Source organism: Streptomyces sp. NPDC031418, from assembly GCF_055581605.1.
In genome coordinates this window covers 1-114771 of sequence record NZ_JBVIJC010000027.1, presented here as the reverse complement: position 1 = coordinate 114771, position 114771 = coordinate 1, and the positions used below count along the sequence as shown (strand labels likewise).

Below are 114771 nucleotides of genomic sequence, written 5' to 3'. Positions count from 1 at the left end.
GGAGCTTGGCCTAGACCTTTCGGGGTGTCAAGGGTCGTTCCGCAAGCAGGGGATGGCCGTTACGCGATAGACACCGGAGCGCGTCCATCCCCTTTCGCCGGGCTTCTCCCGTTGGACTAGACCAATGCGCGGGAGATCGCTATAACGGGAGACCACCCACACAGCCGGGAAGGCAGGGCATGACCACCGACGTCAGCGGCGCCCAGCAGCTCAGCGGGTCGTCCGGCCGCACCGCGCGCGTGCCGAAGTACTACCGGATCAAACAGCAGGTGCTGGCCATGGCCGACGTACTGGAGCCCGGCTCGGCCATGCCGGCGGAGCGGCTGCTGGCGGTGCGCTTCAACACCTCCCGGACCACCGTGCGGCAGGCGCTCCAGGAGCTGGTCGGCGAGGGCCGGCTGGACCGGATCCAGGGCAAGGGCACCTTCGTCGCCCAGCCCAAGCTGTACCGCACGCTCCAGCTGACCTCGCACACCGAGGACATGCGCGCCCAGGGCCTCACGCCCGCCTCGCAGACGCTGGACATCGGCGAGATCCCGGCGGACCAGCGGCTGGCGGGCCTGCTCGGCATCGCGATCGGCGAGCGGGTGCTGCGCATCGAGCGGCTGCGGCTGGCCAGTGGCGCCCCCATGGCGATCGAGACGACGCATCTGTCCGTACAGCGCTTCCCCGGCCTGCGCGAGTCGCTGGCCGGCCGCCCGTCGCTGTACACGGCGCTCGCCGAGGTGTACGGCGTCCGGCTGGCGGAGGCCGACGAGACGATCGAGACCTCGCTGTCCACCCCGCGCGAGGCGCAGTTGCTCGGCACCGACGTGGGGCTGCCGATGCTGCTGCTGTCCCGGCACTCGCGGGACGCGGCGGGCACCCCGGTGGAGTGGGTGCGCTCGGTGTACCGGGGTTCCCGGTACAAGTTCGTGGCCGCCCTGCGCCGGCCGGCGCAGGGCTGACCCCTCACGGCTCAGCCCCGGCGGTGCCAGGGCGAGTTCGGCCGGGAGTCCCGGACCAGGTCGTCCTGGTGGCCGGAGCCGTCGGCGATGGAGATGGTGCGGTACTTTCCGCCGTCGTGCTGGACCCAGCACAGGGTCCTGCCGCCGGACCGCTCACGGCCGGGGACGAACCGGAACGCGTCCACCGCGGTGACGCCGTTCAGCGACCTCCAGCGGCCCAGGTCGCGGTCGCTGCGGTCGAGGCTGTCCGGGTGGCCCGGCGCCTCGGCGACCGAGACCAGCCGGTACCGCTGGCCCTGCGCGGTGCTGTGGAACAGCCAGTACTGCGACTTGCCGCCGACGTGCTGCATGTCGGGGACGGGCAGCACGGCGTCGACCCGGGTGACGTCGCCGAGGGTGTTCCAGTTGCCTGCGAGGGGCCTGTCGCCGCCGCTGATGCGGCTGGTGTTGCGGCTGTTGTGGGCGATGTGGATGGACCGGTAGACCTGGCTGCCGTCCTTCCTGGTGTGGAAGAGCCAGTAGCGGCTCTCGCCGTTCAGGTCCTGCTCGTCCGGCACCGGCCAGATGGCGTCGACCCGCTCCACGTCCTGGAGCGCGGGCCAGGTGTCCAGGCCGACGGCGTCGCCGAGGCCGATGCCCAGGCCGTCGTCGGAGCCGGTGGTCAGCGGCTCCACCTCCGGGTCGCCGATGCTGACGACGCGGACCGTGCGGCCGGAGAAGACCCAGTACTGGCCGGGCACGCCGGGCCGCGGCAGGATCTCGTCGACGGGGCCGGGCTGCACCGCCGGCTGCCGCTGTCCGCCCGAGGTGGTCTGCTGGGCGGTGCTCTGGCCGGTGCCGCCGGACACCGCCGCGCCGTCCAGCCGGCCCTCGCCGAGCTTGCGCAGGGTGGACAGCGAGGGGGTGAAGGCGTAGACCGAGCCCTCGGTGTTCACGAAGGGCTGGAAGTTCAGCGTGGTGGTCTTGCGCCCCAGTGCGTTGTCCGTCTCGAAGGCGACGTCGCCGTCCCCGATCTTGCTCAGCTTGCCGGCGACCATCGGGTCCGGGCCGGGCATCGGGTCGCGGTTGGGCGGGAAGTCGGGGGTGTTGACCCAGTTGCGCTGCATGAACTCGAACTGCCGGACCAGGTCGGCCTGGTAGCAGACGAAGACCAGACCGCGGGACTCGTCGGGGCCGCCCTGCGGGGAGGTGGGGTCGAACGGGGCGCCGTAGGGGATGCCACGGCGGATGATGCGCCGCGGGTCGAGCTGCTCCTCCTTGATCGGCACCTCGTCGATGAGCCCGTCGCGCGGATTGGTCTTGCGCAGATGGGAGAAGAGCGGGGTGATCACCCCGTCGGGGTCGTTCTTGTAGCTGATGACGTTGTCCGGCTCGATGTTCGGGTCTTCCCTCAGCTCCGGGTGGTTGGCGACCGAGGCACCGCACCGCCACCGCCCGACCAGGCGGGAGGCGAGCCACTCGCTCTTGGTGTCGGCCGGCACCGCCTTGGCGTCCTTCAGCCGCCGCAGCTCGGCGCCGACCTGCGCCCACCAGCCGGGCACGTCCTGGCCGAGCCGCCGTACCACCTGGAAGGAGCCGTTGCGCATCCACTCGGGCACCCCCTCCGGCAGCGGCCCGCCGCTCGCGCCGAGGACGAACAGGTCGGCGGGGATGAGCCGGGCGCCCTCCTCCGGGTGCTCGTCGAAGTCGGCCACGGACGGTTCGCTGACGCCGTCCTTGAAGCCGAAGTGCTCCCGGCCGCGGCGCGGGCGGGGCAGCGTGTTCCCGGGCTGGGCGTGGGAGATGCTGATCCCGGCCTGGGAGGCGGCGTCCAGCTGGCGGTTCAGCTCCTGGCTCAGGTCGCTCTCCCGGTCGGCGGCGACGGTGAGCACGGCGTGCGTGACCTGGTTGTGGTCGGCGCCGAACAGCCAGCGGTCGGGGGCGTTGTCGTCGACGTCGCCGAGGACGTCCGCGCGGAAGGCGGCGCCCTGGACATAGGCGCCGATCGTGCCCCGGCCCCTGTTCTCGCCCAGCAGGTCCTGCTTGCCGGTGAGGACCGTCAGCCCCGGGTAGGTGAGGCTGAGGCCCAGCCAGGTGGCGGTGAGGTTCGCGGGGTCGTCGCCCATGGAGTTCTGGCGGGCCGCGCTGAACCTGGCGTTGAAGGCGGCGACCTCCTGGGTGGTGGCCAGGTTCGGGACCAGGTTCGCCAGCCAGCTCCGGGCGGCGGCGGGATCGCCGAACCGGAGGAACAGCAGGGTCATGTGGTCCTTCTTGAAGCCGGCGAGGATGTCGCCCTGGATCTCGGTGCTGTCGCGTAGCGACACGAGGGTCTCCCTTGGCATGTGCGGGGACGGGACGGGGATGACCGGACGGGTCCCGGGCGGCCCGTGGGCGGGGCCGCCCGGAGACCCGGCGGCAGGGGACGGCCTTGGGGGGTCAGGCTCCGGGGCGCAGCTGCACCCACTTGGCGATGCTGGGCACACCCCGGTCGTCGAGCAGGAAGAGCAGGTAGTACCCGGGCGGGGCGTCCTTGGCGGACTGCGGAGACCGCAGCCGCAGGGTGCTGCCGGCCCGCTTGGTGATCTCCAGCTCGATGCGGCGCTGGCTGGTGTCCACCGAGTGGGTGGAGGTGATGGGCGCCATCAGCACGGCCTTGTCGATCTGGTCCGGCGTGAAGGAGTCGACGTCGAAGGTGTCGTCGTAGCCCACCGCGCCGCGCGGCACATGGGCCAGGTCGGGCCGGGTGCCGCCCTGGTGCAGATAGGGCGGCTCGTAGATCTCGATGGTGCCGTTCTGCCCGGACTTGATGTCGGGGTTGTTGGCGATCTCCTGGAGCTCGTCGCCGGTGATCATGATGCGGCCGTCGGGCAGGATCACCGCGTTGGAGTGGTAGCCGCGCGGCAGCCGCTGCTGCGGGCCGAGCCGCCAGGAGCCGTCGGCGCCGCGGATCTCGGTGTCCCGCCACTTGTCGTCGGCGTTGGGGTTGTACTGGCCGTTGCCGTAGTCGCGGATGTCGAAGCCGCCGTTGACGGTGAAGAGCCGTCCGTCGGGGAAGATCAGGGTGTCGTCCTGGGTGCGGCCCATGTGGCGTGCGCTCTGCTCGGTCCACTGGCCGCCGGAGAACTTGTACGTCTTGGGGTTGTTGCGGTCGCCGCCGAGGATCAGCACCGAGTCGGGACCCTGGCCGGGGGCGGGGTTGGGCAGGGCCACCGCGGAGCCGTAGTTGCGCATGCCGCCGTCGGGGCGGCTGCGCAGCGGCTGGCTGGTCTCGTTCACCGGGTCGAAGGAGAACTGCTCGTCGTAGTTGCGCCCGAAGCCGTAGATCCTGCCGTCCCGCAGCGAGAACAGATGCGGGTAGTCCGTCGAGTAGTCGGCGCTGATCGGCCACTTGTCGAGCGAGCGGTTCTCCGGGGCGTCGTTCTTGTCGTAGGACACCGCGGAGTTCTTGGCGGGGAAGCGCTCGATGGACTTGGACAGCTTGCCCCAGCCGAGGTCGCCGTGGCCGGAGGTGATGAACTGCCGGCCGTCGGCGCCGGTCACCACGGACGGGTACCAGCGGCCCTCGGCCATGTCCTGCTGGCTGTGCCAGGTCTCGGTCCAGGGGTCGAAGACGAGCGCGAGGTGGGCGCCGGTGCCGTGGTTGCCGCCGAGGTTGCCGCCGAAGATGCCGACCATGCCGTTGGGCAGATAGGCGTGGCCCGCGCAGAAGATCGGCGCGGGCCGGGGCTCGTCCAGACCGTCGTCCATGGTGACCACGGGCGGCGGTACGGCCTTGAAGGTGCCGGTGCCCTTGTCGTCGGTGGGCGGGGTCCAGACATAGGCGCGGCCCGCGTTGTCCCGGCCGATGACCTCGGTGGGCGCGGTCTCCTTGTTCGGGCTGTCCTCGACGGACTCGAAGGAGAAGAGCAGCACCTTGCCGGTGGGCAGCAGGGCGACGTGGTCGCCGAAGTCGGGGCTGGAGATGTACTGGGCGAACTTGCCCGACTGGCTGGCCGCGAAGGCCGCGTTGTGCGCGGCCTGCGAGTCGGTGTGCTCCTTCAGGCTGCGGTTGCGCAGCGGCTGGGGGTAGCCGCGGTCGACGGCGGCCAGGCCGATGCGGTCCCGGGCCAGCTGCTCGGCGCGGGCCCGGCCGAAGGCCCTCACCTCGTCCGGGCGCACCTCCTTGGCGAGCTGGGCGCGGCTGATGGGCACCCCGCCGGGGTAGGGGTCGAAGCCGCGGTTCCCGTGCGGTGTGGAGCCGAGTGCGGCGGGCGCGGTGACGGACAGGACGAGCGCGGCGCAGCCGGCCGCGAACGTCCATCTTCTGCTGCGGGGGATCCCTCTGCGGGACATGGGACTCCTCGGGGGAACACGGGGGCGCCGGGCGGCACGGAGCAGCGAGGGGCGACCACGTAGAGTGACGGAATAGCCGCAGTTAATCACACACCGTAGCGAACGGCATTCATCATCTCGAAAGATTGACCGTTTTACCCCGATAGGCCGTAACGCTGCGTGTCCGGCGTGGCGGGCGTCGGAACGCGCGGATCCAATGGTCGGGCCCTGTCCCTTCCTTCGAGGAGTCCCCGCATGACCGCACCACGCGCCTCACTCGCCGCCGCGGCGGCGCTCGCCCTGCTCGGCTGTGCCGCCGCCCCGGCCCTGGCCGCGGACCCGCCGCAGCCGCCGCGGGAGATCACCGGCCCGGTCCTGCGCGGCGGCGCCGACGGCACCCGGCACGAGCTGTTCTGCCCCGCCATGCAGCACGTCTACGGCGGCGGCTACTCGCTCAGCGCGTCCAAGCCGGACACCACGCTGTCCGACGAGCCCGCCGACGTGCTGGAGAACCGGCCGAACGACACCGCCACCGGCTGGATCGTCGCCGTGCACAAGACGACCTGGTGGCACCCGCGGCGGGCCGGCGCGAAGCACGAGGCGGGCCCGGCCGACCTGACGCTCCACATCACCTGCTCGGACGATGTGATGACCCACGGCGCCTGACGGCCGCGCCCTGCGCGCAGCTCCCCCGTGTTCACGCCGAGCGGCCGCGCCCGGGCCGCTCGGCCGAGGTCCGTCCGGCGCCGGCGCGCCTCACGCCTGGGTGAGGGTGATGTCCTGGTCCTGGACCGCGTGGAAGGCCGGCAGCACCACGATGCCCGAGGGGCGCAGCTCCATCAGGGTGGCCTGGACATGGGCGGCGCCCGCCTTGAGCGCCTCGGAGGTGACCTTGCCGCTGTTCTCCCAGCGGTGCTCGGCGCCGTCGCACTGGGCGGTGCTGCCGCCGACGCCGTGCTTGACGCGCGCGTCGCTCTGGCTGACCGAGGAGCTGACGAACACCACGGAGGTGCCGGGCAGACAGCGGTAGCTGCCGGACAGGGTGACCGTGCCGTCGGCGGCGATCCGGCCGGTGGGGTCGACGGTGATCGTCTCGCCGGTGTCGGCGGCGGCCGGGCCGACGGCGGCGCACAGCAGGGCGGCCGCGCCGAGGGCCGAGGCGAGAGCGGGGCGAACGGACATGGGATGCCTCCCGGTTCCTGGGGATCGAGTGCTCCACTGGTACCGGGCGTCCGGTCCGCCGGGCGTGACCGTCACCCCTTCGGTGGCGCGTCACGCGGCCGCGGCCGGCTCACGGCAGCACGGCGAACCCGTCCAGCTCCACCAGCGCCTGCTCGTCCCACAGTCGTACGACCTGGACGACGGCCATCGCCGGGTAGTCGCGGCCGGCCAGCTCCCGCCAGCGGCGGCCCAGTTCCGGGGCGTGGGCGCGATAGTCGGCCACGTCGGTGGCGTAGACGGTGACCCGGGCCAGGTCGGCGGGGGTGCCGCCGGCCGCGCGCAGGGCGGCCAGCAGATTGCCGAGCGCCCGCTCGAACTGCTCGGGCAGCGTGCCGCCGGTGATCTTGCCGTCCGCGTCGAGCGCGGTCTGCCCGGCCAGGAACACCACCCGGCTGCCGGTGGCGACGACGGCGTGCGAGAACCCCGTGGGCGGGGACAGCTCGGGCGGGTTGACGCGCTCGGCGCTCATCGGGCCTCCTCCTCGGCGCGGGCGTACAGCTCCTTGGCGATGATGCCGCGCTGGACCTCGCTGGCACCCTCGTAGATGCGCGGTGCGCGGACCTCCCGGTAGAGGTGCTCCAGGAGGTGGCCCCGGCGCAGGGCGCGGGCGCCGTGCAGCTGGACGGCGGCGTCGACCACGTACTGCGCGGTCTCGGTGGCGAGCAGCTTGGCCATCGCCGCGCGCCGCGGCACATCGGCCGCGCCCGCGTCGTACGCCGTCGCCGCCGCGTACACCAGCAGCCGGGCCGCCTCGGTGCGCAGCGCCATCTCGGCGACCTGGTGGGAGACGGCCTGAAGGTCCATCAGCCGGCCCTGGAACGCCTCCCGCCGCCGGGTGTGGTCGACGGTGGCGTCGAGCGCCGCCTGGGCCATGCCCACCGCGAAGGCGCCGACGCTGGGGCGGAAGAGGTTGAGGGTGCCCATGGCGACGGCGAAGCCGCGGTCGGGCGTGCCGAGCAGGTCGTCGGCGGTCACCGGTACGGCGTCGAAGTCGAGAGCGCCGATGGGGTGTGGCGAGAGCATCTCCAGTGCGCTGCCGGTGAGTCCGGGCCGGTCGGCGGGGACCAGGAAGGCGGTGACCCCGCGGGCCCCGGCGCCGGGCGTGGTGCGCGCGAAGACGGTGTACACGTCGGCCTCGGGGGCGTTGGAGATCCAGCACTTGGCGCCGGTGAGCCGCCAGCCGGTGCCGTCCGGCTCGGCCGTGAGGGCGAGCGCCGCCGCGTCCGAACCGGCCCCCGGCTCGCTCAGCGCGAAGGCGGCGACCGCGCTGCCGTCGGCGACCCGGGGCAGCCAGCGCTCGCGCTGGGTCTCGGTGCCGTGGGCGTGCACCGGGTGGGCGCCCAGGCCCTGGAGGGCGAGGGCGGTCTCGGCCTCGGTACAGGCCCGGGCCAGCGACTCGCGCATCAGACAGAGGTCGAGCGCGCCGGAGGTGAACAGCCGGGCGAGCAGCCCGAGCCGCCCCAGCTCGGCGAGGAGCGGCCGGTTGACGCGGCCCGGTTCGCCCTTGTCGGCGAGCGGGCGCAGGCGTTCGGCGGCGAGCGAGCGCAGCTCGGCACACCAGGCGAGCTGTTCCGGGTCGAGCGAGAATGCGGGCACTGCCGGTCCTCCCTCCGGACGGGCCGTCCGTCACGACACCCCTCGACGTTATCGCGCACAGTTGACTGCCGTCACCAAGACGATACGCTCGAACGGCGAGCCCGCCAGAAAGCCCGTCCAGAGCCCGCGTACGGACGCTTGCCACGGCAAGGGGGCGAACCGCCATGCATCTCTCGGCCCATGTCGACACCTTCGCGCGCGACCATCTGCCCCCGCCGGACGAATGGCCCGAGCTGCGGTTCGACCTGCCCGAGCTGCACTACCCCGACCGGCTGAACTGCGCGGCGGAACTGCTCGACCACACCGATCCGGCCCGCCCGGTCTTCCGGACCCCGGCCGGGCCGGTCTGGACCTACGGCGAGCTGCGCACCCGGGTCGACCGGATCGCGCATCTGCTCACCGGCGAGCTGGGCGTCGTGCCGGGCAACCGGGTGCTGCTGCGCGGCCCCACCACGCCCTGGCTCGCCGCCTGCTGGCTGGCGGTGCTGAAGGCGGGCGCGGTCGCGGTCACCGTGCTGGCCCAGCAGCGCCCGCACGAGCTGACCACGATCTGCGAGATCGCCCGGGTGCGGCACGCGCTGTGCGACATCTGCTCGGTGGACGACCTGGCGAAGGCGGAGATCCCCGGGCTGCGCATCACGACGTACGGCGGTGACGCCCCCGACGACCTGCTCCGCCGCCCCGCGCCGGACACCCCCTACCCGGCGGTCGACACGGCGTCCGACGACGTCGCCCTGATCGCGTTCACCTCGGGCACCACGGGCCGCCCGAAAGGGTGCATGCACTTCCACCGGGACGTGCTGGCCATAGCGGACACCTTCGCCGCCCATGTGCTGCGCCCCCGGCCGGACGACGTCTTCACCGGCTCTCCCCCGCTGGGCTTCACCTTCGGCCTCGGCGGACTGGTGGTCTTCCCGATGCGGGCCGGCGCCAGCTCGCTGCTGCTGGAGCAGGCCGGACCCCGGCAGCTGCTGCCCGCGATCGCCGCACACCGGGTCACGGTCCTGTTCACCGCCCCGACCGCCTACCGCACGATGCTGGCCGGGCTGGACGGGTACGACGTCTCCTCGCTGCGGCGCTGTGTGTCGGCCGGGGAGAACCTGCCGGCGGGCACCTGGCGGGCCTGGCACGAGCGCACCGGTGTGCGGATCATCAACGGCATCGGCGCGACCGAGCTGCTGCACATCTTCGTCTCGGCCGCCGACGAACGGATCAGACCGGGCACCACCGGGGTGCCGGTGCCGGGCTGGCAGGCGCGGGTGCAGGACGCGCACGGCACCCCGGTGCCGGACGGCGAGCCCGGTCTGCTGGCCGTGCGCGGCCCGGTCGGCTGCCGCTATCTCGCCGACCCGCGCCAGCGGGAGTACGTGCGGGACGGCTGGAACATCACCGGCGACACCTATGTCCGCGAGCCGGACGGCTACTTCCGCTATGTGGCCCGCGCCGACGACATGATCATCTCGGCCGGGTACAACATCGCCGGGCCGGAGGTGGAGGACGCGCTGCTGCGCCATCCGGACGTGGTGGAGGCGGCGGTCGTGGGCCGGACCGACGAGGCGCGCGGGCAGGTGGCGGTGGCGTACACGGTGCTGCGGGACGGCGCCCCGCGCGACCCGGAGGCCCTGCGCGCCTTCCTCGTCGCCGAACTGGCCCCCTACAAGTGCCCGCGCGCGTTCGTCTTCCTGGCCGCGCTGCCCCGCACGGCCACCGGAAAGCTCCAGCGGTTCCGGTTGCGCAGCGAAGGCGACCGGCAGTGACACCGGCGACCTAAAATGATCAACGTGTCCGAGCAGCACGCCCCCCGGTCCCTCATCGTCACGCTCTACGGCGCCTACGGCCGCTTCATGCCCGGCCCGATGCCCGTGGCCGAGCTGATCCGGCTGCTGGCCGCGGTCGGGGTGGACGCACCCTCCGTGCGGTCCTCGGTGTCCCGGCTCAAACGGCGCGGCCTGCTGCTGCCGGCCCGCACCGCGGCCGGCGCCGCCGGGTACGAACTCTCCGCGGAGGCCCGGCAGTTGCTGGAGGACGGCGACCGCCGCATCTACACCGAGGCCGCGCCCCGGGAGGAGGGCTGGGTGCTCGCGGTGTTCTCGGTGCCCGAGTCGGAGCGGCAGAAGCGGCATGTGCTGCGCTCCCGGCTGGCCGGTCTGGGCTTCGGTACGGCCGCCCCCGGGGTGTGGATCGCCCCGGCGCGGCTGTACGAGGAGGCGCGGCACACCCTGTGCCGGCTCCGGCTGGACCCGTACGTCGACTTCTTCCGCGGGGAGCACCTGGGCTTCGCGGCCACGGCCGAGGCGGTGGCCCGCTGGTGGGACCTGGCCGCGATCGCCAAGGAGCACGAGCGCTTCCTGGACGCGCACGGGGCCGTCCTGAGCGCCTGGGAGCGGCGCGCGGACACCCCGCCCGAGGAGGCCTACCGCGACTACCTCCTCGCCCTGGACTCCTGGCGCCACCTGCCGTACACCGACCCGGGCCTGCCCACCCGGCTGCTGCCCGCCGGCTGGCCGGGCGTCCGCTCCGCGGAGGTGTTCCACGGCCTGCACACCAGGCTGCGGGACGCGGGCGCCCGCTTCGCGGGCGTCTGACACGGCCCCGGAGGAAGGCCCCCGTGCGCGATGGCCCGGGTCGCCGAAGAGGCGACCCGGACTTGGGGGCGCCCGTGCTCCCGGCCGCCCCCCCCCGGCTGCCCGCCCCGGCCCTCCAGCCAGGCCAGGGCCTCCTGATGTGCTCAAGGTCTCTACAACCCGAGCCGCACCAGAGGCCCTGTCTTCATGCCCGGCGAGCGACAAGATCGCCCGACCGGGTTCCTTCAGCCGAAGCCGTGTCCACCAAGATCGGTACGGCAACGGCTTCTCCATGCCCGTCGCAGGCAGGCGTCATGCCTCTTGCCGGTGGCGGCGGGGGCCGGCCGTGGGCTCCCGCTCGGGGCGGGAGGACCCGAGAGGGAGGAGGACATGGCGGTAGGCGCCCGGGGTTGGGGAGAGGTGGATCTGGTCGGTGGCGCCCTGGCAGCCGCCGAGCGGGGTGTGGGCGGTGAAGGTCTCGGGGCCGAGACAGGCGTGGGGAGTGGTGAGCAGGTGTGTCGGGTCCATCGGGGTCACCAGGCCAGGGGGGAGGCGCCGAGCGGCTCGGCGGTGCGGTCGAGGCGTGGGCGCAGGGTCGAGTACGCGATGCGCGTGGGCAGGTAACTGACCTCGCCGAACGGCCCGTGCACGGTGGCCAGTTCATGTGCGGCGTGCATCGGGTCGGGGGCGGGCAGCGCGGCGACGTCGGAGCGGGGGAACAGTCCGAGGTCCTGCACCCACATGCAGACCTTCGCCAGGTCGATGTGGACCCGCCAGCTGCCGCCCTCGCTCGCCCGGCGGCGCAGTGCCTCGATCACCCCGGCCGCGCCGAGGATCGCCGCCAGGTAGTCGTTGAGGAGGTAGGTCGGCGGCAGTCGGGGCCCATCGAAGGTTCCCTCCTCGACGGAGAATCCGCTGGCCGCGCAAGCGAGTTGGTCGAAGCCGCCGCGCCGTGACCAGGGGCCGGTCGTGCCCCAACCGTGGTAGTCGAGGATCACCAGTCCGGGCCGCTGCTCGAACAGGACCTCGGGACCGAAGCCCTTGGTGTCCAGGTTGAGGTAGTTGTTGACGTACACGTCCGCCTCGGTGAGCACCTGCCGGAAGGCCGTGGCCTGTGCGGGGTCGAGCAGGTCACAGAAGGCGGCGCGCTTGCCGATCCCGGTCTCGATGATCATCCCGTTGGGGTCGGGGTGCGTGGGCGAGGAGATGTGCAGGACGTCGGCGCCCAGTTCGGCGGAGATCCGCGCGGCCATCGGGCCCGCGATGACATGCGAGTTGTCCAGTACCCGCAGCCCGGTCAGCGGCAGGGCGGGCGGCAGCTTTCCGGTGGCGGGGAAGGGCTCGGGGGCGCTCTCTCCCACCTTCTCCAGATGGATCAGGGGCTGGCCGTCCAGCAGTTGCCCCTGTGGGTGGGTCCGCCACTCCTGCTGCGTGCGCACGGCGATGGCGGTGCCGCCGCGTGAGCAGATCGCCTCTTCGAGATCGAAAGCGTCCCAGTGTGCGATGGCGTCGGCCATCCGCTGTCGGTCGGGCGGGCAGTCCAGCACCTCGCAGGCGATGTCGCGCAACTGCGGGTAGGAGAGCAGGACGTAGACGTAGCGGCCGTCGCCGGCGCGGTAGAAGTCGCTGTTGCCCAGCAGGTTGGGATCCTCCCCCAGCTCACTCACGGGCACACCGCCCACCCGGGCGAGGAAGACCGCCATCAGCTGGTGGATCGCGGACTCGACGGAGACGGTCACGTCCTGCCCGTCCCCGCCCCTGTCCCGCCACAGCGCCGATGCCTCGGTGCCGAGCGCCGCGAGAGCGGCGGCGCAGGCGTCGCCGATGCGGTGCACGGAGGGGGTCAGCGGGTCGGCGCCGATGATGGTCACCTTGCCGCCGGCCTGTTCACCGGCGATCCCGAGCTGGTGGTAGAGGTCCCGCAGTGCGTCGTAGGAGGTCGTGCTCCCGGTCGCGCTCCCGGTCATGGCATTCGTCCTTCCGTGGTGGCCGTCCTCGCATTTCCATGACAGCAGCGAGAGGGGGAGGGAATCCAATACCAATGGCAGTGGGAAGCGATATGCGATGCCCTATACATCTGGTCTGACCTGCTGTCATATCCGTTCTGTTATCGACCTCTCGGGCAGTCGGTATTGGACACGGCCTGCGGTTCGGGAATTTCCTTGATGGTGTCGCAACGACCGAGATGAATACCACGAGAGGAATGCCATGAAAGGAATGCTCTCCGGGGTCCGAGTCGTCGAACTGGGCAGCGTGATCATGGTCCCGTACGCTGCCCAGCAACTCGGTGACCTGGGCGCGGACGTCATCAAGGTCGAGCCTCCGACCGGAGACATGACCCGCTACTACCCACCCGCGCGTCACCCCGGAATGGGCGGCGTCGGCCTCAATCTCAACCGCAACAAGCGCAGCGCGGTCATCGACCTCAAGGCGCCGAGCGGCCGCGACGCGCTGCTCGCCCTGATCCGTACGGCGGACGTGTTCCTGACCAACGTCCGCCCGCAGGCCCTGGCCCGGCTCCGGCTCGGGTACGAGGAGCTGCGGGCCGTCAACCCCGGTGTGGTGTACGTCAACGCGCAGGGCTTCCGCTCGGACTCCCCGCTCGGCACCCACGCCGCGTACGACGACATCATCCAGGCCGTCTCCGGTCTGGTGTGGCTCAACGAGCAGGCGGGCGGGGAGCCACGGTTCGTGCCCAGCCTGATCGCCGACAAGGTCTGCGGACTGCAGATCAGCCAGTCCGTGCTCGCCGCCTTGCTGCACCGCGCGCGCGGCGGCAGCGGTCAGCACATCGAGGTGCCGATGGCCGACACCATGCTCGCCTTCAATCTGGTGGAGCACCTGGCCGGGGCGGTCATGGACGGCGAGTTCGGTGCGCCGCGCTCGGTCAGCCGCACCCGTCGGGCGCAGCGTACGGCGGACGGGTGGATGTGCGTCCTGCCGCACAGCGACCGCAACTGGCGGGACTTGTGCACCTTCGCCGGCCGCCCCGGGCTCGTCGCCGATCCGCGGTTCGCCGACCGCGCGTCGCGGGCCCGCAACGCCGACGCGATGTACCCGGTGCTGGAGGAGATGACACTGACGCGTACCTGTGCCGAGTGGCAGGAGTTCTGCGACGGTGCCGGCATCCCCGCCTCTCCCGTGCACAGCCTGGAGTCGGCCGTCGCCACCGCCTACGCCCGCGAGGGCGGGCTACTGGCCGAGGCCGAGCACCCCACCGAGGGCACGTACCGCTCCATCGCCCGTCCGGTGCGCTACTCCGCCGATCCCGTACCGGCCCTGCGCCCCTGCCCCGCCCTCGGCGAGCACACCGATGAAGTGCTCCGCGAGGCCGGTTTCGACCCCGCCCTGCTGACCAAGCAGAGCAACCTGGACAAGGAGTAGTTCCGTGATCACGACCACCGACACCCTGCAACTGCGCAGGGAGGTACGGGACTTCCTCGCCGAGGAGCGCGCCCGCGGCACGGTGCTCGGCCGTCCCGACTCCTGGCTGACCGGCTGGGAACCGGAGTTCAGCCGCCGGCTCGCCGAGCGCGGCTGGGTCGGCATGGCGCTGCCGCCCGAGTACGGGGGCGGCGGGCGCGGGTTCGCCGCCCGCGTCGTCGTGATCGAGGAGCTGCTCGCCGCCGGGGCTCCCGTCTCTGCGCACTGGGTCGCCGACCGCCAGGCCGGGCCCTCGATCCTGGCTCATGGCACCGAGGAGCAGAAGCGGCGGTTCCTGCCCGCCATAGCCGCCGGGCGCTGCTTCTTCTCCATCGGCATGAGCGAGCAGGAGGCCGGCTCCGACCTCGCCCATGTGCAGACCCGCGCCGAACGAGTGCCCGGCGGCTGGCGGCTGACGGGCATGAAGAAGTGGACCGGCGGCGCACACGTCAACGATTACGCGATCGTGCTGGCCCGTACCAGCGAGCATGAGGACCGGCACCAGGGGCTCAGCCAGTTCATCGTGGACCTGCGCGCCCCCGGCGTACGCACGGAGCCGATCCGTCTGCTCACCGGCGAGCACACCTTCAACTGGTTCCACCTCGACGGCGTCGAGGTCCCCGACGGCATGCTGCTCGGCCATGAGGGCGACGGCTGGAAGCAGGTCACCGGCGAGCTGGCCTTCGAACGCAGCGGGCCCGAGCGCTACCTGTCCACCTTCCCGCTGCTGGTCTCGCTGGCCCGCGAACTGCGCCGGGGCGCAGCCACCCCCGACCAGCAGGCCCGGCTCGGCGCTCTGCTCGCCCGGATCTTCGCGGTACGGCAGCTCTCGCTCGGCGTCGCCGACGCGCTGGACGCGGGCCGCCCTGCCGACGTACAGGCCGCACTGGTCAAGGACCTGGGTACGCGCCTGGAAGGCGAACTCGTCCACGAGGCACGGCGCATCCTGCCCGTCACCGCCGACACCGGGGCCACCCCCGGCTCCTACCCCCACCACCTCGCCTACGCGCTGCTGCACAGCCCCGGCTACACCCTGCGCGGCGGCACCAACGAGATCCTTCGCGGCGTCATCACCCGCGGTCTGGAGCAGCAGTCATGACCACCGCCCTTGCCACCCGCGTCGCCGCCCTGCGTGAAGCGGGCCGCCTCGCCGAGCCCGGCCCGTTCGCCGAGACCGTGCTCGGGCACCTCGAACCCGCCTTCCCCGCCACCGCGTTGACGGTCGCGCTCGCCAACGGCCTCACCCTCGCCTACGCCCACCCCGCCGTCACCCAGGTCGGCCCGGTCGGAACCTCGGGCGAGGACGCGGCCCTGCGCGTCTCGGGCACCCTGCCCCGGGTGCCGTACGGCGCCACGTCCACCGCCGTCGTCTTGAGCGAAGGGCCGGGCGGGCCCGTGCTGTTCCCGGTCGCCCCGGCCCGGACCACCGTCACCGTGGTCGGCGGCACCAATCTCGCCGGTGAGCCCCGCGACACCCTCCACCTGCACGACTACGCCGTGGCCGCCGACGACGTCCACCCCCTCTCCCCGGCCGAGCTCGCCGAAGCCCGGCTCCGGGCCGCCCTTGCCCGCGCCGCGCTCATCTCGGGCGCCGCCGAGCGCTGCGTCGAGCTGACCGTCCGGCACACCACCACCCGCATGCAGTTCGGCCGCCCGCTCAGCCGCTTCCAGGCTGTCAAGCAAGAGGAGGCCCGCCTGATCGAGGAGTCCGCGCTGGTCCGCGCCGCGGTGGACGCTGCCGCCCGCGACCTGTCGCCGGTCGGTGTGGCCGCCGCCAAGGCGCAGGCCTCGGCATCGGTCGCCGAGATCGCCCGCATCGCCCACCAGCTGCACGGCGCCGTCGGCTTCACCGAACTGAGCGAACTGCGCCACGCCACCACCCGGTTGTGGTCCTGGCGGGACGAGGACGGCGACGAGTCGTACTGGGCCGCACGGCTGGGCCGCGAGGCGCTCGCCGCGGACGACGTCTGGGCGCTGCTCGCCGGGTGACCCGCGCGTACCCCGGGCCCCCGGCCGGCCGGGGGCCCGCGCATCCGCCCCCTACCGCCCACCACACGATCTACGCTCACCGCATGGATCTCACGCCCCGCCTGCTGGAGCAGTTCACCGTACTGGCCGAGGAGAAGCATTTCGGCCGCGCGGCAAGCCGTTTGATGATGAGCCAGCCCCCGCTCAGTCAGGCGGTCCAGCGCCTGGAGCGGATCATCGGCACCCGCCTGCTCGACCGGAGCAGCCAGGGCGTCAGCCTCACCGCCGCCGGTGAGGCGTTCGCGGCCGACGCCAGACGGATATTGGAGGCGCAGGAGTCCGCCCTCGCCCGCGCGCGCCGGATCGCCTCCGGCGAGGAGGGCGAGGTGCACGTCGGCTTCGTCACCAGCCTCAGCTACTGGCACCTGCCGCGCCTGCTCGCCGACGCCGCCGAACAACTGCCGGGCCTGCGCCTGCACCTGCGGCAGGGATCCAGCGGAGCACTGACCGAACTCGTCCGCAGCGGCACCGTGGACCTCGCGCTGGTACGCCAGCCCGAACTCGACGACAACGAGCTGACCGCCCGTCGGCTCACCGAGGAACGCCTCGTCGTCGCCCTACCCGCAACTGACCCGCTCGCCGGGGCCGCGCGCCTCGCGCTGGCCGACCTGAGCGGCCACCACTTCGCCCGCCTCGGCGACGGGCCACTACAGCAACTGGCACAGCGCGTGCTGCGGGCCTGCGAACGCGCGGGATTCGTCCCCACCTTCCGGGCCCGCGCCGACGACCTGCCGGGCCTGCTCAGCTACGTCGCCTCCGGCCTGTGCGTCGCCCTCGTACCCGAGCACACCGCCGCGCTCTCCTTCCCCGGCGTCCGCTTCCTCCCGCTCACCGATGACACTCCCGAGCTCACCACCACCATCGCGGTCCTGCACCGGCCCCGCACCGACCCGGCCGTACGCTCGCTGCTCGCCCTCGCGACCGCCTCGCTCGCGGGTCAGGCCGTGGGCGGATCACCGCAAAGTGATCAACGGGGTGCTGTTCCGGGCCAGGACCGGGGTGCCCAGGCCTGACCTGCCGAACGGTACGGCCCCTGGCAGACCGTCTGTGGGCGTCATCGCCGCCGGGCGGACCGGCAGGAACGGGCCGTGAACATCGATCCGACTTGCTGCCGGGCGCATCGGCACGCGGCCGGGGCGCCCCGCAAGCCTCCGGACTGCATCCTCAATGGCACCCTGACCGTCACCGCGGTCGTCATCCGGCTCCGCGACACCGTCCCAGAGCCATCAGAAACGGCCTAGGTGTGCGGGTCGTACAGATACGGCCGGCCGGCACCGGTGGGTTCGCGTCGTCCGGAGGCCGACCTCAGCCGCCGAGGGTCAGCCGGGGCTTGGGGGCGTCCGTGCGGCCGGTCTGCGGGCGGCGGCTGCCCGCCCGGTAGGGCGCGGGCCACACCGCACCGGGGCCCTCGTACCCCTGCTCGGCGGCCGCGTGCAGGGTCCAGTGCGGGTCGTACAGATGCGGCCGGGCGAGCGCGCACAGGTCGGTGCGGCCGGCCAGGATCAGCGAGTTCACGTCGTCCCAGGAGGAGATCGCGCCGACCGCGATGACCGGCACCCGCACCTCGTGCCGGATCCGGTCGGCGAACGGCGTCTGGTACGACCGCCCGAACTCCGGCGCCTCCTCGGCCACCACCTGCCCGGTGGAGACGTCGATCGCGTCGGCGCCGTGCGCGGCGAAGGCGCGGGCGATCTCCACGGCCTCCTCGGCGGTCGTGCCGCCCTCGGCCCAGTCGGTGGCGGAGATCCGGACCGTCATCGGCCGCTCGGCCGGCCACACCGCGCGGACGGCGTCGAAGACCTCCAGCGGGAACCTGAGCCGCTTCTCCAGTGAACCGCCGTAGGCGTCGGTACGCCGGTTGGTGAGCGGGGAGAGGAAGCCGGAGAGCAGATAGCCGTGCGCACAGTGCAGTTCCAGCAGGTCGAAGCCGGCCCGGGCGGCCCGCCGCGCCGCCGCGGTGAACTGCTCGCGGAGGTCGGTGAGCTGGGCCCGGTGCAGCTCCCGCGGGGTCTGGCTGCCCGGCTTGTACGGCAGCGGGGAGGCGGCCACCAGCGGCCAGTTGCCCTCGGGCAGCGGTTCGTCGATGCCCTCCCACATCAGCCGGGTCGAGCCCTTGCGGCCGGAGTGCCCGAGCTGCACCCCGATCGCGGTGCCCGGCGCCCGGGTGTGCACGAAGTCGGTGATGCGCCGCCAGGCCTTCGCCTGCCGGCCGGTGTAGAGGCCGGCGCAGCCCGGGGTGATCCGGCCCTCCGGGCTCACGCACACCATCTCGGTCATCACCAGCCCGGCCCCGCCGAGCGCCCGCGCGCCCAGATGGACGAGATGGAAGTCGCCGGGGACTCCGTCAGTGGCCGAGTACATGTCCATCGGGGACACCACGACCCGGTTGCGCAGCGCCAGCCCGCGCAGCCGGAACGGGGTGAACATCGGCGGCGTACCGGGCGGGCAGCCGAACTCGCGCTCCACGGCGTCGGTGAACCGGCGGTCGCGCAGCCGGAGGTTGTCATGGGTGACCCGGCGGCTGCGGGTGAGCAGGTTGAAGGCGAACTGGCGGGGCGGCTGGCCGAGATGGAACCGAAGGTTCTCGAACCACTCCAGGCTGGCGCGGGCGGCCCGCTGGGTGGAGGCGACGACGGGCTTGCGCTCGGCCTCGTAGGCGGCCAGCGCGCCGGGCACGTCCGGCTGCTCCTGAAGGCACGCGGCGAGGGCCAGGGCGTCCTCGACGGCGAGCTTGGTGCCGGAGCCGATGGAGAAGTGCGCGGTGTGGGCGGCGTCGCCGAGGAGCACCACATTGCCGTGCGACCAGTGCTCGTTGACCACCGTGCGGAAGGTCGTCCACGCCGACTTGTTGGAGTGCAGGGGGCGGCCGTCCAGGGCGTCGGCGAAGATCTTGGCGCAGCGCTCGATGGACTCCTGCGGGGTGACGGCGTCGAACCCGGCCGCCCGCCAGACCTCCTCGCGCATCTCCACGATCACGGTGGAGGCGCCGGGCGCGTACGGGTAGCCGTGCAGCTGCATCACGCCGTGCTCGGTCTCGGCGATCTCGAAGCGGAACGCGTCGAAGGCGAACTCGGCGGCGAGCCAGATGTACCGGCAGCGGTGTGACGCCACCCGGGGGCCGAAGGCGTGGGCGTAGGCCTCGCGGGTGGCACTGTGCACCCCGTCGGCGGCGATGACGAGGTCGTACTCCCGGGACAGGGTGTCCACGGGCGGGGCCTCGGTACGGAAGCGGAGCCGCACGCCGAGGGAGCGGCACCGCTCGTGCAGGATCTTCAGCAGGGTCCGTCTGCGGACGGCGGCGAACCCGTGCCCGCCGGAGCGCTGGAGGGTGCCGCGGTGGACGATGTCGATGTCGTCCCAGCGGACGAAGCGCTGCCGCAGCGCCTCGTAGACCACGGGGTCGGCGTGTTCGATGCCGCCGAGGGTCTCGTCGGAGAGGACCACGCCGAAGCCGAAGGTCTCATCGGGGGCGTTGCGCTCCCAGACGGTCACGTCCCGGGCGGGGTCGAGGCGTTTCAGGAGGGCTGCCGCATAGAGGCCGCCGGGACCGCCGCCGATGATCGCCACGCGGAGCACGCGCGCTCACCTCCCCCGCCACTTCGGCGGCCGCTTCTCCGTGAAGGCCGCGTGGAACTCGGCGTAGTCCTCGCCGTTCATCAGCAGGGCCTGGGTCGCCGCGTCCAGTTCCACCGCGGCCGCCAGCGGCATGTCCAGCTCCGCGGTGAGCAGCGCCTTCGTCTGGGCGTGGGCCAGTGCGGGTCCGTCGGCCAGCCGGCGGGCCAGGGCCTGGGCCGCCTCCTCCACGCCGCCCTCCTCCACCAGCTCGCTGATGAGGCCGATCCGCTCCGCCTCCGGGGCCCGGACCGGTTCGCCGAGCATCAGCAGCCGGGTGGCGTGGCCGAGGCCGACGACGCGGGGCAGCAGATAGGCCGCGCCCATGTCGCCGCCGGACAGGCCGACGCGGGTGAAGAGGAAGGCGAACCGGGCCGTGGGGTCCGCGACGCGGAAGTCGGCGGCCAGGGCGAGGACCGCTCCGGCGCCTGCCGCCACCCCGTGCACCGCGGCGATCACCGGGAACGGGCACTCGCGGATCGCCCGCACCACCTGGCCGGTCATCCGGTTGAAGTCGAGGAGCTGGGCGGTGTCCAGGGACAGGGTGGCGCCGATGATCTCGTCGACGTCGCCGCCGGAGCAGAAGCCGCGCCCCTCGCCGGCCAGGACCAGGGCGCGGACGGCCCGCTCCCGGGACAGCTCGGCGAGCAGATCGCGCAGGTCGGCGTAGGCGCCGAAGGTGAGGGCGTTGAGCTTTTCGGGGCGGGCGAGGGTGACGGTGGCGACCCCGTCGGCGATGTGGACCCGCAGATGCTCCCAGTCGGCGGTGCGGACGGCGGAGCCGGTGAAGGGACTCATGGTGGGCGGCCTCCTAGGGCGGTGGTGCCGTAGGTTGCACTGTCCCATGAAGTTATCACTCGTTTTTGACTGTCGTCACGAGTGCGCGACACACCTCAGTCGATTGGCCGAGTCCGGTCACGTCCGTCACCGATCATCGACAGCGCCGTAACAGTGGGCCCGCACGGGCGAGGCAGGCCACCGGCCTGGGTAGGCCGCCGGTACCGGGGCCGAGGGTCCCGGCGAAGCCCGACGACGGTCTGTAGTGGCCGGGCCCGTACCATTCCTACAGTCGAAAGCAGGACAGCCTGCTCCATGAACGGACTCGCCTTGCACGAACGCCCCACCGAATCGGCCTCCTGGCGCATCGCGCTGCCGCACACCGCCGCCGCGGTGCCCGTGGCCCGCGCCCTGGTGCGTACGGCGCTCGCCGAGGTGGAGCACACCGCGGACAGCGACACGGCGGAACTGCTCACGGCCGAGCTGGTGGCCAACGCGGTGGAGCACACCGCGGGGCGCGGGCCGATAGAGCTGGTGGTGGAGCTGCTGCCGGGCGGCTGCCAGGTCGAGGTGCACGACCCCGACCCCGCGCCACCAGGGCATCTGACCCGCCCGGTGATCGAGAAACCGGACGTCTGGCAGGAGGGCGGGCGCGGGCTGCTGCTGATCCGCGCCCTCAGCTCCTCCTGCGGTCACCGCCCCACCCCGTCGGGCAAGGCGGTGTGGTTCACACTGCCTGCTGTTCCCGCACAGCGTCGTCGGCCGTGACCTCCGCGGCCGGGGCCTGGGCCAGGGTGGAGTGCCGGCGGCCGTACACGGCGTAGAGCACCGCGCCCACCGCGAGGAACACCGCGAACTGGACCCAGGTCTGCCAGCCCGTCTCGTACATCAGGTAGAGGCAGAAGGCGACGCCGAGCAGCGGGACCACCGGGTACAGCGGCACCCGGAAGCTGCGGGTGAGGCCCGGTTCGCGGCGGCGCAGGGCGATCACCGCGATGTTGACGACGGCCATGATCGCGAGGGTGCCGATGGTGCACAGGTTCATCACGGCGTCCAGGGAGGCGAAGGCCGCGGGGAGCGCGAAGACGACGGCGACGATCAGCGTGCCGGCCACCGGGGTGGAGGTCTTCGGGTTCACCTTCTCGAAGACGCGCGGGATCAGGCCGTCCCGGGACATCGACATCAGGATGCGGGTCTGGCCGTACATCACCGCGAGGACCACGGAGGCGATCGCGACGACCGCGCCGAAGGCGATGACCCCGCCGCCGACGGTGGATCCGGTGACCTCGTTGACGACGTAGGACAGGGCCGCCGGGCGGCCGGCCACCTGCTTGCCGCCGATGGCGCCGATCGCGGCGAGCGCGACCGCGCAGTACAGCAGGGTCACGATGCCCATGCAGACCATGATCGCGACCGGGATGTCCCGGCGCGGGTTCTTGGCCTCCTCGCCGGCCGTGGTGATCGCGTCGAAGCCGATGTACGAGAAGAACGCGGCGGTGGTGCCCGCGCCGATGCCGCCGAGGCCGGCCGGGGAGAACGGGGTGAGGTTGCCGTGCTTGAAGGCGCTGTAGCCGATGACGCAGAAGGCGAGCAGGATCGCGAGCTTCACCGCGGCCATGGCGGCGGTGGCCCGGGCGCTCTCCCGCACCCCGCGCACCAGCAGCACCGAGGCCATGGCGATGACGATCACCGCGGGGAGGTTGACGACGCCGCCGTCACCGGGGCCCGCGGACAGCGCGGCCGGGAGCTGGAGGCCGGTGAGGCTGTGCAGCAGCTCGTTGACGTACTGGCTCCAGCCGACGGCGACCGCCGAGATGGAGATGCCGTACTCCAGCAGCAGGCACCAGCCGACCAGGAAGGCGGTGGACTCGCCGAGGCCGGCGTAGGCGAAGGAGTACGAGGAACCGGAGACCGGGATCGCACCGCCCAGCTCGGCGAAGGAGAAGGCGGTGAAGACGCAGGTGATCGCGGCGAGGACGAAGGAGACGACGACGGCCGGGCCGGCCTGCGCGACGGAGTCGGACAGGCCCACGAAGATGCCGGTGCCGACGATGGCGCCGACACCGAAGCAGATCAGCTGGAACAGGCCCATCGTGCGCTGGAGGCCGTGGCCCTCGCGGTCGGCGCCGGATTCGGCGACGAGCAGGTGCGGGGACTTGATGCGTGGAGCGGGCATACGGGTGGTGCTCGTTTCTGATGGTGCGGGCGACTGTCGTACAGCCGCGGCGGTGGCCCGGGGAAGGGGTGGCTCCCTGGGCCGCCGGTCAGGATAAGGCCCCTCAGGCGAGGGTGGCGACCAGCAGCGCCTTGATGGTGTGCAGGCGGTTCTCGGCCTCGTCGAAGACGACCGAGTGGGCGGACTCGAAGACCTCGTCGGTGACCTCCAGCGAGGTCAGGCCGTGGTTCTCGTACACCTCGCGGCCGACGCCGGTGCCGAGGTCGTGGAAGGCCGGCAGGCAGTGCAGGAACTTCACGTCCGGGTTGCCGGTGGCGCGCAGGACCTCCATGGTCACGGCGTAGGGGGCGAGGGCGGTGATCCGCTCGGCCCAGACCTCCTTGGGCTCGCCCATGGAGACCCAGACGTCGGTGACGACGAAGTCGGCGCCCGCGACCCCGTCCGCGATCTCCTCGGTGAGGGTGATCCGGGCGCCGCTGGTGGCGGCCAGCTGCTGGGCGCGGTCCACGACGTCCTGCGCGGGCCAGTAGGCCTTGGGCGCGACGATCCGCACGTCCATGCCGAGCAGCGCGCCGGTGACCAGGTAGGAGTTGCCCATGTTGAAGCGGGCGTCGCCGAGGTAGGCGTAGCCGATCCGGTGCAGCGGCTTGGCGCTGTGCTCGACCATGGTGAGCACGTCGGCGAGCATCTGGGTGGGGTGCCAGTCGTCGGTGAGGCCGTTGTAGACGGGCACGCCGGCATGCGCGGCCAGCTCCTCGACCTTGGCCTGGCTGTCGCCCCGGTACTGGATGGCGTCGAACATCCGGCCGAGGACCCGGGCGGTGTCCTTGACCGACTCCTTGTGGCCGATCTGCGAGCCGGAGGGGTCCAGGTAGGTGGTGTGGGCGCCCTGGTCGGCGGCGGCGACCTCGAACGCGCAGCGGGTGCGCGTCGAGGTCTTCTCGAAGATCATCGCGATGTTCCGCCCGCGCAGGTACTGGGTCTCGGTCCCGGCCTTCTTGGCGGCCTTCAGCTCGGCGGCCAGCTCGACCAGACCGCGGAACTCCTCCTCGGTGAAGTCCAGCTCCTTGAGGAAGTGGCGGCCGGCGAGGGCGGTCGGGACTGTCGCCATGGGGGCGCTCCAGGGATGCGGGTGGCACGGACTTTTGGAATTCTATACGACGGTCGACATTTCTATACAGTCGCGCCCTCGTTGCGCACCTCACGTCCGCCAGGTGGACGGCGCCCGCCGGTCAGACGGCGTCCCGCTGCACCGGGCAGCTCATACAGCGCGGCCCGCCCCGGCCCCGCCCCAGCTCGCTGCCCGGGATCTCGATCACCTCGATGCCCTGCTTGCGCAGATGGGTGTTGGTGGTGGAGTTGCGCTCGTAGGCGACGACCACGCCGGGCTCGACGGCGAGCACGTTGCAGCCGTCGTCCCACTGCTCGCGCTCGGCCGCGTGCACGTCCTGGGTGGCGGTGAGCACCCGGATCTCACCGAGGCCGAGGGCGGCCGCGATGGCCCGGTGCATGTGCTCCGGCGGATGGTCGGTGACCTTCAGCTCGCGTTCGCCGACGCCCGGCTCGATGGTGTACGAGCGGAGCATGCCGAGCCCGGCGTACTGCGTGAAGGTGTCGCCGTCGACCATGGTCATCACCGTGTCGAGGTGCATGAACGCCCGCCGCTTGGGCATGTCGAGCGCGACGATCGTATGCGCCGAGCCGGCCGCGAACAGCTTGTGCGCGAGCATCTCCACGGCCTGCGGGGTGGTGCGCTCGCTCATCCCGATGAGGACGGCGCCGTTGCCGATCACCAGGACGTCGCCGCCCTCGATGGTGGAGGGGAAGTCGGCCTGCCCCCGGGACCAGACACGGAAGGCCTCGTCCCTGAAGAGCGGGTGATGGCGGTAGATCGCCTCGAAGTGCACGGTCTCGCGCTGCCGGGCGGGCCAGCGCATGGCGTTGATGGAGACACCGTCGTAGATCCACGCCGAGGTGTCGCGGGTGAAGAGGTGGTTGGGCAGCGGGGGGAGCAGGAAGTCGTCCAGCTCCATGACGTGGAAGCGGACCGAGGCGGGCTCCTCGTACAGCTCCAGGAACTCCCGCTTGGTCATGCCGCCCACCAGGACCTGGGCCAGCGCGTCCGGGGGCGTGCGGTCGAAGGCGGCGCGCAGATGGTCGGTGGCCAGGGGGCCGTACTCCTTCTCGTCGAAGACCCGGTCCAGGACGAGGGTGCGGGCCTCGGGGACCTGGAGGGTCTCGGCGAGCAGGTCGCCGAAGAGGTGCACGGCGACCCCGCGGTCGCGCAGCACGTCGGCGAACCCGTCGTGCTCGGCGCGGGCCCGGCGCACCCAGAGCACGTCGTCGAAGAGGAGGGCGTCCTTGTTGCTGGGGGTGAGCCTTTTGAGCTCGAGATCGGGCCGGTGCAGGATGACGCGGCGCAGCCGCCCGGCCTCGGAGTCGACATGGAATGCCATGCCTCCATCCTGACCACCGGGGCCCGGATTCACCCGCAACCGAGCAGATTCCCCGAACACCAGTTTTCGTCGCCTTGACGACAAGCGGGTACTCCGCTTATCGTCTAAGTGACGAAAATCAGAGGAACCAGGGGGACCCCATGGCCGACATCACCCGCCGCTTCGGCTGGCGCCATCTGCGGGGCGCGCCGACCGCGCACATCCGGCACCACCGCTCCGGACGGCTGGTGCACGACGGGCCCGGGCTCAGCTTCTGGTTCCGCGCGCTGACCGCGGCCCTCTCCGAGATCCCGGTGGACGACCGCGAACTGGCGATGACCTTCCACGCCCGTACGGCCGACTTCCAGGACGTGACCGTGCAGGCGACGGTCACCTACCGCATCGCCGACCCGGCGCTCGCCGCCACCCGGCTCGACTTCTCCGTCGACCCGGACACCGGCGCCTGGCGCGGCGCCCCGCTGGAACAGCTCGGCACCCTGCTCACCGAGACGGCCCAGGAACACGCCCTGGACGTGCTGGCCGGCACCCCGCTGGCGGCCGCGCTGACCGGCGGGGTCGCCGCGGTGCGCGAGCGCCTCGCGGCCGGACTCGCCGCGGAGCCCCGGCTCCCGGCCACCGGTATCGAGGTGGTCGCCGTCCGCGTGGTCGCCGTCCGCCCGGAGGCCGAGGTGGAACGCGCGCTGCGCACACCGGCCCGGGAGCTGATCCAGCAGGAGGCCGACCGGGCGACCTACGAGCGCCGGGCGGTGGCCGTGGAGCGGGAGCGGGCGATCGCCGAGAACGAACTGGCCAGCAAGATCGAACTCGCCCGGCGCGAGGAGCAGTTGGTCGAGCAGCGCGGCACCAACGCGCGGCGCGAGGCCGAGGAGCTGGCGACGGCGGACGCGGTGCGCGCGGACGCGGAGGCCACCCGCACGGTACGGCTCGCGGAGGCGGAAGCGGCCCGCACCGAGCGGCTGGCGCAGGCGGAGGCCGCCCGCACCGAGCGGATGACGACGGCCGAGGCCGCCCGGATGGAGCGGATGGCCGCGGCGGAGGCGGACAAGGCGGTACGGCTCGCCCGCGCGGAGGCCGAGCAGGCGCGCGAGGTGGGCGAGGCCCGGGCGCAGGCGCGGGCGGCCTGGCTGCGGGTGCACGCCGACGCCGAGGTGGCCACGCTGCACGCGCTCGCCGCGATGCGGGTGGCCGAGAACCTGCCGAACATCGACAGCGTGACCATCTCGCCGGACGTGCTGACCGGGCTCCTCGCGCGGCTCGGCGGCGCACCGGAGGCCGGGGCATGAGCCTCGCGCCGCGCGCCGTACTGGTCCACCGGACCACCGAGTACGAGGAGGTGGTGGCCCGGCACGGCACGCACGGCCAGGCCGCCTTCTTCCTCGCCTCCCGGGGCCGGGACATCGAGGAGGTCGCCGAGCGGCACCGGCGGGCCCACCGGGCGCTGGCCGAGGTGGTCGCGGCGGTGCCGCTGACCTGGCGGCAGGCGCGGGTGGAGCGGGCCGACCTGGACCGGTTCCTGTTCGCCCCGGAGGACGTGGTCGTGGTGGTCGGGCAGGACGGGCTGGTCGCGAACGTGGCCAAGTACCTGGCCGGTCAGCCGGTGATCGGCATCGACGCCGATCCCGGCCGCAACCCCGGTGTCCTGGTGCGCCACCGCCCGGCGGACGCCGCGCAGCTTCTGCCGGGGGTGTATCAGACCGGCGCCGACGAACTCACCATGGTGGAGGCCGTCGCCGATGACACCCAGCGGCTGGTGGCCCTCAACGAGATCTACCTGGGCGCCGCCGGTCATCAGACCGCCCGGTACCGCCTGGGCCTCGACGGCGACGGGGGTGTCGCCGAGGCCCAGGCCTCCTCCGGGGTGCTGGTCGGCACCGGCACCGGGGCGACGGGCTGGCTCCGCTCGGTGTGGCAGGAGCGCGGCAGCCGGCTCCCGCTGCCCTCCCCCACCGAGGACCGCCTGGTGTGGTTCGTCCGCGAGGCCTGGCCGTCCCCGGCCACCGGTACGACCCTGGTGGCGGGCGACCTCACGGCCGCGGCGGCGCTGACGCTCACCGTGGAGTCCGACCGCCTGATCGCCTTCGGCGACGGCATCGAATCCGACGCCCTCCACCTCACCTGGGGCCAGACGGTCCGCCTGGGCGTGTCCGCACACCGCCTGCGGCTGGCCGGGTAGTGCCGCGCAGTGGGTTCCTACAGGCGGGGGTCGACCGGTTCCGATTCCAGGGCCAGTACGCCGAACACCGCCTCGTGCACCCGCCACAGCGGCTCCCCGGCGGCGAGCCGGTCCAGGGCTTCCAGGCCGAGGGCGTACTCGCGCAGGGCGAGGGACCGCTTGTGGTTCAGGAACCGCTGCCGCAGCCGGCCGAGCTGCTCGGGCCGGGTGTACTCGGGGCCGTAGATGATCCGCAGGTACTCGCGGCCCCGGCACTTGATGCCGGGCTGCACCAGCCGGCCCTCCGGGCTGCGCACCAGCGCGCCGACCGGCTTGACGACCATGCCCTCGCCGCCGCGCCCGGTCATCTCCAGCCACCAGTCGACACCGGCACGGACCGACTCGGGATCGCCGGTGTCGACGTACAGCCGCCGGGTGGTCCGCAGCAGCCCGGTGCCGTCGTGCTCCACCATCCGGTCGATCAGGGCGAGTTGCTCGTCGTGCGGCAGCGCGGCGAGGCTGCGGCCCTGGGCGGCCAGGATCTGGAACGGGGCCAGCCGGACGCCGTCCAGGCCGTCGGTGGTCCAGCAATAGCGGCGGTAGGCGGCGGTGAACGCGGCCGCGTCGGCGGCGCGTTCCCGCTGGCGGTCCAGCAGGCCGGTGACGTCGACACCCCGGGCGGCGGCGGTCTCCAGCGCGGTCAGCGCGTCCGGGAACACCGCGCCGGAGGCGGCGCCCACGGCCGCGTACTGGCTGCGCAGCAGCCCCCCGGCCTTCAGCGACCAGGGCATCAGCTCGGCGTCCAGCAGCAGCCAGTCGGTGGCCAGTTCGTCCCACAGACCCGCGGCACCGATCGCCGAGCGAAGCCGGCCGAGGATCTCCTCGGTGACCTTCTCGTCGTCGAAGAACGGCCGCCCGGTACGGGTGTAGAGGGACCCGGTCGGGCCTCCCCCGCTCTCGGCTTCGCTCGAGCGGGAGGTGCCCCCAGCGCCGAACCGCTCGCGCGCCGTCGCCGCGTCCCGGCACACCAGGGCCACGGCCCGCGAGCCCATGTGCTTCTCCTCGCACACGACCCGCTCGACCCCGTCCCGCGCGTAACTCGCGAACGCCTCGACCGGATGCTCCAGTAAGTGTCCATCAGCGGCTCCGCCGCGGGCATCCGCCGTGGAGGTCGCCGTCGGCGCCATGGTCGGCGGCAGGTACGGCAGCAGGCGCGGGTCGACCGCGAAGCGGCTCATGACCTCCAGCGCAGCCGCCGCGTTCTCCTCGCGGACCGCCACCAGCCCCGCGTGCCGGGTCTCCACCGCCCGGCGGCCGTGCACGTCCGCCAGGTCCAGCGGACGGCCGTCCAGACCGCCGGGCGCCTCGGTGCGCAGCGGCCTCGCCGGCTCGTACCAGACCCGCTCGGCCGGTACGTCGACCAGCTCCCGCTCCGGCCAGCGCAGCGCGGTCAGTCTGCCGCCGAAGACGGCACCGGTGTCCAGACAGATGGTGTTGTTCAGCCAGCTCGCCTGCGGGACGGGGGTGTGGCCGTAGACCACCGCCGCCCGGCCCCGGTACTCCTCCGCCCACGGGTAGCGCACCGGCAGCCCGAACTCGTCGGTCTCGCCGGTGGTGTCGCCGTACAGGGCGTGCGAGCGGACCCGGCCGGAGGTGCGGCCGTGGTACTTCTCGGGCAGCCCGGCGTGGCAGACGACCAGCTTGCCGCCGTCGAGGACGTAGTGGCTGACGAGTCCGTCGAGGAACTCCCGCACCTCCTGCCGGAACTCCTCGCTCTCCTGCTCCATCTGCGCGATGGTCTCGGCCAGTCCGTGGGTGTGCCGGACGTTGCGGCCCTTGAGGTAACGGCCGTACTTGTTCTCGTGGTTGCCGGGCACGCACAGGGCGTTGCCCGACTTCACCATCGACATCACCCGGCGCAGCACCCCGGGGCTGTCGGGGCCGCGGTCGACGAGGTCGCCGACGAAGACGGCGGTACGGCCCTCGGGGTGGACTCCGTCGACGTAGCCCAGCTTGCCCAGCAGGGACTCCAGTTCGGCGGAGCAGCCGTGGATGTCGCCGACGATGTCGAAGGGGCCGGTGAGGTGGGTCAGGTCGTTGAACCGCTTCTCGGTGACGACGGTGGCCTGCTCGGCCTCCGCCGGGCCGCGCAGCACATGCACCTTGCGGAAGCCCTCGCGCTCCAGGTGGCGGAGCGAGCGGCGCAGTTCGCGGATGTGCCGCTGGATGACCCGGCGCGGCATGTCCGCGCGGTCGGCGCGGGCCGCGTTGCGCTCGGCGCACACCTCCTCCGGCATGTCCAGCACGATGGCGATGGGCAGGACGTCGTACTTCCGGGCGAGTTCGATCAGCTGGCGCCGGCTGTCCTGCTGCACGCTGGTGGCGTCCACCACGGTCCGGCGGCCGGCCGCCAGCCGCTTGCCGGCGATGTAGTGCAGGACGTCGAAGGCGTCCCGGGTGGCGCTCTGGTCGTTCTCGTCGTCACAGACCAGTCCGCGGCAGAAGTCCGAGGAGATGACCTCGGTGGGCTTGAAGTGCCGGCGGGCGAAGGTCGACTTGCCGGAGCCGGAGGCGCCGACGAGGACGACGAGGGAGAGGTCGGTGACGGGAAGGACCCGCCGCTTGCTGTCGGTCGCCTCGGTCATGCTGCCTTCGCCTCCTTCACGGCGTCGAGGGTGAACACTGCCATCTGGGTGGGCGGTCCCACCTCGGGGTCGTCGGGGCCGACGGGACGGAACTCCACGGTGTAGCCGTGCCGTTCGGCGACGGCGGCCGCCCAGGCGCGGAACTCCTCGCGGGTCCACTCGAAGCGGTGGTCGCTGTGGCGCACATGTCCGGCCGGGAGGGTCTCCCAGCGGACGTTGTACTCGACGTTCGGCGTGGTCACGAGGACCGTGCGCGGGCGGGCGTGCCCGAACACCGCGTACTCCAGCGCGGGCAGCCGGGGCAGGTCGAGGTGTTCGACGACCTCGCTGAGCACGGCGGCGTCGTAGCCCTTGAGCCGGTTGTCCGTGTAGGCGAGCGAGCCCTGGACGAGCCGGACCCGCGCGGCCTGCCGCTCGCCCATGCGGTCCAGCCCGAGCCGCCGCCCCGCGATGGCCAGCGCACGCATCGACACGTCGACGCCGACGATCTCGGTGAACCGCGCGTCCTTCAGCAGCGCCTGCACCAACTGGCCCTGGCCGCAGCCGAGATCGAGCACCCGGGCGGCACCGCAGGCGCCCAGCGCGTCGATGATCGCCTCCCGGCGCTGCACGGCGAGCGGGGTCGGCCGCTCCTCCGTCTCGGTCTCCTCCCCGACCGCGTTGTCGATGTCCTCGACCTCGCTGTCGTCGGCCTCCGCGAGCCGCACCAGCTCCAGCCGCTCCATGGCCTGCCGGGCCAGCGACCAGCGGCGGGACAGATAGCGGCCGACGATCAGCTTCTGCTCCGGGTGCCCGGGCAGCCAGCCCTCGCCGGCCCGCAGCAGCTTGTCCACCTCGTCGGCCGAGACCCAGTAGTGCTTGGCGTCGTCGAGCACCGGCAGCAGGACGTACAGATGGCGCAGCGCCTCGGCGAGGGTCAGCGTCCCGGCCTGAAGGACCAGGCGGACGTAGCGCGAGTCGCCCCACTGCGGGAACTCGCTGTCCAGGGCGACCGGTTCGGCGGTCACCGCCCAGCCGAGCGGCTCGAAGAGCCGGCGGACCAGTTCCGGTCCGCCGCGGGCGGGCAGCGCGGGAATCTCGATGCGCAGCGGCAGCGGGGTGGCGGCCCGCTCCGGGCGGGCGGTGCAGACCCCGCGCATGGCGCTGGAGAAGACACCGCTCAGCGCGACCGCGAGCAGCGAGGACGCGGCGTAGGGCCGGTCGTTGACGTACTGCGCGAGCGCCGCGTCGGGGGCGCCGCCGCGGCCCTTGCCCTTGCCCCGCCGGACCAGCGCGACCGGATCGATCTCCAGGAGCAGCGCGGCCGTGCAGCGCGTGTCGTCCGCCTCGGGGTAGAAGACGTGCGCGGTGCCGTGGGAGGTGGAGAACCGCTGCGCCTTGTCAGGGTGCTTGTGCAGCAGGAATCCGAGGTCGGTGGCCGGGCGGGCGGAGTCGCCGTGTGTGGAGATCGTCAGGAACACGCCACCGAGTCTGTCGCTCCCCCACCGCTGCGACCACTGGTTTTCCGCACCCCGCTAGCCGGCGTCCTCCTTCTTCCAGGGGCCGACGCCGAGCCGGCCGGTGGTACCGAGGTCCAGTTCGGGGGTCACCGTCACGGGCGCGGCGCCGGGCCTGGCCCATACCCGTACGTAGGGCGCGTTGACGGGGGCGCCGGCCTCGGTGGTGTTGCGCCAGACGAGGGCGGCATAGGCGCGCTCGCCGGGGGCGAGGGTGAGGGGCCGCGGGGTGCCGTCGGCGCCGGTGCTGGTGGCGACGCTTTCGCCGGGGACGATCCGGACGCCGGTGACGGGTGCGTGGTCGGCGCCGAGGACGCGGAGTGCGGGGCGGCCGTCGAGGGCGTACGGGCGTGTGCCGCAGTTCTCCAGGTGCAGGCCGACGACGCGCAGCCCCATGGCGGCGTCGCCCTGGTCGGGGTAGAGGCGTGTCCCGGAGGCCGGGCAGGGGCCGCCCTGGGAGGGCGCTTCGGCGGTGGGGACGCTGCGCACCTGCTCGACCGACACGCCGGCCACGGCGGAGGCGCCCGCGGGCAGTTCGCCGAGTACGACGCTGCCGCGGACGGTACGGCCCGGTCCGACGCCCGGCACGGTCTGCCGGGCGATGCCGGTGCCGTCGCCGGGCGCGGGCCGGAAGCGAAAGGTGACGGTGTAGGTCATCGCCGTCCGCTCGGGGTTGGTGACCGTGAAGTCGGCGAAGAGGCGGCCGCTCCGGCAGCCGTGGCCGCCGCCGGACACGCCGGTGATCGTCACCCCGTCCCGGGTCGGGGTGGCGGCGGGCAGCGGCTGCGGGGTGCCGGTGGCGGAAGGGCAGCGGGGTTCGGCGCCGGTCCCGCCCGGTCCGGCCGTCTTCGAGCCGCAGCCCGTCAGCGCGAGCAGGGTCACCGCGGCGGCGGCGCGAAGGAGCGGGGTTCGGCGCATCCGGTGATCGTCGACGGGGGCGGACCGGCCGGTGTAGGGCGGAGGCCACAGTTCCTGTCACAGGCGTGTCACAGGGCGGCCGGGGTGGCGTCCGGGGCGCTCAGGACTCCTGGTCGATGACCGCCTGGGCCTTGTCGAGGGCGCGGGCGTCCGCGGCGAGCACCCGGTCGAGGTCGGCCTTGTGCCCGCCGATGGCGGCCTTCTGGGCGCGGATGTCGATGGTGTGCACGGTGCGGATGTAGTCGGTGTCGAGCTTGCACCGGGCGTCGGCGGTCGCGGTCTTCGTCTCCTTCTCCGAAGGCCCGTCGGTCCGGTGCCAGGCGAAGTCGTCGGTGGCCTGGTCGGGATCGGAGTAGTGGAAGCCCTTCTTCTTCATACAGGCCGACCAGGCGCGGTCGGCCTTCTTCCAGGCCGGGTCCTTCCGCGCCTGCTTGTGGGACTCGTACCAGAGTTCCATGGCCAGCGCGAAGGAGCCGGTGAGCTTCAGCCCGCCGACCTTCGTCGCCTTGGGCGGCGCGCCGTACAGCGTGCGGGTCGCCCGGCCCAGGCAGCCGCCCTCGGGGATGGCGTGACCGTGGGCGAGGTGGCTGTCGCCGGAGCCGAAGGCGCCGGTGAGCGCGAGGTACTGGTCGTCGGGCCACTCCTGCGGCTGGCTGTCCTTCTCCGGGTCGCGGAGGTGGTAGCCGCGCTGGGCCGCCAGATCGGGGTCGTCGACGCCGTACGGGCTGTCGTCACCGACCGAGCTGCTGAGCGGGGCGTTTCCCTTGCGGACCGGGTAGGTCGACTCGACGGTGCTGGTGTCGAGCGCCGAGAAGCCCGCGTACCCGAGGCCGATCATGCACCGCTTGGCCAGCAGCCACTGCGCCTTGACGATGGTCTTCCCGTCGTCCGAGGCGGGGTCCGGCAGATAGCTGTGCAGCGGGAACGCCGCCATGGTGTTGAGTCGCCGGGCCTGCTCGGCATGGTCGTCGTCATGACCGGTGAACTGGCATGCCGACAGGGCCAGCAGGCCGGTGAGGGTGAGGGGAAGCACTTTGCGCACCCGGTCATCCGATCAGCTCGCGATCACGGGCGCTGTGATGGAGCCCACAGTTCCGTCACAGGTTCCACGGATACGGCACACCGTGCGGCGCTCGCACCGGCCGCTGTGATCTCCGCCATGGCCGCGGGAACCCGGACCTGATGGAGTGAGCGCCTGTCAACTGACCACTGACGCAAGGGGAACGAACCATGACGACCAGTCGAGGGATGCGCGCGGGCGGCAGAGCCGTCGCCACGGCGGCGGCCGGTGCCGTCCTCGCCACGGGGATCCTCGCGGCCGCACCGGCCCAGGCGGCGCCCGCGGCACAGCCGCACACGTCGGCGGGCGCGCCGTCGCGCGTGTCCGCCGCGGCGCCGCAGGTGTCGGCGCAGGGCGCGTACGCGATGAACGCGGCCACCGGCAAGGCGCTGTTCACCAAGGCCGCCACCGCACCGCTGCGCACCGGCTCCACGACGAAGATCATGACGGCGCTCGTGGTGCTGTCGCAGCCGAAGCTGAACCTCGACCGGAAGGTGAAGATCAAGAAGGAGTACACGGACTACGTGATCGACCCGGTCACCCATGTCCAGCGCTACTCCAGCGCACGGCTGGTCCTCGGTGACTCGATGAAGGTGCGCGACCTGCTGTACGGGCTGATGCTGCCGTCGGGCTGCGACGCGGCCTACGCACTGGCGGACACCTACGGCACCGGCTCGACGACGGCCGCCCGCACCAAGTCCTTCATCGCCAAGATGAACGCCAAGGCCCGTGAACTGGGGCTGACCAACACCTACTTCGACTCCTTCGACGGGGTGTCGAACGGCAACAACCACGCCTCGCCGCGCGACCTGGCGAAGCTGGCCGCGACCGCGCTGAAGAACGCGACGTTCAAGAAGGTCGTCGGCACCAAGAAGTACGCCGACATGACGTCGTACCGGCCCGGTGGCGGCACCACCGCCATGGCCCCCTGGAAGAACACGAACACCCTGCTCGACACCTACAAGGGCGCCATCGGCGTGAAGACCGGCTCCGGGACGGAGGCCGGGTTCTGCCTGGTGTTCGCGGCCACCCGGGGCGGCAAGACCGTCGTGGGCACGATCCTCGCGGACACCTCGGTGGACCAGCGGTTCAAGGACGCGACGAAGATCCTCGACTACGGCTTCGCCCAGCGCGGCTGAGTCCCCCGTCCCCCTGGCCCGGGCGAAGCCGGCCGGGCCAGGGGGCTGCCGCGGGGGCGTTACGACAGCTGCGACTGGACCTGGGCGGAGATCAGCTCCAGGTGGTCCAGGTCGTCGAGGTCCAGGATCTGGAGGTAGATCCGCCGGGAGCCGATCTCGGCGTACCGGCCGATCTTGTCGACCACCTCGGCCGGGGAACCGGCGAGTCCGTTGACCTTCAGCTCCTCCACCTCACGGCCGATCGCGGCCGCACGCCGGGCCACCTCCTGGTCGTCCCGGCCGACGCAGACCACGAGGGCGTTGGAGTACGTCAGCTCGTCCGCGGCCCGGCCGGCCTCCTCGGCGGCGGCGCGCACCCGGCCGAACTGCCGCTCGCTGTCCTCGACCGAGGCGAACGGCATGTTGAACTCGTCCGCGTACCGGCCGGCCAGCCGCGGCGTGCGGGTCGCGCCGTGGCCGCCGATGAGCACCGGGATCCGCCGCTGGGCCGGCTTGGGCAGCGCGGGCGATTCGGTGAGGTCGTAGTACCTGCCGTGGAAGTCGAAGGTCTTGCCCACCTCGGTGGCCCACAGCCCGGTGACGATCGCCAGCTGCTCCTCCAGCCGCCCGAACTTCTCCTTCGGGAACGGGATGCCGTACGCCTTGTGCTCCTCCTCGAACCAGCCCGCGCCGAGGCCCAGCTCGACCCGGCCGCCGGACATCTGGTCCACCTGGGCGACCTGGATGGCGAGCACACCGGGCAGCCGGAAGGTGCCGGCGGTCATCAGGGTGCCGAGGCGGATGCGCCGGGTCTCGCGGGCGAGTCCGGCGAGCGTGATCCAGGCGTCCGTGGGACCGGGCAGTCCGTCGGAGCTGCCCATGCGGAGGTAGTGGTCGCTGCGGAAGAAGGCGTCGAAGCCGAGGTCCTCGGTGGCCTTGGCCACGGTGAGCAAGGTGTCGTAGGTGGCCCCCTGCTGGGGCTCGGTGAAGATTCGAAGGTCCATACATCCATCCTGCACGCCCCGGGCGCCGTCAACCTCGCCGGTACCCCGTGGCGCGGCGGTCCCCGGTCGGGTGAAATTCGCCGTCCCGCGCGCGGGCCGGGCGCCGGGCCAGTGACCGGCCCCGGCGGTGATCGTTGGGCCGTCGGAGCCGGACCGTCCGGCACCCGCGCCGGACGGTGGCCGCCGTCGCGCGTCAACGCGCCGGCCCTGCCGGGGCCGGGGGCCGAGGAGGCCGTCATGTCCGAAGAGTCGGTTCCGCCGCAGGGTGGCCCGGCCGGTCAGCCGAGTGGCTCCGCCGGCCGGCCCAAGGGGCTGCTGGAGCAGATGGAGGAGCTGATGGCCGCGCTGAACGCGGATCTGTCGGCCCTGGCGGATCTTCAGGCGGGGGGACCGCGGCGGACCCCGGCCGGCGAGGCGGAGCTGGGCACCGCCTGACCCCTCGGCTGCCGCCGGCGGCACCGCACCGGACATGCCGTCGACGCCCTCGCCGCACCCCGTCCCCTCGCTTGCTTCACTCAGCCGTACTCCCGCTCGGGTAACGCCTCCTCGCGCGCGGCCAGCTTGCGCAGCATCTCCAGGACGCGGTCACGGGACTCGTCGGCCGCGTCGATGGCCTCCATGCACTGCCAGTACGTGGTCTCGTCGGCCGCGGTGCTGGCCAGGCCGACCAGGGTGATGCCGACCTCGGCGAGCAGCCCGCCCAGGCAGAGCAGGGTCTCGCGGGCGTCGGTCAACCCGGTGAGCTGGGCGGCGCGCAGATCGCCGGGGTCGAGTTCGGGCGGGTCCAGGACGCCGCAGCCCCGGCCCGCCAGCTCGGTCAGGCCGAGCGCCTCGCCGCGCAGCTCCGGCGGACCGGAGACGGCGAGCCGGCTGCCGATCGCCTGGGCCAGGGCCTGTGCCTGCCACACCTCCGCCATCAGCTCCGGCGCGTCGGTGCCGCCCGTCAGGGCGCGCCGGCTCGTGAGGATCAGACCTATCGCTTCCACGCCGTACCCCCGTCCGTCCACCGCGCTGCCTCGCACGGCCGAGTGAACTCTTCTGTTCACTACCCAGAGTGAGGGTCTGTGGGGCGAAAAGCCAGAGGAAGACGGAAATCTGTGGACAACAATTCGGAATCGCCCCAGGAGTCAACTCCGGAGAGTGATAACGGAGTTGGAGGGTCCGGTCTCATCCGCTTCCGGTCCGCTTCATGGTTCGCCGCGGGGGAAGCGCTGTTCGTTGCGGTCGATCTTGGCGTCGAGGGCGGTGAGCGGGTCGATGCCGAGGACCTCGCAGAACTGGAGGAGGTAGGCGAGGACATCGGCGACCTCGTCCCGGACGCGGTGCGCGGTGTCGGGGTCCTCCATCACCCGGGCCGACTCCTCCGGGGTCAGCCACTGGAAGATCTCGACCAGTTCGGAGGCCTCCACGCTGAGCGCGGCGGCGAGGTTCTTGGGGGTGTGGTAGGGCTGCCAGTTCCGGGCGGCGGCGAACTCGGCCAGCCGGCGCTGGAGTCGGGCCAGGTCAGGGTGTTCCGTCACGGTTCAGGTGTACCACCGTGACGCCGGGGGTCCCGGTGGCCCACGAGGCGTCGCTCACCGCGGCGAGACAGCGGATGTGGCCGCGCTCGCCCATCCGGGCCGCCGTCGTCAGCAGTTCCCGGCGCTGGACGGGGTCGAGGGCGCGGTCGAAGCCGTCGGTGACGACCGTGAGGGTGCGCAGTGCGTCGGGCACCTCGCCGGGCGCGTCCAGGTCGAGGACGCCAGGGCCGGTGAGCAGGATCAGGGTGAGCGCCAGATAGCGCAGTTCGCCGTCGCCGAGGCGGGCCAGCTCGGTGTGGAAGCCGTCGCCCCGGTCGAGCACCGCCCGGACCGTGCCGTCGGCGAGCGGCTCGGCCACCAGGTCGGTCACCGGGCCGGCGCAGCCCGCGCGCAGCGCCTCGACCAGCTGGCCGTGGCGTCGTCCGCACTCCGCGCGGGTGCGCCACAGCACGTCGGCGAGGTTGTCGCAGCCGGGCAGGAGCCGGCCGGAGCCGGTGGGGACGGGGGTGCGCATGCAGTCGGGGCGGGGGTCGCAGGAGAAGACCGAGCGCAGGGCGACGACCATCTGCTCGGCCGCGGCCAGCACATGCCGCTGCCCCTCCGTCTTGCCGGCCACGCGCAGCGGCAGCAGGGCGGTGCCGAGACGGTCGTCGGGGAGCGGCGCGCGGGTCACCGGGGCGGAGCCGGCGGTGTGCCAGGCGGCCTGGACGGTACGGCGTCCCGGGTCGCGCAGGGCGGTCTCCAGCAGCACGGTGCCGCCCGCGCTCAGCCGCTCCCCCACGATGCGCAGTTCCGGTTCGGCCTGTACGGCGAGGTCCAGCCGGACCGGGCCCTGGCCGCCGTCGGCGGTACAGCCGATGCGGAAGCCGCGCCGGCCCTCGGCGTCGGGGCGGGCCCGCTCGGGCACACAGGCGACCGGGTCCGCGAAGACCTCCCGGAGCGGGGCGCCGGAGCCGAGCCGCGCGAGCGCCTCGCAGGCCGCGAGCGCGGTGGACTTGCCCGCCCCGCTGGGTCCCGCGAACACGGTGACCGGCCCCAGCGGAAACCCGGCCCGGCGATGCCCGGCGAAGGCCGACAGCCGCAACTCGGTGATTCTGGCGCGGACATCGACGGTGCGACGGGACTGCGCGGGAACGGTCCCGGCGGACACGGAAGGCACAGAGGGCACGGCCATGTCCGGACCGTAAGTCTCCCCCCACCCGCCGAACCGTTTTCGCACCGTCACGTTCCACCGATCGAGGGAAGCAACGGCCCCCACGACGACCTGGCGCTCCGCTCCGAGGGGCCCGTGGAACCGGGAGGCCGGGAGGCCGGGAGGCCGGGAGGCCGGAGGCCGGAAGGCCGGGGCCAGGGCCAGGGGCCAGGGACCGGGGCCAGGAGCCGAGGCCAAGGGCCAGGGGCCGGGCAGCCGGCACGCGGTGGCTGACACCCGTCGGCGACGCACCACGGCGAGGCGGACTGCGCCTGCCCCACCCGGGCAACCGAAAGCCCGCCTCAGCCCTACCGGGCACCGACGGGCAGCCTTACCCCTTCAGGGCAGCCGAAGGGCTCGCCCGCCCCTCCCCCTCCCTGTCGGCCGACGCGGACACGCTCGGCGCGCCGTCGTCGGCCCTGCATCGCCGAGGCCTTCCGCGGCGCGGGCCGAGGCGCAGTGGGGCGTGGAGCGCCGTCCGCGCCCGGTGGCTGCGGAGCGTGCCGTTAGGACGGAGCGGGCCCGGACGGCAGTCGGGCTGATGCCCCGGGGCGAACCGGTGCCGGACGTGCCGGGGGCCGGTCAGCCGCCGGAGGCTTCCATCAGGCCGCTGACTTCCGTGCCGGGCGGGGTGAGGAGGAAGACGTTGCGGTCGACGCGGTGCATCCCGCTGCCCAGGCCGAAGACGACGCCGGTGCTGAAGTCGAGGACGCGCTTGGCGACCTCGCTCTCCGCGCCGGACAGGTCGAGCAGCACCGGCGCGCCGGCCATCACGGTCTCGGCGACCTCCCGGGCGTCCGCGAAGACGTTGACCCGCAGCACCACGAAGCGGCGCCGCGTCTCCGTCTCGGCGTCGGGCAGCGAGCGGTGGTTCACCGCGGACGGCCAGGCGTCCCGGCCCCGCAGCGGCACGACCTGGGCGAGCCCTTCCCACTGTTCATCGGTGACGTCGTAACGGTTCACCGGCTCCCCCCGACCTGACTCGCACTCAATGCCTGCACCAGCCAATTCTTACGCCAAGTCACCCGTTCGGCCCAACAACGACACGGTGCGCGACCGCTCCGGCGCGGCTGCACCGCCCCGACCTGCACCACTTATCCGAATTCGCCCGCTCCGTGCCGCCCTCATACCGTTCTCTTCACCTGTGGACACGCGTCGTTCAGACGCCGCCGATAGCGTCCGCGCGTGCACTTGGCAGAAACACCACAGGTGATACCCGGCCGGGGGACACAGTCGGCGGTGTCCGCCGCCCCGGGGGTCCGCACCCAGAGCCCCGGCGCCCCCGCGCAGTGGCACCGCGTACTGACCCTGCTCGCCGACGTCAGCCTCTTCATCGGCACCCGCACGGTGTGGACCCAGGCCGCCTCGCACCAGGTGGTCCTCGCGGGCGTCATCTCCCTGTGCTACGCCGCCATCCTGGTGACCGGCGTACTCACACTGACGGTCCGCCGGACGCGCTCCCTGGCCCGCCTGGACCTCGTGGTGCTGGCGACCGCGATCGTGCTCACCCTGTGCACCTGGGCGCTCAACCACGCGGGCGGCGACGAGGCCGTCCTCACCACCCAGGCCGCCAGGGAACTGGCCGCCGGACACCAGGTGTACGACCAGCCGTGGCCCTGGCTCTTCCACGGCAAGGGCGTCGCCCTGACCCCGACGACGACCGGCGGTTACGACTTCACCTACGGCTATCCCCCGCTGGCCCCGCTGCTCACCGCGCCCTTCCTGTGGCTGGGCCACGGCGGCGCGCCGGCGACCCTCGCGGTGACGGTCGTGCTGTTCGCGGGCGCGGTCCTGCTGTGGCGGCTGCTGCCGGTGCCGTGGCGCTCGGCGGCGACGATGCTCTGCCTGGGGTTCGGCTTCCTGCCGATGTACGCCCGCCAGGGCTATCCGGCGATCGTCGGCATGGTGCTGCTGATGCCGGTGGTGGTGTGCTGGCCCCGGCTCGGCGCGCGCGGCCGGCTCGGCGCGTACGGCGTCGTACGGGCCGTATGCCTGGGGGCCGCCTGCGCGGCCCAGCAACTGCCCTGGTTCGTCACGCCGTTCCTGCTGGCCGGGATCTACGCGGTGCGCCGGGGCGAGCTGGGCGGGCGGGCCGCCGCGCGGGTGGTGCTGCGGTTCGTGGGGATCGCGGTCCTCGCCTGGCTGGTGATCAACGCGTACTTCGTGGTCAGTGAGCCGGGTCCGTGGATCCGGGGCATCGCGCTGCCGCTGACGCAGGGTGCGCTGGTGCACGGTCAGGGCCTGGTGGGCATCTCGCTGTACTTCACGCACGGCAGCGACCGGCTCGACTGGTACGGCCACGCGAGCATGCTGCTCGCCGCGGCCCTGCTGGCGCTGTTCGTGCTGTTCGTCCAGCGGCTCGGCCCGGCCGCGACCGTGCTGCCCTGGTGCGCCTTCTTTCTGGCGACCCGCTCCCAGGACGGCTACTACCTGCTGATGACACCGCTGTGGCTGGCGGCGGCGGTCACCGTGCCGTTGTCGGAGTTCACGCGCGCGTGGCAGCCGCGCCCCCGCTGGGCGGCCGGGCCGCGGCGCCGGTCGGCCCTGGCCGCGGCGGTCGTCCTGCTGGTCGCGCCCGCGCTGGTGAGCGCGACCCTCGGGGCCACGGGCAGGCCGCCGCTGCGGATGGACATCACCGGGGTCCGGCACGCCTCCGCGCGCACGCTGTCGGCGCTGACCGTGCGGGTCACCAACACGGGCGACGACGCGCTCACGCCGTACTACATGCTCACCGTCGGCCAGGGCATGAACCGGTTCTGGTCCCTGGCGCACGGACCGGCCACGATCCCCGCGCACACCACGGCGACCGTCGAGCTGCGGGCGCCGTCCGGGAGTTTCCCGGTCCCCGCGAAGCGGAGCGCGCACCTGCGTCTGCGCGCGTTCACGGCGACCCCGCAGACGCTGTCCAGCCGGGATGTACGCCGGGCCGAGCTGGGCGACGCGGGCTGACCTGGGGCCGCACGCCCCGGCGTCAGTCGGCGGTGCGGGTGAAGCGCAGGGCGGCCGTGACGGTGGTCGGCCCGGACATCATGCCCAGCGGGTTCTTGCCGACGCCGAACCGCTCGCGGTCCACGGTGAACTCGGTCTCCAGGGTGAGCGCGCCGGCGCTCGCGTCGGACAGGCGCGCGGTGAACGACACGGGCTTGGCGACGCCCCGCACGGTGAGCCGGCCGGAGAAGCGGACCCGGTCGCCGTCCTGGCGTTCGGCGCTGTCGACGGCGAGGGTGATCTCCGGGTGGCGGCCGGCGTCGAAGAAGTCGGCCGAGCGCAGGTGCTCGTCCCGCTTGGCGCTCTTGGTGTCCAGCGAGGCCACGTCCAGGGTCAGGGTGCCGGTGGCGGAGCCGTCGGGCTGCACCACGCCGCTGCCGGCGACCGTGGCGAAGGTGCCCTGCACCGTGGCCAGACCCCAGTAGGTCTTGTGCCGCAGGCCCACGGTGGACGCGGTCGGGTCGAGTTGCCAGGTGCCTGTTTCCACGGCGACCGTCACGGTCGTCCTCCTCGATCGGTTGGCCACTTGGGGACGGCCCCACGCTAGCCGCTCATCCAAATTTGAACAACCCAGTCATCCAGATTTGGACAACCAACTTGTCCAATAATAAACATTCACTCATCCAAAATTGGACAAGGCGGTAGACTCGGCGTATGCCCGCCTCCGACACCGACGCCCCCGACCAGCAGCCCGCCTGCCCCGCCGCGGGAACCGGCCAGGGACTGCTCCCGGACGAGCTGCGGGCCTGGATGGTCGTCCTGGCCGCGACGGGCGCGGTGGAGCAGCGGCTGCGCTCGGCCGTACGGGAGGCCCTGGACGTCTCCCACGACGAGTTCCTGATCCTGTGCCTGCTGGCCGAACACCCCCGCGAGGGGCTGCGCATGACCCAGGTCGCCGACCTCCTCGGCCGCCCCAAGACCCGGCTCACCTACCAGGTCGCCTGCCTCCAGCACGCCGGGCTGGTCAGCCGCGGCTCGGTCCGCGGCGACAAGCGGGGCGTGGTGATCGCCCTCACCGACAAGGCGCGCGAGCTGCTGCGCGAGACCTCCGTCCTGCTCGCCCGCTCCGTCCGGGAGGCCCTCGCCGACTCGATGGGCCCCGAACAGCGCGCGGCCATGTGCGCCTTGGTGCCGGGCTTCGAGGAGGCGTAGGGCCCCTCCTCCCCCGCGGCCCGCGATTGTCAGTGGGGGTCGGCATGATGGAGGCCGGAGCGGGAGGGGGACGCGGTGGAGGACATGACGGCGGCCGAACTCCAGGGCACCTTCGAGCTGTCGAGCGGGGCCTGGGAGCGGATCAGCACAGCACCGGGGATGATCGAGCCGATCGACACGGAGTACACGGACGGGGTCACCAAGTGGCCGGCACAGGGCTTCGCCCGCTGGCTGGCCCGCCGGCACCCGGAGCTGTCCGGGGCCGTTCCCGCCCTGCTGCGTCCCGCTCCGGACACCAAGCCCGACTACCTCTGCGGCCGGTACGCGGCGTCCGACGAGGTGGGACACGACCGGGAGCACTTCGCGGGGCTGTGGCGGACCGGCGCGGGGGTGGTGGCGGTCGTCTATCCGCGCGGCCATGTCCGCACCCCGCGCGACCTCCTCGAGTTCCACGCCGACGCCGTGACCGTCGTGGTCGTACAGACGCAGTACGACCTTTACGGCCCCGCCCTGGAGGCGGTCGACCGCGACCGCCCCGAGCTGCCGTACGAACCCCGGTGGTCGGAGATCGCGGCCCACATCGGGACGCAAGTGCCGTGGTGGCCGGTCGAGTTGCGCAGGCCGGAGCATCTCCTCGCCTGGCGGCCGGGCGACCGGCCCGCACCCGTCGACGTGGTCACCTCGCCCTCCTGGGAGTCGCTCTACGAGCTGGCGCGGGCGGAGCCGGAGGGCTCGGCGGTGCGCGGAGCCTGCTTCACCATCGGCCACGAGATCAGGACCCGGTCCGCCGAGTCGGCCGAGCACGAGGTGACGGGCGTCCTCGAGAAGCGGGCGAGACACCCCAGGACGGCCGCCGAGCGCGCCGCGATGGTCCTCCCTGCCGTCCCCGCGACGGAGGACCCCGGGCGGTCCGAGACGGTCCCGGCCGACGTGGTCGCGCGGGGCCTCGCCGAGCTGTGCGCCCGCACCGACGACGAGGCGGTGGAGTGCCTGGAGCAGATCAGCATGTGGAGCGGCGAGCACTTCCCCTTCGGCGGGGTCTTCAGCATCGTCCGCTCGCGCGTCACCCGCGAGGCCGCCGAGTGGATCAACCGGCTGCGCCGGGTCAGCCCCACCGCGATCCACCGCCTCTGGACACGCGACGGCGCCACCCCGGTGGGCGCGTTCGTGGACCCCGTCACGGGCAGTCCGGTGGTGGCCTTCAAGGGGCGCTTCGGCTCCCGGGACAGACGGGAGATCAGCTACCTCGGCAGCGCACCCAAACGGCTGCCCGCGGGATCCGTCCTGAAGGAGGTCGTGCTGGACGACCCGATCTGGGTCCGCACCACGGACGGCGTCCTGTATCCCGCGCCGAGCATGGACGCGCCCGGACTCTCCTGGGGCTACCGCGGATCGGGCCCCCGCACCCTCGCCACCTGCGTGGGCCGGCTGCTGGACGACGGGTCGGCCCACGCGGTCACCTACGGCACGGACCGCGACGACGAGCCGGGGCTGACGGCGTACTTCACGCTCGGGCACAGGCCGGGCACCCGCATCCCGCGCAGACGGCTCGAAGCCGCACGCGCCTCGGCCACGCCGGACCCCACCCTCTGAAAGGTCATCCCCAACCATGCCGGGACGCCACCCGACCCTGCCGTGGGACAGCGCCTTCCCCTTCGCCTACGGCCGGGAGGCCGCGGCCTACGAGGCCGTGGTCGACCTCTGTCTGCGCGAACCCGCCATAGCGCGGCGCCTGGGCAAGAGGCCGCAGGCCACCGCGGAGAACGTGCGCGCCAACATGCTGACGGAGGCGAACGTGCGCCGGGCCGTCCGGCCCTGCCTGGAGCACCAGCAGCGGTTCCGCGTCGCGCTGCGGCGCTACGAGGACGCCCGGGACCGGCGGGACTATCTGCACGATCCGCCGGCCCCCGAGACCTTCGTCCTCCTCGGCCTGACGGCCTGCCTCCTGCTGGCGCTCGTCCTGGCCCCCTGGACCATGGTCGCGGGCGCCGCGGCGGTGCTGGCCGCGGCCGGATACGCCGTGCGGCGCGATCCGCGGCGGCGCATGCGGGTGCGGCACAACGCCGGAGAAGCCCTGCTGAGCGCCGTCGTCCCGGTGTACGAGAGGCTGGCCGACTCCCGGGGCCAGACATGGCGGCGCGAGTTGCAGGCGAAGGGCGTCGGTCCGTTGATGGCCCGGGTGGTCGAGGCGCTCCTCGGCGAGGACAGCGACTCCCTGCTGCTGCCCGACGGCTACGAGGGGCTGCGCTCCCCGCGCAACCGGCAGTACGTCATCGAGAACGAGGCCGCCCGGCGGCTCACCCGGAAGGTGGCCCAGCGCGAGGGCGGCACCATCGCCGTGAGCGGGCCGCGCGGCGCGGGCAAGTCGACGCTGCTGGAGAACTGCGCGGAGGAGGCCGACTTCGCGGTCGTGGTCCAGGCTCCGGCGACCTACTCCCCGTACGAGTTCCTGGTCTCGCTGTACATCGAGGTCTGCGAGCAGTACCTGCGGGACGGCGACTACGACGTGCCCGAGTTCGCCCGGCTGTCGACCGTCGGCCGGGTCGCCCGCCGACTCGCCCCGCCGCTGCGGCGCCTGACGCGGTATCTCGGCTTCGCGCTGCCGGCGGCCGCGCTGGTGGCCCTCGGCCTGGCGGCCGCCGTCCGGTCCCTACGGGTGCGCTACACGGACACCGTCCGGCATCACGCACAGGCTCTGTGGGCCCAGCTCTGCCATGCCGTGCGGGAGGTCTGGCAGGGGCACCAGGTCCTGGCGGCCCTGGCGGTCGTCGGCGCCGGCGTGCTGATCTGGCGCTCGCGCCGCTGGCGGGGGTGGGGCGGACTGCTGACGGGACTGCGTGCCGGCGGCGCCGACCTGGGCGGCCGGTGCCTGGTCTGCGCGGCGCCCGTCTCCCTCTTCTTCGACGACGACATCCGGCGGCACGTCGGAGAGACAGGGGCGCTCCCCTCGTGGACCGTGACCGTCCTCATCGGTATCGCCATGCTCCTCGCCCTCGGATACGTCCTCGACCCCTTGTGGACCGTCGGCCCGGTCACCGTCGAAGCCCGCCCGTTCCTCCTCGCCCTCTTCTTCCTCGATCTGGTCCCGTTCTACTGGACCCCGGCGGGGCACGCCCTGGTGGCCGACCCCGGCAACCCGCTGCGGCTGGGCTGTCTGCTGCTCGGTCTGCTGCTGCTCAGGGCCGGCAGACTGACCCTGCGCCGGCCGGAACCGCCGCTCGTCACCCGGTGCCGCAACGAGCTGTACCGGCTCCAGACGGTGCAGTCCTCCTCGCTCGCCCTGACCAGCGGTCCGCCCGCGCTGGTGTCCTCCCACACCTCCTCGCTGTCCACGGTGCCGCCCGCGCTGCCCGCGCTGGTGTCCGACTTCCGGGAGCTGCTCACCGACATCGCGCGGGAGCGGTACGCCCGCAAGGGCCGGGTGGTCATCGCCGTGGACGAGATCGACCGGCTCGGCTCGGACACCCAGGCCCTGGCGTTCCTCGGCGAGATCAAGGCGATCCTGGGCGTCCCCCATGTGCACTACCTGATCTCGGTGGCCGAGGACGTCGGCGCCTCCTTCGTCCGCCGTGGGCTGCCGCACCGCGGGGTGACGGACAGTTCCCTGGACGACATCGTCCATGTGCCGCCCTGCACGCTCGCCGAGTCGAAGAACATCCTCGAACGCCGCGCGGCAGGGCTGTCGGAGCCGTACAGCCTGCTGGCGCACGCGCTGTCGGGCGGGATCCCCCGCGACCTCATCCGCTACGGCCTGCGGATCATGGAGATCGAGGAGAAGACCCGGTTCTTCGAGCTGACCGACATCTCGCGGCAGATGATCCTGGAGGAGCTGGCGGAGACGCTGGCCGGGTTCCGCACGCTGCTCGGCAAGCAGCAGTGGACGCGTGAGACCAGCGAGGTGCTGCTGACCTTCCGTTCCCTGATGGACCATTTCCGGCAGCTGTGTCCCTGTCCGTCCACCGAACTCCACCAGGCGCTGCGGCACGTGGCGTTCTACGACCTTCAGGAGCGGCTGGGCAGCGCCGCCCAGAACGTTCCGGAGGAGGTCCGCCGGCTGGTCGACGAGGCGTCGGCCTACGTGCTCTTCTCGCTGACACTGCTGGACGTGTTCGGCACCCCCGACTTCGCGCGCCGCAGGGCCCGGGCGGCACGCCACGCCGACGGCGACCCGGATCTGCTGGCGCAGGCCAGACACGAGCTGGAGATCTCGCCGTACAGCGCGCGTTCCCTGATCACGGCGATCAGGGCGGCCTGGGGAGTGCCGCACCACTCGGGGCGGACCGTCTCCGCGCTGCCCCGGCCCAGACGGTCGCCGTGTGCGCTGCACCCGGTCGGCGGCGCCGCTCCCGGCGGGCCCGACACGGAGGAGAGGGGCGGGTCACAGAGGCAGAGGGAGCAACGTCACAACCCGGAGCCCCCTGCGAGCTGAGCACTTGCCCTAGCATCCGACCCATGACGGTCCTGCCTGACGACGGGCTCTCCCTGGCCGCCGAGTTCCCTGACGCGACGCACGAGCAGTGGCAACGCCTGGTCGAGGGTGTGCTGCGCAAGTCGGGCAAGGAAGTCTCGGGTACGGCCGCTGAGGACGCCCTGTCCACGACGCTGGAGGACGGGCTGCGCACCCGGCCCCTCTACACCGCGCGCGATGCCGCGCCCGACCCCGGTCTGCCGGGCTTCGCCCCCTTCGTGCGGGGCGGTCGCCCCGAGGGCAGCACCGCCGACGGCTGGGACGTACGGCAGCGGCACAACGCACTCGCGGACGGCGCCGTCCTGGCCGACCTGGAGAACGGCGGCACCTCGCTGTGGCTGGTGCTCGGCGAGGGCGGCATCCCGCTCGACGCCCTGGAGCGGGCGCTGGAAGGGGTCTATCTCGACCTGGCACCGGTCGTGCTGGACGCGGGCCGGGACACCGGGGCCGCCGCAGCGGCGCTGCTGGCGCTGTACGAGAAGCGGGGCGTCGGCGCCAAGGACGCGCGCGGCAACCTGGGCGGCGACCCGCTCGGGTACGAGGCCCGTACCGGCACCGCGCTGGACTTCGCGCCGTACGCCGCCCTGGCCGCGCGCTGCGCCGAGACCTATCCGGGCGTGCGCGCGCTGACGGTGGACGCGCTGCCGTACCACGAGGCGGGCGGCTCGGCCGCGCAGGAGCTGGGCGCCTCGCTCGCCACCGGTGTGGCCTATCTGCGCGAGCTGACCGAGGCGGGGCTGAGCGTCGAACAGGCCGCCGGGCAGCTGGAGTTCCGGTACGCGGCTACCGCCGACCAGTTCCTGACCGTCGCCAAGCTGCGCGCGGCGCGCCGGCTGTGGGCCCGCGTCGCCGAGGTGTGCGGGGCGCCGGAGGCCGGCGCGCAGGTCCAGCACGCGGTGACCTCGCCGGTGATGATGACCCGCCGCGACCCGTGGGTGAACATGCTCCGTACGACGGTCGCGACGCTGGCCGCCGGGGTCGGCGGCGCCGACGCGGTCACCGTGCTGCCGTTCGACCACGCGCTCGGCCTGCCGGACGCGTTCGCCCGTCGGATCGCCCGCAACACCTCCACGATCCTCATCGAGGAGTCCCACCTGGCCCGGGTCATCGACCCGGCGGGCGGCTCCTGGTACGTGGAGCGGCTGACCGACGACCTCGCCGAGGCCGCCTGGCGGTTCTTCCGGTCGATCGAGCGCGACGGCGGCCAGGCGGCCGTACTGCGCTCCGGCCGGCTGCGCACCGACCTCGCGACGACCTGGGCGGAGCGCTCCAAGCGGCTCGCCAAGCGACGCGAACCCATCACCGGCGTCAGCGAGTTCCCGCTGCTGGCCGAGAAGCCGGTGGAGCGCGAGCCCGCGCCCGAGCCGCCGTCCGGCGGACTGCCGCGGGTGCGCCGCGACGAGGCGTACGAGGAACTGCGCGCCCGTTCCGACGCCCATCTCGCGGCCACCGGAGCACGCCCGCGCGTCTTCCTCGCCACCCTGGGATCGGCCGCCGAGTACACCGCGCGCGCCACCTTCGCCGCCAACCTCTTCCAGGCGGGCGGCATCGAACCGGTCACCGAGGGCCGCTTCGAGGACAGCGGCGCCACCGAGGCCGTGCTGTGCTCCAGCGACGCCGTCTACGCCGAACAGGCCGCGCAGGCCGCCGAGTCGCTGCGGGCGGCCGGGGCCCGGCATGTGTTCCTGGCCGGCCGGCCGGGCGATCACGCCGGCATCGACTCGTACGTCTTCGCGGGCTGCGACGCCGTCGACGTGCTGTCCGCGACCCTCGACCGCATGGGAGTGTCCTGATGGGAATCCCCGACTTCTCCGGCATCGAGCTGGGGACCCCGGTCGCCGACGGCAGTGCCGAGCAGTGGCGTGCGGCGGCCGGCGGCGCAGAGCAGCTGTGGGAGACCCCGGAGGGCATCGGGGTCAAGCCGCTGTACACCGGCAGTGACCTGGAGGGCCTGGACTTCCTGGGCACCTACCCGGGCATCGCGCCGTATCTGCGCGGCCCGTACCCGACGATGTACGTCAACCAGCCCTGGACCATCCGCCAGTACGCGGGCTTCTCCACCGCCGAGGAGTCCAACGCGTTCTACCGGCGCAACCTGGCGGCCGGCCAGAAGGGCCTGTCGGTCGCGTTCGACCTGCCCACGCACCGCGGTTACGACAGCGACCACCCGCGGGTGACCGGTGACGTCGGCATGGCGGGCGTGGCCATCGACTCCATCTACGACATGCGGCAGCTGTTCGACGGCATCCCGCTCGACAAGATGACCGTGTCGATGACGATGAACGGCGCCGTGCTGCCGGTGCTGGCGCTGTACATCGTGGCGGCGGAGGAGCAGGGCGTACCGCCCGAGAAGCTGGCCGGGACCATCCAGAACGACATCCTCAAGGAGTTCATGGTCCGCAACACCTACATCTATCCGCCGAAGCCGTCGATGCGGATCATCTCCGACATCTTCGCGTACACCTCGCAGCGGATGCCCCGGTACAACTCCATCTCCATCTCCGGCTACCACATCCAGGAGGCGGGTGCGACGGCCGACCTGGAGCTGGCGTACACGCTCGCGGACGGGGTGGAGTACATCCGGGCGGGCCGGGAAGCGGGCCTGGACGTCGACGCGTTCGCGCCGCGCCTGTCCTTCTTCTGGGCGATCGGCATGAACTTCTTCATGGAGATCGCCAAGCTGCGGGCGGCGCGCCTGCTGTGGGCCAAGCTGGTCTCCCAGTTCGAGCCGAAGAACACCAAGTCGCTGTCGCTGCGCACCCATTCGCAGACCTCGGGCTGGTCGCTGACCGCGCAGGACGTGTTCAACAACGTCACGCGTACGGCCGTGGAGGCGATGGCGGCGACCCAGGGCCACACCCAGTCGCTGCACACCAACGCGCTGGACGAGGCCCTCGCCCTGCCGACGGACTTCTCCGCGCGCATCGCCCGCAACACCCAGCTGCTCATCCAGCAGGAGTCGGGCACCACCCGGGTCATCGACCCGTGGGGCGGCAGCGCCTATGTGGAGCGGCTGACGTACGACCTCGCCCGCAAGGCCTGGGCGCACATCCAGGAGGTCGAGCAGGCGGGCGGCATGGCGCAGGCCATCGACGCCGGCATCCCGAAGCTGCGCGTGGAGGAGGCGGCGGCCCGCACCCAGGCCCGCATCGACTCCGGCCGCCAGCCGGTGATCGGTGTGAACAAGTACCGGGTCGACAGCGACGAGCAGATCGAGGTGCTCAAGGTCGACAACTCCTCCGTGCGCGCCCAGCAGATCGAGAAGCTGCGGCGGCTGCGCGCGGAGCGGGACGAGCAGGCCTGCCGGGACGCGCTGGACGCGCTGACCCGGGCCGCCGACGGCACCGAGAACCTGCTGGAGCTGGCGGTGCGCGCGGCCCGCGCGAAGGCGACCGTCGGCGAGATCTCGGACGCCCTGGAGAAGGTGTACGGGCGGCACGCGAGCCAGATCCGTACGATCTCCGGCGTGTACCGCAACGAAGCAGGCCAGTCCCCGTCCGTGGACCGCACCCGGGCCCTGGTGGAGAGGTTCGAGGAGGCGGAGGGCCGCCGGCCGCGCATCCTGGTCGCCAAGATGGGCCAGGACGGCCATGACCGCGGCCAGAAGGTGATCGCGACCGCCTTCGCCGACCTCGGCTTCGACGTCGACGTCGGCCCGCTGTTCCAGACGCCGGAGGAGGTCGCCCGGCAGGCGGTGGAGGCCGACGTGCACGTGGTCGGGGTGTCCTCGCTGGCCGCCGGTCACCTCACCCTCGTCCCGGCGCTGCGCGAGCGGCTGAAGGAGGAGGGCCGGGAGGACATCATGATCGTGGTCGGCGGTGTCATCCCGCCGCAGGACGTGCCGACGCTGCGGGAGATGGGCGCGGCGGAGGTGTTCCTGCCCGGCACGGTGATCCCGGACGCGGCCCACGACCTGGTGCAGCGGCTGGCGGCCGACCTCGGCCACGAGCTGTAACCCCGGCATGGCAGCGATCGATCTCGACACCTATGTGAAGGGTGTGCTCGACGGGAAGCGGGCCCTGGTGGCCCGCGCCATCACGCTCGTCGAGTCCACCCGGCCGCAACACCGGGCGCTGGCACAGGAGTTGCTCACCGAGCTGCTCCCGCACAGCGGCCGGGCGCGGCGGATCGGGGTGAGCGGGGTGCCGGGCGTCGGCAAGTCGACGTTCATCGACGCGTTCGGCACCATGCTGACCTCGCTGGGCCACCGGGTCGCCGTCCTCGCGGTGGACCCGTCCTCCACCCGCACCGGCGGCTCGATCCTGGGCGACAAGACCCGGATGGAGCGGCTGGCGGTCGACCCGGACGCCTTCGTCCGGCCCTCCCCCAGCGCGGGCACGCTGGGCGGGGTCGCGAAGGCCACCCGGGAGTCGATGGTGGTGATGGAGGCGGCGGGCTACGACGTGATCCTCGTGGAGACCGTCGGCGTCGGCCAGTCGGAGACCACGGTCGCCGAGATGGTGGACTCCTTCCTGCTGCTCACCCTGGCCCGCACCGGCGACCAGCTCCAGGGCATCAAGAAGGGCGTCCTGGAACTGGCCGACGTGATCGCCGTCAACAAGGCGGACGGCCCGCACGAGCGGGACGCGCGGGCGGCCGCCCGAGAACTGGCGGGCGCGCTGCGGCTGATGCACGGCCGGGACGCCTTCTGGACCCCGCCGGTGCTGCACTGCAGCGCCCGGGAGTCCACCGGCCTGGACACGGTCTGGGAGCGCCTCGAACAGCACCGCACCCTGCTGGACTCCACCGGCCGGCTGGCCGCCAAGCGGCGGGACCAGCAGGTCGGCTGGGCCTGGGCGATGGTGCACGACGAACTCCTCGGCCGGCTGCACACCGACCCGGCGGTCCGCGCGGCCGTACCGGACCTGGAACAACAGGTCCGGGAGGGCCGGCTGACACCGACCCGGGCCGCGGAGCACATCCTGGCGGCGTTCGAGGGCCGTACGACGGCATCCTGAGCCGCCGCCCGCCGGGCCACCGCTGAGCGGCGGCCCGGCGACCACGTGCCCGCACGCCGAGGAGGTCTCACCCGCCCAGCGCCACACAGTGGCGGAGCAGCGGTTCGAGGCGCAGCTGGGTGCCCTCCCGGTCCAGCACCTGGAGAGCGTCCAGGCAACCGACGATCCAGCGAGCCTCCTCCTCGTCCTCGTTCTGGACCGCTACGGCGGTCACCGCGCTCTCCCAGTCGAACGAGCCGTCCGCGAACTCGTCGGCGAGGGTGCGGTACCCGGTGGCGAGCAGCGGGTCGGCGTAGACACCGGTCGCCTCCGCGAAGGCACGGGCCTCCGACCGGTCCGTGCGCAGCCCGGTCAGACGGCGCAGCACCTCCTCGGGGTCGCCCAGTTCGGTGTGCAGCCGGTGGGCTCGGCCGACCAGCAACGGCCAGCCGCCGGTCAGCTCGTGCAGACGGTCCAGGCGGTCCTCCGTGTGGAACATCTCGACGCGCTGGGCCCAGCCGCGCAAGCTGCGGCGGTCGTGCCGGCGCAGCACCACGGGGGCGGCGGAGAGGGCTCCCGTGCCGGTGAGCAAGGGGCGCCACAGGGCCAGCTGGCCGGGGTCGGTGACGAGGACGACCGCACGGGTCACCCCCGGGGTGACCGGCAGCAGCGTCTCCGCCAGGGAGACCGCCTCCCGGCAGGTCTCGGGGCGCGCCGGATAACGGGCGAAGTCGACGATGACGACGCGTCGCTCCCTGGGCAGTCCGCCGGTGAGTTCCTGCTTGTAGACGCTGGGCTTGCCGACGGCCGGCAGCTTCCAGTCGGCGATGCGGCCGGCGACCGTGCGCAGGGTGTCGCCGACATCGAGGACGCCGGTGGCACGGGTACCGAGGACGACCCTCGTCTGGTTGGAACGCTCGCCCAGGAGATCGTCCAGCTGGGTGATGGTGAGCGGGGCGGGCCGGCCGTCGGGCAGCTCGGGACGGCCCTCCTGCACAATGCTCTCCTGGAGTTCGCAGTCCTGTTCGGCCCTGAGGAGACGGGCATCCACCTCGTGGGACGTGCCGATCATGCGCAGGGCGTTCGGGCCGCGCAGATGCCAGCCCTGGCCGTCGTGGTTCGGGGCGAGGATGCCGAGGCCCACCATCTCGGAGAGATAGGCGCGAAAGCCCTCCGTGTCGAGCTGGGCGAAGCCCTGGCGCCAGAACGTCTCGCACTCCTCGCGCAGTTCGGCGTCGCTCAGCCGTACCTCCAGGCCGTGATGGCGGGCGTGGTACGCCAGCACATTGGCGATCACGTCATAGCGGTGGTCGAGACTCAGCGTGTCCTTGAAAGCCGCCGAGATGCTGTCCCGCAGCCCGGCGTCCGCCTCCACGATCTCGATGTCCGCGCCACTCACCGGGTAAGGGGGCCCCTCGGCGCCTCGGCGGACCCGCTTGCGGTGCATCAGCTCGACCAGCCGGTGACCGAACATCTGGAGCAGGAACGGCTGGTAGGAGCAGTAGCCGAGCACCCGGTTGACCAGGTCCATGTCCTCGAACTCGAAGCCGAGCGCCCGCATCGGCTCGACCAGCAGCTCCGCGGCGAACTGGGGCGCGAGCGGCCCGATCACCTTGGGCGTCTGGGCGAGATGGCCGAACGGACCGTTGCTCGCGAGCTTGGAGAACCGCTGCACGGAGTGCAGTCCGGCGAAGACGACCTTGGCACGGTCCTTGGTGTCGGAGCCGAGACCCTTGAGCTTCTTGGTCTGGTCGAAGCGGGGAGCGTCCGCCTCGAAGAACTGGTCGCACTCGTCCAGCAGGATCAGCAGCCGACGGCGGGAATCCTCCTCCAGCCAGGCGCGGACGGCGGCACGCACCCGGTCGGAGATGTCCTGCGCGCCGCGCCCGGCGGGCGACCTGCGTCCCTGCGGCCGTCCCGCGGTCACCTGTGCCGCGGCCAGCTCCCGGTCCAGAACGCTCCACAAGGCTTCCGGACCCAGCGAGCTGCCCTTGCCGATGTTCTCCTGGTCGAGGTTGATGTACACCGCCTGGTGGTAGCCGGGGCGCTGTTCCGCGAACCGTTCACCGGCGTCGGCGAGGAGTGCCGACTTGCCGAGGCCCCGGCCGCCGAAGATGACCTGGGTGCCGTAGGGGTTGATGATGCTCTTGCGTTCGGCGTCACGGCCGTAGAACATCTCGCCGCCGATCCGGCCACGCTTCTCCCTGATGTACGGGTTGACCCCGGAGAACGGCAGAAGTGTCTGCGTCGCCGTGCTGACCTGGCGGTTTCCACGGGCCGCGAGATAGGCGAGGACGGCGTCGTCCACGACGAGCAGCGGCTGAAGCCGGCTGGATCCGAGGGCGAGGTCGACGCGGTGTTCCCGGCTCAGTGTGCCGAAGTAGGCGACCAGGAGGCTCACCCCGCTGGTGTCGCGCTCCGCGAGGCTCATGACGACCTTGGCGGGCGGGCGGCCCCAGACCATCAGCACCCGGAGGGTGCCGCCCTGCTCCCGGATCTGGGAGCCGAAGGCGGGGGCCTTCGCCCTGCCGTGGATCTCCACCTCGGTCACCTCGAAGAAGCGGTACTCACGCCGATGGGGCGACCGCTCGTCCAGTGGCCGGGCGCTCTTGGCGTCGTAGCCGAGGAGTTTGAGTGCGGGGAGCAGCTGCCGCCGGGCCGACACGTCGAGGCGGTCCTTCGGTTCGGTCGCGCCCAGCTCCCGCCACTCGTCGAGGGCGTCGGCCGCCAGCGCCGCCTCGTCGGTGGACAGCGCGCCGTAGTCCAGCACGGGCAGCGTCGGGTGCTTGCCCCCGGTGCGGACCAGGTCGACGAGGGCGCGGTCGATGCCCTTGGGCAGGCCCTCGGGTACGGCCGGGAAGAACTCGGTGAGGTGGGACTCGCCGGTCTCGATCTCCGGGACCGGTTCGCCGATCTCCAGGAAGTAGACGAGGTCGGCGGCGGTGGCCAGGCCGCCGGTGTCCAGGTGCCGCAGCACCTGGGCACGCTCGTCCCCGGTGAGGTCCAGGGCGTCGAGCCGGGCCCGGATCCGGTCGGCCGCCTGCTCCCGGAAGGCGGGCAGATCACCGCGTACGGTGTCGAGCGCCCGCCGTACGGCCATCAGGTCGTGGGTGTCGGTGCCGTCGAGCCACTCGCGGGCGTCGGCCAGCAGCTCCTGGAGTCGCAGGTCCTGGTCGTCGGTCACGGCACCGTCGGCCTGCGCCCGGTGCAGCTCGGCGACCAGTTCGTCGTGGTCCTGGCGCAGCTGCCCGCGCCGGGCCGCCTCCCGTTCCGCGATCTCGGTGACGGCGGGCGGGCGGAACTCCTCGGGCTGCGCCGCGGGCAGCAGCCCGTGTCCGGCCAGCTCCACGATGGTGCGGGCCGCGGTGAAGGCGTCGCGGCCGAGCCGCTCGGCGAGGGCGTCCGGCCAGCTGCGGTCGACCGCGACGAGCAGCCGGTCCAGCGCAGGCCGCTCCTCGAGGGTGTCGCACACCTTCAGCAGCTCCACGTCCAGCACGACGTCCGGGGCGGCCGAACCGGCGGGGCGCGTCGTCGCGGTGTCGCCGGCCAGCAGCGCGAACAGCTCCTCCATCGAAGCGCGTGCCGCCCATGCCGTCGCGGCGGCCAGGGCGCCCGAGCGCCGCGCCAGCTGCTCCAGTTCGGCCAGGACCGCTTCCTTGCCGTCCAGCAGGAAGTGGCGCAGAGCGGAGATCTCCTTGACCACTCGGTCGCCCTCGGTCCGGTCGGCGCGACGGGTGCCGTCGACCGCGAGACACCACTCCTTGACCAGTCCGACGGCTCGCTCCACGACATGCACCAGGTCCTGCCGTCCGGAGCCCTGGAGCGGCTTGCCGCTGGAGGAGCGGTGCCTGCGGTCCATGCGGTCGATCTCGTTGTTGATCTCGGTCAGCTTCGACAGGCGCTCGGCCTGCTCCCGCACCTGCGGCACCGCGTCGCGGTGGTCGCGGACCACGGTCGTCAGGAGCGATCCGAGCATCCCGTCGGGGGCGAGCCATCGCTTGGCGATCTCCGTCGCGCGGGCGAAGCGCAGCCGCTGCGGCGCCAGCAGGGCACCGCACTGCTCGCGCAACTCGGCCAACCGGGCTTCCGTACCGGAGGCATCGGCGATGACGCCCAGCGGAGAGGCGATCATCAGGGCCCCGCTGAGAGCACGGTCTGCAACGGCGGTCGCCGTCTGTGCGAGCCGGTCCGGCAGCCGGGGTACGAGCATCTTGAGCTGAGCACCCGCCAGATGGTCACCGGTGATCAGTGCCGTACGCAGGAGGGCGGGCAGCAGGAGGAGTTCGCCGCCCTCCGTGTCCAGGCCCTCGTGGCCACCGTACTGCTGGAGCAGGTCCGCGGTCAGCCGGGCGCTCTGACTGTCACCGGAGGTGAGCAGGGCGGCCGCACCCGCCAGGCGGAGCGCCGTCACCTGCGGCTCGGGGTGTCCGGCAGCGCGCGCCACATGGTGGGCGAGCCCGAACCGCCGTTCCACGACCAGCTGGGTCAGGGCGCGCTCGGCCGTGGCCTCGGCGGAGTGCGTTTCCTCGTCCGCGGGTGTGGCCGGGGTGGAGGCGGCCGGGCCGGCCGGAACCGTTTCCGGAATCGGCGCTTCCGCAGTGGGCGGCGCGGTGGGGATGCGGACGGGCACGGGCTGCACGGTGTCGGTGTGGAGCGTTGCGGTACCGGTCGCCAGGGCAGCCGCGGCGGGCTCCGGTTCCGGTGCCGGGCGGGGGACGGTCGTCTCGGCGGGGTGGTCGGAGGCCGCCGCCACCGGGCTGTCGCCGGTCTGCTCGGTCGGCTCTGCGTGCTCGGTCGGCTCTGCGTGCTCGGTCGGCTCTGCGTGCCCGGTCGGCTCTGCGTGCCCGGTCGGCTCTGCGTGCCCGGTCGGCTCTGCGTGCCCGGTTGCCGGTGCGGTCTCGTAGTCCGTGGAGGCCGTACCGTCCGCGGTCGCGGCGAGGTCCGTGGCCGCCGTGACGGCCGCGGTCGCCGTCTTGTCCGCGGTCGCCGTGAGGTCCGTGGGTGCGGTGGGGGCCGCCGTGGTGCCGTCGATGCCGTTCGCGTCCGCCGCTGCCGGCCCGCGGCCGGTCTCCTCGGGCTGCGGCAAGGCCAGTTCGGGTGCCATGACCGCCGCCACGGCACACGCGGGCAGCACCCGCGCGACCTCCTCCTGGAGGGCCAGGATCTCCGTGGCGGCGTCCGCCTGCCGCCCCAGCCGGATGAGTTTCGCCAGTGCGCCGAGCGCGGCACTCTCCTGCCACTGGCCCTGCTCCCACACCGGTGCGTCCAGCAGACGGCGTGCCGTGGCCCGCACCGCCTCCGCGGCAGGGGCGGCGGGACTGTCCGGGCGGCAGGCGACGTCCAGGATTTCCCGCACGGTCCCGCGGGCCCGAAGGTCGCGTTCACGTGCTTCCCGGTGTTCGCGCGCGGCACGTGTCATGTCGGCCAGCCGACGGGGCACCCCCTCGATCCCCCTCGCTCGGAACGCGGCCTCGACACCGTCGAAGGCGGCGTCCAGCGCGGCGAGCGCGGCGAGATCCTCGGGCTGCGGAGGACAACCGTCCGCGACGGCACCCGTCACCCTCCCCGCGGCGAGCCGTGCCGCAGCGAGAGCCGAATCCAGCTGTCGGCAGACCGACTCGGGATCCGTCGTCTGCTCCGTCTCAGGGTCTTCGTACGGTGTCGCGGGCACCGTGTGCGCACGCTTGTCGTCCGCCGCGGGCGGCGGCTCCTCGGCTTCCGGCGCGCCGGGTACGAAGCCCGGGTGCGCGGCGACGACGGAGCGGGCCTCCTCGCCCACCGCGGCGAGCCGCACCGTCTCCTGCTCGTCCGCCGTCGCCGAGAACCAGTCCTGGTCCGCCGCCCAGGCCAGCACGAACGCGTCGGCGACGGAGGCGTTGCACCACGCGAACACCGCGGCGCGGACCAGCGTCGCGCCCCACCGCGTCACGGGGTCGGACACGTTCTCGTCGTCTCCCGAGAAGACGAATCTGCCCACCTGGGTCATCACGGTGGCCGTGAGTTCTCTGACCGCGTAGCCGGGTGTGTGCTGCCGTGACTCGCGCCGCAGCCGGGCGAGGATGTCCTGGCACAGGGCGCTGCCCGCCCGCCGCGGGGCCGCCATGCGGATTCCCAGCCTGCCGAGCAGTTCCTGACGGTTCCTCGGCGCCAGGGAGTTGAAGGCGAGCTCCACCATGCCGACCGTGAGGTCGCTCAGCGTGGCGGCAGCCGGGTGTTCCAGGGCGTTGAGCGCGCTGGCCAGGCCGTGCAGGCTCTCGGCCGAAACGCTCGGCGGGGACATCGGCGGCCCCGTGACGACGCGGTAGCGCTCCTGCATGTACGCGTGCTCCGATTCTGTTGCCGGGTGTGTGGATCAGTGACTGCGCAGGTGCTCGGTGACGAAGGTGTATCCGTCGGGCAGTTCCCATCCGTCCGCCTTGCCGAGCCGCCGGCAGTACTCCCGGAACGCCGCCCGCTGGTTCTCGCTGGGGCAACGGCCCGGCAGCAGGCGACGCAGATGGCCGGGGACGATATGGGCGCCGCGGGCCGCCTTGTCGCTCGGTTCCGTGCCACCCCAGGGGCGGATCACGCGCCGTCTGGCGGGTCGGTAGCCGATCAAGGGGACGATCGGCTCCCCGGAGCGGGCCGGGAAATGCGGCTGGCCCCAGGCGTCGCGGCTGCCGAACGCGGGTGTCAGAAGCCGTTCCGCGAGCAGTTCCGCGACCGCGGCTTCCAGGGCGGCGGCCTGCGACCGTGCCGGATCGCGCCCGTAGGCCGCGCGGGGCAGCACCGAACGGTCCAGGAGGGCATGTCCGTCCAGGGTGAGCAGCCCGCAGCGGCGCACCGTGCGCATCACCAGCTGCCGGGGTCCGAGCCCGGCAGCCGTGTCACCGTGGCGGTCACTGCCGGGGGCGTCCTCCCGGGTGAGGACTCGGGGGTCGAAACAGTGCCGGATGACACGCCCGCCGACCTCTTCCGGTGCCTCGAGCCGTGTCGTGGCCAAGCGGACCACCGTGCCGCCGCGGCGCCACCGCAGCTCGAGCAGCAGACCGGGGAAGAAGTCGTGGGGCCAGGCGACTTCGGTCAACCTGCCGTGGTCGTCGTCGAGTTCGGCGGTGACGTGCTGCACGGCCTCCGCCCGGCCGGGTGCCCCGCCCGGGTGCTCCAGTTCCAGGCGTATCGCGGCCCGCCGGCCGTGGGACCGGCGCAGTTCCCGTGCCACGTCCGGGTGGAGCGGGAGCCAGGCGTGGATGAGGTGGGCCAGCCGCAGCGGCGACCGCCAGACGATCTCCTGGGCGTCGCTCCGCAGGAGATCGCTGTGGCCGAGTTCGGCGTCGTCGGCCAGAGGCACGTCGACCGGAACCAGCTCTGCTTCCGGCTCCGCCTCGCCCGGTGACGGCGCACCTGTCGTGGAGGCCCAGCCGCGTCCGGCCGGGACCAGAGGATCTCCGGGGGCTTCCGCGTCGCCGGGATGATGCGACCGCCATATGCCTCCGCCCTCGAAGGCGTCGTCGAGGGTGACCCGGGAGCCGTTCCCGAACAGGCCCTGCTCGCTGTCCCGTTGAACGACATCGGCGAGCGTCGCATTGGCCCGGCACACCGCTGCCGCGTATCCCACCCCCTCGAGCAGTGCCGGCGCATCCGGGAACGTGCGAAGCCGCGGTCCGATCGCGGTGTACACGGTGCTCGGAGTGGTGAGGCCGTAGCGCCGTGGCGCCGGTGTCGCCGCGTGTTCCACCGCCGCCGCGAGGGATCTGAGGTCGTCGCCGCCGAGCGGTCCGGTGTCGCGCCAGCAGGCGGCCAGGGACGCCCGGGTCATGGCGTAGTGGCCCCATGAACGGAGCGCGTCGCTGGAGTCGAGGACACCCCGCACGGTGTGCAGCAGACCGAGCAGGCCCGCCCGCAGGTCGTCGTCGTGTGTGCCGCCGACCAGTGCGGCGAGGGAGACGGGCACGAACGGGCTGAGCAACTGCTCCCGTGCCGTCGTCAGGAGATGCTCCGCGTACGCCGTCAGGTCGTCGCGGCGGGCCGCCTCCGGGGACGGATAGCACACGTCGACGAGGACATGGCCGTCCCCGTTGATCCAGCGCCGGCGCATCCGCAGCCGGTGGAGCTGGGCCGGTGACAGACTCAGGGCCGGGCCGAAGGCATGGAGGTCCGGGACCAGGAGCTCCCTGCGCCGTGGCGTGCTGTCGCTTCCCGGCCTGCCCGGCCCTTCGGCGCCTGCGGGTGCCCCGGACACCCAGGCGGGTACGTCACCGAGGGCACCCGTCTCCGGGTGAGCGCCCTCTTTGTAGACGATCTCGGCATAGAGCGGGTCCGACCCCGTGGCCACACACACCATGGCACCGACCGGGAGCGCGGGAGCGCACTCACCGAAGGTCAGCACGGGAAAGTCGTCGGGGCGCAGCGGACTGCCGCCGTAGCCGTCGCCGTGGACGTCGTAGCCGAAGTACACGGCGTTGAAGGCGACGGCGGTGTGCACCGGCGCCGGGCGGGTCGCGACCACCGCTTCCAGGTAGCGCCGCAGCCGATGCCGTTCCCGGTCGGGTACGGCGTCGTAGCCCCGGGTCATGGCGGGGGTCAGCAGCGCGTGATCGCCGTAGGGATCAGGCACCTCCACCGCGCCGGGAGGCAACGCCGCCGCCCCTCCGCCTTCGCCGACCGTCGCTGACACATACGGGTCCCCACCCATGACACCTCCACCGCACATCCGGACCGCCACAGCCCGGTGTGAGGCAATGCCCGCAGACTATGCCCCCGCATGGGCTGTCGGTGGCACTTTGGGTCATCAGCTCACACTGATACGGAACGGGTGGGTTACCCCGCTTCACGGCGTCAGCAGAGCGCACATGTGCGATCCACCGCCGGACTCCCTGGCCGGAACTCGCCGCGCCCCCGACGGCCGGTCCTAGAGTCGGATGTCCTGGTGATCTCTGTGAGGGGGCCTGAGTACTGTGGCGGACAAGCGGGTTGTCGTCGTGACCGGCGGGGGCACGGGTATCGGGGAGGCCACGGCCCGGCTGCTGTGCGAGCAGGGGCACCATGTGGTCGTGTCCGGCCGGCGGGCCGAGCCGCTGCGCCGGCTTGCCGCGGAGACCGGGGCGTTGGCGTATCCGTCGGACGTCGGGGAGGCCGAGGCGGCCGAGGGGCTCGTCCGGGCGGCGCTGGACGCGCACGGGCGGCTCGACGGGGTGGTGCTGAACGCGGGCATCGGCCGGGGTGGCGCGGTGGGGGACCTGACGCTCGCCGACTGGGACGAGGTGATGCGCACCAATGTCACCGGTCCGCTGTTGCTGCTGCGCGCCGCGATCCCGTACCTGCTGGAGTCCCGGGGTGCGGTGGCCGCCGTCGCCTCGGTGTCCGCGCTGCGCAACGGCACGGGCAACGCGCCGTACGCCACGTCCAAGGCGGCCCTGCTCCAGCTCTGCCGTTCCGTGGCCGTCGACTACGGGCGGCGGGGGGTGCGGGCCAACGTCGTGTGCCCGGGCTGGGTGCGGACCGAGATGGCCGACCGCCGGATGGCGCGCTTCGCCGTGGAGGCGGACCTGCCGGGCGGTGACCTGGCGGCCGCCTACGCGGAGGCGACCCGGGTGCTGCCGGCGGGGCGCCCGGGCGAGCCGCGCGAGGTGGCGGAGGCGATCTGCTGGCTGCTGTCCCCGGCGGCCTCGTACGTCAACGGAGCGGTCCTCACCGTCGACGGCGGCGCGACAGCCGTGGACCCGGGCACCCTGGCGTTCGACTTCGGCATCACCCCGCGCGGCGGCGAGGACACCTCCGCCCTCTGACGGACCGCGCGCGGGGTCAGCGGAGCGCGACGACGACGCAGCTGTCGCCGTACTGCCAGACCGTGCCGGCCCGGGCGAATCCCGCCTGCCGCAGCAGGCGGAGGTGGTCGGCGAGGGACAGCCGGACGGTGCCGCCGGCACTGGTGGCCGGCTGCCGCTCGCGGCGTTCGGCGAGGAGGTCGGCCAGTTCGGGCTCCGCCGCGGCGGCGGTCCACCAGGCGGTCCAGTCCTCCTGGTCGAAGGCCCGCCGCCGCTCGGCCCGGCGGCGGCCCACGCACTCCGCCACCTCGGCGAGCACGGCGTCGTCCGGCGGCAGGTGGTCGCCGTTGACGAGGACACCGCCCGGGCGCAGCAGCGCGGCGAGTTCCCGGTAGACGCGGGCCAGCGTGCCGGGGCTCAGATAGTGCAGGGCGGTGGAGGAGACGACCGCGTCCAGGGGGCGGTCCAGGGCCAGCGCGTCGATCCAGCCGGGCGCGCCGATCACGGTGTCGACATAGCGGGCCGCGTCGGCGTGGTGGGTGCGGGCCAGCTCCAGCAGCAGGGGGTCCCGGTCCACGGCCACGATGTCCGCGTCGGGCAGTCTGCGGGCCAGCCGCGCGGCCAGCGAGCCGGGACCGCAGCCGAGGTCGGCCACCAGGGGCCGGTCCGGGCGGCCGGCGGTGCTGTGCTCGACCACGTCGGCGATCACCGTGAAGCGGTCCTCGCGGTCGACGGCGTACCGCTGCTGCTGGAGTTCCCAGCGTTCCACCCAGGTCTCGGCCGTCGCCAGACTCAGTCCCATCCCGTCGTGCCACCTCGCCGTCTCGCGCCGCGGGTCCGTGCCTCGCACCCTACAGCTGGAAACGGTTTCCATTACATTTTAGTGGTGCTTCGGGGGTCCCATGTCACCCGAGAGTGGCAAGCACCGTCAGCAGCCGGTCGATCTCCTCGACGGTGTTGTACACATGCAGGCTCACCCGGACCGACTCGGTCTTCTCCCCCTCGCCGCCCTGGCAGTGGTGGTCGCTGCGGACCATGAAGCCGTGGCTGAACAGGATGAACCCCAGGTCGCCGGAGCCGATCTCGCGGTGCCGGAAGGTGACGATGCCCCGGCGCTGCTGCACGGTCGATCCGACGGCGAGGCTGGTCCGGCAGCCGAGGATCTCGTAGCCGGGCAGGTGGCGCAGCCCGTCGGTGAGCCGGGCGGCCAGGGCGACCGTCCACCGTTCGATGCGTTCGGTACCCGCGCCGCGCAGCCAGTCCAGCGCGGCGGCCAGCGAGAGGATCCCGATGGTGTTGGGGCTGCCGGACCAGCCGCCCGGCACGAACGCGGGACCACGGACCTGCCTGGCCCAGACCGCCCCCGAGCCGGGCAGCGCCAGGGCCTTGTGCCCGGAGAAGGCGACGAAGTCGACGTCCAGTCGCGCCAGGGACACCGGCAGGTGACCGACGCTCTGGGAGGCGTCCAGGCAGATGACCGCGTCCGGGCCGACCGCCTCCCGGATGCGGTGGACGTTCATGTCTCCGCCGTAGACATGGTGGACATGGGTGGCGGCGACGAACCGGGTGCGCGGGCCGGCGAGCCGGGCGAGGGCCCGGTGGTCGTAGTCCCCGGACGCCTGCTGGTACGGCATCGGCAGCACACTGATGTGTGTGCCCTCGCGGGCCAGCTGCCGCTGGGTCTCCAGCCAGGGCTCGATGTTGGCCCGGTGGTCGGCGAGGGGTACGACGATCTCGTCGCCGTCGGTGAGGAGTCCGGGCAGCCAGTCGCGGGCGATGGTGCGCAGCCCCTCGGTGGTGCCGCTGGTGAAGTGCACCGCCGACCGCTCCGGTTCCGGGTCGCCCAGGAACTGCCGGACGGTGTCCCGGGTCTGTTCTACCAGGGAGGTGGTGCGGTTGGCCCAGGGGTAGGTGCCCCGGCCGGCGTTGGCGTTGGCCGTGGTGAGGTAGGTCTGGACGGCGTCGAGCACCGCCCGGGGCTTCTGGGAGGTGGCCGCGCTGTCGAGGTACACCAGGTCCGGGTGCCCGGTGATGATGGGGAACTGGTCCCGCAGCTCGCGCTGCCACTCCCGCAGCTCGTCGGGGACAGCACCGCTGCTCAGCGTGGTCATCTCGGTCACTCCCGCACCAGCGGGGCGCCGGCGTCCCGCCAGGCGATGATGCCGCCGACCAGGCTGCGCACATCGGGGTGGCCCAGCCTGGTCAGCAGTGCGGCGTACCGGGCCGACTTCTCACCGACCGGACAGGCCAGCAGCACCGGCCGGGTACGGCTGAACGGCAGCCCTCCGCGCAGGAGTTCCTCGAAGAGCTCGTCCACGATGTTGACCGAGCCGTCGATGTGCAGGGCGGCGAAGGCGTAGGGGCTGCGCAGGTCGACCACGAGCGGGTCGCCGGTGGCGATCCACTGCCGGGCCTCGGCGACCCCGACGGCGGGTGCCGCCCGCACCTCGGCGTCGGTGAGGTCGGCCGGGGAGTCGGCGCGGCGCGGGCGCCCGAACAGGTCGGGGCGGCGCTGCCGTACGTAGCTCAGATAGCTCTCGACGCGGTCGCAGACGATGAAGACGGCGGTCTGCCGGTCCGTCGCCTCGCCGTCGACGGCCTTCAGCCTGCGGACGGCGCCGAAGTAGGCGGCGCCCCCGGTGGGCCCGGCGAGGATGCCGCAGCGGCGGTTCAGGGTCAGCATTCCCTCGATCGCGTCGTCGGAGTTCACCGACTCGATCGCGTCATAGGTGCCGGGGTCGAAGAGGCCCACCTGGTGTGCCTCGTCGATGGTGCGGATGCCGGGGATGAAGTCGGACTTGGCGGCGACCAGCCCGAGGACCCGTACGGCCGGGTCCTGTTCGCGCAGCGCCCGGGCGACACCGGTGGAGGAGCCCGCCGTACCGACGCAGGCGATGAACCAGTCCGGGGCGCGGCCGTCCAGGTCCTTGACGATCTCCGGTCCGGTGCCGGTGAGATGGGCCTCGGTGTTGCGCGGGTTGAAGTACTGGTCCGTGTGCAGAGAGGCGCTGCCGGGCTCGGACAGGGCCCGGTGGAAGAGGGTCAGCGGGTCGTCGGTGGCCGTCGGGTCCAGGCACTCGCTCTGGCCCGGCAGCTCCTCGATCTGCGCTCCGAGCAGCAGGAGCAGCTCCTTGATCTCCGGGATGCGCATCCGGTTGGTGACGCTCTTGAAGGTCAGCCCGTGCATTCCGGCGAGTACGGCCAGGGCCTTGGCGGTGTTGCCGCTGGACAGCTCGACCAGCTGGCTGCCCTGCGCGGCCGCGTCGGCCAGGAGCGGGCCGGCCATGTTCCACGCGGCGCGGTCCTTGACCGAGCCGAACGGGTTGAGCAGCTCCAGCTTGGCGTACAGATCGATGTGGCGCAGACCGTGCACGGCCGGGTCGATCCGCACCAGCGGCGTGTTGCCGATGGCCTCGGTGATGCTGTCGTACCTCACTGCGCTCCCCCCAGGTCGTGCCCCGCCCCGCCCATGGACGCGGTCGGCCAGTACTCGTCGTCCAGGCACCAGCGCCATGCCCCGCCCTCCCGCCAGACGGCGGCCTTGCGCGCGACCGGCTGCCGCTGGGCGTGCGTGGCGTGGAAGTCCATGCAGTAGCCGGCGGTGTTGGCGAAGGCCAGCAGATCGCCCGGTGCGGGGCGGCGCGGCAGAAAGACCGTCCGGCGCGTGATCAGGTCGGTCTCCAGGCACAGGGCGCCGAAGAGATGGACGGCCACCGGGCCGTCCGCGCCCGCCCGCGCCGGGTCCCGGGGGACGAGGACGGGGTCCATGAGCACACCGTGTTCCTCCAGCCCCACGTCCGTTGCGGTCGCCGCGAGCCGTACGAGGAGTTCGCCGCCGTCGTCCTGGGTCCGCACCTCCAGCACTCTGGCCAGGGTCAGCCCGCACTGGTCCAGCAGGGCGCGGCCGGGCTCGACATACAGGTCGTACAGGTGCTCCAGCAGCAGCCCGGCGAGCGGCCGGCCGCCGAAGGAGGCGGCGGGATGCGCGAGGAGTTCGTCGAGGTAGCGCGGGCCGGCGACCGGGCGGTGGGCGGGGTAGAGGCCGAGCGAGCCGCGCAGTGTGCCACCTTCGTTGCGCAACCCGTAGCCGTGCCCGCCCCAGGTCAGCGGCGGCCGGGTGCCGAGGACGGCGGCCGTCAGCTCGGTCGTGTACCGCTCCCACTGCTCGCCGTCGGCGAGATAGCCGACGCCGAAGCCGCCTCCGACGTCCACGGCCGACGGGCGCAGTCCGCGGCCGCGGCACTCCTCCAGGATCCGCAGACAGCCCTCCAGCGCCGTCGCCTTCTCGGCGACCCCGGTCGTGTCCAGGTGATAGGCCACGCCCGTCAACTCCACGGCGTCGGTGTGCCGTTCCACCGCCGCCAGCAGCCCCTCCCACTCCTTCACGGGCGTGCCGAAGCGGCTGCGCCGGCTCAGCACCCGCACCCCGGAGGCCTCGAACCCCGACAATCGGAGCAGCACCCGGGTACGCGGCAGTCCGAACCTGCGGACCAGCGCGGCGAGTTGCTCCAGCTCGGCCGGACCGTCGACACCGACGGTGACCGAGGTGCGCGCGGCCAGCCACAGGAACTCGGGGTTCTTCGGGCCGGTGGCCATGATCCGGTCAGGGGTGAAGCCGGCGCCGAGCGCGTGCTGCAACTCCCCCAGCGAGGCCACGTCCACCCCGGCGTCGGTGGCGGCCAGCCGCCGCAGCAGGGCGCTGGACCGGTTGGCCTTGTGCGCGAGGAACACCTGCCCGGACAGCCGATGGCGCCCGTACACCGCCCTGAACTCTTTTAAATTGACCTCAAGTTGCTCGGGAACCACCAGATTCAGAGGTGAACCGAGGGCGTCGGTGAGGGTGTGCAGCAGCTCGCGGGAGTCGAGGAGCGAACGCAGCCCCTCCTCCAGCCGCGGTGCGAGATACAAGGGCTGCCCGCCCATACCCGGCCCTCCCCCAGCACATCCGGGCCCGGCAATTCCGGGCACTCCTCCCACTCCCCGCAGCGCGCCGTAGAGCACCCTTCCCACCCGTCGGCCGCTTTACCCCCCACTTGGGGATGTTCGGGGCGCAGCGCGGGGCGCGACCGTAGGAGGGATGCGCCGTGGCAGCGCGTCACGGGCCGGCTCGACCAGCCCGCCCGCCCGGCCCCCTCCATGGGCCGCGTCCGGGTGCCGATGTGGTCCGGCTGCCGTGAGCCGTACGCGGGCGGGGCGGGGGTCGCGTCGTAACCTGCGGCCATGAGCGATGTCGCCCCCCACACCCCGCGCGAGGCCTTCGACCTGCTGCTGGCCGGCAATCACCGCTTCGCCGCCGGGACGCCCGAGCATCCCAACCAGGACGCCGCCCGCCGCGCCGGCCTGACCTCCTCCCAGCGCCCCTTCGCCGTACTGTTCGGATGCTCCGACTCCCGGCTGGCAGCCGAGATCATCTTCGACCGCGGGCTGGGAGACCTGTTCGTCGTGCGCACCGCCGGACATGTCGCGGGGCCGGAGGTCCTGGGCAGCATCGAGTACGGCGTGCATGTGCTGGGCTGTCCGCTGGTCGTGGTCCTCGGCCACGACGCCTGCGGTGCGGTGGCGGCGACCCGTGAGGCGGTGGCGGAGGGTACGACCGCCCCCGGCTTCCTGCGGGACGTGACGGAACGGGTGACGCCGAGTGTGCTGGCCGCTCAGGCCGCCGGGGTGAGCACGGACGACGAGTTCATCGACACGCACGTCCGGCACACGGTGGACCTCCTCGTGGAGCGCTCCCGGGAACTGGCCGACCAGGTCGCCGCCGGCCGCACCGCGGTCGTGGGCCTCTCCTACCGCCTGGCCGACGGCAACGCCCGGCTGGTCACCGCCCGCGGCCTGGATCCCAGATGACGTGTGCTGGCCAGACGGAACCGGCCCCACCTGGGTGAGGCCGGCCGTCGGTGAGCTACCCAGGCCGGTTCAGCGCTGGAGGGTGAGAAGACCCGGTCGCCACGGCAGCTGGTCGTAGGGACCGCTCGCGGACGGCGACTTGCCCTGGTAGAGGAGCTGGAGGTTGCAGGGGTCGACGGTCATGGTCTGGTCGGGGTTGTCGCGGACCAGGTCACCGTGGCTGATGTCGTTGGTCCAGGTGGCACCGCTGTTGGCCTTGCCGGCGAAGGGGTTGCTCTCGGTGGCGGCCTGCGGGGTCCACGAGCCGTTCAGGCTGGTGGCGGTGAAGGAGCGGAAGTAGCGCTGCTCGGTCGCGCCTCGCGCCTCGACGATCATCAGGTACTGGTTCTGGCCCTTGACCTTGTAGACCTGCGGCGCCTCGAACAGGTTCTTCACCGTGTCGCTCATGACCGTGGTGTACGACGACCCGAAGTTGCCCGGGAAGTTCCCGATCGGCATGCTCGCCCGGTAGATGCTGCCGTTGTCACCGGCGAAGAACAGGTAGATGTTCTGGTCGTCGGCGATCAGGGTCTGGTCGATCGGGGCGGCGCCGCCGGGGAGGCTGCCGGTGAACAGCGCCTGCGGCGCGGACCAGCCGTTGGGGTTGGTGGGGTCGGTGGAGGTGCGGTAGAAGAAGGGCCACTGACCCCACTGGGACGCCAGTACCCAGATCTTCTTGGGCGCGAAGTAGAACAGGGTGGGCGCGACCGTGGCCTGGTTCATCCCGGTCTGGCCGGCCGACGCCATGTCGGACCAGTTCGTGAAGGGCTGGAACATCATCGAGCCGTACGACGACCCCGACACGTTCGACGCGTAGACCAGGTGCTTGCCGTTGTACGTCACGTTGGTGAAGTCCTTCAGCGACACCCAGCCGTTCGCCGGCTGTGCCAGCGCACCGGTCGAGGACCACCGGTAGGTCGACGGCAGCGAACACGTGCCGCCACCCGGCGGGGTCGTCCCGGACAGGCCGGTCCACTTCTGGTTGTCCGTGCCGGCGCAGTTCCAGAGCTGCACCGCCGTGCCGTTGGCGGTGGCGCCGCCCGAGACGTCCAGGCACAGTCCGGACTCCACGGCGACGACCGTGCCGTCGGAGTTCACCCGCCACTGCTGGTTGGTGCCGCCGTTGCAGGACCAGATCTCCACCTTGGTCCCGGCCGTGGTGGCGTGGCCCGGAACGTCCAGGCACTTGTTGCCGTACACGGTGAGCTGGTTGCTGTCGGTCAACGTCCACTGCTGGTTGGTCCCGCCCCAGCAGTCGTAGATCTGCAGAGACGTGCCGTCGGTCTGGCTGGCGCCCGGCACATCGAGACACCGGCCGGAACCGACACCGCGCAAGGCGCCGCTGGAAGCCGCCTGCGCCGGGGCGGCGACGAGCATCGCCGCCAACGCGGCCAGGGCCGCCACCACGGCAGCGAGCACCCCTGACGGATGCCTGCGGCTGAAACTTCCTGGGTGCATGGATACGTCCTCAACCTTCAGTTGGCGGGGCCATGACACGCGCATCCCTGACATGCAGCGCTGGCCGGGTGTTCGTTATTCCGAACAAGGATCGAAGGGTCGAGCAACCCGAATGATAGGGAACCAGGGAACGGCGTCAATACCTCTCGCACGGATCGTCATCATCACCGAAACATTCGAACCGACGAAGGTCGACCAGCGCCGGCTGCACCGTCAAATTGCTGGCCCGTAAGCGACTTGACCCCGGAACGGGACGATGCGCGGACGATGCAGCCACTCGGTCAGCCCTGCCTCAAACGTCTGCGATACGCCGCAATTTCCGCACGCCGTCGACGTCGACATCGGAGATCGTCGTCCGCTTACCGGATTGTCGAAAGTTTCGAATGTCAATCGGAAATTTCTACTGCGGAGAGGATTGACGATCCACGGTCACGCCTCAATCATCACTGGCCGGACGACGCAATTCCCTGCGCATCAATCGATCAGCGATTTCTACCTCGGAGGCACAGCCATGGGCTCGTATGCCCTTCCCAGATCCGATACCCGCCACAAGAGCCGCAACCTGCTGCTGGCGCTGGTCGTCGGCGTCCTCGGTGTGGTCACCGCACTGGCCGCACCGCCGCCCGCACACGCCGCCGAGACCACGCTCGGCGCCGCGGCGGCACAGAGCGGCCGCTACTTCGGTACCGCCATCGCCGCCGGCCGGCTGGGCGACTCGGCGTACACGTCGATCGCAAGCCGTGAGTTCAACATGGTGACGGCCGAGAACGAGATGAAGATCGACGCCACCGAACCCCAGCGCGGCCACTTCGACTTCAGCGCCGGCGACCGCGTCTACAACTGGGCGGTGCAGAACGGCAAGCGGGTGCGTGGCCACACGCTGGCCTGGTACGCCCAGCAGCCCGCCTGGATGCAGAGCCTCAGCGGCAGCTCACTGCGCCAGGCGATGATCGACCACATCAACGGCGTCGTGGGCCACTACAAGGGCAAGATCGCCCAGTGGGACGTCGTGAACGAGGCCTTCGCCGACGGCAATTCGGGAGCTCGGCGGGACTCCAACCTGCAACGCACGGGCAACGACTGGATCGAGGTCGCCTTCCGCACCGCGCGCGCCGCCGACCCGGCGGCCAAGCTCTGCTACAACGACTACAACATCGAGAACTGGAACTGGGCCAAGACCCAGGCCGTGTACGCCATGGTCCGGGACTTCAAGCAGCGCGGCGTGCCGATCGACTGCGTCGGGTTCCAGTCGCACTTCAACAGCGGCAGCCCGTACGACAGCAACTTCCGCACCACCCTCCAGAATTTCGCCGCTCTCGGCGTCGACGTGGCCATCACCGAACTCGACATCCAGGGCGCCTCGCCCACGACCTACGCCAACGTGACCAACGACTGCCTGGCCGTCCCGCGCTGCCTCGGCATCACCGTCTGGGGTGTGCGCGACACCGACTCCTGGCGATCGGGGGACACTCCGCTGCTGTTCAACGGCGACGGCAGCAAGAAGCCTGCCTACACCGCCGTCCTCAACGCACTCAACGGCGGCAGCTCCACGACACCCCCTCCTGCGACCGGCGGAGAGATCAAGGGCGTCGGCTCGGGCCGTTGCCTGGACGTGCCCGGATCCAGCACCACCGACGGCACACAGGTCCAGCTGTGGGACTGCCACAGCGGCACCAACCAGCAGTGGACGTACACCGACGCCGGTGAGCTCAGGGTCTACGGCAACAAGTGCCTTGACGCCGGCGGCACAGGCAATGGTGCCAAGGTCCAGATCTACAGCTGCTGGGGCGGCGACAACCAGAAATGGCGCCTCAACTCCGACGGATCCATCGTCGGCGTCCAGTCCGGCCTCTGCCTCGACGCCGTCTCGGCCGGCACCGCCAACGGCACCCTGATCCAGCTCTACTCCTGCTCGAACGGCACCAACCAGCACTGGACCCGTACCTGACGCGACGGTCCCGGGGTCGCCGCCGTGAGGGCGGCGACCCCGTCAGACACCCTGGGCGGCGGGCTCGGAGACTATCCGAGGGCCCACTGCTGGTTGCTCCCGCCGGAGCATGACCAGAGTTGGACCGGAGCGCCGTTGGCGGTGGAAGCTCCGGCCACATCCAGGCACAGGCCGGACTGGGCGCTGGTGATCGTGCCGTTGGAGTTGATGTTCCACTGCTGGTTGGCCTGACCGTTGCAGGACCAGACGATCGCCTTGGTTCCGTTGGTGGTGCCCTTGGCGTCGGCGTCCAGGCAGAGCGTGCTGCCTCCGACCGTGACCGTCAGCTCGTTCGACGAGGTGTGGGTCCAGGTCTGGTTGGCCCCGCCGCTACAGCTGTATATCTGCTGCTGAGTGCCCAGGGTCTTGGTGGAGTTCGGGTCGTCCAGGCACTTGCCCGCGCCCACCGCGCGCAGCGCACCCGTGGTGCCGGGGGTGGAGCCGCCGCCGTCCAGCCCCATGAAGTGAATGGCGTAGGCGGCCATCTGTGTTCCCTGGACCGGCAGTTGGTGCCCGGCGCCGGCGATGCTGTACGCCTCGACCTGTGTGCTGCCGGAGCTGTTGTTGTACCGGGTCCGGTTCCAGTTGGCGACCGGGGTGTCACTCGACGACGGGGTCTGGCTCACCCCGAGTACGTTCGTCCACTGTTTGATCTCTTCACCGAGATTGTTGTGGCTCAGCGTGGTGTCGGCGGTGCCGTGCCACAGCTGCACGCGGGGGCGCGGCCCGGTGTAGCCGGGATCGGCATGACGCACCAGGTCGCCCCACTGCTGTGCGGTCATGGAGACCTGGCCCCCGGCGCACGGCCCGTTCCAGCCGCGCGAAGTGCCCGTGTAGAAGCAGTGGTACGGCACGCCCATGAACGCCGCGCCTGCTTTGAACACGTCCGGGTAGTCCGCGAGCATGACGTTGGTCATCATCCCGCCGGACGACTCGCCGGTGACGTACACGGCGTTGGGGTTCCCGCCATAGTGCTGCTCGGTGTAGGTGATCATCGACATCAGCCCGACCGGATCGCTGCCGCCGTTGCGCGTCAGCGCCTGGTCGGACGAGACGTCCCAGCAACTGCCGCCGGGGTTGGTCGAGGGATAGATGACGATGAAGCCGTACCGGTCGGCCAGCGATCCGAAATCGGTGCTGGAGTACAGGTACGGTCCCGAGCCCTGGCACCCGTGCAGCGCCAGGAGGACCGGCGGGTTGGCCCTGACGTTGTTCGGCACGTAGACGTACATCTGCAAGCCGGTCGGGTTGGTGCCGAAGTTCGTGACCTGGGTGAGCGAGGCGGCGGCGGCCTGGGGCGCGGCGGGCAGAATCACCCCGATCGCGGCGCCGAGGGCTAAGAGCACGCCGAGCAGGCGGAACTTCAGGTACCGGGATCGAAGCATGGGATGTCATCCTCCACGGGCTGTCGTTGGCCTGCCTGAGTCCAGGCATGGCGCGCTCTCGTGGGTATGCGTCGATGCAGGTGGGAAGGTCTCATCGGCGCTGCCACGATCTCAACCAGATGGGTTCAGGGAGTGACACTGCCCCGATGTCCGTGACCTGTCAAGGAGTCATGGGATGTCTTCCTGGCCGCTGCGTGTCCGCGTCACCGTGGCCTGCGGAGCCTCGGCGCCGCCCAGGCGCGTTGTCCTGCGTTCGGGTGTCAGGCGCGGCACCCGAGCGTCAGGAGGTCATTGCTCAGGCCCGGACGCGGACCAAGGGCGTATCGACCAGGTGTTCGGCGAGGAACCACGCCTGGAGTTCGCCGGTCCGGATCGCCTGGGAGACGAGCAGGTCGTTGGTGCCGTCGTCGCCCAGCTCGGCGGTGCGGGTGGCCGCGTCATGGGCCTCCGTCAGGATGACCTCGTGGGCCTCCAGCAGTCGCGAGAGCATCGCCGGGACCTCCTCGACACCGTCCGGAGGGCGCGGGATCGACGTGATCTCGGCGACGTGCCGGGGATCGCCCACGGCGACACCGCCCAGGGTCTGGACCCGCTCGGCGAGGGCGTCGACGAGTTCCAGCTGTTCCCCCGCGTGCTTGTCCAGGACCAGGTGGAGTTGGTAGAAGGTCGCCCCGCGCATCAGCCAGTGGTGCTTCTTGTAGAGGCCGTAAAGGATCTGGGTGTCCGCGAGGACCTTGTTGAGGCGCTGGCAGGAGTACATGCGCGTCTCGTAGGACAGACCGAGGGGGAACTGCTTCACGGTCCCGAACTCCTGGATGATCTCGCCCTTCTGGTGCAGCCACGGCTGGCTGCCGACGTGCTGGGATTCGATGGTCATGTTCCGCCTCCTGCTGACTGGCCGTGGACACGGATGACGCTAGGTGCCGGCACGGCGGGCGGGTTGCCCTGAAGCGCACATGCACGTGCTCGGGAGCGCACGGAACGATCCGTGCGTGCCCTTGTTCCCTCTCGGGCAAGCCCCCGTGCGCCGGCGGGCACGGCTCGGCACCTCGTCCCGCCTAACGTCGCTGACGACATGGGCCCGGAAAACGACGAGGAGAGGCATGATGCCGAGCGAGCAGCGGAGGGTGGATTGCGCCCCGGGAGCCCCGCGTTGAGCCTGCGGGGGCGGGACCCGAGGGAAGCGCACAGAACCGCCACGACGCTGGAGTGCTTTTTCGACCTGTGCTTCGTCATCGCGGTCGCGCAGGCGTCCGCGTGTCTGAACACGGCGGTGACGAGCGGACACTGGCTCACCGGCGCCCTGCGCTTCGCGCTGGTCTTCTTCACGATCTGGTGGGCCTGGATGAACTTCACCTGGTTCGCATCCGCCTATGACCCCGACGACGTCCCCTACCGGTTGACGGTGCTGGTCCAGATCGCGGGCTCCCTCATTCTCGCCGCCGGTGTCCCCAGCGCGTTCGAGGAAGGCGATCTGCGCGTCGTCACGCTCGGATACGTCGTCCTGCGTACGGCGCTGACCACGCTGTGGCTGCGAGTCGCACGATCGGATCCCGCTCGGCGGCGGACCGCGCTCCGCTTCGCCACGGGAGTGACGGGTTGCCAGGTGGGCTGGGTCGGGGTGCTCTTCCTCCCGGCCCCGGCGCGCCTGCCGGCCATCATCGCGTTGATCGTCGCGGAGGTCTGTGTTCCGGTGTGGGCGCAGTCCGCGAGAATGACCCCGTGGCATCCGCACCACATCGCCGAGCGGTACGGGTTGTTCGTCCTCATCGTGCTGGGTGAGTCCGTCGCGGCCGCCGCTGCGGCGGTCCGCGGTGCCCTGAACCGGGACCATGGCACCGCGGCGCTGTACCTGCTGGCCGCAGGTGGCCTGCTTCTGGTCTTCGCCCTGTGGTGGCTGTACTTCGCCCGGCCGGCCCATACCCTGCTCGCCACCTCGCACCAGGCCCATCGCAGGAGGTTCACCTGGGCGTACGGCCACTACCTGATCTTCGCCTCGGCAGCCGCCGAGGGAGCCGGCCTGGCAGCGTACGCCCAGCTGATCACCGGGCGCACCGGTGTCCCGCCGTTGTCGGCGGGTGGCGCGGTCACGGTGCCGGCGGCCGTCTTCCTCATCACCGTGTGGGCTGTGCATGTCCGGCCGCACCGGCGGAGCCGGGTCGAACAGCTTGCGTTTCCCGCGGTGGCGGTGGCAGTCCTGATGGCTGCCCGCTCGCCGGCGCCGGCCCTCCTGGCCGCTCTGGCGGCGGCGGCCCTGGTCGTCGTGGTCACCCTGGTCGACCGGGCCGAGCGGGTACGGCGAGAGGGGCCGTGAGACGGAGTGGGGTGCCGCCCGGAGTCCGTCTCCGCGCAGCACCCCTTTCCCGGGTCAGCTCGTGGCGCGCACCGCCTCGCGGATCAGCTCGGCGACCTGCTTCGGCTGGGAGACGGCGACCGCGTGCGAGGCGCCCTCGATCTCGACGACGGACGCCCCCGCGCGCTTCGCGCCGAAGCGCTCCACCTCCGGGTTGATCGCACTGTCGGCGCCCGCGACCAGCGCCCAGGACGGCTTGGTCTTCCAGGCGGCGGCGGAGGCCGTCTCCTCGAAGACGGCGGCGGCCAGCGGGCGCTGCGCCACGGCCAGCACCTTCGTGACGTCTGCGGGCACGTCGGCGGCGAAGACCGCGGGGAAGGCGTCCGCGGCGATGGTGACCTCGACGGCCGGGTCGCCGTCCGCGACGGGATACGTCCACTGCTTGAGGTTGCTCACCAGCGGGGAGAGCGGGAAGCGGCCCTGCAGCTCGCCAAGGCTCTCGCCCTCTTCGGGGACGTAGGCGGCCACGTAGACCAGCCCGACGACGTTCTCCGTGGTGCCGGCGACGGTGATCAGCGCACCGCCGTAGGAGTGGCCGACCAGCACGACGGGGCCGTCGATCTGGGCGGCCACGGAGGCGACGTACGCGGCGTCCGAGGCCAGGCCGCGCAGCGGGTTGGGCGGGGCGATGACCGGGATGTCGTGGCGCTGGAGCTCCTCGATGACGCCGGACCAGCTGGCCGCGTCGGCGAAGGCGCCGTGGACGAGGACGACGGTGGGAGTGGTGGTGCTCATGTCTGTCGGATCTCCTTGCGGTCAGGCGGTGTGCAGGGCGGCGCGCAGGGTGCCGGCGGCCATCGTGATGGCGGCCTCGGCGGCGTGGGTCCCGCGCAGGGCGTTGAGCATCACGAAGTCGTGGATGATGCCCTGGAAGCGGACGGCGGTGACGGGGACGCCGGCCTCGCGAAGCTTGTTGGCGTACGCCTCGCCCTCGTCGCGCAGGACGTCGGCCTCGCCGGTGATGACCAGGGCCGGGGGCAGGCCGGTGAGCTGCTCGGTGGTGGCGCGCAGCGGGGAGGCGGTGATCCGGGCGCGCTCGGCCTCGTCGGTCGTGTACTGGTCCCAGAACCACTGCATGCCGTCGCGGCGCAGGAAGTAGCCGGTGGCGAACTGGTGGTAGGACGGCGTGTCGAAGTTCGCGTCCGTCACCGGGTAGAACAGCACCTGCTGCACCAGGGAGACGTCGCCGCGCTCCTTGGCCATCAGGGTGAGGGCGGCGCTCATGTTGCCGCCGACGGAGTCCCCGGCCACGGCCAGCCGGGTGCCGTCCAGGCCCTTGGCGGCGCCTTCCTGCACGACCCACCGCGCGACCGCGTAGTTCTGCTCGATGGCGACCGGGTAGCGGTGCTCGGGCGAGAGGTCGTACTCGGGGAAGACCACGGCGGCGTTCGCGCCGACGGCGAGTTCGCGCACCAGGCGGTCGTGGGTGTGGGCGTTGCCGAACACCCAGCCGGCCCCGTGGATGTAGAGGATCACCGGGAGGGTGCCGGTGGCCCCGGCGGGCTTGACGATGCGGGCCCGGACACTGCCCGTGGGGCCGCCGGAGACGGTGATCCACTCCTCGTCGATCGCCGGCTTGCCGATCTCGCCGGACTGCACCTCGTCGACGGCCTTGCGTCCCTCCGCCGGGGGCAGGTCGAAGAGGTAGGGCGGATTGGCGGTCGCCTCCGCGAAGGCGGCTGCCGCGGGTTCCAGTACCGGCTGAACCGGCTCGGCGGTGTGGGACATGTGCCTCTCCCGATGTTCCAAGGGACTGTTTCGTGTGGTGCGCCGGTCACGCTAGTGAGCGTCACCGGGTCGGGATGCTCCGTACGCGCACAGCGCTGTTCCCCCAGCGCACTGCGGGTTTCCGGCCGGCTGGCGAGCGTGCGGAGTACTGAGCGACGCAGTGCACTGTGGGACCAACTCCGGTGCACTGCGGAGACATTGCCGCAGGTCGGTCGCGTCTAGCGTGAGGGCGGAAGCGAGACGGTGGCCACTTGCCGCGTCTGCCCTCCATCCCACCGGCGCGCCGCGCATCCCGGACTTCGCCTCGGCGCGCCGCGGATGGGTGGAACCGAACACCCCTGTCCCGGAAAGGACTTCATGCGATGTCGACAATGCCGGTCGGCGGCCTCGTTCCGCGTGCCTCCGACGACGCCGCAGACCTCGTCGTCCGCAACGCGAAGATCCACACAGCCGACCCGAGACGCCCGCACGCCGAGGCCATCGCGGTCCGGGACGGCGTCATCACCGTCGTCGGCGACGACAACGACGTGGCCCCGCACATCGGTACGGCCACCACGGTGGTCGACGCATGCGGCCGCCGGGTCGTCCCCGGCCTCAACGACGCCCACCTGCACGTGATCCGCGGGGGCCTGAACTACGTACTGGAGCTGCGCTGGGACGGAGTGCGCAGCCTGCGGCAGGGGCTGGCGATGCTGCGTGAACAGGCCGCGCGTACCCCGAAGGGCCAGTGGGTGCGGGTGGTGGGCGGCTGGTCCGTCGAGCAGTTCGCCGAGCGCCGGCTGCCAACCGTCACCGAACTGAACGCGGCCGCTCCGGACACCCCGGTGTTCGTGCTGCACCTGTACCACTCGGCCGTGCTGAACCGTGCGGCGCTCAAGGCCGCCGGCTTCACCAAGGACACGCCGGACCCCAAGGGCGGCCAGATCATGCGCGGCCGGGACGGGGAACCGACCGGCATGCTGCTGGCCGCGCCCAGCGCCCTCATCCTCTACTCGACCCTCGCCAAGGCGCCGCTCCTGGAGAGCGAGGAGGACAAGAAAACCTCCACCCGTCATTTCCTGCGCGAGCTGAACAGGTTCGGGCTGACCTCGGCGATCGACGCCGCCGGCGGATTCCAGAACTTCCCCGACAACTACGCCACCGTCATCGAACTGGCCAAGGCCGGCCAGCTCTCGATGCGCATCGCCTATCATCTCTTCCCGCAGACTCCGGGCCAGGAGGTCGACGATCTCGCCCGCTGGATCGAGATGGCCCGCCCCGAGGACGGGGACGAATGGCTGCGCCTGAACGGCGCGGGCGAGAATCTCACCTGGGCCGCCGCGGACTTCGAGAACTTCGCCGAGCCGCGTCCCGAACTCGTCTCGGACTACGAGGCCGAGTTCGAGAAGGCGGTCCGTCTCCTCATGGAGAACGGGTGGGGCTTCCGGCTGCACGCCACCTACGACGAGACCATCCGCCGGGACCTCGCGGTCTTCGAGAAACTCGCCGCGGACGGGCTTTTCCCGGCCGGGAACCGGTGGCTGTTCGACCACGCGGAAACCGTCTCCACGGACAGCCTCGACCGCATCGCCGCGCTCGGCGGCGCGATGTCCGTGCAGAATCGTCTGTCATTCCAGGGTGAGGCGTTCCTGCGCCGGTACGGTCCCGGCGCCGCCGCGGACGCCCCGCCGATCCGGGCCATGCTGGACCGCGGGCTGACCGTGGCTGCCGGCACCGACGCCACCCGGGTGTCCTCCTACAACCCGTGGGTGGCCCTGCACTGGCTGGTCAGCGGCCGCACCGTCGGCGACCTGACGCTGCGCCCGCCGGCCAACCGCGTCGGCCGGCAGGCCGCGCTGACGATGTTCACCCGCGCCGGGGCCGTACTGACCGGCGAGGACGAGGTCAAGGGCGTCCTGCGGCCGGGCTGCTACGCGGACCTGGCGATGCTGTCCGAGGACTACTTCACCGTGCCCGAGCCCGAGATCGCTCACATCGAGTCGCTGCTGACGGTGACCGGCGGGCGGATCGTCTACGCCGCCGGCACCTACGAGGGGCTGGACGAGGAACTGCCGCCCGTCAGCCCCGCCTGGAGCCCGGTGGCGCATTTCGGCGGCTACCAGGCGTCTCCCTCAGCGGCCGGCGCCCGCCAGGCGGAGTCCCTCGGCCAGGCCGTCGCCGAATCGGAGCAGCACCGCCAGTGGCGCATCGCCCGTGGCCTCACCCCGGAGACCGCGAGCACGCCCTTCGATCCCTGCTTCGACCTCTAGAACACCCGGCAGGGGCCGCGCCGTTGAGCGCCCGTACCGGGACACCCACCGACCCCGTCCGCACACGGACGGTTCCACCAAGAAAGGTTCACCCTCGTGGTCAACATCTCCGACGTCACCGCCGCCCCCAGCCCCGACCTGCTCACCCCCGACAACTGCGCCGTGCTCTTCGTGGACCACCAGCCACAGATGTTCTTCGCCGCCGCCAGCGGTGACCGGACCTCGATCATGAACGCCGCCGTGGGCCTGGCGAAGGCCGCCAAGGTCTTCGACGTGCCGACCGTGCTGAGCACCGTGGCCGCCGAGTCCTTCTCCGGCCCGATCATGCCGCAGCTGGCCGCGGTCTTCCCCGACCAGAAGATCATCGACCGCACCTCGATGAACGCCTGGGAGGACGTGCCCTTCGTCGAGGCCGTCAAGGCGACCGGCCGCAAGAAGCTGGTCATCGCCGGCCTGTGGACCGAGGTCTGTGTCGTCCTGCCGACGCTGTCGGCCCTCGCCCAGGGCTATGAGGTCTACGTCGTCACCGACGCGTCCGGCGGCGTCAGCCCGCAGGCACATGAGCACGCCGTCCAGCGCATGATCCAGGCCGGCGCGGTTCCGGTGACGTGGGTGCAGGTACTCCTGGAGCTCCAGCGGGACTGGGCGCGCACGGAGACGTACGTCCCGGTCACCGAGGTCGTCAAGGAGCACGCCGGCGCCTACGGCCTCGGGGTCGTATACGCGCAGGCCGTCATCGGCGCCCACGCCGCCGGCTGACCGCACCGATTCCGATCCAGGAACAGGCAGGAACACGATGGACGCTGGACTACTGGTCCTCCGGCTGGTGGCGGGCTTGCTCATCGCCGGGCACGGGGTGCAGAAGGTGAGCTTCCGGCTCGGGGGCAACGGCTTGGCGGGCGGGACCGAGGAATTCCGCCGTGACGGATTCCGCGGCGGGGTGCTGACCGCACTCGTCGCGGGAGCCAGTCAGATCGGTGCCGGCCTGTTCCTGGCCCTCGGGCTGCTCACGCCCCTGGCCGCGATGGCCGCGACGGGCGTCATGACGGTCGCGGGCTCGGTCAAGTGGCACAAGGGGCTGTGGGTACAGAACGACGGCTACGAATACCCCCTGGTCCTCGTCACCGTCTCCGCCGCGCTGTCCCTCGCCGGGCCCGGACGGTGGTCCGTGGACCACGCTCTGGGCATCGCCTCCTGGCCGGTGGGGGTCGCCGTCGCCGCGATCGTGCTGGGTCCGGCGAGCGGACTGCTCACCCGCGTGGTGCTGCACCGGTCGGGCGCCGGGCCGGAAGGGGTGCAGCATGCGCACGTTGCTGACTGACGCGGTCCACACCCTCCTTCCCCGCGGCGAGGAACGTCATGGCCCGCTCCCCCCGCTGCTGCTGACCATGACGGTGGTCACCGGCCTGGTGGACTCGGTGAGCTATCTGGCCCTCGGACACGTCTTCGTCGCCAACATGACCGGCAACGTGGTCTTCCTGGGGTTCGCCTTGGGAGGCGCCGGCAGCCTGTCCGCGCTCGCGTCCGTCGTCTCGGTGACTGCGTTCCTCCTCGGCGCGCTCGCGGGTGGCAGGCTCGGCACCCGGTTCGCCACGCACCGCGGGCACCTGCTGAGGACGGCGACGGCGGTGCAGACGGTGCTGGTCGCCGTCACCGTGGTGGTCGCCGCGGTCGCCGACGGCCGGGTCACCACCTCCGTCCAGTACACGCTGATCGTATTCCTGGGGCTCGCCATGGGGCTGCAGAACGCGGTCGCCCGGCGCCTCGGCGTCCCGGACCTCACCACCACCGTGCTGACCCTGACGCTGACGGGCCTGGCCGCCGACTCCACGGCGGCCGGCGGCGAGGCGCCGCGCCCCGGCCGCCGGATCCTGTCCATGCTCGCCATGTTCCTCGGCGCCCTGGCCGGAGCCGCGCTCCTGCTGCACGGCCACCTGGTCCTGGTCCTGAGCCTCACCCTGGTCCTGCTCGCGGTCACCTCCGTGACCACCCATCGCCTCTCCGCCGCCGACGCCCCCTGGCTGCGGCCACGGCCGTGAACACGGCGGGGACCACCCCCGGCGCGAACGCCGGAGCCGGACCTTCGGCGCCTCCTCGGGACCCCTCGTCCATGGAGGCCCGGCGCACCACCGACCCGCACCCACCGAAAGGAACCCGATGAACCGGCCCTGCCCCGCACCGGCCGTCGAACGGGCGGACGACAGGCACCGTTACGAGATTCTGGTCGGCGGCCGGCTCGCCGGTCTGACCGCCTATCTCGACTATGCCGAGCAGCGGGTCTTCTACCACACGGAAGTCGACGACGCCTTCGCCGGACAGGGGCTGGCCGCGCGCCTGGTCCAGGAGGCCCTCACCGACGTACGCCGCTCAGGCATGCGCATCGTGCCGGTGTGCCCCTATGTGGCCAAGTACCTGGAGAGGCATGGGGAGTTCGCGGACATCACCGACCCGGTGACCCCGGAGATCCTGCACTGGCTCACGACGGAGCTGCGGACGCTCACCTGATCGCGCCGCTGGTGGCGTCGACGGTGATGAAGCGCTGGGCTGCGACCAGCAGCACCGCCGCCGGCACCGACGCCAGGACCGCGGTGGCCATCACCGCGTTCCACTGGGTCGTGTGAGCACCGATGTACCCGTAGATGCCCAGGGTGACCGGCCGGACCGTCTCGGTGGTGGTCAGTGTGAGGCCGAAGAGGAAGTCGCTCCAGGCGAAGAGGAAGGTGAAGACCGCGGCGGTGACCAGAGCGTTCCGGCTCAGCGGCAGCACCACGGCGCAGAAGGTGCGCAGCCTCCCGGCGCCGTCCATGCGCGCGGCTTCGATGATCTCCCTGGGAATGCCCCGCATGAACGAGTGCAGGATGATGACGGCGAACGGGACCCCGGAGGTGGAGTCCGCGAGGACGAGTCCCAGGCGGGAGTTCAGCAGTCCCAGGTCGTTGTAGGCGCCGTAGAGCGCGTTCGCCACGACGACGCCCGGCACCATCTGCGTGAACAGGATCGCGAAGAGTACGAGGCGGGTTCCCCGCAGGGAGAACCGGGCCAGGGCGTAGGCGGCCGGGGCCGCCAGCCCGAGGCTGAGCGCGACACTGCCGAGGGCCACGACGAGGCTGGTGACCAGGTTGGGGCCCTGATCGCGCAGCGCCGTGGCGTAGCCGCCGAGGTGCGGGCGGGAAGGGAACCAGGCCGCCCCCGGTGTGGTGCCCGTCGGCTGCAGAGAGGCGTTCACCATCCAGTAGACGGGAAACAGCATCACCGCGAGCAGGACTGTCCCGACGACGGTGGAGAGCAGGCCGCGGCGGCGTCCGCGCCGCGCCGGCCCGCCCCTCATGGGTGCGCGGCGCGCCGGTCGGCGCGCAGGAAGACGAGGGCGAGGACGAGCGAGAGGATGATGAGTACGTTGCCCATGGCGGCGCCGCGCCCGAACTCGAACTGCTGGAAGGACAGTTCGTAGGACCGGGTGGCGAGGGTCTGCGTGGCGTCGGCCGGTCCTCCGCCCGTCACGACGAGAATGGTGTCCAGCACCTTGAGGGTGTAGACCACGCCCAACACCAGCACGATGCTCACGGCGGGCCGCAGCAGCGGCCACGTGATGTGGCGGAACGACGCCACCGGACCGGCGCCGTCCAGCTCTGCCGCCTCGTACAGCTGGGCCGGGATGTTCCGCAGGCCGATGTACAGGATCGCGGTGTTGAAGGGGATTCCCACCCAGATGTTGACCAGGGTCACCGACACGAGTGCCTGTGAGGTGCCGGTGAGCCAGGGGATGCCGGACGACACGAGGTGGAGGGCGCGCAGTGCGTTGTTGACGGCTCCGTCGTCGGTGTCGAGCATCCACTTCCACGTCGTGGCCGAGACGACCAGCGGCAGCAGCCACGGCAGCAGCAGGAGCGAGCGCAACAGACCGCCGAGCGGGAAGCTGCGGCGGAAGAACAGGGCCAGGGCGAGACCGAGCCCGAACTGCCCGGCGACCGAACCCGCGGTGAACAGGACCGTGGTCAGCAGTGTCCGGGAGAACAGGCCCGACGACAGGATCTCCGCGTAGTTCCGCAGCCCGACGAACGGCGCGGCCCCGGTGTAGAAGGTGGCGGGCGTGTACTGCTGGAAGCTCAACACCAGGTTGTCGACCACCGGGTAGCCGAAGAACAGCAGCAGGTAGACCGCGGCGGGCACGACGAACAGCCATGGGGCGAGCAGTTCCCGCAAGCGGGTCCGGCTCGCGGCCGGCGGACAGGTCATGAACCGGTCGCGGTCCGCTGCGCGCGCCGGAGCGCCTCCTGCGGCGTCTGCTCGCCCGTCAGCGCGGACTGGATCGCCGTGGATATCGCGGTCGCCGTTCCGGGCCACTTGACTCCGAGTTCGGCGGTGCGGGACCGGGCCCGCTCCACGCTGGTGACGAAGCCGGACATCGACGGGACCCGCTCGGCGTACCGGGCCGCCACCGCGGTGCGGGAGGGCACGGTGAAGTGCTCCTTCGCCAGGGCGAGCATGGTCGTGGGGCCGTTCAGGCAGGCCAGGACCTGGGCGGCCTTCTCCTGCCGGGACGGGGAGGAGTTCTGCGGCACCGTCCACACCTCGCCGCCGAGGGGCGTGACGAGCGTCTGCCCCTTCTGGCGGACGGGGAGGGGGGCCACTCCCCAGTGCAGGTCATGGTCCTTGTTCAGCGCGGGAATCCGCCAGGGTCCGTTGACCATCATGGCGGTCTTTCCAGCGGCGAACTGGTCGTGGAGGTCGGCCTGGGTCCAGTTCAGTGCCGACCTCGACATGGATCCGCTCTTCACCAGGTCGGTCCACAGCCGGAGGGCCTGCGCGGCCTGCGGCGAGTCCAGGTGCTTCTCGTCCCCGCCGTTGGACCACAGGAAGGGCAGGAACTGCCAGGTACTTTCCGGGGTGGCGTTGGCGGAGACGGCGATGCCGTAGCGCCCCGGGCGGGTGAGGCGGGCGGCCGCCGTCCGCAGTTCGTTCCAGGTCCGTGGCACGGCGACACCGGCCTCGGTGAGCATGTCCTTGTTGTAGATGAGGGCGATCGTGTTGACGGTGGGCGCCAGCCCGTACACCTTTCCGCGGTACGTGCCCGCCGACAGGATGCCCTCGGCGAAGCCGGTGGTGTCGATGCGGTAGCGGTCCAGCGGCGTCAGTGCGCCGGTGCTCGCGATCTGCTGGAGGTCGGGGTTGTCGAGCATCAGCAGGTCGGGCAGGGTGCGTGACGACGCCTGCCGCAGGACCGTGGGGATGAGCGACGGCAACGGGACACTGGTGTGCTCGACCTTGACCCCGGCGGTCCTGCCGCAGTCGGCGAGCCGCTTGCTCCACTGGGCGTGCTCGGTCGCGTCGGTGTAGTAGTCGAGCGCGGTGATGGAGGTCGCCTTGTCCGGGGCCGACGCGGCGCCGGTTCCCCCGCCGCAGCCGGCGACAGCCAGTGCGAGGGCAACGGTCCCGAGGAGGGTGGTGATCCGTCGCGCCGACGGTCTGGGGGCCGGTGAGTTCAAGGTGGTGCCTTCCCGAGCGAGCCTGTGGTCGAGGCCAGGCGTCCCGCGTCGCCGAGGAGAGGCTTTGACACCGGCGTCTTACCCATCGAACAGGGATGCTAGCCGAGTGACCTGCGCGTCAGCCGCGCGGGAGCCCGTAGCCGTCGCCGCGGTCCATGCCCTGTTCGGCGGCTTCCCGGATCATCGCCGCCACGGCGCCGGGCTGTGACAGGGCGACGCCGTGCGAAGCGGCCACCGAGTACTCGGTGGCCGCCATGCGCTGGGCCATGAAGCGCTGGGCCATGGGGGCGAGCATCCGGTCGGCGGCCGCGATGGCGTACCACGACGGCTTGCAGGCCCAGGCCGGCGGCCCCGACGTACCGGTCAACGCGCGTCGCGCGATGGGGCGTTGGGTGACGGCCAGGGCGTCGGTGACGTGCGGTGACAGGTCGGCGGCGAACGTCGGCCCGAACTGTTCCTCGATGAGGTACATCTCGTCCTCCGGGCCACCGGTGAACCGGGCGGGCAGCGCTGCCGTGATGGTGGTGTCGGTCACCGGTGCGGAGGCGAAACGGCTCAGGATGTCCAGGACGGACTCTCCGGCGTCCAGGCCGAACGCCGCGACGTAGCACAGGGCCACGATCTGGTCGCAGTCGCCGACGGCATGGGTGATGACCGCGCCTCCGTAACCGTGTCCGGCCAGCACGACCGGGGCGTCGATCTGACGCACCACGCTCCTGATGTAGGCGGCGTCCTGCGCCAGTCCGCGCAGCGGGTTCGCCGGGGCGAGCACGGTCAGGCCGGCGGACTGTAAGAGGGTGATGACCCCCGCCCAGGAGGAGGCGTCGGTGAACGCCCCGTGCACGAGCACGACGGTTGGCAGGTGGGCGGCGGGTCCGTTCACGTTCCGATGACCTCCGAATGAGTCCTGGCGTTCCAGCCAAGCGCAGCCGGTTACCGCGGGCATCGCGTGAACGTACCAAGACGTGCCGGCGGATCCGCTCAGTCCTCGGGCAAGGCCATGACCACATGGGCCAGCTGGACCCTCGAGTTGACCGACAGTTTGCGGAAGGCGGAGGTCAGGTGGGTGTTGACCGTGTGCGGGGAGACGACGAGCAGGTCGGCGGCCGACCGGTTGGTGTGGCCGGCGGCGACCAGGCGCGCGATCTTCTTCTCCGAGGCCGTGAGCGCCTCCCAGCCCTGGACCGGGCGCGGTGGGGCCGCCCCGCGGCTGCCGGCCCCGGCACGGTCCAGATCGCTCTGTACGCGTGCCGCCGCGGCGTGGGCACCCGACGTGGCGAACAGGCCGTGGGCGCGGGTCAGGGCGGCCCTGGCCTCGGTTCCCCGGCCTGCCGTCAGCAGTGCCCGGCCGAGGTCGGCTTGGGCCCCGGCCCGGACCAGCGGGCGCGGACTCTCCTCGAGGAGGGCCACCGCGCGTTCCAGCAGGGTGAGGTCGCCCCGCACCAGGCCCGTGGCCTGGGCGGCGAGGCCCGTGGCGGTGGGCACGGCCGGGTTGCGAGCGCCGTGCGCCTCGGCCTGTGCGGCCAGATCCTCGGCCAGCGCCCGGTCCGCGCCGCTGAGAGCCATGCGTATCGCGGAGTCGACCCAGGTGCGCAGCAGCCGCCAGCGCATGAAGGGGCCTTCCTGCTGCACCTGCCGGATCATGTCGAGGGCGAGCGCGGTGTTCCCCTCGTCGTCGGCGATGAGCGCCTCCAGGAAGCGCACCGCTGCCGTGTTGCCCGGGTTCGGTTTGGTCGCGCGTCGTTCCCGCGCTGCGGTGAGCTGGTGCCGCGCCGCTTCCCGGTCGCCGCGCAGCAGGGCGATCCAGGAGCGGATCACCCGGGCGTTCACCTGCTGGACGCAGATGTGCACGTCGTTCTCCAGGCGCTCCATGGTGACCAGGTCGGACTCCGCGTCGTCGAGGTCACCCAGCCCCAGGTGCTGCGAGGCCTGTGCCCACAGCAGCATGGTCTGCGGCACCGAGCCGCCGTCGTCCGCCGTCCGCCGCAGCAGCAGCCGGCCGGCTTCGAAGTCGTCCATGTGCTGGTGCGCGACGATCTCCTCGGGAAGGAAGGCGGGCTCGACGGCGCTGAGCGCGGTGAAGCGTTCCAGCGCGACGGCGTTCGCACCAGCGTTCAAAGCGCTCTCCCCCAGACCGAACAGGGCCAGCACGTGTGCCTCCCGGTCACCGGTCGCGATGGCCGCGCGCAGGGCGTTCTCGCCGGCCTCCAGTGCCGCGCCGAGATCCTCGCCCCGGGAGAGGGCCAGCGCACGCAGGGCGGTGAGCCGCGCCTCGACCTCCGGGGCGGCACCGCCGAGCGCGAGGGCTGTCTCGGCGCGGCGGCGCAACTCCTCGGCCACGTCCAGGTTCCAGAGCGTCCCGCCGAGGGCGGCCTGGATCCGGCCGAACGCCTCCAGCGGCGGCCGGGCGGCCAGCAGCCGGTCGCCGGTCTCCAGCGCCTCGCGGTTCCGGCCGGCCCGGGTCAGACAGACGATCGCCTGCACACCGACGTCGTACCACAACGGCCTTCCGGGAGGCACCAGTTCCAGGGCGCGCGTCATCAGGTCGGCCGCGAGGCCCGGCGTGACCGACCGGACGTCGGCGGCGGCCTGCCGCAGCAGGTTCACCGCTTCGTCGTCTCCGGGCCGAGCGCCCCGGAGAATGTGCGACACCGCGTCGATCGGCCGGTGCCCGGCCGCGACCAGGTGTCCCGCGGCCTCCCGGTGCAGAGCCTTGCGGGCCGACGGCGGAATGTCCACGTAGACGGCCTGGCGCAGCAGGTCGTGCCGGAAGACCAGCTGGTCGCCGTCGTCGTCCAGGAGGCCGGCGCGCACCGCCTCCTCCAGCTCCGCGAGCAGGCCGGCGGACGGTCGGCCGTAGAGCGCGGCGGCTTCGAGGAGGCCGAATCTGCGTCCCAGCACCGCTCCCATCTGGAGGAAGCGCAGGGTGCTGGGGGCAAGTGACCTGAGCCTGCCGCGCACGCCCACCACGAGCCCCTCGGGCACGGGCTCCCCCGACGGGCCGGTGGTCCGCAGTCCCGTGAGCATCTCGACCGCCAGGAACGGGTTCCCGCCGGCTCCGTCGAGCAGTTGCCGTATCCGCTCGTCGACGGCCGCGCCCAGGGTGTCGTCGGCCAGCTGGCCGATCGCCGTGCCGGAGAGCGGTCCCAGGGGCACGGTGACCGACAGGAGCGCGCTCTCGGCGGCCTCGACGATCTCCTGCGCCGGGCCGGCGGGATCCTGCCGCCCGGTGAGCATCCACAGAACCGGCGATGTCCGCAGGCGTGCCGGGAGCTGCTTCAGGGCGAACCGGCTCAGTGGGTCGGCCCACTGCACGTCGTCCAGGGCGATCAGCACGGGCATCTCGGCGGCCCTGGCCTCGATCGCCTCCGCCACGCGCTCGACCAGCCAGATCCGCTGGTCGTGATGGCGGGTGAGGTCGGCGAACGCGTCACTGGACAGCAGCGGCCGGTCACCATGGAGGAGGCAGGCGGCCAGCGAGGAGAGCGGGACGATGTGGTGCAGTTCGTCGGCCTTGCCCAGACCGACCGCGAAGCCCGCCGCACCGGCCGTGGTGACGACCTCGCCGAGCAGCGCGGTCTTGCCGATGCCCGGCTCCCCTCGGAGCAGGATCAACGCGCCGCTTCCGGTGCGGACGACCGATGTGAGCACTGCGCGCAGCTGTTCGAGTTCGGCCTCTCGGCCACGCAGACCGCGCCGGGACAGCGACCCGTCCGACCGCTCCACCCACGCCCCTCTGTCCGCACTCGCCGACCGCCTCCGGTCCAGGCAGCCATGCGGAGCGGCGATGTCGCCCTCTGCCGTCGCCCGCCTGTCCGGTTGGGGGCCGGCCGGGGCGCGGATGGCGCTCCGCGTGTCCACTATCGCAAGAACCGCAGCTCAGTGCATACCCCGGGGGTGCGTCCAGGGCCGTGCGGTGGCTCTAGGCGCCCGGTGGCGACGTGTGCGTACGACGCTCGAGTGCCGCGTGGTCCCGCCACTCGACAGGGGACATCCCGTAGGCGGCCCGGAACGCCCGGCTGAAGTGGGCGGCGCTGACGAAGCCCCACCGTCGGCCCACCGCGGCGATGGTCCGGCTCGCCGCGTCCCGGCGGGCCAGCTCACGTCGGCACTGCTCCAGTCGGCGGCCCTGGATCCACCGGCGGACGGTGGTGCCCTCGTTCTGGAAGAGGCTGTACAGGTAGCGCAGGGAGATCTGGTTGGCCCGGGCGATGGCCTCCGGGGCCAGGTCGGGGTCCGCCAGGTGACGGTCGATGTACGCCTGGACCCGCATCAGCAGCACGCGGGTGGCGCTCGGTGTGCCCGTGCTGTCACCGCCTCGTCGCTCGTCGGCCAGCACCGTGAGCAGGTCCAGGACATTGCGGGTGATCAGGTCGCCGACGTGCTGCGGATACGCGCCCGCGCTGTCCACGAGGCGGGACAGGAAGGGGGACAGCAGGTGGCCGAGGGGCGTCGTGGAGTCGAGGGGAGAGGCCGTGATCCGGCACAGGTCCGACTCCCTCAGGCTCAGCAGGTGCCGGGGCAGGACGAGGGCCTTCGTCTGGAAGGTGTCGGGGAAGGTCAGCCGCATGGGACGCGCCCGGTCGTAGACGAAGAGCTGCCCGGGCTCGACATACGCGTCGCGCGCGTCCTGCTCGACCCGGGCGAGCCCGCTGCTCAGCAGCATCACGACCACGTGGTCGTCGCCGGTGGACCCCGCGATGAGCCGCGGTGTGCGCACGGTCTGCAAGGCTTCGCTGTCCACCGTGACGCCCCGGGTGCGGCCCGCCGGTGACGCTTGGATCGTGCCGGAGAACACCTCCTCGGCGATCTTGACGTCCACGGCTCCGAAGGTGTGGGCCACGGCGTCGCGCCAGTAGGTCCGTCTTCGCTCCCGGGGCACCCCGTCCGTGGTGTAGAAGATGCCCGCGGGCTGCTTCCCCGTCCCCTTCACCGATACGTCCGACATGATCTCCGCCCTTCAGCCGGTGTGCGCTGCGGACACCGTGCCAGCGGGGCACGGGGTGGCGCATCGAGTGAACGCACTAGATCCGGGATGCGGGGCGGAGATCCGGGGGACCGCGGGGCCTCAGTCGAAGCGCAGGTCGGAGAGCTGCCGTTCGAGGGCGGTGACCTCGTCGTCGGGCGTCGTCTCCGACGCCGGGCGGGCCGCCATGGCGACGGCCAGTTCACCGGCCGCCCGCTGGATGCGGGCGGGCAGGCCCTCGGTGTGGTCGTCGCCGCCGGACCCCCAGTCCTCGGACGCCGCGTACACCGCGGTGGGGACGGCACCGGCTCGCAGGTAGGCGAAGAGCGGGCGCAGCGCGTGCTCCAGAACCAGGGAGTGGCGGGCCGTCCCTCCCGTCGCCGCGATCAGGACCGGCGTGCCGGTGAGGGCGTCCGGGTCGATGAGGTCGAAGAAGGACTTGAACAGCCCGCTGTAGGAGGCGGTGAACACGGGCGTCACGGCGATCAGGCCGTCCGCGCCCGTCACCGCGTCGATCGCGGACGCCAGCTGGGGCGGCGGGAAACCGGTCACGAGGTGGTTGGCGACGGCGACGGCCAGCTCGCGCAGCTCGATGACCTCGGTCTGTACGTCGTGGCCCTCGGCGGCCAGGTCGGTGCGGGCCGACTCGGCGAGCCGGTCGGCGAGCAGGCGGGTGGACGACGGGGTGCTCAGCCCCGCCGAGACGGCGACGAGCCTCACGCGGCAGCCACCTCCCGCGCGGTCCGCAGGGACTCGTGGGTGGGCGCGTCCGGCACGTCGGCCGGGCGGCCGATCGCGAACTCCTTGCGCAGCACCGGTACGACCTCCTCGCCGAGGATGTCGAGCTGCTCCAGCACGGTCTTCAGCGGCAGGCCCGCGTGGTCCATCAGGAACAGCTGCCGCTGGTAGTCGCCGACGGTCTCGCGGAAGGACAGCGTCCGCTCGATGACCTGCTGCGGGGAGCCCACCGTCAGCGGGGTCTGCTCGGTGAAGTCCTCCAGGGACGGCCCGTGGCCGTAGACCGGCGCGTTGTCGAAGTACGGGCGGAACTCCCGTACGGCGTCCTGGGAGTTCTTCCGCATGAACACCTGCCCGCCCAGGCCGACGATGGCCTCCTCGGGCCGGCCGTGACCGTGGTGGGCGTACCTGCGCCGGTACAGCTGGACCATCCGTCGCGTGTGGTCGGCGGGCCAGAAGATGTTGTTGTGGAAGAAGCCGTCGCCGTAGAAGGCGGCCTGTTCGGCGATCTCGGGCGAGCGGATCGAGCCGTGCCACACGAACGGCGGTACGCCGTCCAGCGGGCGGGGCGTGGACGTGAAGCCCTGCAAGGGAGTGCGGAACGTCCCCTCCCAGTCGACGACGTCCTCGCGCCACAGCCGGCGCAGCAGCGCGTAGTTCTCCTTGGCGAGGTTGATGCCCTGCCGGATGTCCTGACCGAACCAGGGGTAGACCGGGCCTGTGTTGCCCCGCCCCATCATCAGGTCCACCCGGCCGTCGGCCAGGTGCTGGAGCATCGCGTAGTCCTCGGCGATCTTCACCGGGTCGTTGGTGGTGATCAGTGTCGTGGCCGTGGAGAGGATCAACTTCTCGGTGCGGGCCGCGATGTAGCCGAGCATCGTGGTCGGCGACGACGGCACGAACGGCGGGTTGTGGTGCTCACCGGTCGCGAAGACGTCCAGGCCGACTTCCTCCGCCTTGAGCGCGATGGCGACCATCGCCTTGATGCGCTCGTGCTCCGAGGGGGTACGGTCGTTGGTCGGGTCGGGGGTGACGTCCCCCACCGAGAATATTCCGAACTGCATGGGCGCCTCTTCGTTCCGGCGAGCTGTGTGGATGCCGAAATGTAGGCCCGGCCCGGGCGATGCCCCTTGTCCGTGCGTGCAGCGGTGCTGGTCTCTCGGTGCCCTCCTGTGGCCCGCGGGGTGAGCTGCCGCCTTTTCCGTCCGCGACTGTGCAGCGTGGGGCCACTGGACCGGAGAGGGTCGCCGGGAAAGGGCGAGGGGCGAGCGGAATCCGAGCACTCCTGGAACACGCGTGCCGCACAAGTGCCTCTTCGGACAACCCCCGGTGCACTTGTCGGCAAGGCGACGGAGCAGCCGCGGCTTACGGTCGTCCACAACCGTACGAACAGTCAGATACAGGGGGCGGAGTGAGAATCCCTCTTTCCGATTCCGCGGATGCGTGCTCGATCGTCTTTCCCACGGAAGTCCATATCAGCGTGGCCGGCGAGGCGTGGGTACCGCTTCCCGCCGCACTCCGTTACGACGTGACCGACCCGTATGCCGTGCGCCTGTCCATGGGCGCCCCTGTGGCCCCTTCCGTCGACTGGGTCTTCGCCCGGTCGCTCCTCGCGGACGGACTCCACCGGCCCACGGGAATCGGAGACGTGGTGGTCATCCCGCGGCACCGCCGCCGTCCGGAGTCGGTCCGCATCCTCTTCAGGACCCGCGCCGGGGCCGCGCTTCTCGCGGTCCACGCCCACGTGGTCACGGACTTCCTGCGCCGGTCCGAGGCGCTGGTGCCGCCGGGCACCGAGCACCACCACCTCGATGTGGACCGCGTCATCGCCCGGCTCACGGCCGGCCACGAGTGAGACGCCGCCCGGCGCGATCCGAGTGACGGCCCGCACGCACAGCCGGGGTCAGGCCGCCGCGTGCCGTAGGTGCGCGAACCGGCCGCCGAGTCGCTCGACCGCCGCCTCAGTCGCCGCCTCACCCTCCGGCTCCGGTAGGACGGCTCCTTCTCAGCACACGTCAAGCCGAGACGTGTCGCCGTATAGCCAGAGGTCAGAGCCCCTTCTCCGCAGGCTCAAGGATCGCGACGCACTCCACATGATGCGTCATCGGGAACAGATCGAACGCCCGCAGCGTCCGCACCCGGTATCCGCCCTCGCGGAAGTAGGCCAGGTCGCGGGCGAGCGCAGCGGGGTCGCAGGCGACGTAGGCGATGCGGCGGGCGCCCAGGGAGGAGAGGTAGGCGACCGTGCTGCGGCCCGCTCCGGCGCGGGGCGGGTCCAGGACGATCAGGTCGACCTCCGTGATGCCCGTGCGCGGCAGGACCGACTCGACCTTGCCCTGCTCGATGCGGACCCGCGGGAAGTCGGCCAGGTTGTGCCGCGCGTCCTCCACCGCCCGCTTGCCGGACTCGATCCCGAGGACCGCGCCCTTCTCGCCGAGGCGGTCGGCGAGCGCGCCCGCGAAGAGGCCGACGCCGCAGTAGAGGTCGAGGGCGGTCTCGCCCTTGCGGGGCAGCAGCCCCTGCATGACCGCGGTCACCAGGGTGTCCGCGGCCTTCGGGTGGACCTGCCAGAAGCCGCCGGCGCCGACCCGGTGGGTACGGCCGTCCGCGCGCTCACGGACGAACGGACGGCCGTGCACCCGGTGCACCCCGCCGGACTTCTCGTCCACCCGCAGCACCGAGACCGGCTTGTCCAGCTCGACCAGCGGGAGCCGGGCGCCGGGGCGCGGGGTGAGGATCACCTGGCGGTCCTGGGAACCGCTGGCCGCGATCGCCTCGACCGACTCCATGCCGGCCCAGTCCCGCTTCTCGATGCCCAGCTCGCTGACGCCCTCCGCGGCGATCATGCAGTGGTCGATGCGCTCGACCTCGTGCGAGCGGTGCCGGCGCAGGCCCGCGTGGCCCTCGGCGTCGACGGCGTACTGGACCCGGGTGCGCCACTGCGGCACCTGTCCGGCCGGCAGCTTGTCGCCCTCGGCCGGCATCACCGTGCCGTCCCAGCCCGCCTCCTCGGGGGTGAGACCGGCGAGCCGGCGCAGCTGCTCGGCGATCACCTCGCCCTTCAGCCGGCGCTGGGCGCCCGGCTTGGCGTGCTGCCAGTCGCAGCCGCCGCAGCGGCCGGGACCGGCGAAGGGGCAGGGCGCCTCGACCCGGTCCTTGGACGCCTCCAGGATCCGCACGGCGTCCGCGCGCAGGAAACGGGCGCCCTGCTCGCCCTCGGTCACCCGGGCCACCACCCGCTCACCGGGCAGCGCGTGCCGGACGAACAGCACCTGGCCCTCGGACGTACGGGCGATGCAGTGGCCGCCGTGGGCGACGGGGCCGACCTCGACCTCGTACTCCTCGCCCACCAGAGACTTCGTCGGTTCTGCCTGCATGGCGGGGTGACTCCAGATCAAAGAAACGGGAAAGCGGACGCGGAAAACGGAGACGGCCGCACACCGGTGGGCCGGACAACAGCCCACCAGTCTACGGCCTCCCCGCACCGTCACTCGCTCTTCGTCGCCGGCTCCTTCGGATGCTCCGTCGCCGGGCCACGGCGGACCGCACCCGGGGCGCTCCACTCCTGCCGCTTGCGGGCGCGCATCTTGGCCGCCTCGGAGGAGGCCAGCTGGTAGGGCACGGAGGTGACCATCACACCGGGGGTGAACAGCAGCCGGCCCTTCAGCCGCAGGGCGCTCTGGTTGTGCAGCAGATGCTCGTACCAGTGGCCGACCACGTACTCGGGGATGATCACCGACACCGCGTCGCGCGGGGACTCCGCGCGCAGGCTCTTGACGTACTCGATCACCGGGCGGGTGACCTCGCGGTACGGCGAGTCCAGGACCTTCAGCGGTACGTCGATGCCGCGCCGCTCCCACTCCTCGCGCAGCGCCTTGGTCTCGCCCGGGTCGACGCCGACGGTCAGCGCCTCCAGGGTGTCCGAGCGCATCAGCTTGGCGTAGGCCAGGGCGCGCAGGGTGGGCCGGTGGATCTTGGAGATCAGGACCACCGAGTGGACCCGGGAGGGCCGCACGCTGTCGTCGCTCGGGCCCTCGGGGGCGGCGATCTCCTCGGCGACGCGGTCGTAGTGCTTCCGGATCGCGGTCATGGTCGCGTAGAAGATGCACATGCCGAGCAGGGCCACCCACGCGCCGTGCGTGAACTTGGTGACCAGGACGACGACGAGCACCAGGCCGGTGAAGAAGGCGCCGAACGCGTTGATCGCGCGGGAGCGCACCATGTGGCGGCGCGCCGCAGGGTCCTGCTCGGTCGCCAGGTGCCGGTTCCAGTGCCGGACCATGCCGGTCTGGCTGAGCGTGAAGGACACGAACACGCCGACGATGTACAGCTGGATCAGACGCGTGGAGTCGGCGCCGTAGATGACCGTCAGCAGCGCCGCGGCGCCGGCCAGCAGCACGATGCCGTTGGAGAAGGCGAGACGGTCGCCGCGGGTGTGCAGCTGGCGCGGCAGGTAGCGGTCCTGGGCGAGGATCGAGCCGAGCAGCGGGAAGCCGTTGTACGCCGTGTTCGCGGCCAGGAACAGCACCAGGGCGGTGGCGGCCGCGAGGACGATGAACAGGAAGCTGCCCTTGCCGAAGACGGCCTCGGCGACCTGGGAGATCACCGGGTTCTGGACATAGCCCGAGCCGATCGGGTGACCGTTGTGGATCAGGTCGGTGGCCGGGTTCTCGGCCATCCGGACATTGGTCGACATGGCCAGGGCGATGATGCCGCAGAACATGGTGACGGCCAGCAGGCCCATCATGGCGAGCGTGGTCGCCGCGTTCTTCGACTTGGGCTTGCGGAAGGCCGGGACGCCGTTGGAGATCGCCTCGACACCGGTGAGCGCGGCACAGCCGGAGGAGAACGCGCGCAGCAGCAGGAAGACGAGGGCGAAGCCCGCCAGGCCCTGGTGCTCGGCCCTGATGTGGTAGTCGGCGGTGGGGGCGCGCATGGTGTCGCCGAGGACCAGCCCCCGGACGGCACCCCACGCGATCATGACGAAGACCCCGCCGACGAACACATACGTCGGGATGGCGAAGAGCTTGCCGGACTCCTTCACACCGCGCAGGTTCATCAGTGTGAGCAGCAGGATCACGACGACGGCGCACAGCACCTTGTGCTGGACGACGAAGGGGATCGCGGAGCCGAGGTTCTCGATGCCGGAGGCGATGGAGACGGCGACGGTCAGCACGTAGTCCACGAGCAGGGCGCTGGCGACGGTCAGACCGGCCTTGGGGCCCAGGTTGGTGGTGGCGACCTCGTAGTCACCGCCGCCGCTCGGGTAGGCGTGGACGTTCTGCCGGTAGGAGGCGACCACGGTGAACATCAGCACCACGACCGCGACGGCGATCCAGGGGCTGAAGTGGTACGCCGACACGCCCGCGATGGACAGGACCAGGAGGACCTCCCCCGGTGCGTAGGCCACGGAGGACAGCGGGTCGGAGGCGAAGACGGGGAGTGCGATGCGCTTCGGCAGGAGGGTTTCTCCCAGCCGGTCACTGCGCAGTGCGCGCCCGATCAGGATCCGTTTGGGCACGTCGGTCAGTTTGGACACGAGAGAGGATCGTAAGCCTTCGAACTGGCACCCGCCCACCCGGTGGGGGGAATCTGCCTCACGAGTGAACTCGAGGGTGCGCGGACCTGCGGATTCCGTGGTGATCGTGCCCGTCGTGCCTAGATGTCAAACCCGCACATCTTCGCACCTCGGAGGTGCCATGCCCGCGCCCGCAGAGCTGATCGGGGCCACTCTCGGCCTCGTCGGCCTCGGAATCCTCACCCTGTGCAGCGTGCGCAGCATCACGCGCCGCCGCCCTCCTCCAGCACCTGGACCGCGATAGGGGGTGCCCCTCCGGGACGGTGCGTGTGTAGCTTGGGCCGCGGTCTGAGAACCTGTTAAGGCCAAGTCAATAATCCTTCGAGAATCTCTTGACACCGGAAGGACGGTCGTGCACATCGTCATCATGGGCTGCGGGAGAGTGGGTTCCGCTCTCGCCCAGACCCTGGAGCAACAGGGCCATACGGTCGCCGTGATCGACCAGGACCCGACCGCCTTCCGCCGTCTGGGCCCGGGCTTCGGGGGCCGCCGTGTCACGGGTGTCGGCTTCGACCAGGACACCCTTCGCGAGGCGGGCATCGAGGAGGCCGACGCCTTCGCGGCCGTCTCCAGCGGTGACAACTCCAACATCATCTCCGCGCGCGTGGCCCGCGAGATGTTCGGTGTGGAGAACGTGGCCGCCCGCATCTACGACCCGCGGCGCGCCGAGGTCTACCAGCGGCTGGGCATCCCCACGGTGGCCACGGTCCGCTGGACCGCCGACCAGATGCTGCGCCGGCTGCTGCCCTCCGGGGCCGAGCCGCTGTGGCGCGACCCCACCGGCGGGGTGCAGCTCGCCGAGGTGCACGCCTCCGCGAAGTGGGTGGGCCACAAGATCAGCAAGTTGCAGGAGGAGACGGGCGTCCGCGTGGCGTTCCTGACCCGCCTCGGCGAAGCGGTCCTGCCGACCTCGCAGACGGTGTTGCAGGAGGGTGACCTCGTGCATGTGATGATGCGGTCGGACGACGTCGAGAAAGTCGAGGCGGCGTTCGCCCAGGGCCCGGAAGAGGAGAGCGGTCACTGATGAGGGTCGCCATTGCCGGAGCCGGTGCCGTCGGCCGCTCGATCGCGGGCGAGCTGCTGGAGAACGGCCACGAGGTCCTGCTGATCGACAAGGCCCCGACCGCCATCTCGGTGGAGCGGGTGCCGCAGGCGGAGTGGCTGCTGGCCGACGCCTGTGAGATCACCTCCCTGGACGAGGCGGCGCTCCAGCGCTGCAACGTCGTCATCGCCGCGACCGGCGACGACAAGGTCAACCTGGTCGTCTCGCTGCTCGCCAAGACCGAGTACGGCGTTCCGCGCGTCGTGGCCCGCGTGAACAACCCCAAGAACGAGTGGCTGTTCAACGAGTCCTGGGGCGTGGACGTCGCCGTCTCCACCCCGCGCCTGATGTCCGCCCTGGTCGAGGAAGCGGTCTCGGTCGGTGACCTGGTCCGTCTGCTCCGCTTCAGCCACGGCGACGCCAACCTGGTCGAGCTGACCCTGCCCGAGGAGTCGGCGCTGGCCGGCACACAGGTCGGCGCCGTCGAGTGGCCGGAGGACACCTCCCTGGTCACCATCATCCGCGGCACCCGGGTGCTCACCCCGTCCAAGGACGACTCCCTGGAACCGGGCGACGAACTGCTCTTCGTGGCCGCCCAGGCCCGCGAGGAGCAGCTGGAGCAGCTGCTGTCGGTACGGCGCGAGGAAGGCTGACACAGACACCGCCCGCTGTCCGTCTCCCGACCCGGTCGGCCCGGAGACGGACGGTCGGGGCTGGGTGACGGGGGCACGGGGACTACGGTGCGGGGCTGGAAGCCGAGAACCGACCACGGGAACCGATCCGGGACGTCCACGGAGCCGGGGTCCCCGGATGGCATCCCCGGCAGGCGGTCAGCCCTGGTGGCGGGCCTGTTCCGCGGCCTTCTCCTCCGCCTCCAGCTCCGCGAACACGTCGATCGGCGCGGGCGCCTTCGCCAGGAAGACCCAGGTCAGCCAGACGGCCAGCAGGAACGGCGGGATCTTCAGGGCGACCAGGACCCAGCCCAGCTTGGTGGTGTCGGACCACCAGTACAGCGGGAAGAGGATCGCGCACTTGGCGAGCAGGATCAGACCCCAGGCCCAGCTGGCCTTCGCATAGGCCTTCTTGCGGCCCGGGTTCCGGGTCCGCCAGGAGAGGTTCTCCTTGAAGACCGGGCCGAGGATGAGCCCGATCAGCGGCACCCCGGCGAGGGTCGTGACGATGTACGCGACCGCCAGCCCCAGCGTGTAGAGCATGCCGGGCAGATAGAAGTCCTTGGCGTTGCCGGTGAACATCGCGAACACCACGCCGAAGACCACGCCGAACACCCCGCTGAAGGCGTGCTTGACGGTGTCCTTCATCACCAGCCGGACCACGACCAGCACCAGGGACACCGCGAGCGCGGCGATCGCCGAGATGTGCAGGTCCTTGTTGACCGTGTAGATGGCGACGAAGAGCAGCCCCGGGACGACGGTCTCGACCATGCCCCGGACACCGCCGAACGCCTCGAAGAGCGCCGCTTCGGTGACCGCGCGGGCGTCGTCCGGCGGGGTCTGGTCGGTGTCCTGGGTCGGCTTGTCGAGGGACGTCACCGGCTACTCCCGTCCGAGGGGTCGCAGTTCGTACTTCGGGTTGAACAGCACCCGGCGGCCCCGGCTCATGGAGATCCGGCCCGATGCGATCAGCCGGCGCCCCGGTTCGATACCCACGATGGAGCGCCTGCCGAGCCACACCACGTCCAGCGCCGCGGAGCCGTCGAACAGCTCGGCCTCCAGGGCCGGGACTCCGGCGCGGGGACGCAGGGTGACCGTGCGCAAGGTACCAGTTACGGTGACGATCTGCCGGTCCTGGCAGTCGCCGATCTTCGTACAGCCCGCCGTCTCGGCGTCCTCACGCAGCTCCTCGGACTCCAGGTCCTCCTGTGACGAGGAAAGCCGGTCGAGCATGCGCCGGATCCGGCCGGCCGGCTTGGCGGAACGAGGAACAGCACCCATACCTGAAGCGTACCGGGGCCCGCCGACACCGCCGTAGCCGAGCTCACTTCACCGCCGGGCTCACCTCTCGAACCGGTATCCCATCCCCGGCTCGGTGATGAAGTGCTTCGGGTGCGAGGGGTCCGCCTCCAGCTTGCGGCGCAGCTGGGCCATGTACACGCGCAGGTAGTTGGTCTCCGTCCCGTACGACGGCCCCCACACCTCCTGGAGCAGCTGCTTCTGGCCGACCAGGCGGCCGGTGTTGCGGACCAGCACCTCCAGCAGATGCCACTCGGTCGGGGTGAGCCGGACGTCCTTGCCGGCCCGGTTGACCTTCTTGGCGGCGAGGTCCACGGTGAACCCCTCGGTCTCCACGGTCGTCAGCTCGTCCTCGCCCGCCCCGACCGGCTCGGCCCGGCGCACCGCGGCGCGCAGCCGGGCCAGCAGCTCGTCCATGCCGAAGGGCTTGGTGACGTAGTCGTCGGCGCCCGCGTCCAGCGCCTCGACCTTCTCGTCGGAGGAGTGCCGGGCGGACAGCACGAGGATCGGTACCCGGGTCCAGCCGCGCAGCCCCCGGATCACCTCGACCCCGTCCATGTCGGGCAGGCCGAGGTCGAGCACGATCACGTCGGGGTGGCGGGAGGCGGCCAGTTCGAGGGCGGTACGGCCGTCGGGCGCGGCGTCGACCTCGTACTTGCGCGCCTTGAGGTTGATCACGAGGGCGCGCACGATCTGCGGCTCGTCGTCGACCACGAGCACCCGGGTCGTCATAGGGTCTGCCTTTCTGGTTCTGCGGTGTCCTCCGCTGCGTGGAGGGGGTCCGGGGCCGCTCCCGCCGCGCGCAGGCTGAGCACCATGGTGAGCCCGCCGCCCGGCGTGTCCTCGGCCTCGAGGGTGCCGCCCATGGCCTCGGCGAAGCCCCGGGCGACCGCGAGACCGAGCCCGACGCCGGCGCCGCGCGGGGCGTCGCCGTACCGCTGGAAGGGCGCGAAGATGCGGTCCTTGGCCTCGTCGGGGACGCCGGGCCCGCGGTCCACCACGCGCACCTCGACCCGGTCGGCCATGGCGCTCGCCGAGACCAGTACGGGCCGTCCGGGCGGGCTGTACTTGACGGCGTTCTCGACCAGGTTGGCCACCGACCGCTCCAGCAGTCCGGGGTCGGCCTCGATCATCGGCAGGGTCTCGGGCACGTCCAGATCGACGCTGTCGTCGGGCACCCCGCCGAGCGCCATCGGCACGACCTCGTCGACGTCGGTCTCGCGGATCAGCGGGTTGACCGTCCCGGTCTGGAGCCGGGACATGTCCAGCAGGTTGCCGACGAGGTGGTCGAGCCGGTCGGCGCCCTCCTCGATGCCCTCCAGCAGCTCGGCCCGGTCCTCCTCGGACCACTCCACGTCGGCCGAGCGCAGACTCGACACGGCCGCCTTGATCCCGGCCAGGGGCGTGCGCAGGTCGTGGCTGACGGCGGCCAGCAGGGCGGTGCGGATGCGGTTGCCCTCGGCGAGGGCGCGGGCCTGGTCGGCCTCCTCCTTCAGCCGCCTGCGGTCCAGCGTGACGGCGGCCTGCGCGGCGAAGGCGGCGAGCACCCGGCGGTCCTCTGCGGGCAGCACCCGGCCGGTGAGCGCGAGGGCCAGGTGGTCACCGACGGGCACGTCGACGTCGGCCTGCTCGGGCCGGTCCAGCTGCGGCCCGAAGCCGGCCCGCGCGGCGCAGGTCCAGGGCTCCAGGTCGCCCGCGCGTTCCAGCAGGGCCGCCGACTCCATGCCGAAGGTCTCCCGGACCCGCTCCAGCAGTTCCTCCAGGCTGGTCTCGCCGCGCAGCACGTTGCCGGCGAGGAAGGAGAGGATCTCCGACTCGGCGCGCAGCCGGGCGGCCTGGTGGGTGCGCCGGGCCGCCAGGTCCACCACCGAGGCCACCGAGACGGCGACGCCGAAGAAGATCGCGATGGCGACGATGTTCTTGGGGTCGGCGATGGTCCACCGGTGCAGGGGCGGGGTGTAGAAGTAGTTCAGCAGCAGGGACCCGAAGGCCACCGAGGCCAGGGCGGGCAGCAGGCCGCCGATCAGGGCGGCGGCGACCGTCACGGCCAGGAACAGCAGCATGTCGTTGGCGAGGCCGAGGTCGGTCGCGCTCAGCAGCAGCGCGAGCACCGCCGGGCCGGCCAGCGCCGTCAGCCAGCCCGCGATGATCCGGGCCCGCCCGAGCCGGGCGCCCCGGGAGACGGGCAGTCCGCGGCCCTTGGCGACCTCTTCGTGGGTGACGATGTGCACGTCGAGGTCGGGCCCGGAGTCCCGGGCGACCGTGGTACCCACGCCCGGCCCGAAGACGTACTGCCAGCTCTTGCGGCGCGAGGAGCCGAGCACTATCTGGGTGGCGTTGACGCCCCGTGCGAAGTCCAGCAGCGCGGCCGGGATGTCGTCGCCGACCACCTGGTGGAACGTACCGCCCAGGTCCTCCACCAGGGTCCGCTGGACGGCCAGCTCCTTCGGGGAGGCCGAGGTCAGCCCGTCGCTGCGCGAGATGTACACCGCCAGCACCTCGCCGCCGGCGCCCTTCTCGGCCAGCCGCGCGGCACGCCGGATGAGCGTACGGCCCTCCGGCCCGCCGGTGAGCCCCACGACGATCCGCTCCCGCGACCCCCAGATCGTGGAGACCCGGTGCTCGCTGCGGTACTGGTTCAGGTACTCGTCGACCCGGTCGGCCACCCACAGCAGCGCCAGCTCGCGCAGCGCGGTGAGATTGCCCGGCCGGAAGTAGTTGGACAGCGCCGCGTCGACCTTGTCCGGCTGGTAGATGTTGCCGTGCGCCATCCGGCGGCGCAGCGCCTGCGGGGACATGTCGACCAGCTCGATCTGGTCGGCCCGGCGCACGACCTCGTCCGGCACCGTCTCCTGCTGCCGCACCCCGGTGATGGACTCCACCACATCACCGAGTGACTCCAGGTGCTGGATGTTGACCGTCGAGACCACATCGATCCCGGCCGCCAGCAGCTCCTCGACGTCCTGCCAGCGCTTGGCGTTCCGGGAGCCGGGGACGTTGGTGTGGGCCAGCTCGTCCACGAGCGCGACCGCGGGGGCCCGGCGCAGTACGGCGTCGACGTCCATCTCGGTGAAGACGCCGCCCCGGTACTCGATCTCCCTGCGCGGCACCTGCTCCAGGCCGTGCAGCAGCGCCTCGGTCCGCGCCCGGCCGTGGTGCTCGACGAAGGCGACGACGCAGTCGGTCCCCCGCTCCACCCTCCGATGCGCCTCGGACACCATGGCGTACGTCTTGCCCACGCCCGGTGCGGCACCGAGATAGATCCGAAGCTTGCCGCGCGCCATGCTCTTATTGTCTTCCCGTCACTCTTGCCCACGCAGCGTCGACCTTACGGCCAACGATGCGGACACAAGGGACGAGCGCCTGCCCAAGGGCACACTTTGACGCAACCCTGACGGCCGCGGGCCCCGCGGCTGGGGGCCGTGTCGCACGAACGGGCCGCACCCGAAGAGGGCACGGCCCGTGAACCCGTCCGCTAACGGACTTCCGTGATCTCGGGGCCCCGCTGCAACTGCCCCATGCCGCCCGAGAAGCGCGAGGACTCCTCCTGCTGGACCCCCTCGGGGACCATCTGCGCGTCGTTCGGCAGCTTGAGGACGATCGGGTCGCGAGGCGCCATCGGCCCCTCGCCGCGGACCACGACGGTGTCCCGGAAGATCTGCTCCAGCAGCCCGGCGGCCTGCGGCTGCACGGCTCCCTGCCCGGAGATCACACCGCGCAGGAACCACCGCGGACCGTCCACGCCGACGAACCGCACGACCTGGAAGCCACCCGTGCCGTCCGGCAGCTGCACCGGCACCTGTGCCCGCAGCTCCCAGCCCAGCGGGCCCTCGACCTCGTCGACGATGCCACCCTGCTGGGTGATGCCGGACGCGATCTCCTCGCGGACCTCGCCCCAGATGCCCTCCCGCTTGGGCGCGGCGAAGGCCTGGAGCTGGATCGCGCTGTCCCTCAGGACGACGGTCGCGGCGACGATCGCGTCACCGGCGACCTCGACCCGCAGCTCCATGCCGTCGACGCCGGGTACGAACAGACCGCCGAGGTCCACGCGGCCCTCGGCCGGGTCGCGCACCTCCTCGCTGTCCCAGGGGCCGTCGGGCCGGGGCCCGGGTTCCAGCCGGACGCGCTCGCGCTCGGCCTCCTCTTCGTCCGCCTCGGTGTCGACGTTGTCGACGACCTGCTCGGCCTCGCCGGCCGCGTCCTCGGCGGCACCCTTCTTCTTGCGACGTCCGAACACGTCACTGTCCTTCCCGGTCGGATACGACCGAAGCGTATCGATTCCCACCCGTCGGGCCGCCCATGGCGGCCTGACCGTTTGTGCCGCTCTCGCCGCCCACCGCGGCGTGGCCGCCGGTGGACCCGAAGCCCCCCTCGGCCCGCGCCGAGCCGGGAAGCTCCGCGACCTCCTGGAAGCGGACCCTCTCGACCTGCTGGACGACCAGTTGGGCAATCCGGTCGAAGCGCTCGAACCGCACGGACTCGCGCGGGTCGAGATTCACCACGATCACCTTGATCTCCCCACGGTACCCGGCATCAACCGTCCCCGGGGCATTCACGAGGGCGACACCGCAGCGGGCTGCCAGGCCGGAACGGGGGTGCACGAAGGCCGCGTACCCCTCGGGGAGCGCGATCGACACACCGGTGGGCAGCACGGCCCGCTCGCCGGGCGCCAGCTCGCACGCCTCGGTGGTGCGCAGATCCGCTCCGGCGTCCCCCGGGTGCTCATAGGCCGGAAGCGGTACGTCCGGATCGACGCGCCGGATCAGCACGTCCAGGGGGTCACGGCTCACGGGTTCACCTCGAAGGCTCGGGCGCGCCGGATCTGGTCCGGGTCGCTCATGGCGGCCTGGATCTCCTCCGTGCGGCCGTGGTCGATGAAGTGGTCGACCTTGACCTCGATGAAGAGGGCGTCGGCGCGGACGGCGACCGGTCCGTCGGGGCCGCCGAGCCGGCCGGTCGCGGTGGAGTAGATCTTCCGCCCGGCGACGGCGGTGATCTCGGCCTCCAGGTGGAGCGTGGTGCCGACGGGCACGGGCCGGACGAAGTCCGTCTCCAGCCGTCCCGTCACGGCGATGGTGCGCAGCAGCCAGTTCAGCGAGCCGAGGGTCTCGTCGAGGGCGGTGGCCAGCACCCCGCCGTGCGCGAGGCCGGGGGCGCCCTGGTGGGCGGGCTGGACGGTGAACTCGGCGGTCAGCGAGACACCCTCGCCGGCCCGCGCCTCGAGGTGCAGGCCGTGCGACTGCCCGGGGCCGCATCCGAAACAGTGTTCGTAGTGGGCACCGAGGAGTTCGCCGGGCGCGGGCGCGTCGGGGTGCCGCACCGGTGTCACGGCGTCGGCGGGAGGCTGAAGGCTTGCGGAACTACCACTCACAGCCGCAGACCTTACCCGCGCATCGGCCCGGTCCGGATGCCGTGCCAAGCTTGGCTTCATGCAGCTCTCCGCCACCCCTTACGAAGAACGCCTCACCGCCCCCCGCTCGTGGTGGCTGATCAGCTTTCTCGTGGGTGTCTCGTTCGCCCTGATCCTGCTCCCCTTCGGCACCCTGCCGATGCTCGGCGGCCTGGTCGGCGGTACGGCCGTGGCGGCGGTGGTCGCCAGCTCGTACGGCTCGATGCGGATCCGGGTGGTGGGTGACGCGCTGATCGCGGGCGAGGCGAAGATCCCGGTGTCGGCGCTGGGCGAGTCCCACGTCATGGACGCGGAGGAGGCCCGGGCCTGGCGCACGTACAAGGCCGACACCCGCGCCTTCCTGCTGCTGCGCGCCTACATCCCGACGGCCCTGCGCGTGGAGGTCACGGACCCGCAGGACCCGACGCCGTACCTGTACCTGTCGACGCGTGAGCCGGAGCGGCTGGCGGCGGCGATCGAGAGCGCGAAGAAGGCGCAGGTCTAGCGCCCGTCCAGCGCCCGCCGGAGCCTCGGGAGCCTTCAGAGCTCGCCGGGCAGGTCGCGCAGCTCGAGCGGGTTCTCGGGCTTCTCCAGCGCCGGCAGCTCCCCCAGCCGGTCCCACGGCACCTGGTGTCTGCGCAGGTCGGCGCGGATGCGCGCGGCGAGTCTTCGGGTGTCCCGGCGGTTCATGACCGCGCCGACCGCGGCTCCCACCAGGAACGGCGCCAGGTTGGGCAGATCGCGCAGGGCACGCTTCATGATCTGCTGGCGCAGTTCGCGTTTCATCCGGCCGCCGAGGGCGGCGTCGTAGGTCGAGGGCTTCAGCACCTCGATGCCGCGCTCCCCCGACCAGGAGGACAGATACGCGGCGCTGCGGGCCTTGAGGTTTCCGGGCGGACGCAGGCCGTAGACCTCGTGCAGTTCGGCGATGAGCTTCAGCTCGATCGCCGCGACCCCGGTGATCTCGGCGGCCAGCTCGGTCGGCATGGCCGGCGGTACCGGCAGCATCGCCGCCGCTCCGATGCCCGCGCCGATCGTGGAGGTCCCGGCCGCCGCGCCCGCCACCAGCTTGTCGGCCAGCTCTTCGGGCCCGAGGCCCGGGAACTGCCGGCGCAGGGTCGCGAGGTCGCGTACGGGCACACGCGGGGCGATGTCGATGATCCGGTCGGCGACATGAGCGACCCCCACGAGGGCGCGCCTGCGGCCCCTGAGGGCCCCTTCCCGGGCCATCGTCAGGGCTTTGCCACGCAGGACCGCCACCCGTCGCTGGGCGGCGGGCGCGGTCTGCTGTTCCGGCTCCGGCGGCTGGTCCCGGTCGGCCGCCGGTCCGAGCGAGGCTCCCGTACCGAATGAGCCCCGCTCGTCGTCACGCGTACCGTGCGGGCCGTGCACCCGCCGTTGGTCCGCTCCCCGCCGGGGGAAGCGGCGCTTCCGATGAGGGGTCGAGCCAGTCATGGCCGACCCGTCCTCAGTCGCAGTCGCGGCAGATCGGCTGGCCGTTCTTCTCGCGGGCGAGCTGGCTGCGGTGGTGTACCAGGAAGCAGCTCATGCAGGTGAACTCGTCCTGCTGCTTCGGCAGCACACGGACTGCCAGTTCCTCGTTCGAAAGATCGGCGCCGGGCAGCTCGAGGCCTTCGGCGGCCTCGAACTCGTCGACGTCCACCGACGAGGTGGACTTGTCGTTCCTCCGGGCCTTCAGCTCTTCAAGGCTGTCCGAGTCGACGTCGTCGTCGGTCTTGCGTGGAGTGTCGTAATCGGTTGCCATATCGCTCTCCCCCTCTGGGTGTCTGCGGTGTCTCCAGCGCACGTAACGCGTGAGAGGCCGGACTTGTGCCCGACCTGAGGCGGAGATTTTGCCTCACATCAAGGGCTGTTACTCAATCGACACCCAACCCGACCCCTCAAGAGTGATCGGCTTGGATGGCGCTGTGGACCGTACACGGTTCGAATGCCGCACCTCAAAGGCGCCTCACCGTGTACTTCCCGTGATCAAGAGCCCTGAAAACCAGGACTTTCCCGGCTTTCCGGCTTGTGTCATGATCACGGACAGTACATGGCTGGAAATCCGCCTATGTGATCGATCACACAAAGTGAAGCCCATTCGGCCCCCGGAAAATTCCGCGTGAAGCGAACATCCTTCGCGTGTGTCGGTCGTAGATCACAACGGCAGGGTGACGCGCATCACCAGACCGCCGCCCTCCCGTGGCTGCGCCACGATGTGGCCGCCGTGCGCGCGGGCCACCGAGCGGACGATGGACAGGCCGAGGCCGACGCCCTTGTCGCTGCCCGTGCGCTCCGTACGCAGCCGTCTGAAGGGCTCGAAGAGGTTGTCGATCTCGTACGCCGGCACCACCGGGCCGGTGTTCGACACCGTCAGCACCGCCTGCCCGTGCCGCACCTCGGTGCTCACCTCGACCCATCCGTCCTCCGGCACGTTGTACCGCACGGCGTTCTGCACCAGGTTCAGGGCGATCCGCTCCAGCAGGACGCCGTTGCCCTGGACCACGGCGGCCTTGCGCTCGCCGCGCACGCTGACGCCCTTGGCCTCGGCCTCGGCGTGCACCTGGTCGATGGCCTGCGAGGCGACCTCGGCCAGGTCGACCGGCCCCCGCTCGACGATCTGGTTGTCGCTGCGGGCGAGCAGCAGCAACCCCTCGACCAGCTGTTCGCTGCGCTCATTGGTGGCCAGCAGCGTCTTGCCGAGCTGCTGGAGCTCCACCGGCGCGTTCGGGTCCGAGAGGTGCACCTCCAGCAGCGTGCGGTTGATCGCCAGCGGGGTGCGCAGCTCGTGCGAGGCGTTGCCGACGAAGCGCTGCTGGGCCGTGAAGGCCCGCTGGAGGCGCTCCAGCATGTCGTCGAAGGTGTCCGCCAGCTCCTTCAGCTCGTCGTCCGGGCCGTCCAGCTCGATCCGGCGGGACAGGTCGGAGCCGGCCACCTGGCGGGCGGTGCGGGTGATCCGGCCGAGCGGGGACAGCACCCGGCCGGCCATCGCGTAGCCGAACGCGAAGGCGATCACCGCGAGGCCCAGCAGGGCCAGCAGCGAGCGGCTGAGCAGGTTGTCCAGGGCGGCCTGGCGCTGCTGGTCCACGCAGTGGGCGATCGCGTCGTTGAAGTCCGACAGCGGGAGGCTGGTGGTGTTGATCGCGGGGCAGCTGTCGCTGGAGACCTTCAGCTCCTGGAAGCTGACGATCTTGAAAAGTGGCTGGTTGCCGGTGCTGATCGCCTGCGCGGCCAGCAGATAGATGATCGACAGCAGCAGGATGCCGGCGATCAGGAACATGCCGCCGTACAGCAGCGTGAGCCGTATGCGGATGGTGGGGCGCAGCCAGGGGAAGGGCGGCTGCGGGCGCCTGGGGTCCCAGGTGGGCTTCGGTGGCGCCTGCGGCGGCGCGGGTGTCGTGGCCACGGCGGATCAGATCCGGTAGCCGGAGCCGGGCACGGTGACGATGACGGGCGGCTCGCCCAGCTTGCGGCGCAGGGTCATGACCGTCACGCGCACCACGTTGGTGAACGGGTCGGTGTTCTCGTCCCAGGCCTTCTCCAGCAGCTGCTCGGCCGACACCACGGCGCCCTCGCTGCGCATCAGCACCTCCAGGACCGCGAACTCCTTGGGCGCCAGCTGGACCTCCTTGCCGTCGCGGAAGACCTCGCGGCGGTTGGGGTCGAGCTTGATGCCGGCGCGCTCCAGGACCGGCGGCAGGGGCACGCTGGTCCGGCGGCCGAGGGCGCGCACGCGCGCGATCAGCTCGCTGAACGCGAACGGCTTGGGCAGGTAGTCGTCGGCGCCGATCTCCAGGCCCTCGACGCGGTCGCTGACGTCTCCGGAGGCGGTGAGCATGAGCACGCGCGTGGGCATGCCCAGTTCGACGATCTTGCGGCAGACGTCGTCGCCGTGCACCAGCGGGAGGTCGCGGTCGAGGACGACCACGTCGTAGTCGTTGACGCCGATGCGCTCCAGGGCGGCCGCACCGTCGTACACGACGTCGACGGCCATGGCCTCCCGGCGCAGTCCGGTGGCCACCGCATCGGCGAGCAGCTGCTCGTCCTCGACGACGAGTACGCGCACGTCGCTTTCCTTCCTGATGTCCACCCGCGTAGCACGCCGTGGGCGGGTGCGGGCAGGGGTGTTCGTGGGATGTGACCTCCATCCTGCCCTTTTCGGCCGTAAGTCGGCTGTAAGGCGGTGGGTGGACCGCAGGATCGGCGTTCCGGGGCGGGAATCCCGGACTTTCTCCGCCGGTTGAGGTTTCCGGGGAGTGAAGCGGGGGGAGGACGGCTTTACACCCCGCGATCACGCTCTGCATGTGCCGTAACACCATGCGGTACCTTGATCCGCTTCGCAGCGTGGGCGCGGGTGTCCGGCACCGTCGCCGCCCAGCAGGGCAGCGCTGGGCACCCTCGTCAGACGTGATCGCCGCTTCCCATACGGCACACCCCCGTGCCACCGACCCACGACCCAGGACGAGGGGGCGCAGCATGGACGCTTTCACCGCAGGACTTCTGCAGCGCATAAAGGCGACCGAGTCCGACCTGTCGCGGGCTCGTGACGAGGGCGACGACTTCCTCGCCGAGGTGGAGCAGGCCGAGCTCGACGACCTGCGCCGCCTCGCCGCCGAACACGGTGTGGAGGTCGGCGCGTCACGCGTCTGATCGGCCCGGCAGCGCATGAGGGGCCCCCGGCGAATCCAGCGCCGGGGGCCCTTCGCATGCTCGGACGCGCTCAGCCGGGCCCTTCGCATGCCCGGCCGGGCCCGGTCGGGCCCTTGGCGTACTCAGTCGTGCCAGGCGCCGAAGTCCTCCAGCAGCCGCTGGAGGGGCTCGAAGACACCCGGCGACCCGGCGACGGTCAGCTCGCGCGAAAGCCGCTCTCCGGGCCGTCCACCGGTCTGCGCGCCCGCCTCCCGCGCGATCAGGTCCCCCGCGGCGTAGTCCCACGCGTTGAGGCCCCGCTCGTAGTACGCGTCCAGCCGGCCGCAGGCCACGTCGCACAGGTCGATCGCCGCCGAGCCGCCGCGCCGGATGTCCCGCACCAGCGGGATCAGCCGGGCGGCCACCTCGGCCTGGTGGGCGCGGACCTCGGTGACGTAGCCGAAGCCGGTGGAGACCAGCGCCTGGTCCAGCGGGGGCGCGGGACGGCAGGCGAGGGTCCGCTCGCCCTCCCAGGCGCCCGTGGCCCACGCACCGCCGCCGCGCACCGCCTGGTACGTCTCACCGCGCATCGGGGCCGCCACGACCCCGGCGACGGTCTCGCCGTCCACCTCGGCGGCGACGGACACCGCCCAGGTCGGCAGGCCGTAGAGGTAGTTCACGGTGCCGTCGAGCGGGTCGATCACCCAGCGGACGCCGCTCGTGCCCGGGGCGGAGGCGCCCTCCTCGCCGAGGAAGCCGTCGTCGGGGCGGCGGCCGGAGATCAGATCGGTGATCAGCTTCTCCGCCGCGATGTCCATCTCGGTGACGACATCGATCGGGCTGGACTTGGTCCTGGCGACCTCCAGGCCGGCCGGGCGGCCGTCGCGCAGCAGCTCGCCGGCGCGGCGGGCGGCCTCCTGGGCCAGTTCCAGCAGTTCACGGTGCAGGGCGTCGGTCACGGGTCTCCTCACGCGTAGGGGCTGTCGGCACCGGCGGCGGCCGGGCGCGGGGCGCGGGCCGGGCAGCAGCCGACCGGGCACAGGTCGTGGCTCGCGCCCAGCGCGCCCAGGGCGCAGGGGGTGACGTGCTGGCCGCGCTCCACGGCGGCGCGCTCCGCGATCAGTTCGCGGACGGCGGCGGCGAACCGGGGGTCGGCGCCCACGGTGGCCGAGCGGCGCACCGGCAGGCCCAGTTCCTCGGCCTTGGCCGTGGCCTCGGTGTCGAGGTCGTAGAGGACCTCCATGTGGTCGGAGACGAAGCCGATGGGGGCCATGACGACGGCTGGGACGCCCGCAGCGTGCCGCTCCTCGAGGTGGTCGCAGATGTCGGGCTCCAGCCACGGGATGTGCGGGGCGCCGGAGCGGGACTGGTAGACGAGCCGCCAGGGGTGGTCGACGCCGGTGCGCTCGCGGACGGCGTCGGCGATCAGCTGGGCCACCTCCAGGTGCTGCTCGACGTAGGCGCCGCCCTCGCCGTGCGCCTCGACCGGGCCGGAGGTGTCGGCCGCGGAGGTCGGGATGGAGTGGGTGGTGAAGGCGATGTGGGCGCCGTCGCGGACGTCCGCGGGGAGGTCCTCCAGGGAGCGCAGCACACCGTCGATCATGGGCTCGACGAAGCCGGGGTGGTTGAAGTAGTGCCGCAGCTTGTCGATCTTCGGCAGCTCCAGCCCCTCGGCCTCGAGGGCGGCCAGCGCGTCCGCGAGGTTCTCGCGGTACTGCCGGCAGCCCGAGTAGGAGGCGTAGGCGCTGGTGGCGAGCACCAGGATGCGGCGGCGGCCGTCGGCGACCATCTCGCGCAGGGTGTCCGTCAGGTACGGCGCCCAGTTGCGGTTGCCCCAGTAGACGGAAAGGTCCAGGCCGTGCTCGGCGAAGTCCTTGCGCAGGGCGTCCAGCAGGGCGCGGTTCTGGGCGTTGATCGGGCTGACTCCGCCGAACAGGAAGTAGTGCTGCCCGACTTCCTTCAGGCGTTCCTTCGGGATGCCACGCCCGCGCGTGACGTTCTCCAGGAAGGGGACGACGTCGTCCGGGCCTTCGGGGCCGCCGAAGGAGAGCAGGAGCAGGGCGTCGTAGGGCGTGACATCGAGCGCGTCTGGCATGTGTCGATCCTGCCACCCGGTGCCGACAGCCGGGAAACAGCCGGATGAAGAGTCGGACTACAGCGGGTTTATGACGCTTTTTCCCCTCGCTTTCGAGGGTGCACTTAGGTTTACCTAACTCGTAAGCTGTATCCGCCGCATTCGCGCCTTACCGAGCCGCTTCGGAGACCACGTGCCCAGCCCTTACCGCGCCCTGTTCGCCGCCCCCGGCACCAAGGCCTTCTCCGCCGCCGGGTTCCTCGGCCGGATGCCGCTGTCGATGACCGGCATCGGCGTGGTCACGATGGTCTCCCAGCTCACCGGCCGGTACGGCCTCGCGGGCGCGCTGTCGGCCACCATCGCGCTGTCCGCCGCGGCGATCGGCCCGCAGATCTCCCGGCTGGTCGACCGGCACGGTCAGCGCCGGGTGCTGCGCCCGGCGACCCTGGTGGCCCTCGCGGCGGCGGCCGGGCTGCTGCTCGCCGCCCATCTGAGGTGGCCGGACTGGGTGCTGTTCGTCTGCGCGGCGGGGATCGGCTCGGTGCCGAGCCTGGGCGCGATGATCCGGGCCCGCTGGGCGGCGCTGTACCGGGGCACGCCCCAACTGCACACCGCGTACTCGCTGGAGTCGGTCGTCGACGAGGTCTGCTTCATCTTCGGCCCGATCATCTCCATCGGGCTGTCCACGGCCTGGTTCCCGGAGGCCGGCCCGCTGCTGGCCGCCTGCTTCCTGGCCGTCGGCGTCTTCTGGCTGACCGCCCAGCGCGCCACCGAGCCCGAGCCGCACCCGCGCGAGCACCACGGCGGCGGTACGGCCCTGCGCTCGGCCGGGCTCCAGGTGCTGGTGGCCACCTTCGTGGCGACCGGCGCGATCTTCGGGTCCGTGGACGTCGTCACCGTCGCCTTCGCCGACGACCGCGGCCACAAGGGCGCCGCGAGCGTGGTGCTCGCGCTGTACGCGGCCGGCTCCTGTGCGGCCGGGGTGGTCTTCGGGCTGCTGCGGTTCGCCGGGGCACCGGAACGCCGCTGGCTGCTGGGCGTGGCGGCGATGGCCGTGAGTATGATCCCCCTCCTACTGGTCGGAAACCTGCCGCTTCTGGCCGTGGCGCTGTTCGTTGCGGGGCTGTCCATCGCGCCGACGATGATCACGACGATGTCCCTCATCGAAGAGCACGTACCTCGTGCCCGGCTCACCGAGGGCATGACCTGGGTGAGCACCGGTCTCGCGGTCGGTGTCGCGCTCGGCTCCTCCGTGGCCGGCTCGGTCATCGACGCCGCCGGGGCACGCGCGGGGTACGGGGTTCCGGTGGTCTCCGGGGCCGCCGCGGTCGCGGTCGGTTTCCTCGGGTACCGCCGGCTGCGCAGGCCGGCCTCGGGGCGGGGAGGCACCGTTGAGCAGCACAGCGAACGGGAAGATCGGCACCTGGCGTAACTGGGGCGGCAATGTCACCGCCCGCCCCGCCCGGCAGGTCGCTCCGGCCTCCGTGGCGGACCTGGCGGCGGCCGTGCGCCGGGCCCGGGAGGACGGCCTGAAGGTGAAGGCCGTGGGGACCGGCCATTCCTTCACCTCGATCGCGGCCACGGACGGAGTGTTGATCCGCCCTCAACTGTTGACCGGAATACGCACCATCGACCGTGCGTCCATGACGGTCACGGTCGAGGCGGGTACTCCGCTCAAGAGACTCAATGCGGCCCTGGCGCGCGAGGGGCTGTCGCTCACCAACATGGGCGACATCATGGAGCAGACCGTCGCCGGGGCGACCAGCACCGGCACGCACGGCACGGGCCGCGAGTCCGGCTCCATCGCCGCCCAGATCAAAGGGCTGGAACTCGTCACCGCGGACGGCTCGGTGCTCACCTGCTCCGAGAAGGAGAACCCCGAGGTCTTCGCCGCCGCCCGAACAGGCCTCGGCGCGCTCGGCATCGTCACGGCGATCACCTTCGCCGTGGAGCCGATCTTCCTGCTCACCGCGCGCGAGGAACCGATGCCCTTCGACCGGGTGCTCGCCGAGTTCGATCAACTCTGGGCCGAGAACGAGCACTTCGAGTTCTACTGGTTCCCGCACACCGCCAACACCAACACCAAGCGCAACAACCGCAGCGCGGGCCCCGAACAGCCCGTGGGCCGGCTGGCCGGCTGGTTCGAGGACGAGTTCCTCTCCAACGGCGTCTTCCAGGTGGCCCAGTGGGTCGGCCACGCCGCCCCCGCCACGGTCCCGGCCATCGCGCAGATCTCCAGCAGGGCGCTGTCCGCGCGGACGTACACGGACATCCCGTACAAGGTCTTCACCTCACCGCGCCGGGTGCGCTTCGTGGAGATGGAGTACGCCGTCCCGCGCGCGGCCCTGGCTGACGCGCTGCGCGAATTGAAGGCCATGGTCGACCGCTCGGGGCTGCGGGTCAGCTTCCCGGTCGAGGTGCGCACCGCGCCGGCCGACGACATCACCCTGTCCACCGCCTCCGGCCGGGACAGCGCCTACATCGCCGTCCACATGTTCCGGGGCACGCCGTACCAGGCGTACTTCACCGCCGCGGAGCGCATCTTCACCGCGTACGAGGGGCGTCCGCACTGGGGCAAGCTGCACACCCGGGACGCGGAGTACTTCGCCCGGGTGTATCCGCGTTTCGAGGAGTTCACGGCGTTGCGGGACCGCCTCGACCCGGACCGGCTGTTCCAGAACGACTATCTGCGGAGGGTGCTGGGCCGGTAGACGGTGCCCTCGGTGAACTCCCCGGGAGCGGACGGAACTTGCCTGCCATTCGTTCCGTTTCCGGGGATTGCGTGAAGTTCGCCACGTTCATGATCCGCAAAACCGCTTGCGCCGGGCCGAGTTGCAACCCTTGCCAGAAGTTGGGCGGCGCGCCAATCCACGCACGTGGTCCGAATGGAGTACTGTTGCGAGCCCTGGGTCCGGTCTCCCACCAGGGTGTCCGCGGCCTCGCAAGGACCGCCGGGAGGGGGCTAGTTGCACACGGTGACGGAGTTGGTCACTGAGCGTTGCGAACAGGTAACCGTGCCATAACGGCGACTCAGGGCCCGCGCCCGACACGCCGGGCAACTCGGCAAGGTTGTGGCAGGCTGCACCCGGGCAGGCCACACTCGACTAGCGGAAGCAGCGACGCACGTGACGTCGGCAGGCACCACCCGGGAGGTCCCCATGCCCGAACTGCGTGTCGTGGCCGTCTCGAATGACGGCACACGACTGGTGCTGAAGGCTGCCGACTCTACGGAATACACGCTTCCGATCGACGAACGGCTCCGCGCCGCCGTGCGCGGCGACCGGCCCCGCCTCGGCCAGATCGAGATCGAGGTCGAGAGCCATCTCCGGCCCCGTGACATCCAGGCGCGGATACGCGCGGGTGCCACCGCCGAGGAGGTCGCCCAGCTGGCCGGCATCCCCGTCGACCGGGTACGGCGCTTCGAGGGACCCGTGCTGGCCGAGCGCGCCTTCATGGCCGAGCGCGCCCGCAAGACCCCGGTCCGCCGCCCCGGCGAGAACTCCGGGCCGCCGCTCGGCGAGACCGTGCAGGAGCGGCTGCTGCTGCGCGGCGCCGAGAAGGACACCGTGCAGTGGGACTCCTGGCGCCGCGACGACGGCACCTGGGAGGTGCTCCTCGTCTACCGGGTCGCGGGCGAACCGCACTCGGCGAGCTGGACGTACGACCCGCCCCGGCGGCTCGTCCAGGCCGTGGACGACGAGGCGCGCTCGCTGATCGGCGAGTCCGACGACCTCGCCGTGCCGGAGCCCAGCTTCCCGTTCGTCCCGCGCATCGCCCGGCTGCCGCGCGAGCGGTCGATGGACCGGGCGCTCGACCGGAGCGACCGGGAGCGGCCCGCGCTGTCCGCGCAGCCGTCCGAGCCCGACGAGGAGAGCACGGGCGAACGCGACTCGCTGACCAGCCTGCTGGAGGCCGTGCCCAGCTTCCGGGGCGACCTGGTGGTGCCGGAACGCCCCGCGGAGGACCCCGAGGAGCCCACCGACGAACCGGTGGAGGAGGAGCCCCCGGCGCCCGCCGCCTCGGCCGGCTCGGCCTACGCGGACGTCCTCATGCCCCGCTCGGTCGGCAGCCACCGGGACCGGCTCATCGGGGCCACCGACCGCCAGGCCGAGGCCGACGGCGTCCGCCCCGGGCGCCGCGCCGCCGTCCCGAGCTGGGACGAGATCGTCTTCGGCACCCGCCGCAAGAAACAGGAGTAGCCGGTCGTACGGACGCGCGAAGAGCCGTACGGACGAACGCGGAAGCGGGGGGACACGGGGGTGCCCCCCCTTCTCCCCTTTCCCCCCCCGGTTCTCTCCCCCCCCCCCCCGCCAGGGCGGGGCCCAAGAACAACCAGAACAAGAAACAAAAGACAAAGACACCAGGAC

Annotated in this window: 93 protein-coding genes; 37 read left to right on the top strand and 56 right to left on the bottom strand. The window is 72.0% G+C overall.

Annotated elements, in window-relative coordinates; genetic code table 11:
* The first annotated feature begins 179 nt into the window (after nt 1–179).
* Complete coding sequence (locus tag ACZ5CZ_RS32555) at nt 180–947, top strand: GntR family transcriptional regulator (protein ID WP_468947947.1); 768 nt, start codon at nt 180–182, stop codon at nt 945–947.
* Between the two features lie 11 nt (nt 948–958).
* Here ACZ5CZ_RS32555 and ACZ5CZ_RS32550 read toward each other — a convergent pair whose 3' ends face one another.
* Complete coding sequence (locus tag ACZ5CZ_RS32550) at nt 959–3250, bottom strand: Dyp-type peroxidase (RefSeq protein WP_385840548.1); 2292 nt, start codon at nt 3248–3250, stop codon at nt 959–961.
* A gap of 112 nt (nt 3251–3362) precedes the next feature.
* On the bottom strand, nt 3363–5258 hold the full coding sequence (locus ACZ5CZ_RS32545; protein ID WP_468947943.1) for a galactose oxidase-like domain-containing protein: 1896 nt from the start codon (nt 5256–5258) through the stop codon (nt 3363–3365).
* Between the two features lie 234 nt (nt 5259–5492).
* On the opposite strand from ACZ5CZ_RS32545, the gene ACZ5CZ_RS32540 reads away from it, so the two are divergent.
* Entirely contained in the window at nt 5493–5903 is a 411-nt protein-coding gene (locus ACZ5CZ_RS32540) for a hypothetical protein (RefSeq protein WP_450789446.1), read from the top strand.
* A 90-nt stretch (nt 5904–5993) separates the two neighbouring features.
* Here ACZ5CZ_RS32540 and ACZ5CZ_RS32535 read toward each other — a convergent pair whose 3' ends face one another.
* The 3 genes from ACZ5CZ_RS32535 to ACZ5CZ_RS32525 form a co-directional block, all read right to left on the bottom strand.
* A complete protein-coding gene (locus ACZ5CZ_RS32535; RefSeq protein WP_385840545.1) occupies nt 5994–6419 on the bottom strand; it encodes a DUF6299 family protein in 426 nt (141 codons plus the stop codon).
* Between the two features lie 109 nt (nt 6420–6528).
* Complete coding sequence (locus tag ACZ5CZ_RS32530) at nt 6529–6927, bottom strand: RidA family protein (protein WP_385840544.1); 399 nt, start codon at nt 6925–6927, stop codon at nt 6529–6531.
* Nucleotides 6924–8054: an acyl-CoA dehydrogenase family protein gene (locus ACZ5CZ_RS32525; protein ID WP_468947940.1), complete on the bottom strand. Its 1131-nt coding sequence runs from the start codon at nt 8052–8054 to the stop codon at nt 6924–6926. The genes ACZ5CZ_RS32530 and ACZ5CZ_RS32525 overlap by 4 nt, the downstream gene beginning before the upstream one ends.
* A gap of 164 nt (nt 8055–8218) precedes the next feature.
* Here ACZ5CZ_RS32525 and ACZ5CZ_RS32520 point away from each other — a divergent pair, with 164 nt between their 5' ends.
* Both ACZ5CZ_RS32520 and ACZ5CZ_RS32515 read left to right on the top strand, forming a co-directional pair.
* Nucleotides 8219–9811 (top strand): AMP-binding protein, encoded by a 1593-nt coding sequence (locus tag ACZ5CZ_RS32520; RefSeq protein WP_468947938.1) that lies wholly within the window; start codon nt 8219–8221, stop codon nt 9809–9811.
* A gap of 15 nt (nt 9812–9826) precedes the next feature.
* Nucleotides 9827–10639 carry a PaaX family transcriptional regulator gene (locus tag ACZ5CZ_RS32515; RefSeq protein WP_468947936.1) on the top strand — a complete coding sequence of 271 codons (813 nt, stop codon included), beginning with the start codon at nt 9827–9829 and terminating at the stop codon, nt 10637–10639.
* Between the two features lie 291 nt (nt 10640–10930).
* Here ACZ5CZ_RS32515 and ACZ5CZ_RS32510 read toward each other — a convergent pair whose 3' ends face one another.
* Together ACZ5CZ_RS32510 and ACZ5CZ_RS32505 are read right to left on the bottom strand one after the other, a co-directional pair.
* Complete coding sequence (locus ACZ5CZ_RS32510) at nt 10931–11146, bottom strand: hypothetical protein (RefSeq protein WP_468947934.1); 216 nt, start codon at nt 11144–11146, stop codon at nt 10931–10933.
* Nucleotides 11147–11151: 5 nt separating this feature from the next.
* Nucleotides 11152–12585 (bottom strand): CoA transferase, encoded by a 1434-nt coding sequence (locus tag ACZ5CZ_RS32505; protein ID WP_468947932.1) that lies wholly within the window; start codon nt 12583–12585, stop codon nt 11152–11154.
* Between the two features lie 241 nt (nt 12586–12826).
* Here ACZ5CZ_RS32505 and ACZ5CZ_RS32500 point away from each other — a divergent pair, with 241 nt between their 5' ends.
* The 4 genes from ACZ5CZ_RS32500 to ACZ5CZ_RS32485 all read left to right on the top strand — a co-directional run bounded on the left by ACZ5CZ_RS32500 (nt 12827) and on the right by ACZ5CZ_RS32485 (nt 17082).
* Complete coding sequence (locus ACZ5CZ_RS32500; protein WP_385840539.1) at nt 12827–14002, top strand: CaiB/BaiF CoA transferase family protein; 1176 nt, start codon at nt 12827–12829, stop codon at nt 14000–14002.
* Nucleotides 14003–14006: 4 nt separating this feature from the next.
* The gene (locus ACZ5CZ_RS32495; protein WP_385840538.1) at nt 14007–15140 is read left to right on the top strand and encodes an acyl-CoA dehydrogenase family protein; all 1134 of its coding nucleotides are present in this window, start codon (nt 14007–14009) and stop codon (nt 15138–15140) included.
* Complete coding sequence (locus ACZ5CZ_RS32490) at nt 15137–16030, top strand: acyl-CoA dehydrogenase family protein (RefSeq protein ID WP_468947931.1); 894 nt, start codon at nt 15137–15139, stop codon at nt 16028–16030. The genes ACZ5CZ_RS32495 and ACZ5CZ_RS32490 overlap by 4 nt, the downstream gene beginning before the upstream one ends.
* Nucleotides 16031–16113: 83 nt before the next feature.
* Complete coding sequence (locus tag ACZ5CZ_RS32485) at nt 16114–17082, top strand: LysR family transcriptional regulator (RefSeq protein WP_468947929.1); 969 nt, start codon at nt 16114–16116, stop codon at nt 17080–17082.
* Nucleotides 17083–17374: 292 nt separating this feature from the next.
* Here the strand turns inward: ACZ5CZ_RS32485 and ACZ5CZ_RS32480 are convergent, their stop codons facing one another.
* On the bottom strand, nt 17375–19645 hold the full coding sequence (locus ACZ5CZ_RS32480) for a bifunctional salicylyl-CoA 5-hydroxylase/oxidoreductase (RefSeq protein WP_468947927.1): 2271 nt from the start codon (nt 19643–19645) through the stop codon (nt 17375–17377).
* 6 nt (nt 19646–19651) lie between these two features.
* Nucleotides 19652–20479: an enoyl-CoA hydratase family protein gene (locus tag ACZ5CZ_RS32475; protein WP_467543264.1), complete on the bottom strand. Its 828-nt coding sequence runs from the start codon at nt 20477–20479 to the stop codon at nt 19652–19654.
* Nucleotides 20480–20773: 294 nt separating this feature from the next.
* On the opposite strand from ACZ5CZ_RS32475, the gene ACZ5CZ_RS32470 reads away from it, so the two are divergent.
* Nucleotides 20774–21226, top strand: coding sequence for an ATP-binding protein (locus ACZ5CZ_RS32470; RefSeq protein WP_385840533.1), 453 nt, complete (start codon nt 20774–20776; stop codon nt 21224–21226).
* Here ACZ5CZ_RS32470 and ACZ5CZ_RS32465 read toward each other — a convergent pair.
* From ACZ5CZ_RS32465 to ACZ5CZ_RS32455, 3 genes are all read right to left on the bottom strand, one after another.
* Nucleotides 21186–22634, bottom strand: coding sequence for an amino acid permease (locus ACZ5CZ_RS32465; RefSeq protein WP_385840532.1), 1449 nt, complete (start codon nt 22632–22634; stop codon nt 21186–21188). The two genes, ACZ5CZ_RS32470 and ACZ5CZ_RS32465, sit on opposite strands and share 41 nt — an antisense overlap.
* A 103-nt stretch (nt 22635–22737) precedes the next feature.
* Nucleotides 22738–23745, bottom strand: coding sequence for an ornithine carbamoyltransferase (gene argF / locus ACZ5CZ_RS32460; protein ID WP_385840531.1), 1008 nt, complete (start codon nt 23743–23745; stop codon nt 22738–22740).
* Nucleotides 23746–23866: 121 nt separating this feature from the next.
* Nucleotides 23867–25090 (bottom strand): arginine deiminase, encoded by a 1224-nt coding sequence (locus tag ACZ5CZ_RS32455; protein ID WP_468947924.1) that lies wholly within the window; start codon nt 25088–25090, stop codon nt 23867–23869.
* A gap of 140 nt (nt 25091–25230) precedes the next feature.
* Here ACZ5CZ_RS32455 and ACZ5CZ_RS32450 point away from each other — a divergent pair, with 140 nt between their 5' ends.
* Entirely contained in the window at nt 25231–26373 is a 1143-nt protein-coding gene (locus ACZ5CZ_RS32450; protein ID WP_468947922.1) for an SPFH domain-containing protein, read from the top strand.
* Entirely contained in the window at nt 26370–27263 is an 894-nt protein-coding gene (locus ACZ5CZ_RS32445) for a hypothetical protein (protein ID WP_468947920.1), read from the top strand. Before ACZ5CZ_RS32450 ends, ACZ5CZ_RS32445 begins: the two co-directional genes overlap by 4 nt.
* Before the next feature lie 17 nt (nt 27264–27280).
* On the opposite strand, the gene ACZ5CZ_RS32440 is transcribed toward ACZ5CZ_RS32445, so the two are convergent.
* From ACZ5CZ_RS32440 to ACZ5CZ_RS32425, 4 genes are all read right to left on the bottom strand, one after another.
* Nucleotides 27281–29887 carry a polynucleotide kinase-phosphatase gene (locus ACZ5CZ_RS32440; RefSeq protein ID WP_468947918.1) on the bottom strand — a complete coding sequence of 869 codons (2607 nt, stop codon included), beginning with the start codon at nt 29885–29887 and terminating at the stop codon, nt 27281–27283.
* Entirely contained in the window at nt 29884–31347 is a 1464-nt protein-coding gene (locus ACZ5CZ_RS32435; RefSeq protein WP_468947916.1) for a 3' terminal RNA ribose 2'-O-methyltransferase Hen1, read from the bottom strand. The genes ACZ5CZ_RS32440 and ACZ5CZ_RS32435 overlap by 4 nt, the downstream gene beginning before the upstream one ends.
* Nucleotides 31348–31401: 54 nt before the next feature.
* Nucleotides 31402–32301: a DUF4232 domain-containing protein gene (locus ACZ5CZ_RS32430; RefSeq protein ID WP_468947914.1), complete on the bottom strand. Its 900-nt coding sequence runs from the start codon at nt 32299–32301 to the stop codon at nt 31402–31404.
* A 100-nt stretch (nt 32302–32401) separates the two neighbouring features.
* Nucleotides 32402–33334 carry a hypothetical protein gene (locus ACZ5CZ_RS32425; RefSeq protein ID WP_468947912.1) on the bottom strand — a complete coding sequence of 311 codons (933 nt, stop codon included), beginning with the start codon at nt 33332–33334 and terminating at the stop codon, nt 32402–32404.
* A gap of 197 nt (nt 33335–33531) precedes the next feature.
* Here ACZ5CZ_RS32425 and ACZ5CZ_RS32420 point away from each other — a divergent pair, with 197 nt between their 5' ends.
* A complete protein-coding gene (locus tag ACZ5CZ_RS32420) occupies nt 33532–34500 on the top strand; it encodes a D-alanyl-D-alanine carboxypeptidase family protein (RefSeq protein ID WP_385840523.1) in 969 nt (322 codons plus the stop codon).
* A 59-nt stretch (nt 34501–34559) separates the two neighbouring features.
* On the opposite strand, the gene ACZ5CZ_RS32415 is transcribed toward ACZ5CZ_RS32420, so the two are convergent.
* Nucleotides 34560–35483, bottom strand: coding sequence for an LLM class F420-dependent oxidoreductase (locus ACZ5CZ_RS32415; RefSeq protein WP_385840522.1), 924 nt, complete (start codon nt 35481–35483; stop codon nt 34560–34562).
* Between the two features lie 237 nt (nt 35484–35720).
* Between ACZ5CZ_RS32415 and ACZ5CZ_RS32410 the strand changes: the two genes are divergently transcribed.
* Nucleotides 35721–35918, top strand: a complete 198-nt coding sequence (locus ACZ5CZ_RS32410) for a hypothetical protein (RefSeq protein ID WP_385840521.1) — start codon at nt 35721–35723, stop codon at nt 35916–35918.
* Nucleotides 35919–35998: 80 nt separating this feature from the next.
* On the opposite strand, the gene ACZ5CZ_RS32405 is transcribed toward ACZ5CZ_RS32410, so the two are convergent.
* From ACZ5CZ_RS32405 to ACZ5CZ_RS32390, 4 genes are all read right to left on the bottom strand, one after another.
* Nucleotides 35999–36469 carry a DUF6099 family protein gene (locus tag ACZ5CZ_RS32405; RefSeq protein ID WP_385840520.1) on the bottom strand — a complete coding sequence of 157 codons (471 nt, stop codon included), beginning with the start codon at nt 36467–36469 and terminating at the stop codon, nt 35999–36001.
* Between the two features lie 201 nt (nt 36470–36670).
* Nucleotides 36671–37003, bottom strand: coding sequence for a nucleotide pyrophosphohydrolase (locus ACZ5CZ_RS32400; protein ID WP_467543240.1), 333 nt, complete (start codon nt 37001–37003; stop codon nt 36671–36673).
* Nucleotides 36987–38177 carry an AAA family ATPase gene (locus ACZ5CZ_RS32395; protein ID WP_385840518.1) on the bottom strand — a complete coding sequence of 397 codons (1191 nt, stop codon included), beginning with the start codon at nt 38175–38177 and terminating at the stop codon, nt 36987–36989. The genes ACZ5CZ_RS32400 and ACZ5CZ_RS32395 overlap by 17 nt, the downstream gene beginning before the upstream one ends.
* Before the next feature lie 600 nt (nt 38178–38777).
* Nucleotides 38778–39158 (bottom strand): cell division protein SepF, encoded by a 381-nt coding sequence (locus ACZ5CZ_RS32390; RefSeq protein WP_385840517.1) that lies wholly within the window; start codon nt 39156–39158, stop codon nt 38778–38780.
* Nucleotides 39159–39434: 276 nt separating this feature from the next.
* Between ACZ5CZ_RS32390 and ACZ5CZ_RS32385 the strand changes: the two genes are divergently transcribed.
* Nucleotides 39435–41144, top strand: coding sequence for a hypothetical protein (locus ACZ5CZ_RS32385; protein ID WP_468947908.1), 1710 nt, complete (start codon nt 39435–39437; stop codon nt 41142–41144).
* A 22-nt stretch (nt 41145–41166) separates the two neighbouring features.
* Here ACZ5CZ_RS32385 and ACZ5CZ_RS32380 read toward each other — a convergent pair whose 3' ends face one another.
* The gene (locus ACZ5CZ_RS32380) at nt 41167–41682 is read right to left on the bottom strand and encodes a YceI family protein (RefSeq protein WP_385840516.1); all 516 of its coding nucleotides are present in this window, start codon (nt 41680–41682) and stop codon (nt 41167–41169) included.
* 155 nt (nt 41683–41837) lie between these two features.
* Between ACZ5CZ_RS32380 and ACZ5CZ_RS32375 the strand changes: the two genes are divergently transcribed.
* The 6 genes from ACZ5CZ_RS32375 (at nt 41838) to meaB (ending at nt 51761) form a co-directional block, all read left to right on the top strand.
* Entirely contained in the window at nt 41838–42335 is a 498-nt protein-coding gene (locus ACZ5CZ_RS32375; protein WP_468947906.1) for a MarR family winged helix-turn-helix transcriptional regulator, read from the top strand.
* A 75-nt stretch (nt 42336–42410) separates the two neighbouring features.
* Nucleotides 42411–43928, top strand: a complete 1518-nt coding sequence (locus ACZ5CZ_RS32370) for a hypothetical protein (RefSeq protein WP_468947904.1) — start codon at nt 42411–42413, stop codon at nt 43926–43928.
* Between the two features lie 16 nt (nt 43929–43944).
* The gene (locus ACZ5CZ_RS32365; RefSeq protein ID WP_468947902.1) at nt 43945–46764 is read left to right on the top strand and encodes a P-loop NTPase fold protein; all 2820 of its coding nucleotides are present in this window, start codon (nt 43945–43947) and stop codon (nt 46762–46764) included.
* Between the two features lie 23 nt (nt 46765–46787).
* Entirely contained in the window at nt 46788–48596 is a 1809-nt protein-coding gene (locus ACZ5CZ_RS32360; protein ID WP_468947901.1) for a methylmalonyl-CoA mutase family protein, read from the top strand.
* The gene (gene scpA, locus ACZ5CZ_RS32355; RefSeq protein ID WP_468947899.1) at nt 48596–50758 is read left to right on the top strand and encodes a methylmalonyl-CoA mutase; all 2163 of its coding nucleotides are present in this window, start codon (nt 48596–48598) and stop codon (nt 50756–50758) included. Before ACZ5CZ_RS32360 ends, scpA begins: the two co-directional genes overlap by 1 nt.
* A gap of 7 nt (nt 50759–50765) precedes the next feature.
* Nucleotides 50766–51761, top strand: coding sequence for a methylmalonyl Co-A mutase-associated GTPase MeaB (gene meaB / locus ACZ5CZ_RS32350; RefSeq protein WP_468947898.1), 996 nt, complete (start codon nt 50766–50768; stop codon nt 51759–51761).
* Between the two features lie 67 nt (nt 51762–51828).
* On the opposite strand, the gene ACZ5CZ_RS32345 is transcribed toward meaB, so the two are convergent.
* Both ACZ5CZ_RS32345 and ACZ5CZ_RS32340 read right to left on the bottom strand, forming a co-directional pair.
* Nucleotides 51829–58056 (bottom strand): hypothetical protein, encoded by a 6228-nt coding sequence (locus tag ACZ5CZ_RS32345; RefSeq protein WP_468947896.1) that lies wholly within the window; start codon nt 58054–58056, stop codon nt 51829–51831.
* A 36-nt stretch (nt 58057–58092) separates the two neighbouring features.
* Entirely contained in the window at nt 58093–60414 is a 2322-nt protein-coding gene (locus tag ACZ5CZ_RS32340) for a hypothetical protein (protein WP_468947895.1), read from the bottom strand.
* A gap of 262 nt (nt 60415–60676) precedes the next feature.
* On the opposite strand from ACZ5CZ_RS32340, the gene ACZ5CZ_RS32335 reads away from it, so the two are divergent.
* A complete protein-coding gene (locus ACZ5CZ_RS32335) occupies nt 60677–61507 on the top strand; it encodes an SDR family NAD(P)-dependent oxidoreductase (RefSeq protein WP_468947894.1) in 831 nt (276 codons plus the stop codon).
* A gap of 16 nt (nt 61508–61523) precedes the next feature.
* Here ACZ5CZ_RS32335 and ACZ5CZ_RS32330 read toward each other — a convergent pair whose 3' ends face one another.
* The 4 genes from ACZ5CZ_RS32330 to ACZ5CZ_RS32315 form a co-directional block, all read right to left on the bottom strand.
* Entirely contained in the window at nt 61524–62288 is a 765-nt protein-coding gene (locus tag ACZ5CZ_RS32330; RefSeq protein ID WP_385840508.1) for a class I SAM-dependent methyltransferase, read from the bottom strand.
* Nucleotides 62289–62391: 103 nt separating this feature from the next.
* Entirely contained in the window at nt 62392–63597 is a 1206-nt protein-coding gene (locus tag ACZ5CZ_RS32325) for an aminotransferase class V-fold PLP-dependent enzyme (protein WP_468947892.1), read from the bottom strand.
* A 5-nt stretch (nt 63598–63602) separates the two neighbouring features.
* Complete coding sequence (locus ACZ5CZ_RS32320) at nt 63603–64922, bottom strand: pyridoxal-phosphate dependent enzyme (protein WP_468947891.1); 1320 nt, start codon at nt 64920–64922, stop codon at nt 63603–63605.
* Complete coding sequence (locus tag ACZ5CZ_RS32315) at nt 64919–66409, bottom strand: alanine racemase (RefSeq protein WP_468947890.1); 1491 nt, start codon at nt 66407–66409, stop codon at nt 64919–64921. The genes ACZ5CZ_RS32320 and ACZ5CZ_RS32315 overlap by 4 nt, the downstream gene beginning before the upstream one ends.
* 297 nt (nt 66410–66706) lie before the next feature.
* Between ACZ5CZ_RS32315 and ACZ5CZ_RS32310 the strand changes: the two genes are divergently transcribed.
* Nucleotides 66707–67333 (top strand): carbonic anhydrase, encoded by a 627-nt coding sequence (locus tag ACZ5CZ_RS32310; RefSeq protein ID WP_468947888.1) that lies wholly within the window; start codon nt 66707–66709, stop codon nt 67331–67333.
* A gap of 69 nt (nt 67334–67402) precedes the next feature.
* Here the strand turns inward: ACZ5CZ_RS32310 and ACZ5CZ_RS32305 are convergent, their stop codons facing one another.
* The gene (locus ACZ5CZ_RS32305; RefSeq protein ID WP_468947887.1) at nt 67403–68830 is read right to left on the bottom strand and encodes a non-reducing end alpha-L-arabinofuranosidase family hydrolase; all 1428 of its coding nucleotides are present in this window, start codon (nt 68828–68830) and stop codon (nt 67403–67405) included.
* Between the two features lie 511 nt (nt 68831–69341).
* On the opposite strand from ACZ5CZ_RS32305, the gene ACZ5CZ_RS32300 reads away from it, so the two are divergent.
* Nucleotides 69342–70778 carry an endo-1,4-beta-xylanase gene (locus ACZ5CZ_RS32300; RefSeq protein ID WP_385840501.1) on the top strand — a complete coding sequence of 479 codons (1437 nt, stop codon included), beginning with the start codon at nt 69342–69344 and terminating at the stop codon, nt 70776–70778.
* A 71-nt stretch (nt 70779–70849) separates the two neighbouring features.
* Here ACZ5CZ_RS32300 and ACZ5CZ_RS32295 read toward each other — a convergent pair whose 3' ends face one another.
* Both ACZ5CZ_RS32295 and ACZ5CZ_RS32290 read right to left on the bottom strand, forming a co-directional pair.
* Entirely contained in the window at nt 70850–72202 is a 1353-nt protein-coding gene (locus ACZ5CZ_RS32295) for an extracellular catalytic domain type 1 short-chain-length polyhydroxyalkanoate depolymerase (protein ID WP_385840500.1), read from the bottom strand.
* A 295-nt stretch (nt 72203–72497) separates the two neighbouring features.
* Nucleotides 72498–73079 (bottom strand): Dps family protein, encoded by a 582-nt coding sequence (locus ACZ5CZ_RS32290; RefSeq protein ID WP_385840499.1) that lies wholly within the window; start codon nt 73077–73079, stop codon nt 72498–72500.
* A 276-nt stretch (nt 73080–73355) separates the two neighbouring features.
* Here ACZ5CZ_RS32290 and ACZ5CZ_RS32285 point away from each other — a divergent pair, with 276 nt between their 5' ends.
* On the top strand, nt 73356–74516 hold the full coding sequence (locus ACZ5CZ_RS32285; protein WP_385840498.1) for a low temperature requirement protein A: 1161 nt from the start codon (nt 73356–73358) through the stop codon (nt 74514–74516).
* Between the two features lie 54 nt (nt 74517–74570).
* Here ACZ5CZ_RS32285 and ACZ5CZ_RS32280 read toward each other — a convergent pair whose 3' ends face one another.
* Nucleotides 74571–75290, bottom strand: a complete 720-nt coding sequence (locus tag ACZ5CZ_RS32280) for an alpha/beta fold hydrolase (protein ID WP_385840497.1) — start codon at nt 75288–75290, stop codon at nt 74571–74573.
* A 21-nt stretch (nt 75291–75311) separates the two neighbouring features.
* Nucleotides 75312–76283, bottom strand: coding sequence for an alpha/beta hydrolase (locus ACZ5CZ_RS32275; RefSeq protein WP_468947885.1), 972 nt, complete (start codon nt 76281–76283; stop codon nt 75312–75314).
* A 362-nt stretch (nt 76284–76645) separates the two neighbouring features.
* Between ACZ5CZ_RS32275 and ACZ5CZ_RS32270 the strand changes: the two genes are divergently transcribed.
* The 5 genes from ACZ5CZ_RS32270 (at nt 76646) to ACZ5CZ_RS32250 (ending at nt 81037) form a co-directional block, all read left to right on the top strand.
* On the top strand, nt 76646–78532 hold the full coding sequence (locus tag ACZ5CZ_RS32270; protein WP_468947883.1) for an amidohydrolase: 1887 nt from the start codon (nt 76646–76648) through the stop codon (nt 78530–78532).
* A gap of 96 nt (nt 78533–78628) precedes the next feature.
* A complete protein-coding gene (locus ACZ5CZ_RS32265) occupies nt 78629–79291 on the top strand; it encodes a hydrolase (protein ID WP_385840494.1) in 663 nt (220 codons plus the stop codon).
* A gap of 37 nt (nt 79292–79328) precedes the next feature.
* Nucleotides 79329–79853, top strand: a complete 525-nt coding sequence (locus ACZ5CZ_RS32260; RefSeq protein WP_468947881.1) for a DoxX family protein — start codon at nt 79329–79331, stop codon at nt 79851–79853.
* The gene (locus ACZ5CZ_RS32255) at nt 79834–80571 is read left to right on the top strand and encodes a YoaK family protein (RefSeq protein WP_385840492.1); all 738 of its coding nucleotides are present in this window, start codon (nt 79834–79836) and stop codon (nt 80569–80571) included. The genes ACZ5CZ_RS32260 and ACZ5CZ_RS32255 overlap by 20 nt, the downstream gene beginning before the upstream one ends.
* 118 nt (nt 80572–80689) lie before the next feature.
* The gene (locus ACZ5CZ_RS32250; protein WP_385840491.1) at nt 80690–81037 is read left to right on the top strand and encodes a GNAT family N-acetyltransferase; all 348 of its coding nucleotides are present in this window, start codon (nt 80690–80692) and stop codon (nt 81035–81037) included.
* Here the strand turns inward: ACZ5CZ_RS32250 and ACZ5CZ_RS32245 are convergent.
* From ACZ5CZ_RS32245 to ACZ5CZ_RS32210, 8 genes are all read right to left on the bottom strand, one after another.
* The gene (locus tag ACZ5CZ_RS32245; protein ID WP_468947879.1) at nt 81030–81860 is read right to left on the bottom strand and encodes a carbohydrate ABC transporter permease; all 831 of its coding nucleotides are present in this window, start codon (nt 81858–81860) and stop codon (nt 81030–81032) included. The two genes, ACZ5CZ_RS32250 and ACZ5CZ_RS32245, sit on opposite strands and share 8 nt — an antisense overlap.
* Entirely contained in the window at nt 81857–82768 is a 912-nt protein-coding gene (locus ACZ5CZ_RS32240; RefSeq protein WP_468947877.1) for a carbohydrate ABC transporter permease, read from the bottom strand. The genes ACZ5CZ_RS32245 and ACZ5CZ_RS32240 overlap by 4 nt, the downstream gene beginning before the upstream one ends.
* Complete coding sequence (locus ACZ5CZ_RS32235; protein ID WP_468947876.1) at nt 82765–84018, bottom strand: sugar ABC transporter substrate-binding protein; 1254 nt, start codon at nt 84016–84018, stop codon at nt 82765–82767. The genes ACZ5CZ_RS32240 and ACZ5CZ_RS32235 overlap by 4 nt, the downstream gene beginning before the upstream one ends.
* Nucleotides 84019–84136: 118 nt before the next feature.
* Nucleotides 84137–84901, bottom strand: coding sequence for an alpha/beta hydrolase (locus ACZ5CZ_RS32230; protein WP_468947875.1), 765 nt, complete (start codon nt 84899–84901; stop codon nt 84137–84139).
* Nucleotides 84902–84999: 98 nt separating this feature from the next.
* The gene (locus ACZ5CZ_RS32225; RefSeq protein WP_468947874.1) at nt 85000–87744 is read right to left on the bottom strand and encodes a helix-turn-helix transcriptional regulator; all 2745 of its coding nucleotides are present in this window, start codon (nt 87742–87744) and stop codon (nt 85000–85002) included.
* Between the two features lie 196 nt (nt 87745–87940).
* A complete protein-coding gene (locus ACZ5CZ_RS32220; RefSeq protein ID WP_468947873.1) occupies nt 87941–88966 on the bottom strand; it encodes an AraC-like ligand-binding domain-containing protein in 1026 nt (341 codons plus the stop codon).
* A gap of 120 nt (nt 88967–89086) precedes the next feature.
* A complete protein-coding gene (locus ACZ5CZ_RS32215) occupies nt 89087–89704 on the bottom strand; it encodes an FMN reductase (protein WP_468947871.1) in 618 nt (205 codons plus the stop codon).
* On the bottom strand, nt 89701–90786 hold the full coding sequence (locus ACZ5CZ_RS32210) for an LLM class flavin-dependent oxidoreductase (protein ID WP_385840483.1): 1086 nt from the start codon (nt 90784–90786) through the stop codon (nt 89701–89703). Before ACZ5CZ_RS32210 ends, ACZ5CZ_RS32215 begins: the two co-directional genes overlap by 4 nt.
* A gap of 416 nt (nt 90787–91202) precedes the next feature.
* Here ACZ5CZ_RS32210 and ACZ5CZ_RS32205 point away from each other — a divergent pair, with 416 nt between their 5' ends.
* Nucleotides 91203–91577, top strand: coding sequence for an SsgA family sporulation/cell division regulator (locus ACZ5CZ_RS32205; protein ID WP_468947869.1), 375 nt, complete (start codon nt 91203–91205; stop codon nt 91575–91577).
* A gap of 193 nt (nt 91578–91770) precedes the next feature.
* On the opposite strand, the gene ACZ5CZ_RS32200 is transcribed toward ACZ5CZ_RS32205, so the two are convergent.
* Nucleotides 91771–93099, bottom strand: a complete 1329-nt coding sequence (locus ACZ5CZ_RS32200; protein ID WP_468947868.1) for a class I SAM-dependent RNA methyltransferase — start codon at nt 93097–93099, stop codon at nt 91771–91773.
* A 110-nt stretch (nt 93100–93209) separates the two neighbouring features.
* Complete coding sequence (locus tag ACZ5CZ_RS32195) at nt 93210–95261, bottom strand: APC family permease (protein WP_385840471.1); 2052 nt, start codon at nt 95259–95261, stop codon at nt 93210–93212.
* A 391-nt stretch (nt 95262–95652) separates the two neighbouring features.
* Here ACZ5CZ_RS32195 and ACZ5CZ_RS32190 point away from each other — a divergent pair, with 391 nt between their 5' ends.
* Together ACZ5CZ_RS32190 and ACZ5CZ_RS32185 are read left to right on the top strand one after the other, a co-directional pair.
* On the top strand, nt 95653–96324 hold the full coding sequence (locus ACZ5CZ_RS32190) for a potassium channel family protein (RefSeq protein WP_385840470.1): 672 nt from the start codon (nt 95653–95655) through the stop codon (nt 96322–96324).
* Nucleotides 96324–96995, top strand: coding sequence for a potassium channel family protein (locus ACZ5CZ_RS32185; RefSeq protein WP_385840469.1), 672 nt, complete (start codon nt 96324–96326; stop codon nt 96993–96995). Before ACZ5CZ_RS32190 ends, ACZ5CZ_RS32185 begins: the two co-directional genes overlap by 1 nt.
* Nucleotides 96996–97172: 177 nt before the next feature.
* Here ACZ5CZ_RS32185 and ACZ5CZ_RS32180 read toward each other — a convergent pair whose 3' ends face one another.
* The 7 genes from ACZ5CZ_RS32180 to ACZ5CZ_RS32150 form a co-directional block, all read right to left on the bottom strand.
* Nucleotides 97173–97892, bottom strand: a complete 720-nt coding sequence (locus tag ACZ5CZ_RS32180) for a DUF3159 domain-containing protein (protein ID WP_385840468.1) — start codon at nt 97890–97892, stop codon at nt 97173–97175.
* 3 nt (nt 97893–97895) lie between these two features.
* Complete coding sequence (locus ACZ5CZ_RS32175; RefSeq protein ID WP_450789548.1) at nt 97896–98294, bottom strand: OB-fold nucleic acid binding domain-containing protein; 399 nt, start codon at nt 98292–98294, stop codon at nt 97896–97898.
* A 60-nt stretch (nt 98295–98354) separates the two neighbouring features.
* Nucleotides 98355–99044, bottom strand: coding sequence for a response regulator (locus tag ACZ5CZ_RS32170; protein WP_385840466.1), 690 nt, complete (start codon nt 99042–99044; stop codon nt 98355–98357).
* A complete protein-coding gene (locus tag ACZ5CZ_RS32165) occupies nt 99041–101596 on the bottom strand; it encodes an ATP-binding protein (protein WP_468947865.1) in 2556 nt (851 codons plus the stop codon). Before ACZ5CZ_RS32165 ends, ACZ5CZ_RS32170 begins: the two co-directional genes overlap by 4 nt.
* Nucleotides 101597–101787: 191 nt before the next feature.
* Nucleotides 101788–102549, bottom strand: a complete 762-nt coding sequence (locus tag ACZ5CZ_RS32160; RefSeq protein ID WP_385840464.1) for a DUF3710 domain-containing protein — start codon at nt 102547–102549, stop codon at nt 101788–101790.
* 1 nt (nt 102550) lies between these two features.
* Nucleotides 102551–103102 carry a dUTP diphosphatase gene (dut, locus tag ACZ5CZ_RS32155; protein WP_385840463.1) on the bottom strand — a complete coding sequence of 184 codons (552 nt, stop codon included), beginning with the start codon at nt 103100–103102 and terminating at the stop codon, nt 102551–102553.
* The gene (locus ACZ5CZ_RS32150; RefSeq protein ID WP_468947863.1) at nt 103099–103683 is read right to left on the bottom strand and encodes a PaaI family thioesterase; all 585 of its coding nucleotides are present in this window, start codon (nt 103681–103683) and stop codon (nt 103099–103101) included. The genes dut and ACZ5CZ_RS32150 overlap by 4 nt, the downstream gene beginning before the upstream one ends.
* A 58-nt stretch (nt 103684–103741) precedes the next feature.
* Here ACZ5CZ_RS32150 and ACZ5CZ_RS32145 point away from each other — a divergent pair, with 58 nt between their 5' ends.
* On the top strand, nt 103742–104206 hold the full coding sequence (locus ACZ5CZ_RS32145) for a DUF3093 domain-containing protein (RefSeq protein ID WP_385840461.1): 465 nt from the start codon (nt 103742–103744) through the stop codon (nt 104204–104206).
* Between the two features lie 35 nt (nt 104207–104241).
* Here the strand turns inward: ACZ5CZ_RS32145 and ACZ5CZ_RS32140 are convergent, their stop codons facing one another.
* From ACZ5CZ_RS32140 to ACZ5CZ_RS32125, 4 genes are all read right to left on the bottom strand, one after another.
* Nucleotides 104242–105156, bottom strand: coding sequence for a hypothetical protein (locus ACZ5CZ_RS32140; RefSeq protein WP_468947861.1), 915 nt, complete (start codon nt 105154–105156; stop codon nt 104242–104244).
* Between the two features lie 13 nt (nt 105157–105169).
* The gene (locus ACZ5CZ_RS32135; protein ID WP_003997302.1) at nt 105170–105466 is read right to left on the bottom strand and encodes a DUF4193 domain-containing protein; all 297 of its coding nucleotides are present in this window, start codon (nt 105464–105466) and stop codon (nt 105170–105172) included.
* A 393-nt stretch (nt 105467–105859) separates the two neighbouring features.
* Nucleotides 105860–107107 (bottom strand): sensor histidine kinase, encoded by a 1248-nt coding sequence (locus tag ACZ5CZ_RS32130; RefSeq protein WP_385840459.1) that lies wholly within the window; start codon nt 107105–107107, stop codon nt 105860–105862.
* 6 nt (nt 107108–107113) lie between these two features.
* Complete coding sequence (locus ACZ5CZ_RS32125; RefSeq protein ID WP_003993508.1) at nt 107114–107767, bottom strand: response regulator transcription factor; 654 nt, start codon at nt 107765–107767, stop codon at nt 107114–107116.
* Nucleotides 107768–108177: 410 nt separating this feature from the next.
* Here ACZ5CZ_RS32125 and ACZ5CZ_RS32120 point away from each other — a divergent pair, with 410 nt between their 5' ends.
* A complete protein-coding gene (locus ACZ5CZ_RS32120) occupies nt 108178–108351 on the top strand; it encodes a hypothetical protein (RefSeq protein WP_173456694.1) in 174 nt (57 codons plus the stop codon).
* A 122-nt stretch (nt 108352–108473) separates the two neighbouring features.
* Here the strand turns inward: ACZ5CZ_RS32120 and ACZ5CZ_RS32115 are convergent, their stop codons facing one another.
* The gene (locus ACZ5CZ_RS32115) at nt 108474–109289 is read right to left on the bottom strand and encodes an inositol monophosphatase family protein (RefSeq protein WP_385840458.1); all 816 of its coding nucleotides are present in this window, start codon (nt 109287–109289) and stop codon (nt 108474–108476) included.
* 8 nt (nt 109290–109297) lie between these two features.
* Entirely contained in the window at nt 109298–110425 is a 1128-nt protein-coding gene (locus ACZ5CZ_RS32110; RefSeq protein WP_468947860.1) for a ferrochelatase, read from the bottom strand.
* Nucleotides 110426–110597: 172 nt separating this feature from the next.
* Here ACZ5CZ_RS32110 and ACZ5CZ_RS32105 point away from each other — a divergent pair, with 172 nt between their 5' ends.
* From ACZ5CZ_RS32105 to sepH, 3 genes are all read left to right on the top strand, one after another.
* Nucleotides 110598–111836: an MFS transporter gene (locus ACZ5CZ_RS32105; RefSeq protein WP_468947858.1), complete on the top strand. Its 1239-nt coding sequence runs from the start codon at nt 110598–110600 to the stop codon at nt 111834–111836.
* Nucleotides 111796–113115, top strand: a complete 1320-nt coding sequence (locus ACZ5CZ_RS32100; RefSeq protein ID WP_468947856.1) for a D-arabinono-1,4-lactone oxidase — start codon at nt 111796–111798, stop codon at nt 113113–113115. The genes ACZ5CZ_RS32105 and ACZ5CZ_RS32100 overlap by 41 nt, the downstream gene beginning before the upstream one ends.
* Nucleotides 113116–113562: 447 nt before the next feature.
* On the top strand, nt 113563–114603 hold the full coding sequence (gene sepH, locus ACZ5CZ_RS32095) for a septation protein SepH (protein WP_468947855.1): 1041 nt from the start codon (nt 113563–113565) through the stop codon (nt 114601–114603).
* Nucleotides 114604–114771 lie beyond the last annotated feature (168 nt).

Coding starts and splice junctions, on each gene's coding strand:
- ACZ5CZ_RS32420 (WP_385840523.1), top strand. CDS start 33,532: ATGACGACCAGTCGAGGGATGCGCGCGGGCGGCAGAGCCGTCGCCACG.
- meaB (WP_468947898.1), top strand. CDS start 50,766: ATGGCAGCGATCGATCTCGACACCTATGTGAAGGGTGTGCTCGACGGG.
- ACZ5CZ_RS32275 (WP_468947885.1), bottom strand. CDS start 76,283: ATGTCCCACACCGCCGAGCCGGTTCAGCCGGTACTGGAACCCGCGGCA.
- ACZ5CZ_RS32470 (WP_385840533.1), top strand. CDS start 20,774: ATGAACGGACTCGCCTTGCACGAACGCCCCACCGAATCGGCCTCCTGG.
- ACZ5CZ_RS32165 (WP_468947865.1), bottom strand. CDS start 101,596: ATGGCGCGCGGCAAGCTTCGGATCTATCTCGGTGCCGCACCGGGCGTG.
- ACZ5CZ_RS32300 (WP_385840501.1), top strand. CDS start 69,342: ATGGGCTCGTATGCCCTTCCCAGATCCGATACCCGCCACAAGAGCCGC.
- ACZ5CZ_RS32415 (WP_385840522.1), bottom strand. CDS start 35,483: ATGGACCTTCGAATCTTCACCGAGCCCCAGCAGGGGGCCACCTACGAC.
- ACZ5CZ_RS32360 (WP_468947901.1), top strand. CDS start 46,788: ATGACGGTCCTGCCTGACGACGGGCTCTCCCTGGCCGCCGAGTTCCCT.
- ACZ5CZ_RS32310 (WP_468947888.1), top strand. CDS start 66,707: ATGAGCGATGTCGCCCCCCACACCCCGCGCGAGGCCTTCGACCTGCTG.
- ACZ5CZ_RS32515 (WP_468947936.1), top strand. CDS start 9,827: ATGATCAACGTGTCCGAGCAGCACGCCCCCCGGTCCCTCATCGTCACG.
- ACZ5CZ_RS32295 (WP_385840500.1), bottom strand. CDS start 72,202: ATGCTTCGATCCCGGTACCTGAAGTTCCGCCTGCTCGGCGTGCTCTTA.
- ACZ5CZ_RS32395 (WP_385840518.1), bottom strand. CDS start 38,177: ATGGCCGTGCCCTCTGTGCCTTCCGTGTCCGCCGGGACCGTTCCCGCG.
- ACZ5CZ_RS32145 (WP_385840461.1), top strand. CDS start 103,742: ATGCAGCTCTCCGCCACCCCTTACGAAGAACGCCTCACCGCCCCCCGC.
- ACZ5CZ_RS32505 (WP_468947932.1), bottom strand. CDS start 12,585: ATGACCGGGAGCGCGACCGGGAGCACGACCTCCTACGACGCACTGCGG.
- ACZ5CZ_RS32120 (WP_173456694.1), top strand. CDS start 108,178: ATGGACGCTTTCACCGCAGGACTTCTGCAGCGCATAAAGGCGACCGAG.
- ACZ5CZ_RS32340 (WP_468947895.1), bottom strand. CDS start 60,414: ATGGGTGGGGACCCGTATGTGTCAGCGACGGTCGGCGAAGGCGGAGGG.
- sepH (WP_468947855.1), top strand. CDS start 113,563: ATGCCCGAACTGCGTGTCGTGGCCGTCTCGAATGACGGCACACGACTG.
- ACZ5CZ_RS32500 (WP_385840539.1), top strand. CDS start 12,827: ATGAAAGGAATGCTCTCCGGGGTCCGAGTCGTCGAACTGGGCAGCGTG.
- ACZ5CZ_RS32485 (WP_468947929.1), top strand. CDS start 16,114: ATGGATCTCACGCCCCGCCTGCTGGAGCAGTTCACCGTACTGGCCGAG.
- ACZ5CZ_RS32315 (WP_468947890.1), bottom strand. CDS start 66,409: ATGGGCGGGCAGCCCTTGTATCTCGCACCGCGGCTGGAGGAGGGGCTG.
- ACZ5CZ_RS32270 (WP_468947883.1), top strand. CDS start 76,646: ATGTCGACAATGCCGGTCGGCGGCCTCGTTCCGCGTGCCTCCGACGAC.
- ACZ5CZ_RS32255 (WP_385840492.1), top strand. CDS start 79,834: ATGCGCACGTTGCTGACTGACGCGGTCCACACCCTCCTTCCCCGCGGC.
- ACZ5CZ_RS32530 (WP_385840544.1), bottom strand. CDS start 6,927: ATGAGCGCCGAGCGCGTCAACCCGCCCGAGCTGTCCCCGCCCACGGGG.
- ACZ5CZ_RS32545 (WP_468947943.1), bottom strand. CDS start 5,258: ATGTCCCGCAGAGGGATCCCCCGCAGCAGAAGATGGACGTTCGCGGCC.
- ACZ5CZ_RS32260 (WP_468947881.1), top strand. CDS start 79,329: ATGGACGCTGGACTACTGGTCCTCCGGCTGGTGGCGGGCTTGCTCATC.
- ACZ5CZ_RS32140 (WP_468947861.1), bottom strand. CDS start 105,156: ATGACTGGCTCGACCCCTCATCGGAAGCGCCGCTTCCCCCGGCGGGGA.
- ACZ5CZ_RS32520 (WP_468947938.1), top strand. CDS start 8,219: ATGCATCTCTCGGCCCATGTCGACACCTTCGCGCGCGACCATCTGCCC.
- ACZ5CZ_RS32450 (WP_468947922.1), top strand. CDS start 25,231: ATGGCCGACATCACCCGCCGCTTCGGCTGGCGCCATCTGCGGGGCGCG.
- ACZ5CZ_RS32555 (WP_468947947.1), top strand. CDS start 180: ATGACCACCGACGTCAGCGGCGCCCAGCAGCTCAGCGGGTCGTCCGGC.
- ACZ5CZ_RS32410 (WP_385840521.1), top strand. CDS start 35,721: ATGTCCGAAGAGTCGGTTCCGCCGCAGGGTGGCCCGGCCGGTCAGCCG.
- ACZ5CZ_RS32440 (WP_468947918.1), bottom strand. CDS start 29,887: ATGACCGAGGCGACCGACAGCAAGCGGCGGGTCCTTCCCGTCACCGAC.
- ACZ5CZ_RS32250 (WP_385840491.1), top strand. CDS start 80,690: ATGAACCGGCCCTGCCCCGCACCGGCCGTCGAACGGGCGGACGACAGG.
- ACZ5CZ_RS32245 (WP_468947879.1), bottom strand. CDS start 81,860: ATGAGGGGCGGGCCGGCGCGGCGCGGACGCCGCCGCGGCCTGCTCTCC.
- ACZ5CZ_RS32330 (WP_385840508.1), bottom strand. CDS start 62,288: ATGGGACTGAGTCTGGCGACGGCCGAGACCTGGGTGGAACGCTGGGAA.
- ACZ5CZ_RS32170 (WP_385840466.1), bottom strand. CDS start 99,044: ATGACGACCCGGGTGCTCGTGGTCGACGACGAGCCGCAGATCGTGCGC.
- scpA (WP_468947899.1), top strand. CDS start 48,596: ATGGGAATCCCCGACTTCTCCGGCATCGAGCTGGGGACCCCGGTCGCC.
- ACZ5CZ_RS32430 (WP_468947914.1), bottom strand. CDS start 32,301: ATGCGCCGAACCCCGCTCCTTCGCGCCGCCGCCGCGGTGACCCTGCTC.
- ACZ5CZ_RS32365 (WP_468947902.1), top strand. CDS start 43,945: ATGCCGGGACGCCACCCGACCCTGCCGTGGGACAGCGCCTTCCCCTTC.
- ACZ5CZ_RS32110 (WP_468947860.1), bottom strand. CDS start 110,425: ATGCCAGACGCGCTCGATGTCACGCCCTACGACGCCCTGCTCCTGCTC.
- ACZ5CZ_RS32240 (WP_468947877.1), bottom strand. CDS start 82,768: ATGACCTGTCCGCCGGCCGCGAGCCGGACCCGCTTGCGGGAACTGCTC.
- argF (WP_385840531.1), bottom strand. CDS start 23,745: ATGGCGACAGTCCCGACCGCCCTCGCCGGCCGCCACTTCCTCAAGGAG.
- ACZ5CZ_RS32465 (WP_385840532.1), bottom strand. CDS start 22,634: ATGCCCGCTCCACGCATCAAGTCCCCGCACCTGCTCGTCGCCGAATCC.
- ACZ5CZ_RS32280 (WP_385840497.1), bottom strand. CDS start 75,290: ATGAGCACCACCACTCCCACCGTCGTCCTCGTCCACGGCGCCTTCGCC.
- ACZ5CZ_RS32175 (WP_450789548.1), bottom strand. CDS start 98,294: ATGGGTGCTGTTCCTCGTTCCGCCAAGCCGGCCGGCCGGATCCGGCGC.
- ACZ5CZ_RS32200 (WP_468947868.1), bottom strand. CDS start 93,099: ATGCAGGCAGAACCGACGAAGTCTCTGGTGGGCGAGGAGTACGAGGTC.
- ACZ5CZ_RS32185 (WP_385840469.1), top strand. CDS start 96,324: ATGAGGGTCGCCATTGCCGGAGCCGGTGCCGTCGGCCGCTCGATCGCG.
- ACZ5CZ_RS32375 (WP_468947906.1), top strand. CDS start 41,838: ATGCCCGCCTCCGACACCGACGCCCCCGACCAGCAGCCCGCCTGCCCC.
- ACZ5CZ_RS32445 (WP_468947920.1), top strand. CDS start 26,370: ATGAGCCTCGCGCCGCGCGCCGTACTGGTCCACCGGACCACCGAGTAC.
- ACZ5CZ_RS32220 (WP_468947873.1), bottom strand. CDS start 88,966: ATGTCGGACGTATCGGTGAAGGGGACGGGGAAGCAGCCCGCGGGCATC.
- ACZ5CZ_RS32535 (WP_385840545.1), bottom strand. CDS start 6,419: ATGTCCGTTCGCCCCGCTCTCGCCTCGGCCCTCGGCGCGGCCGCCCTG.
- ACZ5CZ_RS32510 (WP_468947934.1), bottom strand. CDS start 11,146: ATGGACCCGACACACCTGCTCACCACTCCCCACGCCTGTCTCGGCCCC.
- ACZ5CZ_RS32345 (WP_468947896.1), bottom strand. CDS start 58,056: ATGCAGGAGCGCTACCGCGTCGTCACGGGGCCGCCGATGTCCCCGCCG.
- ACZ5CZ_RS32540 (WP_450789446.1), top strand. CDS start 5,493: ATGACCGCACCACGCGCCTCACTCGCCGCCGCGGCGGCGCTCGCCCTG.
- ACZ5CZ_RS32210 (WP_385840483.1), bottom strand. CDS start 90,786: ATGCAGTTCGGAATATTCTCGGTGGGGGACGTCACCCCCGACCCGACC.
- ACZ5CZ_RS32135 (WP_003997302.1), bottom strand. CDS start 105,466: ATGGCAACCGATTACGACACTCCACGCAAGACCGACGACGACGTCGAC.
- ACZ5CZ_RS32475 (WP_467543264.1), bottom strand. CDS start 20,479: ATGAGTCCCTTCACCGGCTCCGCCGTCCGCACCGCCGACTGGGAGCAT.
- ACZ5CZ_RS32290 (WP_385840499.1), bottom strand. CDS start 73,079: ATGACCATCGAATCCCAGCACGTCGGCAGCCAGCCGTGGCTGCACCAG.
- ACZ5CZ_RS32490 (WP_468947931.1), top strand. CDS start 15,137: ATGACCACCGCCCTTGCCACCCGCGTCGCCGCCCTGCGTGAAGCGGGC.
- ACZ5CZ_RS32325 (WP_468947892.1), bottom strand. CDS start 63,597: ATGACCACGCTGAGCAGCGGTGCTGTCCCCGACGAGCTGCGGGAGTGG.
- ACZ5CZ_RS32455 (WP_468947924.1), bottom strand. CDS start 25,090: ATGGCATTCCATGTCGACTCCGAGGCCGGGCGGCTGCGCCGCGTCATC.
- ACZ5CZ_RS32305 (WP_468947887.1), bottom strand. CDS start 68,830: ATGCACCCAGGAAGTTTCAGCCGCAGGCATCCGTCAGGGGTGCTCGCT.